Genomic DNA, 115343 nt, shown 5'->3' with positions numbered 1-115343 from the left:
CGCCGAAATAGTAAAGCCGACATCGACCATTTTCGGCACCACTTCTTCACCGCGAAGCCGAGCCAGCAAACGCTCGGCGGTGATTTGCCCCATTCGCTCGCGCGGCGTTAATACGCTGGCGAGTCTTGGCTCCATCGCCTGCCCCATGTTATGCCCGTGAAAACCGGCGATCGCCATCTGTGACGGAATATGCAGCCCCTGACGCAGACATTCAAAGAACGCCCCCGCCGCCAGGTCATCATTGGTACAGAAAATGCTGTCGATTTGCGGGTAATCTTTTTGCGCCTGCTTGAGCAGCTCCGCCCCGGCGGTGTAGCTGGAAGAGCGGCTGGTCATTACGCTATAAGACTGTAGCCCCGACTCATGCATCGCCTGCTCATAGCCCTGCTGTTTGATCAGGGTACGTTCATCCTGGCGGGCGCCGAAATACACTACGTGGCGGTGCCCGTGAGCAATAATTTGCTGGGTCATCTGCCGCGCAGCTTCGAAGTTGTTGAACCCCACGGCTAAATCTACACACGGCGACACGCAGTCCATCATCTCAACCACCGGAATGCCAGCGACTTCAATCATCTTCAACGTTCTGGCCGAATGATTACGTTCCGACAAGATTAAGCCGTCGATATTGTAGGACAGCAGCGACGTCAAACGCTGTTCTTCACGCTCGGCGCTGTAGCCGTAGTGCGCCAGCATGGTTTGATAGCCGTGAATATCCGTTACACTTTCAATACCACGCAGTACTTCTGCAAAAACCTGATTGGTCAACGACGGCAGCAGCACGCCAATGGCGCGGCTTTTTGCATTGGAAAGAATGTCGGGGGCGCGGTTCGGGATATAGCCCAATTCATCCAGCGCAGCGGCGATTTTCTCTTGCAACAGCAGAGAAACCTGTTCGGGATTACGCAAATAACGGCTAACCGTCATTTTGGTCACACCAACGCGGTCGGCGACGTCCTGAAGCACTGGCCTTTTTTTCTTCATTTTCAATGAACTGGGATAAGAGGAACAAGCATGGATTTTAGCAAAAAATAGCACCATTTGGCACAAAAACAGCGTGCGTCAGGTATCAAAAGGCGAAGTAAAACGATGAATTAGCTTGAAAGACTATTTTATTGAAGCGCACCGTTGGGATGATAGCGGGCGGGGCCGCAAAACCCTCCCAAGGTGAGCTTGAACGAGACTGTATTGAATGTTGCCTGCCTTTTAAACCGGCGGCAGATCAAACAGCAGAATTTCGCTGTCTTCGTCGGCATGCAGCGCCAGCGCGGATTCTTCCCACACAGCCACCGCATCGCTGGTCGCCATCGCCTGACCATTGACAGTCAGACTGCCTTTAACCACCTGAATCCATACCTGACGATTCTCGGCGATGGCATATTCACCGTCTTCACCTGCTTTGAAGGCCCAGCGAGAAAGCTCCATGTCCTGAAACACTTTCAGCGAACCGTCGCGTGCATCCGGCGACAGCACGAGTTGGCGGCCCTGAGGCGCGTCAAACATGCGCTGATCGTAGCGCGGCTCCAGCCCTTTGGTTTCCGGGATAATCCATATCTGATAAAGATGCAGCGCACGATCGCGGTTGCCGTTGTATTCAGAGTGCTTCACACCGGTACCGGCGCTCATAATCTGAAACTCGCCCGCCTGAATCTGCTCTTTGTTGCCCATGCTGTCTTTATGCTCAACAGTACCGGACAGCACATAGGTCAAAATTTCCATATCTTTGTGCGGATGCGTGCCGAAGCCCTGCCCGCCGTCAATCACATCTTCATTGATAACTCGCAGTGCGGAGAACCCCATAAAGTTAGGATCGTAATAATCGGCAAAAGAGAATGTGTGCCAGCTGTCCAGCCAGCCGTGATTGGCATGACCGCGATCTTGTGCTTTGCGTAAGTAGATCATATTCAACTCTCCTCAATGTTTTCTCTAGTCTAGCCAACGGCTGACAATAAGAAAGCGTAAAAACTTAACCCCTCTAATCAGAAAATTTGAATGAGGTTGGCGCTCTGAATCCAAAGGATTTGTGGCTTGAAAGGAGAGAATCAAAATAGCAGGCAAAAAAAGCCAGCACCCGGCTGGCTAAGAAATACTGGAAGCAATGTGAGCAATGTCGTGCCTCCCAGGGACCCGTTTGGCTAGGGTGAGTAGCCATCCCCGGAACGCATGACAATAATAATCATTATCATTCGCACTTGTAAAGCACTTTTTTTCATCAATTATTAAATTGACTAAAAAAATAGACCGATAAATTAAGAGGTTATTCCCCAACAGCCGCATGGAGCCAACTATGAGTCAGATTGAGATCCGCCACGTTGAACCTGAGGACTACGCGCAGATTCACCAGCTATATAGCCAGGAACAGGTTTACAGCGATACGCTACAGCTACCGCATCCTGCCACGGCGCAATGGCAAAAACGTAGTGGAGCTCAAGAAGCTGGCGCATACCGACTCGTGGCCTGTTTTGGCGAACGCGTGGTCGGAATGATTGGCTTGCACCTCGAACAAAATATGCGCCGCCGCCATGTGGCAAGCTTTGGCATGGCAGTGCATCCGGAGTTTCACGGGCAAGGCATTGGCAGCCAGCTGTTGGCCGCCGCGCTGGACTTGGCCGATAACTGGCTGGGCATCAGCCGCGTCGAGCTTACCGTGTACGTCGATAATCCGGCAGCTATCGCGCTGTACAAGAAATTCGATTTTGTCGTTGAAGGTACGGCAGAAGGGTTTGCGATGCGCAACGGTAAACTTGTGGCTGTTCATTTTATGGGACGAATGAAAGCCTGATTTTGTTCACCCTTCCCGCCACACATCGGCGGGAAGGTAATTAATCTATTCTATCGCCAGCGTTTTCTCTTTCTGCATTAACCGCAAGACCAATCCGCCGCTCAGACAAACCGCCAACGCCGAAGCCAGATAGATTGACGACACGCCAGCATGCGTCATCAACACACCCGCCAAAGGCCCGGTGATGCCAAGCGACAAATCCATAAATGCTGTGTAGGTCGCCAACGCACTGCCCTGATTCTGCTGCGGCAGCCTTTTAACTGCCACCACCCCCAGTGCAGGGAAAACCAGCGAGAATCCGGCACCGGTAAGCATTGCGCCCAAAAGTGCCATCAGAGGTGCGTGAGCCTCCCACACCAGCAGCAGGCCAAGCGTCTCAAAACAAAAGCAGGTCAGAGCAACTCTCTGCCCGCCAAAACGGTTGATGCTGTTAGGAAAAAGTAACCGCATGCCGACAAACGCCGTACTGAAAAGAGTCAAGGCAAATGCGCCGCCGCTCCAACCTTTCGCGTCATAGAACAGGGTAATAAAGGTGGCGATAACGCCAAAGCCGGTTGAGGCAAGCCCGAGCACCAGTCCGTAGGGCAACACTTTGCCAAGCACCTGGCGAAAAGGGATCACGCTGCTCGCACCCCCGCGCACTCCCTGTTTGCTCAACGCCAGTAAAAATGCGGCCAGCGCTATAACAATAATGCACACTGACAATGCCGCCAACCCGCCGAGATGAACAATCCACACGCCTAATGGCGCACCCACCGCCATCGCCCCGTAGGTGACTACTCCGCTCCAGGAAATGACTTTGCCGATATGCAATGAGCCGACGCGACCAATGCCCCACAGTGTCGAGCCAGTTCCCGCAAAGCTTTGCCCGACGCCCAATACCAGTCGGCCAATGCACAATAGTGCAAGGCTTACCATCGGAGCGCCGTGTTGCCAAACCGCCAACAGGTAAAAGATCCCGCTGACCATGCAGCCAAACAGCCCGATGAGTACCACCTTTTTAGGGCCCAGCTGGTCAGCGTATCGACCCGCGTGAGGACGGCTTAGCAGCGTGGCAAAATATTGCATGCTTATCGCCACACCCGCCCAAAAGGCGCTAAATCCAAGCCCATCATGGACATAGCCGGGGAGCACCGCCAGCGGCAGGCCAATAGTTAAATAGTTAGCAAAGTTGAAGATCATTATCGCGAGGATTTGCAGATTGATATTGACCGGTCGTTGCATTTTAGAGGCAGGAGGCGACATTAAAGTATGTGATCTCATTAAGCTTTAAGACAAATTGACAGTAAATCTACTGACAAAACCCTGAGAATAACTTTATTCGTAAAGGGCTATTTAATCAACGACTCCCTATTGATGATTTTTTAATGTTTAAAATCATTATGTTAGATTCTCATTGAGAAATTGACCCATCAGCGCATTATATCCATTTTTATAAAATCTTTAATGCTGAGATGGGACGACTCATTGATTAGATCGAGGTATTAATTGAATCAATAAAATTAACACTAAAAGTTAAAAGTATTTATTTTCTGCCAAATAGTTTCACTAACTTTAATTTCAAGACTAATAAAAGAAACAACTCTATCAATTTAATTTATTAATTTTAACGTCACCTCCCTATATTTTAATTATTTAAATATAAAATACAACATTATTGAGCGACATCACAAAGAAAGGAATAAGTTCAAAAATAGTTTTTTATAGTTATGTTTTGCCGGTACCGTAAAGTTCCTTCCGGGATATAAATAACATAATAAATTAAACTAATTTAAATAAGGACTTAAAATGTCAATGCGCAAACCTCTGGCTATTTTCATTTCTGCATTAATGGCAAGCAGCGCGGCCAATGCAGCCGAAGTTTATAATAAAGATTCAAACAAACTGGATTTCTACGGAAAAGTCGTTGGGTTAAATTACATTTCAAATAATAAAGCAGAGCATGGCGATAAATCGTATGCCCGCTTTGGCTTTAAGGGTGTGACTAAAATCAGCGATCAGTTAAGCGGCTATGGTCAATGGGAATATAATGTCAAAACTAATAATCCAGAAGCTATGGATATGGGCAATGCGACACGCCTGGCATTTGTCGGCCTGAAATTTGCTGATTTTGGCAGTTTTGACTATGGCCGTAATAACGGCGTGCTGTATGACGTAAGCTCTTTTACTGATGTTAATCCTGAGTTCGGCGGCGACAGCTTTACCAAAGAAGATAACTTTATGACTGGCCGAGCGAAAGGTCTGGCCACCTTTAGAACGTCCAACTTCTTTGGCAGCATCGACGGCCTAAGCCTGGCCCTTCAATACCAAGGTAAAAACCCGAACCCTCACAAATCTGAGGATCGAAGAGACGGTAATGGCGAAGGTTGGGGAGCGTCAACATCTTATGATTTAGGCTATGGCATACAATTAGCTGGAGCCTATGCCAGCTCTAACCGCACCGATATTCAGGCCAGTGATAAAAACGGCCAAACCGCCGATGCCTGGAACTTAGGCATGAAATATGACAACGCACAGCTCTATCTTGCAGCAATGTATGCCGAAACGCGTAACATGAGCCACTACGGCATCTCTAATAATCGATATGCCAAAAAGACACAAAATATCGAAATAGCAGCGCATTACCTGTTTGTTGATGGCCCGGCCGAAGGCTTGCAGCCTTCACTGGCTTATGTTCAATCCGTGGGCAAGAAACTTGATCCAGTGTCAAAATCTGGGGATGCAGCAGATGCAGCAGCTAGTTTCAAAGGTGGTAAACAGGACTTGGTTAAATATATTGAAGTTGGAACCAGCTATTTCTTCAATAAAAATATGTATACCTATGTCGATTACAAAATCAATCTGCTTAAAAAAGATACCTACACAAGTGCCACCGGAGTTAACACTGATAACATCTTAGGCCTGGGTCTGGTTTATCAATTCTAACTAGCTTATTAATTATTATTAATAGTTAGCCTTCCACTTGGTTACCGAACCTTCATTATTCCGAAGGCTCGGTAACGCTTCAGGTTACTCAGCCAATTCATTTAGTTTTTGTTTTAAAGAAGACTCCATCTTTTTAAACTCCAAGGCATACTCATAAAAAATTTCCCCCGCCTTGGTTAAGCTAAAAGGGCGAGTTCTTATCAGCAGTTTTTCCCCCATGGTTTTCTCAAGTGAACTCACACGAATTGAGAGAGCAGATGTAGTGATGTTCAAAATCTTGGCTGCTTTATCAAAATTTCCATTATCGATGATGGCCAGAAACCCGTTAATACTTTTAGGTTCTAAAAACATGTTAACTCCTTGTTAGCTTTTTAGGATTGAGATCATTTATCACGACTCTACCTTGTTTAATTGTATGTAATACGACATAGAGGGATCATAAAAAGACATGTTATCTCCATAACCTAGAGCTTGATAAAGCCCATTACAGGCAAACCTATGCCACTAAGGTTAAATTCAACAATGCAGTAACATGAATTAATCTCTCTTTTGCGCGAGAAATGAAAATTGCCATAAATTTGGCTAAAACAATACCAAATTTCGCTTAAAATTCTTAAAACGAGTATTTATAAGAGAGAAAAAAGCTACTAGTTAAATAACATTTAACAACTGGGTAGGATAATGATATTCAAGCAATAACATCATCGACTTCACAGTTAAAGGTGCATTTTACTTGTAGGCATAACAAAAAATCCTGAGCGGAAAGATTCTCACTCAGGCTGAATTTCAGATAACCCTGTGCTTGCATAAAAAATGCTTGTAGACGTTACAGGTAATGGTAATTAAATATATCAATGAATAAATTATAGGTTATTTAAAAAAACCAAATAATTAGCCAGAGATTTTTTTAATCTTTTCTTTCAGGCTGTTTTCAAGCTCTCTTAACTTCAATGCATGTTTATAAAAAACCTCTCCCAAAGCAGTAAGAATAAATGGCCGCTTACGAATTAATAGCTTTTTACCAATCTCACGTTCTAACGAGCTTACTCTTATCGATAACGCTGAGGTGGTGATCCCCAGCGTCTTGGCGGCTTTTTCAAAATTACCATTCTCGATAATAGCGAGAAATCCGTTTATTCCTTTCGGCTCAAATAACATAGTTCGTCCTTTAATAAATAACTCCTGGGGGAAATACCTTTAACACTTTCCAGTAATAATAAAATCACTGGATCAGCAAATGACTAGCAAGAGCTATTCAATACGAGTGTTATAAGATAATTAAAATATATAAAACATTCTTCATTTAAATCAGGTGAATAATTCAATTAATCTTCCTGACTTGTCAGATATAATACAACATCAAAGATTAATATTTAATTTGAAGATAGTAAAATCAGTTTATTTGCGAGCCAGCTCACGCCTTTTTAACCCTTTAATACGTAAGAGACGGTAACAACCGCATAAAATCGTTGCGCCAAATAGACAACAAGTCTACTGTGGATAAAATTTCCATAAAAAATCGGAAAATCTATGAACCTTCAAGACGATTCACTGCAAAAACTGGCTGACGCTATTATGCGTGCCCATCAGACCCTGCGCCCTCAAGTGGCCGTGACAGCACTGACCCAAAGCGCCGCGCTGTCTGCTCAGACCGGTTGTGAAATTTTTTTAAAATGTGAGCATCTACAGCATACCGGCTCTTTTAAATTTCGCGGTGCCAGCAACAAGGTCCTTACGCTCAGCGACGAGCAAAGAAAAAAAGGCGTGATTACGGCCTCTTCAGGTAATCACGGGCAGGCGCTGGCGTTGGCAGGATTACGCGCCGGAGTACCAGTTACCGTTTACACCACCACCAGCGCCTCTCCGACTAAGTTGGAAGCCATCAAAGCCTTTGGTGCCAACGTTATTTCGTTGGAAACCGATCCGCTCAGCGTTGAGCTAGAGGCTGCAAAGCAGGCGAAACTGCAAAATAAGCTATTTATTTCCCCCTATAACGATGCCGATATTATTGCTGGTCAGGGCACCATCGGGGCTGAACTTTTTGAGCAGCTTCCAGACGTCGATGCGGTTTTCGTGGCAGTTGGCGGTGGCGGATTGATTTCCGGGGTTGGTGCCGCTCTGGCGTATTTAAAACCGGGCGTCGAGATTATTGGCTGCTGGCCGGCCAATGCGCCGACGATGCAGCGATCGCTGGAGGCGGGTGAAATAATCGAGATGGAAGAAGAAGATACGCTTTCCGACGGCACCGCAGGCGGCATTGAACCGGGCAGCATCACCTTCCCGCTATGCCAGAAAGTCATCGACAGAACGGTATTGGTTAGCGAACAAGAGATCCGCGAGGCCATGAAAGCCGTGGCTAGAGCTGAACGCTGGATTATTGAAGGCGCAGCAGGCGTCGCGTTGGCCGGTGCTATCAAGTTGGCGGCAGACTATCAGCACAAAAAGGTCGCGGTAATTCTTTGCGGGCGCAATATCCTGCTCGAGAAGTTTATCGAGGCGATGCAATGAAGATATACGACCAAATGCAAATCGTGGGCGCGATAGATATGAAGATCGCCGCACAGCGCATTACCGACGGCTTTATTGCCTATTCACAAGGGCGAGTACAGGTGCCGCCGGTACAGAATTTTTTCTTCGATCAGGCCAACGGAGATTGCTGTATAAAATCGGCGTGGGTTGCAGGCAGTGACTCATTTACGGTGAAAATCTCTACTGGTTTTTATGATAATCCGGCCAGGGGCTTGCCCAGCAATGACGGCCTGATGCTGGTGATTTCTGCGCTCACTGGCCAGCCGCTGGTATTATTGCAGGACGAAGGCTGGCTGACGTGTATTCGCACCGCGCTGGCAGGCCAAATAGCGGCCAAAGCGTTGGCTCCGTCCTTAGTGACCGGAATTGGCATTGTCGGCACTGGCGTACAGGCTCGCATGCAGCTAGAGCAGCTGCAATCCCTTACTTCTTGCCGTCGCGTGACCGTGTGGGGCCGCAATTTGGCAGCCCTCGATGCCTATCGCGATTTTGCCACCTCATTGGGGTTTGAGGTCACCACCACACAGGACTGCCAGCAGGTCGCGCAAAACGCCAACCTGATTGTCACCACCACGCCCTCTCGTGAGGCACTCCTGCAAAGCGAATGGATCAAGCCCGGCACTCATATCACCGCCGTGGGTGCCGACGGCGGTGGCAAGCAGGAACTCGACGCTAAACTGGTCGCTCGTGCCGAGGTTATCGTTGTCGATTCAGTCAAACAGTGCAGCGAATACGGCGAGATTTCTCATGCTCTAAATCAGGGATTGATCAAGGCAGAACAGTTGGTGGAATTAGGGTTGTTACTGGCAGGCCGCGCTAAAGGACGAGAAAATGATCGGCAAATCACCATCGCAGATTTAACCGGTGTCGCAGTGCAGGACGCACAGATTTCGGCCTACGCCATGCAGGCCTGCGCAGAAGCTTTACCTGGCCTCTAACTGGTTGATTCTTCTCGCAGTGCCTTGACATATTTATAGACCGTGGCCCTGCCCATCGACAGCACGCTGGCCACATAGTCGTAGGCGCTGCGGCCATCAAAAGCACGCTCTTGATACAGCGCCTCAACCAGCTGGCGCTTGTCTTCGCGGCGCAGACTGTTTAGCGCGAGATTATTTTTATTCAACCAGGCGTGCAGGAAAGTATTGATCCGTTCCTGCCAGTCGTCGCGAAACAGCGCTTCCGGCTGCGGCATAATTCGGCTTGCCTGGAAAAACAGATTCAACGCGTCGCGCGCCTGCTCCAGCACCGTATAATTCAGATTGATGCACAGCGCCATTACCGCGCGCCCCTGAGCATCGCGCAGCACGCTGGTGATTGAACGCAGGCGTTGCCCGTCCCAATTGAGCTTTTCGTAAGGACCGATACTTTGTGTCGCGAGGGAGTCGCCGGGCAATTCGTCGAGAGCAGAATCGTCGCCAATCTTGCGTTTGGAAAGGTTGTTGGCGATATGCACCACTTGCTGGGTTTTAAGGTCATGCAAGACGACCTCGGCATGCGGGAAAAGAAGCGTCGCAATACTGTCAGCGATTATTTGATAATTCGTTGGCTGAAACGCGTTGGCACTGCTCATGGTTATTCCCGGTTTTGTCTCGTCCGGTTGATAATACAGTATTAAACTGATGGTCAACATCCCCCGCCGAAATGCGGGGGAATAAAGTTTCCAGCTTTAGAAAGCAAAACACGAACAGCCGAGCGCGCCCCAGAAGGCATTATTATCCGACACCGGCACGTCGGAACGTCGTGAGATATCATGCTGGTGAACGTGAACACCGCACGGGCCGCTGCACTGATGCACCTGCTGCTGCGCCCCCACGCGGGTCGCTGCCTCTGGTGGAGCCGAGCGATAATGGCCCGGCACCTTGACCACTGGCGACCAGTCGGGCAATACCGGAATCGACGGTGGCGCCAGCGGTGAAAATCCTCCGGCCGCGTAAACGATGTTGCCATCTACTACCGTCAACACCGATTCAATCCCCTTAATCTCTTCTTCGCGCACGCTGAAATAATCTTTCGACAGGATGACCAGATCCGCCAGTTGCCCAATTTTGATCTGCCCTTTTTTGCCCTGCTCGGTTGAGAACCAGGCGCTGCCCTGAGTCCAGAGCATCAACGCCGTTTCGCGATCCAGCCGAGCGCTATCATCGTACATTGCCATGCCGCCCACAGTTCGGCCAGACACCAGCCAGTACAGCGCGGTCCAAGGGTTATAGCTAGCGACACGCGTAGCATCGGTGCCTAATCCGACCGGCAGCTCGGCGGCCAGCATTTTCGCCACCGGAGGCGTGTGTCTGGTCGCCTCGATGCCGTAGCGATCGGCAAAATATTCGCCCTGAAACGCCATGCGATGCTGTACCGCGATGCCGCCACCTAATGCCTTCACGCGCTCGATATTGGCCTCGGTAATAGTTTCTGCGTGGTCAAAAAACCAGTGCAGGCCATTGAACGGAATGTCTTTATTGACCTTTTCGAACACGTCGAGCATGCGGCTAATCGATTCGTTATAAGTAGCGTGCAGGCGAAACGGCCAGCGCTGCTCCACGAGATGACGGACCACGCGCTCCAACTCGTCTTCCATGCCCGGCGCCAAATCGGGGCGCGGCTCAAGAAAATCCTCAAAATCCGCGGCGGAAAATACCAGCATCTCGCCAGCCCCGTTGTGGCGATAAAAATCCGTACCTTGTCCCGGTTTGAGCATATCGGTCCAGCGTTCAAAATCCTCAACCTCATGGCCGGGACGCTGAGTAAACAGGTTGTAGGCAATGCGCAGTGTCAGCTGTTTTTTCTCATGCAGCTCCGAAATCACCTGGTAATCTTCAGGATAATTTTGGAAACCGCCGCCTGCGTCAATCGCACTGGTCAGCCCCAAGCGGTTAAGCTCGCGCATAAACTGACGGGTGGAATTAACCTGTTGCTCCAACGGCAACTTTGGCCCTTTAGCCAGCGTGGCATAAAGGATCATCGCATTTGGGCGGGCAATCAGCATACCGGTAGGATTGCCGTTGCTGTCGCGCTGAATTTCACCGCCCGGAGGATTTGGCGTATCGCGGGTATAGCCCACGACTTTAAGCGCCGCGCGGTTTAACAAGGCGCGATCGTAAAGATGGAGAATAAATACCGGCGTATCGGGAGCGGCGGCGTTAATTTCATCGAGCGTTGGCATGCGGCGCTCGGCAAACTGAAATTCGGTCCAACCGCCCACCACGCGAACCCACTGTGGAGACGGCGTTCTCAGCGCCTGCTCTTTCAGCATACGCAACGCATCGGCCAACGACGGCACCCCTTCCCAGCGCAGTTCGAGGTTGTAATTCAGACCGCCGCGAATTAAATGCAGGTGTGAGTCGTTGAGGCCAGGAATTCCAGTGTGTCCTTTTAAATCAACGGTTTTGGTTTCCGGCCCGGCAAAGCGCATCACTTCTGCCGCACGGCCTACCGCCAAAAATTTGCCGTCTTTGATCGCCACGGCGTCTGCCAGAGGATTTTCTCGATCAACCGTATGAAACTTGCCGTTGGTAAAAATAAGCGAAGCATTATTATTCATCGTCTATCTCCAAACCCTGTCACCCTTTCGGGATCAGCCAATTTTTCAGTATTCGCGTGACCTGCGGCATCCAGAAGAACACCACCAGCGCCACAACACTGGCATCGTTCAACAGATGCCCCCATAGCGTTCCTTTGGCGATCGGTAAAACCATTCCCCAAAACCACGGAACAAAATTTGTCGAGGGGAAAATCACCCCCAGCGTGACCAGATACTGTTTCCACTTGGCCGGCGAGCGACCCTTTTTCACCTCCGGCGTAAACCAGAAGGCAGCACCGGGACGGATCTCGAGACGATCGCCGCGATCCTCACGATTGCCGTGATCCAGAAGTCCGCTAGCCTTCTCCACCAATGCCTTGCGCTGCGGGGAATTAATCCAGGCGTAGAGACTGTCCAGGCTGTCGAATCTCACCAGAATGGTATACGACGTTTCCCCTGTATTTGGACGAATAACATTAACGCCAAGATGGCCGCTAAAACTTGCTGCCACCGGCATGACTTCATCAAGCCAGGCCTCGTATGCCTGAGTTTTACCGGACAAAAGGTTATGGGTGATGACCAGCGTGACGTGATTTTTTTGTGCTGAATAGTCCACGTTATCTTCCCTCGGAGACGGGTTATCGGCCTTAAAGCTGTTGTTGAAACAATAGGCAAATCCTCGGGTTACTGATAGCTTAAAGTTTTTGAGATGTTGTTGAATATTTTTGGGGAACCGCAAATGAAATTAAGCCTTGAAGCCCTGCTAATACTGGACGCGCTGGAACGCCATGGCTCGTTTGCGGCGGCGGCGGCCACTCTGTTTAAAACGCCATCCGCCCTGAGCTATACGATTCAAAAAATGGAAAGCGATTTAAACATTAAACTGCTCGACCGCTCCGGGCATCGCGCCACTTTTACCAGCACCGGAAAACTGATGCTGGATAAAGGTCGAGTTTTGCTTCAGGCAGTGAGCGAGTTGGAACAAGAGGCGCAATACGTCGAAAGTGGCTGGGAAAGTAATCTGACGCTGGCGCTCGATGCTTCCGTTCCGCTGTCCATTTTGAATCCATTAATTGAACTGTTTTACGAGCAGCATCAGCATACTCAGCTGCATTTCACCCACGAAGTACTGGCTGGAACCTGGGAGGCGCTGTTGTATCATCGCGCCGACATTATTATTGGCGCGGTGCGCGAACCGGTGACTCGCGGCGGCATCGGCTGTACTCCGCTGGGCTGGCTGGAATACGCCTTCGCCATCTCGCCCGGGCACCCTCTCGCAGAGGTCCCGGAGCCGCTGGAAAGAGAGAAAATACGCCAGTATCGCGCCGTGGTGATACAAGATTCTTCAAAGCATAGCACTGGCGCAGACTTGCGTATTTTAGACCGCCAAAAACTATTAACGGTGGCGGATTTTAACGGCAAGCTCAACGCGCAGCTCGCAGGACTTGGCTGCGGTTACCTTCCTCGTTATATGGCCGAACCCTATCTACAATCCGGCGAATTGGTTGAGAAAGTACTGGATGCCGAATGTTATCAGGACATGGCTTATCTGGCGTGGAATGAGAATGCCAGCGGCAACGCGGCAAAATGGTGGATCGAACACCTGAAAAATTTCGCCGGTTTCGCTAAAATTTACTCCACTCGCTGACGAATTCCCGATACCGTCACAGGCCTGAAATAGAAACGTCATTGTTATGTCCTAAGGTAAAATTAATTAAACCGGAGGACATTCTATGTTCAGCATGGACAACGTACTTCAGGATCTGGCACCGAGACGTAAAACCCCTTCCTGGCAGCTCAATCTGTTGAAACAGCTGTTCCGCGAGAAAGAATTTCAGCAGCTCGCCGACAACAACCGCCACTTAAAAGGCGTTGATATGGTCGAGCAGATCCTCGACTACTTTCAAATCCGTTGTGAACTCTCCGATCGCTGCCTCGAACAAATCCCCAGCTATGGCCCAGTGGTAATTGTCGCCAACCATCCTATTGGCACCCTTGAAGGGCTGGCCCTGCTCAGCGCTGTCGCCTCGGTTCGCTCAGACGTAAAAGTGATGGCTAACCGCCTGCTTTCGCAGATTGAATCGCTGAGCAGCCTGATGATCCCGGTCGATAATATGAGTCACCGTACCGCGCGCGCTCAGGTTTCAATGATGCAGGAACACCTTGAAAATCAGGGCGTATTGATTATTTTCCCTGCCGGAGAGGTGTCTCGCATTACCTCCAAGGGCGTGCGCGACGGTCGCTGGCATACCGGCTTTATCAAACTGGCGGCCAGAACCCGCGCCGCCATTGTGCCGGTGCATATTAGCGGTAACAACAGCGCGTTGTTTTATCTTAGCTCGATGATTTACAAACCAATTTCGTCTCTGCTGCTGGTGCATGAGATGTTCGGCCATCGCGGCAGCACCTTAAAATTGCAGATTGGCGCGCGTATTCCCTACGACAGCTGGCATGACGGCCACTCGCGGGCAAAGGATCTGGCGGCGCGTTTCCGTAAACATGTTTATCGTCTCGGGCAGGGTAAAAGCGGGCTGTTTCGCACCGAATCGGCGATTGCTCGCGCGGAAGATCGCGCCGTGCTCAAGCATGCGCTGGAAGCCACCGAGCTGCTCGGCCAAACCCCCGACGGCAAACAGATTTACCTTTATCGCCGCAACGGAGAGGATTACGTGCCGATCCTGCGCGAACTTGGCAGGCTGCGTGAAATCGCCTTCCGCGCCGTGGCCGAGGGCAGCGGCCGCAGACGTGATTTGGACAGCTACGACGACGACTATTATCACCTGGTGCTTTGGGATCCACAGGCGCTGGAAATTATCGGCGCTTATCGCTTTATTCCCACCGCCGAACAGCTTGAGAAAAATAATATCAGCGGGATCTACAGCCAAAGTCTGTTCAATTATGGTCACCAGATGGACCCCATCCTTGAACAGGGGATCGAGCTTGGTCGCAGCTTTATTCAACCCGCGTACTGGGGTAAACGCGGTCTGGATTATCTGTGGTTGGGCATCGGAGCCTATCTGGCGAAATATCCGCAGTATCGTTATCTCTTCGGGCCGGTATCGATTTCCGGTGGTTTGCCGCTCGCGGCGCGCGATCTGCTGATTGCCTTTTATCGTTTGTATTTCGGCCCGACTCTGCCATTGGCAACCTCTCGGCGCCCCTATCCTGCCTCATTGCCCGAAGTACTGGCCCAGTTCAGTGGCGATAATTACGCACAGGACCTGCAACGTCTCAAACACCTGTTAGCGAATTTTGGATGCAGTATTCCACCACTTTATAAGCAGTATTCTGAACTTTGTGAAACTGGTGGCGTACAGTTTATCGATTTTGGCTGTGACCCGGCGTTCAATAACTGTATTGACGGGCTGGTGCTGGTTGATTTGTCGATGCTGAAACCGGCAAAATTCGAGAGATATATAGGTATTCACCAAAGCAGCATTCAGAAAAACGCGGTCCTGGAAGCTGCCGAGCCGCAAAACGCAACAAGGTGAAAATAAATGCGGCCAGGGTCAATGAATTCCCGGCCGCAAATTGACAGGATCGTTAACACAACTACACGAAAGAATCACATTTTACCGCTAAGATATCGGTTATGCTGAACTGGCATGGGCTTCCCGTGCGCTGTCACCCTGTGTCTTCACTGGAATTTTAATGAAACTGACTATCTTGATGTTAAGTCTGCTGTTACTTACCGGGTGCGGCTCCGGAGCAGCGGAATCCCTGTTCAGGATTATCCCGACCAGCAACAATGTGTGCCCGCACGGGCAAGACGCCATCACCAGCCAGTGCAACAACTAAACTCCAGAAATCGCTTGATAAGCTTTTTCAGGCGGATCAGTTAAACGGAGCTTCCTGAGCCAACACTTTGTCGATGATTTTCAATACTCCTTCTTCATTATTCGACACGGTGGCATAGTTCGCAGCCGCTTTGGCTACGGGCATGCCGTTAGCCATCGCAAAACCAAATCCGGCCTGTTTGAGCATTTCTACATCATTGCCGCCGTCGCCGAAAGTCACAACCTGGGCATCCTCAATGTTCCAGATTTTTTGCAGCATCCGTAATCCGTTAGCTTTGTGACGGCCAGGAATAATCAGGTCCGCAGAGCCGTGCCCGCTGGATACTGGCGTGATGATATGACCCAGCGCTTTATCAAGGGAGGTCATAAAATTCTGCAAATGGTCGTCATCAATATTGGTGGCGAATTTAAAGATTTTGTCGTCGATTTCCTGATAACTGTCGATTTTTTTCAGACGATGGTAGTAATTTTTCATCTTCTGATAAAAAGCATCCGGCTGCGACGACAGGATATAGGCGCTGTGTTGGCCGCACACCACGGTATTGAGGCCCGGCGTCGCGGCAATAAATTGCAAAATTTTCGCTATTGAATCCGCACTCAGCTCCGCAACTGAAAAATCCTCGCCCTCATTAACGACATAGGCACCGTTTTCAGCAACAAACGCAATCTCGGCGGCAATTTCAAGGAAGAAAGATTTCAACTGATAGTACTGATTACCGCTGGCAACCACGAACTTGATCCCCTGCTCTTTCAACTGCTGATACTGGGCAAGAAATTTCGTTTTATTGTACTTTTTTTGATCATCAAGAAATGTACCGTCCATATCCACGGCAATGAGTTTTACTGCGTTGGTTTTATCTGACATAGGTCCCTCTCGTGACGTTCAAAATGTAACCATCATCATAAAAGCTATCTGTTAAAGATTAAAGAAAAAGACCAGCACCGCGAGGTTACTGGCCTTCTTTATCCTTAATACTAGCCTTAAAAATCCTTATCTTCCGGAGCGTAATCCTTAAAAGCCGTAACGGATCGCATCTTTGCTTTGCTGCATCAGGCCATCGATTTTATTTGAGTACAGTTCCAGCCCGTTGCCGTCACCCGCCTGCGAGCATTCGCGTCGTTTGGCATTGTAGGCTTTCATCAGCTGTGCCTGAGCGAATCCGGGCTTGCCGTAGCACGCCATGCTTTTTTCCCAACAGACGATAGCCGTGTCGATATCCTGCTGTTCCGCATAGCCTTTGCCTAACTCGTTCAAAGCTTTGGCGCAGTCGGCCGGGGCCAGGTTTTTTGCCAGAATGGCGTCGATTTCAGTTGTCATATCAGCCTCCGCTGAACCTAGTGGAAGAAGTTAAGGATGTGACCAAATACCAGCCCGACACTAATCACGTCCGAGTCGCTGAAGGTCACGTTGGATAAACCAAATTTACCGAGTAGCGGCAGCAACAGTGCAGGCAACAGAGTAATAAACAGGCCATGGAAAATGCCGCCAATTATCGCGCCACGACGGCCGCCGACGGCATTACCGAATATCCCGGCAGTGCCACCGGCAAAGAAATTGGTCAGCATGCCTGGTAAAATCATTGCCAACCCAATGGTTGGGAACAGGAACATGCCAATAATCGAGCCGATGGTGGTAGAGATAAAGCCGATGATTACCGCGTTTGGGGCGTAAGGGAACAACACCGGGCAATCAAGAGCCGGAATAGCGTTTGGCACGATGCGCAGCGCAATCCCACGGAACGCCGGCACGATTTCTGCCAGTAACAGTCGCACGCCGGCCAACAGCACATAAACCCCGACCACAAACTGGATCGATTGCAGGAAGGCATAAACCAAATAGTTAACGCTGTTGGCGTAAGGGGCAATCACCTCAGGACCTGCCACGGCGGCAGGGATCAGATAAATAGGGATCATCACCACCATCATCGACAGATAGGTATCCTGCAAGAATGACAGCGCCTGTGGCAATTCGAGATCTTCGGTACTTTTACTGACATCGCCGGTTATTTTCGCCACACCGGCCTGAATGATATAGCCGATGGTACAGAAATGGCCGAGCGCAAAGTCGTCCGAGCCAGTAATTTTGCGCACAATCGGCTGTGCCAGAACCGGCATACCCACCGCCATCACCCCGGCAATCACTCCACCAGTCAGGATAAGCTCTGTGCCGCGCAGGCCGCCCATGTAACCAATGACCGAGCAGACAGTTGCCATCCACAATGAGGCCTGTCCTGTGAGGAATATATACTTAAAGCGCGTGAAGCGGGCAATCAGGATATTAACAATAAATGCCAGCACCATGATTAATGCAGTTTCGCGTCCTAATGTTTGCTGTGCAATACCCGCAATTGACCCGACATCGGTGACGATGCCGCGCATGTGGAAGCCTTTCTGGAATATCTCACCAAGGAAGGTTAACGTCGCCACAATAATGCTGGCACCGGACAGTAAGACCAGAAAACCCAGCAAAGTTTTTAAAGTACCAGTAATTATCTGGCCCGGACTTTTTCTAAGAGCAATCAGCCCGATCATAGCAATCAGGGATATTAAAATTGACGCCTGGCCGAGTACGTCGTTTACAATAAAATGAAGGAAAGACATATTAAGTCCCCTGTAGAGTTCACGTTGATCGAGCTATTGGGTAAGATGTATTTATAACTTTATTTTTATCAATCTATTTTATATTTAGTATTAGTACGCCATTAGACCCATTTCTTGCAGTACTGGCGTGAGCTTTTCTTTAATCTCGTTTTTATCGACCAGACGCTTCAAGTAAATAACGGTCGCACTGATATTGTAGTGAGCAAACTGTGAACGGAAATTTTCGCCGGTAAAAATAATATCGGCACGGGTTGATGTAGCGCTGGAAATATCACAGTGAGACAGCTCGGCGTCGATGCCCAGATCTTTCAATGCGGCTTCAATGCTCATTTCGCAGGCGAAGCTGCTGCCAAGACCTGCGCCACACACTGCCAAAATAGATAACTTTTTCATAGGTGTTCCTTAGGTGATCGTTAATTGATAAGACACACTTCGGATACCCCTTTGCTCACCTAATATAGATGCATCGCAGGGGCTTACACTTCATCGAACTGATATTAAGAGATTTTAGTATTCTCGAATGGCCTGCAATACCTCCTGCCTGCTCTGGCAACCTCTTAATTTTTCTACGACTTCATCGTCGCAAAAAAGATTGGAGAGGCTGGCGATCATTTCGATATGTGAATTACTGTCGATAGCCGCTAGCGCGAAAATAATATAAACCGGATCGTTATCTTCACTATGAAACTCTACGCCATCAGGAACGATAACCAGAGATAATGCTGTACGATTCACGCCCTCTTCTGGTCTGGCATGCGGCATGGCAATGCCTTCTCCCAGAACATAATAAGGACCTATTTCACGGTGCATATCATAAATAGCTTGAAGATAACGGGGTTCTACCGCGCCATTATCAATCAGCGGCTGTACAGCCAGAGCAACGGCACTTTGCCAGCCATCTGTATGTTCAACGATGCTAATATTACTTTCATTAATCCAGTCGGTTAACATATTGCCTCTTCAAGATCTCTTTATAAAAGATCATTCCATTAAAATAAAAATTGGCTTTTCTCAGTATCATATTAATTTTAAATGAAAACTGTGATCTACCCTTTCCTATTTATCAACGATGCAAAAATAATAATAATGACTTTCTTAACTAATAAATGACACAGGCGTTCGACAATTGCCAAATTTAATTTAAGGCAACCATTTCAAAATTAACGCAAGAACTACGCTAAAACACAGTTAATTAATATCAGACTGCCATCAAGCTATTTCATCACATCTTCAGCCCAAAGTTTAATGGCATTAATATCTACCGGGATTTCCTGATCGGAATAATATACCGGACCTAATTCCATCGGCTGCGCTTTTTTCGCCAGCACTTTTAATTCAGGAATATATTCCGCGCCTAAATGGCCGGGAAGACGTTCTCCCAATCTGGCTTCGTAACGTGCTGCTGCGGTTGCCGGTGAAACCTGACACCATATTTCCAGCACCTGCGTAATACCCGCCTGAGTCAGATATTCTGTCAACACCTCTTTTGGCTGAAAACCAAACCAGGCATCAACAATAAAAGTACTACCTTGCGGCGCATCGGCGATAATAGACCAAATCACCTGATAGCTGGCCTGTCCCAGTTTACGATTAAAAGCGCGATCGACGCCTTCAAGCCGTTGCAAAAACGGGTTTTTAATACCATCCAGCGACAGCTGTAACCAACCGGTTTTAGCAGAGAGTTCAACGGCGAGGCTGCTTTTACCAGAAGCAGGTATCCCGTTGACCAGAATGACCCGTTTTCCCGGTTTGGCCAGCGTTTCGTCGTTAAAAACGTCTCTGTTATCAGACATGTTCCACCTGTTCGGTTGATGCGTTTTTACCCTTGTGGGCGGCTTTATAATATTTCTGAATCACGGCTTGCAGCTCTTTCAAACGAGGAACCGCCACTGTTTCCAGCTTGTTCCTGGTAATATCGTGATCCAGAGAGATACAGTCTTTCCACAGCGAGCGCCCGGCAATCACGCCAGATGCGCCAGTGCTCATTGCATCTTCCACCTGTTTCAGGAAAGTTGTGTGGTCAACACCTGCTGACAGTACCGCCCAAGGCACGTCTCCGGCAAGCTCGGTGATAGCTGCGCAAGCCTGTTTAGAACCCGGATAAGGCAGTTTCAGCACTTTAGAACCCGCATCGAGGCAGATTTTTGTCCCGCCATAAATCAGCTCCGGCACTTTGGCTTTATATTCTTCGTCGCTTTCGCTATCCAGTTTATAAGTCAGAAACTCCACCACCAGTAATAAATCTTCCTTGGCAAAATCCTCCACGCACTTATGCAAGATTTCAATATTATGGCGATTGGCTTCGGGCTTGTCTGAACGCAGGTAAACCATGATTTTGCCGCCGGTGGCACCCAGTTCACGCACGCGGCGCGCATCAACGTCTTTAGCCAGACGTGAAAGGCGATAACCTTCTGGAGAGTTATCCCACCCCGAGGCATCCAGCCCGATTAGCAACGCGGTATCACGGGCAATAATGCCATCATCAACCAGTTGTGGGACGGCGCAAATCGGGTCAACCAGAACGCACGAGGCTTTGCTGGCCAGATACTGCGTGATGTCGGCTTTGATCAGGCCGAGCTGTTTTTCGGAAATAGAAGCTTGCTGCTGAGGATCGCTGGCAAGCAGAGTGCGCATGCCACCACGTTGGTCGCAGGCGATAACCAGCATGGCACCATTTTGACCACAAATTTGCTGGTAGCCGCGTAATTCTGAAGTAGACAACTTTGACATGGAACTCTCCTTTGCGTGAAATTTATTACAGATTAAAAAATCTCGATTACACTGGACGCTCTGTCGTTTCCCTGAGGATTCAGAGAGGTCGAAAAACTTGAACAATGCCGGTTTTAAAGGGTTTAACGCCCTTGGTGAACATTGCTTTATCACGGCTATTGAGCAATAATTCCTCAACCAACGCTTTGAGTGTAATTCATTACTGAAAGGAATTTCAAGCTGAAAGAGCCAATTTTGCAAGATATTGCAGCAACGCGCACATTAATGCACATGGTGGCGAAGCTGCATTACGAGTCAGACATGTCGCAGGTCGAGATCGCCCGCAAGCTGGATGTCTCAACGGCGACCATTTCCCGTTTGCTTAACAAAGCGCGGGCGGCAGGCATAGTTCGTATAGAAGTCATAGGTTTAGCTTCTCCGGAAAACATGACTGCCGATCTGGTGCAGCGTCTGGGGTTGAAGCACGCCTACGTGGTTGATGCTCCGCCGAACAATGTTCTGGATTCTTTGCGTACTCCGCTGGCCTCGCTGCTTTCACAGGCAGGGCTGAGCGCCGGGTCAGTGCTGGGCATTGGCTGGGGACGTGCAGTGAGGGAAGTGACGTTGGCTGGGCTACCGCGTTTACCGGGTGTGTTGACCGTCGCGTTGAACGGCGGCATGCAGCAGGCTGCACCACATTTTCAGATTACCGAGTTTGTCCGTCGCGCGGCCGAACAAATGGAAGGCACGCCTTATTTTCTCCACGCGCCTTATATTTCATCCCCAGAGCTGCGCGAAGCTTTCTTGCGTGACCCAAGCGTGCAGGAAATTATTTCTCTTTGGGACAGGCTGGATGTGGCGATTGTCGGCATCGGCCTGACTCACGAGCCAAGACCTAGCGAAAGCAGCACCGCAACGCCGAGTGAGCAGGCGCTGAGCCACGCCAACGGCGACGTATTACGCCATTACATCACTGAGTCAGGCGAAATTCTGCATTGGCAAGGAGAAGAAAGCATGATTGCCGCCTCTGTTGAACAGCTGCTCCGCACGCCGCTGACCATCGGCGTGGCGGCAACGCCGGAGAAAGCGGCTGGAATTATTGGCGCGGTACGTTCGGGGATGATTAATTCTCTGGTCACTGATGTAAATACCGCACAGGCCATTCTTGACCGGTTGCCAATAAATTAAATTGCCGGTATCCATCGTAGTCTTGAAAGCTTGCTGGAATAATCAGTCTGATGCAGAACAATCTTTTAAAGCCTGGAATGACGAAGCAACAGCAATATAACTTTTACGACGATTAGGAATTTGCATAAGCAATTCGTCATTCCCCTTGAGAGCCTGGTGAGTATTTGATCGGCTCTCAACTATTCTCCAAATACCTTTACTAAATCCTGTGCACAGGCCCAGGCTGAGCTCCAGGCCCATTGGAAGTTATAGCCGCCGAGCCAGCCAGTGACGTCGACGACTTCGCCGATAAAGTACAATCCGGGCACGCCGTTGGCCGCCATGGTTTTCGACGATAGCGCGCGGGTGTCGACGCCGCCCATAGTGACTTCGGCGGTACGGTAGCCTTCGGTCCCGTTTGGCTGCACCTGCCAGTTCTGCAATTGCTCAATCAAAGCTGCCTGCTGTGGCAGATTAAGCTGCTTCAGTGTGACGTCAGGGATTTGATCCAGCGTTTGCAGACATTCCACCAGCCGTTTAGGCAAATGCAACGAAAGAGTATTTTTCAGGCTCTGATTAGGATGCTCCTGACGTTGTTGATTCAGGAAGTCCGCCAAATCTAGCGTAGGAAGTAAGTTAACGCTCACAAACTCGCCAGGTTGCCAGTAACTTGATAGCTGCAAAACGGCTGGCCCGGACAGCCCTCGATGGGTGAAGAGGATATTTTCACGGAATACTGTGCCGTCCTGCGCTGTCATTACAGCAGGCACCGAAACGCCGGAAAGCGTCTGCAGATGCTCTAGCAACGGCTTGTGCAGAGTAAATGGCACCAGACCGGCGCGAGTTGGCAGAACTTTAAGCCCGAATTGCTCAGCCAGTCGATAGCCAAAAGGTGAAGCCCCTAATCCCGGCATGGAAAGTCCACCGCTGGCTACAACAAGTGAGCGAGTGCTTACTTGTTGACCATTCACTGTCAGCGCAAAGCCGGACTCAACCTTGTCCACTGAGCTAATCTCACTACGCAGGCGAAAAGTCACCTTACCTTTCTGGCATTCCTGCTCAAGCAGGGCCACGATCTGTTGGGCCGAGTCGTCGCAAAATAGCTGGCCCAGCGTTTTTTCATGCCAGGCAATGCCGTAACGATTGACCAGATCAATGAAATCCCACTGGGTGTAACGCGCCAGTGCGGATTTACAGAAATGCGGATTTTCAGACAGGTAAGCCGCAGGTTCGGTATAGAGGTTAGTGAAATTACAACGACCGCCGCCGGACATCAGGATCTTGCGTCCCAGCTTTTTGCCATTATCCAGCAACAATACTTTGCAGCCACCCTGGCCCGCTTGTGCTGCGCAAAACATTCCTGCCGCACCGGCACCAATGACTACAACATCGTACTGTTCCACAAAAACCTCTCTGAATAGCGCATACGGGGTAAAAAAAATCTCTGGCAGTGGGCAAAAAGCGTTCAACTCAGCTTATTGCGCGGCAGATTGTAAGCTGTGACGCGTCGATAATCCAGAAGACCTAAGATTATTCTTGGCCTGTAAGAAAATATTTCTTGGTAAAAAATCCTTCTAAATCAACTGTTTTTTCACAAGCTCTTTGCATATCATTGATTCTGCGTCTAGGTTTAGTCAAAAAAATGTCATATTTTCCTTTTCCACCCCCCCTGTTCTCGCAGATAATGCGCGGCGTTCATGTCCACAAACTGGCGTAACAATTATGCTGCATTTATTCGCCGGGTTGGATTTCCATACCGGCCTGTTATTGATACTCGCGTTACTGTTTGTTCTGTTTTACGAAGCCATTAACGGCTTCCACGACACGGCCAACGCAGTGGCGACTGTAATTTATACGCGCGCCATGCGTTCTCAACTTGCCGTTTTGATGGCTGGCGCATTCAACTTCTTTGGCGTCATGCTTGGCGGCTTGAGCGTGGCTTATTCCATCGTTCACCTGCTGCCTACTGATTTGCTATTGAACGTGGGGTCCGCGCATGGTCTCGCCATGGTATTTTCAATGCTGTTGGCGGCGATTATCTGGAACCTTGGAACCTGGTATTTCGGCCTTCCGGCGTCCAGCTCTCACACGCTCATCGGAGCCATTATCGGCGTAGGTCTGACCAACGCGCTTTTGACTCACAGTTCAGTTATTGATGCCCTAAACATTCCTAAAATGATTAGCATTTTCCTGTCACTGATTATCTCGCCACTGGTGGGGATGATTATGGCCGGAAGCTTGATTTTCCTGCTCCGCCGCTACTGGAGTGGAAGCAAAAAGCGCAGGCGTATGCACCTGACTCCGGCTGAACGCGAGAAGAAAGACGGCAAGAAAAAGCCGCCATTCTGGACGCGCATCGGCTTAATCGTTTCTGCTATCGGGGTAAGTTTCTCCCACGGTGCGAACGATGGTCAGAAAGGCATTGGTCTGATTATGCTGGTTTTAATAGGCGTTGCACCCGCTGGATTCGTACTTAATATGAATGCCACCGGTTATGACATCACTCGTACTCGTGATGCCGTGACGCACCTGCAACAGTATTATCAGCAACACAACAAGGCTTTGCCGGAAGTCGTGGCGTTGACACCTTTGGTGCCTGCTCCAGCTGCCACCAGCGACCATGCTACCGTTGAGTTCCATTGCAACGACAGCCTGGCGATGGAAGCGATTACTCGCTCTCAGGCGATGATGACTAACCTGCAAAGTTACGCTGACCTGGCGCCAGAACAGCGTAGCCAGATGCGTCGTATGCTGATGTGTATTGCCGACACTGCCGACAAGACCGCCAAGCTGAGCGATACCAGCCCAGCAGATAAGCATTTCCTCAACGACTTACACGGCGACCTGCTGGAAACCGTTGAATATGCGCCTATCTGGATTATCGTTGCCGTAGCGCTGGCGCTGGCGCTGGGAACCATGATTGGCTGGAAACGCGTTGCGACCACCATCGGTGAGAAGATTGGTAAAAAAGGAATGACCTATGGGCAGGGTTTATCTGCTCAGGTGACTGCTGCGGTGTCGATTGGTGTCGCTAGCTATACCGGAATGCCTGTTTCTACCACCCACGTTCTGTCTTCTGCGGTCGCAGGAACCATGATCGTAGATGGCGGTGGCGTGCAGAGCAAAACTATCAAGAATATCGCGCTGGCGTGGTTACTCACTCTGCCGGTATCAATCTTGTTATCCGGTGGGCTTTACTGGCTGGCACTTAAACTGATCTAAATAAAAGTTTTACGCGGCCATCAGTGTTGTCGCAAGGCGGCAAGAGTGTAAACAAAGCAGTAAAAAAGGCGGTGCATGAGAATGCGCCGCCTTATTTTTTTCCATTTAATCAATTTGGTATGTCTCTCAAAAAATCCCGCCTGAAATTAGTACCAAATTAGCATTGCCAGCATGCTGATCAGAATTAATCCGCATAATCCCGTGGTGAGTACAAACTGACCTCGTACCCTTTCACAGCGACGGATAAATTCGGGGTCGTGGTGATCAACATAGCGCTGAGCGTAAATATAACGCACCAGGCGTATTTGCTTGCTCGGCTGTCCGTGTGCTGTAAAGAATCCTCCGCCGTCGACATATTGATAAAGCAGCGGATCGCATCCGCGTAATACCACCAGCAATGCACGCAGAGAAGAGTAGTAACGCAGCATATTCACAACACATACCACACATAAAGCCCAAAATAGCGCAATGGGACTGATCATGGTTCCCCCTTAAGGCGGCATCAAACTCAGCGAAACCAGGCTGAGTGCTTTCCGCCGTAACTCTCTGCTTTTTGCTTGATACCCAGGGCAATTGTTTGCCCGCCCCCCAGACCCTTTCCGGGCTAGCCACCTCAGCGTTTGCATCACTTGCGTGAAGAGACGAAATATTGCACTCCCGCTTATTATTGAGTGTAGGAAATGAAATAAAAATCGGGGAGCAAAAAAATCATTTTTCTCAATGAAATTCTCTGCAAACAATGTGATTTAAAACATTATGCTGATTAATGAAGACATTCTGATCGTGTTTTTAGCGCTATACTTGAGGTATGCAAGGTTTTCAGCCTGTTGTTATGATTACAATAGTTTATGTGATGATTACTTTATGCGGCAGTGTCAGGATGGCACACACATAATCCGAACAAACGTTTAATGACTTATGGAAGGAGTTTCTTATGGCTTATAAACATATTCTTATTGCGGTAGACCTTTCCCCAGAGAGTAAAGTGCTGGTAGAGAAAGCAGTCTCCCTCGCACGTCCATACAATGCCAAAGTGTCTCTTATCCACGTCGATGTTAATTATTCAGACCTTTATACCGGGCTGATCGACGTAAACCTCGGTGATATGCAAAAACGCATTTCCGAAGAGACTCACAATGCGTTAAGCGAGCTATCAAGTAATGCAGGTTATCCGATCGCCGAAACGTTAAGCGGCAGTGGTGATTTAGCACAGGTACTGGTGGACGCCATTAAGCAATACGACGTCGACTTAGTGCTGTGTGGTCATCATCAGGATTTCTGGAGCAAACTTATGTCATCGGCGCGCCAGCTAATTAATACCGTTCATATCGATATGCTAATTGTTCCGCTGCGCGATCCTGAAGAAGCGGCAGAATAAAAGCATCGGTCTCAAACGAGGCGGGATACTATTTATCCGCCTCGTATCAGCTTATTACATCATAAAATGATTTAGCTCAAATTTCGACTCATTAAATTTACCTTAACTTAAAACCCGCTATACAAACCTATAAATTTGACTTATAGCTAGTGAATCCTTTGTGAGCAAATGGAATTTGTTAGCCTATGGAAACGCACATACTTCATAAGAATCATCCCCATCCCTTACCACGCCATTACAACATTGAAACTACCGCCCAACTTTGCGGAGTACTACCCGTCACACTCAGAACCTGGCAACGCTATGGGCTAATAAAACCCTATCATGATGAACAGGGAGCTCGCTGGTATAGCGAAGGCGATCTCACCAGACTGCATGCGATCGTAAGAAAGATCAGTGCCGGAACCCCGATCGCCAAGATCCGCCATCAGCTGAGCCTACCGGTTTCACAAGGTGCATTTTCGGAAACCGTTTTACGCCAAAACAGCAGCTGGCATGCACTTCAGGCAGAAATTTTACACTGCCTCGGTGAAGGGGAATGGTTTAAGCTGCGGCGTCTTATCTGGCGTTTTGGCCGCGAATATCCGCTGGGTTGTCTGGTAAATCAGGTTTTGCGCCCGATCCGCGCATTTCTTTCCACCCGCAAGCAAATGCTGCTGTTGCAGCAAAGAGGCATGCTGGACAGCATTATCGTGGAGTACGCGACCTTCATCATGCGCACTTTACGTAAAAAAGCGCGCGCGCAGGTTTTACTCCTGCCGATGCAAATCGACGATCCGCTTGAATTGTGGCTGGAATCGTTACGGCTTTCCGGTGAAGGCTTGAATGTCGAGATTGTGCGCTGTGAAATCATTGAACCGAATTTGTCGGCTTTTGGAATGGAGCATTACCTGATTTGGTCAGATACCCCGCTGACATCGCGCCAGCAGGAAATATTTGATTCATGGCTGACACAGGGCCAGCCCGTCATGTTATTGGGTAAAGCAGCAAGGCTTAAAGCGGCGTATAGATATCAAAACGGTGGCTTTTAGTGGTGACAGCAGCCTGCGCGGGAATATCAGCCATTGGCGGCGCGTAGTCTGGCCGTTTAACCACAATGCGTTTGGTTGCCAGTCGACGGGCGGGTTCGAGCAGCCCGTCAGCATCTTCATCAGCCCCTACCAACCCTTGAAACACTCGCATTTCCTTCTTCACCAGCGCACTTTTCTGCCGGTGAGGATACATCGGGTCCAGATAAACTACCTGCGGGCGCGGTGAAATCTCGCTGAGCGCGGTAAGACTTGAGCCGTGCAGCAGTGTCATACGCTCCTGTAACCAGGGGCCGATTTCCGCATCGCGATAACCTCGTGCCAAACCATCGTCAAGCAAAGCCGCAACCACCGGATTACGTTCAATCATTCTTACCCGACAGCCCAGCGCGGCCAGCACAAAAGCATCGCGCCCCAGTCCTGCCGTGGCATCGACTACATCCGGCAAATAACTGCCCTTGATACCGACCGCCTTTGCCACCGCTTCACCGCGGCCGCCGCCAAAACGACGACGATGGCCCATGGTGCCGCCAACAAAATCGACGAATATCGCGCCCAGCCTGGGTTCATCGCGCTTACGCAATTCGAGTCTTTCCGGCGTCAATACCAGAGCCATCAGGGCATCGGGATTTGAAACCAGCTTCCAGCGCTCGGCCAGAATAGATAAGGCGCCTGCATCGGCGCCTTCTTCACATGCTAAAAACACACTCACGGGAGTTTGTTATCCTTCGAGGCTCTGCTCTTTAATATCATAATGACGAAGCATAGCATCCAGCTGTGGTTCACGACCACGGAAGCGTTTAAACAACTCCATCGGTTCTTCAGAACCGCCGCGAGTCAAAATGTTATCCAGGAACGATTGGCCGGTTTCGCGATTGAAAATACCTTCCTCTTCAAAGCGTGAATAGGCGTCCGCAGACAATACTTCGGCCCACAGATAACTGTAATAACCTGCCGCATAACCACCAGCAAAGATGTGGCTAAAGGCGTGTGGGAAGCGGCCCCAGCTTGGAGACGGCACCACGGCAACCTGTTTTTTGATCTCGGCGAGAGTCTCGAGAATACGAGCGCCTTTGGCGGGATCGTATTCGGCGTGCATACGGAAATCAAACAGGCCAAACTCCAACTGACGCAGAATAAACAGCGCCGCCTGATAGTTTTTAGCCGCCAGCATTTTCTCGAGCATCTCTTGCGGCAGAGGCTCGCCCGTCTCAAAGTGACCGGAAATAAACGCCAGCGCGTCTGGCTCCCAGCACCAGTTTTCCATAAATTGACTTGGCAGCTCAACCGCATCCCAAGGCACACCGCTGATCCCGGCAACACCCGAGGTTTCGACTTTGGTCAGCATATGATGCAGGCCGTGGCCAAACTCATGGAACAGCGTGGTGACTTCATTATGAGTAAACAGCGCCGGATTGTTGCCAACCGGGCGAGTAAAGTTACAGGTCAGGTACGCCACCGGATGTTGCAGTTTACCGTCGGTGCGACGCAGGCTGCCGATGTAGTCATTCATCCACGCCCCGCCGCGCTTGTGTTCGCGGGCATAAAGGTCGAGATAGAAGCTGCCGCGCAGTTCGCCGCTGTCGTCAAACAGGTCGAAGAAACGCACGTCTTTATGCCAGGTATCAACGTCTTTACGCTCTTTGGCGGTGATGCCATAGATGCGTTTGACGACTTCAAACAGGCCAGACAAGGCACGGTTTTCAGGGAAGTAAGGGCGCAGCTGCTCGTCGTTGATTGAGAACAGATGCTGTTTCTGTTTTTCCGCGTAGAAAGGCAGATCCCAAGCGTTCATCTCATCAACGCCGTAGTTTTCTTTGGCAAAGGCGCGTAGCTGGGCCAGCTCTTGCTCGCCCTGTGGACGGGCACGCTTGGCTAAATCATTCAGGAAACCAATAACCTGCTGCGGATTTTCCGCCATTTTGGTAGCCAGTGACATATCTGCGTAAGAATCAAAGCCCAGCAGCTGTGCCAACTCATGACGCAGCGCCAGCTCTTCAGCCATCACTTCACTGTTGTCCCATTTACCGGCATTTGGGCCCTGATCCGATGCGCGGGTGCCGTAGGCGCGATACATTTCTTCACGCAGTGCGGCGTTGTCGGCATAGGTCATCACCGGCAAATAGCTCGGTGCATCCAGCGTCAGCAACCAGCCTTCCTGTTCTTTCGCTTCGGCCAGCGCTTTGGCAGCAGCCAGCGCGCTTTCCGGTAAACCGCTCAGCTCTTCGACATCAGTGATCAGCTTGCTCCAGCCCATGGTGGCATCAAGCACGTTGTTGCTATAAGTCGAACCTAATTCAGAAAGACGAGAGGTGATCTCACCGTAACGTTTCTGTTTTTCGGCGCTCAGGCCAATGCCTGATAACTCAAAATCACGCAGCGCGTTATCCACCGCTTTTTTCTGTTCCAGGGTCAGGCCGGCAAAGTGTTCACCCTCTTTCAGGTCACGATAGGCTTGATAAAGCCCCTCGTTTTGACCTGCCCAGGTCGCGAACTCAGACAGCATTGGCAGGCATTGCTCATAGGCTGCACGCAACTCAGGACTATTTTTTACAGAATTCAAATGGCCAATTGGTGACCAGATACGGCTAAATTTGTCTTCGCTTTCAGCAATCGGCTGGCAAAGCGTTTCATAAGTATAAGGACCTGATTTTGCGACTACTTCATCAATGGTAGCGCGACACTTATCAATCGCGGCCTTAACGGCAGGAACGATGTGTTCCGGCTGAATTGCAGAAAATGGCGGTAAATCGAACTGTTCCAAGAGCGGATTTTTAGCTAACGAATCGTTTTGCGAAGATTGGGTCATAGGGCAGTCCTGGTTATCCTTAAGGGTCTGTAGCGGGCGGTACTTATTTCGACACGGCCGCAACAGATTAGAAATCGGTAAATATCTTCATTAGGGCTTAAAACTAACATGAGGACAAAGCGGCCGAAAATCAAGGGTGGCCGGACTGAAGCCACTCCGCAACCGCTCTCAAGTAATGCCTGTAACTTTTTATCCTCTAAACAGTTTATACTGTCACTCATGATGTGCCTGATTTTGCCGCCTCCGGCGTGAAAATCGTTATGGCGACCTCCAGGCATGGCATCCTTGCACAGTATAAACTTTCGGTAACCTACTGATTTTACTGTCACTATAAATTATTCGGAAAACGTAAAAACATTATGTTGAGTTACCGCCACAGTTTTCATGCAGGCAACCATGCCGACGTTCTAAAACATACCGTTCAGAGCCTGATCATCGAGTCTTTGAAAGAAAAAGAAAAACCGTTTCTGTATCTCGATACCCACGCGGGTGCGGGTCGCTATCAGTTGAGCGGTGAACATGCCGAACGTACCGGTGAATATCTCGAAGGTATCGCCCGTATCTGGCAGCGTGAAGACCAGCCTGAAGAGCTTGCTCCTTATATGTCTGCGGTGAATCATTTCAACCGCAACGAGAACCTGCGCTATTACCCTGGCTCGCCGCTGATTGCCCGCCAGTTGCTGCGTGAAGAAGACAAACTGCATCTGACCGAGCTGCACCCTAGCGATTTCCCGCTGCTGCGCAATGAGTTTCAAAAAGACGATCGCGCCCGCGTGCTGCGTGGCGATGGTTATCAGCAACTGAAAGCCCAGCTTCCACCTCAGTCTCGCCGTGGCCTGATCCTGATGGATCCGCCGTATGAGCTGAAAACCGATTATCAGGACGTGGTAAAGGGTGTTCAGGAAGGTTATAAGCGTTTTGCGACAGGGACTTATGCAATCTGGTACCCCGTAGTTATGCGCCAGCAGATCAAACGAATGCTGCGCGATTTAGAAGCCACCGGCATCCGTCGTATCCTGCAAATTGAACTGGGTGTGCGCCCGGACAGCGATCAGCGCGGCATGACCGCCTCAGGCATGATCGTGATTAACCCACCGTGGAAACTTGAGCAGCAGATGAAAAACGTGCTGCCTTGGCTGCTTGAAGCGCTGGTGCCAAACGGCAACGGCCATCATCTGGTAAAATGGGTCGTTCCAGAGTAAAACTTCGCTGCAAAGCCGGGGACTCTCTTCGGCTTTCATTCACTTAAGCTATTACAATCATAGCTGCAAACTTTGCGACAAAGCCGATTCTGGCGTTAAACTCTATGCCATTAGATTTTGCAGAATTTGGGAAGCCTGCTTTTCCCTGTCCTCTTATCATTCACAACTTATGGAAAATTCGATGACCAAACATTATGACTATCTGGCAATCGGCGGCGGCAGCGGTGGTATCGCATCAATCAACCGCGCGGCCATGTATGGGCAAAAATGTGCCATTATCGAAGCAAAAGCACTCGGCGGCACCTGTGTAAACGTCGGTTGTGTTCCAAAGAAAGTGATGTGGCACGCGGCACAAATTTCCGAAGCGATCCGCAATTACGGCCCGGATTATGGCTTCGATACCCAAATCCTCAGCTTCAACTGGAAAACGCTGGTTGCTAACCGTACCGCTTATATCGACCGAATTCATACTTCTTACGACAACGTGCTGGGTAAAAATAATGTGGACGTGATCCACGGTTTTGCTCGTTTTGTTGATGCGCACACCGTAGAGGTTAATGGCGAAACGATCACTGCCGATCACATCCTGATCGCCACTGGCGGACGCCCAAGCCATCCTGATATTCCTGGCGCAGAATATGGTATCGACTCTGACGGTTTCTTCGATCTGCTGGAAATGCCGCAGCGCGTTGCCGTAGTGGGTGCAGGTTATATTGCGGTTGAAATTGCTGGCGTGATGAACGGCCTTGGCGCTGAAACCCACTTGTTTGTGCGTAAACACGCTCCGCTGCGCACCTTCGATCCCCTCATTGTTGAAACGCTGGTTGAAGTAATGAACACCGAAGGCCCGGCGTTGCACACCGAATCGATTCCAAAAGAAGTGGTCAAGAATGCCGACGGCAGCCTGACCCTGAAGCTGGAAAATGGCAAAGAGTTTGAAGTCGATAGCCTGGTCTGGGCAATTGGTCGTGAGCCAGAAACTGATCACTTCAACCTGAAAGCCACGGGCGTGAAAACCAACGAAAAAGGCTATATCGAAGTTGATAAGTATCAGAATACCAGTGTAAAAGGTATTTATGCCGTGGGTGATAATACAGGTGCAGTTGAGCTGACGCCGGTTGCCGTTGCAGCAGGTCGTCGACTGTCAGAACGCCTGTTTAACAACAAGCCTGACGAACATCTGGATTACAGCCTGATCCCGACAGTGGTCTTCAGCCATCCGCCAATCGGCACTGTTGGCCTTAACGAGCCGGAAGCTGAAGAAAAATACGGCAAAGAAAACGTTAAAGTTTATAAATCTTCTTTCACAGCAATGTATACCGCTGTGACTCAGCACCGTCAGCCATGCCGCATGAAGCTGGTTTGTGTGGGCAAAGAAGAGAAAATTGTCGGTATTCATGGTATTGGATACGGCATGGACGAAATTCTGCAAGGCTTCGCGGTGGCACTGAAAATGGGCGCAACCAAGAAAGACTTCGACAACACCGTGGCTATTCACCCAACCGGTGCTGAAGAATTTGTGACCATGCGTTAAGTTTTACGATTCGGGTCTCTTAGCGGGGACCCGAAACTTGCTTATCACTACTCGCTCGTCGAGGAGGCCCCCATTTCGCATCCTCTTGCTCTTCCTTCAATTGTTTGGCCCTTATTTCTTTAAATTCAATAACACTCTGAGGGAGTTCAAAAGGTCCATCCGTTATTTTAGCGCCTGGTATTTGATTGCCTAACTCCATGATTAACATCGACTGAGTATCCGGATTTTCCAGCAAAACTCCCTTTCTCAGCACTTCATTATTATTGAACTTTAATATTGCCTCGACATCATTTCTGCTTTCCATTTTTTTAATAAATTTTTCCATCACCTGCTCGGCATTATATTCACGTTGGAAATCAGGCCCGCTTGCGCCGAACGAAATCCGCATAGTCTGTGATCGCATTTCATAAATACCAAATGCAGGAGAGGTCTTCGAAACGTAAAAATAATCCCACATATGATCTTTCATTCTTCCAACACGATAAGGTTCAGTAGCATGCATTGATTCATGGAGTAAAATCTGTAATCGTCTCTCGTCTGAAAAGGTAAAGAAACTATCGGTAAAGGAAAGATCTCTATCATGAAAGTTATAAAAAGCGCCAACCGTCCTCTGCTTATCAGGATTATACATTGTTACAGATTTAAGAGGGATTTTTTGATTATTTATCTCCTGGTAGACTGTCATTAATGACTCAATATTTTCTTGCACACTTAGAATATCCTCACCAATTAAATTAGCTGAATTTTCGATACCTAAATAAGCCGAGACAATTTCCCTACCTCTATCTGTCACCAATACCTCTTTGGCCTTAACCAGAGTTTCTTGCATTTTAATTAAAGAATTAACCAACCTTTTACCGTTTACTTGATTATATCTTGTTATCTCAACAATTCCGCGACCGTTCACGCAGGCCCTGTTGAAAAGCCTATCCCAAAAGGTGCCTCGGGGAGGGGAAACCACATTTTGAGAGGGTCCATCTCGAGCGGTTTTTGTGTAGAGCGGTTCATCAATAATTTCATTTGGCCCAGTATCAATACTTTCACTCACTCCAAGCGCACCAAAGAGAGCATTAATTCCACCATCGATGGCCGCAACCAATCCTTTACGGCGTTTAGCTTCTGTATCACCATAAATTGCAATGTAAGCACCCACCTCCATTTTCACAGTGGCTGCCTCCAGCAGAATCAGGCTACCTACTCCAGGAAGGACCATGCTCACTAGCCCCGCCGCAACAATGATCGGCTGGAGATTCATCAGCACTTGCTCCCTAAACACCTCATCATTAGTAACAGTAAGCGTATTAGTATCCATTAACGTGCGCTTCTCAGCCTGTGATGCAAGCCAGCTAAAAAGGTCACCCTTAATATCGACTGATTCATAGTTAATATAGCTTTCATCCCATTCGCCACTGGCAATCCCTTCAAGCGCAGTGCCAACACCTGCATAAGTATGTCCATCCTGGCGATCGTATAAGGAAAAATGCTGCTCTAGGTGAGTTTTTTTATCTTTATCTCTCACCTGATTTAATACCCAGTTATTTAGTTCCTGAGCATTGTTGAATTCTACAAAACTCTCAGTTTCAGTCGGCTTATATAAAATAATTTTCCCGTCAAAACCGTGAATCAAAATAATATCAGTCGCATGATAGCCATAAATGGAAAATGTCGAAATTCTTAGCCCCTCTCTGTTAGAGAATTTCTTTTCTAGTTCATCCATGCTCATATTGGAGATTTGGCTAATATCTCCCAATGCCGCCATAATGACTGAACGTATCCCTGACTCAGATAAATTACTCGACTTACTGCTCATAAGACTAATGAACTTTCCTTTGCTCATGGTTCTAAAATTGCTGCCGTACACCTTCCAAAAATCCTTTAACGATCTCAAAAATCTATCACTGAAATTACTTTTCACCACAATATCAAGAAAGTCCTTGGGCAAAATTTTGACTTCGTTTTTAACACCGAAAAAATTCGCTTCAGCGCCTTGCGTATAAATTCCCGAGTTACCACTGAGTGCATCAGAATTAATTCGATCTTCGGCACCAAAGTTTTTTAGTAAAACTTGAGTCAAGGTATTGGACTCTTTGGGGTAACTGTTGTGCTCCCACCCTGTGTAACTTTGCGAGGAGCTCTCAGAAGATTCGAACCGGTTAAACCATGTATCATCAGGGTTTATATTCATCGAGTAGTATCGAGGGGTCTTGGAGATAACAGCCCTAAGATAATCTGACGCGTGCTCATATAACTGCGGATAATTATCTTTTACTTTATTAACGACTTTAAGATAGGCTTCTCTGTTTAACATTTGTGCTGCTTTTTGCTCCGAATCTAAAATATTTTCCAATAGCTTAGCGTTTCCGGGCTGATCTACCGTAGAGGGTTCATCATCGGGTTCAATACCGATTAAAGGACGGGCAAACACCTCGCTCCAGGGTAAGGTTTGCTGGATAACAAAGTCTACTGCACTGTCGAACTGGCCTAGTAATGTTTGCCCCTGATTGTAGGTTTGAGCAAGGAAACTCATGCCAGTGCCCATTTCCTGAGGGGAATAAATGGAATTCACACCATTATCTACGCAGTTTGTCCCCGCCTGGCCAAACAACTGAACCGCAGCTATTATTGCCTCTCCTTTGGCTGAAGGCACAGGTGCGAGATTGGACTCTTGTGGGAGTAAACCCTGACCGGGAACAATACGCTCGTACTGAGTTGCCAATCGCCAGTTATTACTACTATTAATAGATTTTTTATCAGAAGTGATTATTTTTTTGCTATTTGAAATATTATTTTCTGGAAAATTTATAAAGCCAGTATTCTTTTTTTCTATTTCACCAATTGATGTGTTTATTTCTTCAAGCCATACTGCTGTCAGCATATAAATTTCCTTATTTATTTTTTAAATTAAAATTAACTTTACGTTAGTACAGACTATGGTTATTAATGCAGATTAAAAAAATTAAGAGATGAAAAAATCAGCGTAATAATTCCTAAAACGAATAATTACCTTCATGAAAAAAGCGGAGCGCGTAAATCAATACATTAGCATGATATAAAACAAAATCTGTTTCTTGACGTAATTATATACTACACCTCGAAATGGTTTTAGAAGGCAATATTTTATACAAATATCTGAAACAAAGAATTTAATTAAAATAATTTAAATATAAGACTTTAATCAGGCCAGATTAATTTGGTTTTTTTATCTGGCCCAGACTCGATAGAATCGCCCTTGAGAGAGAGCCCGTTGTTCAAGACTCGAAATGCCGGGGCATGTTCACCTAAAATTGTTCACCTAAAACAATCGATTCATAACTATAATTAAGACGTTAAGTGCTCCTCGAGAAAATCTAGAAACGCTTTATTGACCTCACTGCGCTGGCGATGCTGCGGATAGACTGCGCTCAAGGTTAATGGCTCAGGATAGAAATCCTCCAGCACCGCCACTAATTTGCCCTCTTTTAATGCTGTCTCAACAATAAACTCAGGCAACAGCACCAGGCCTAGTCCTGCAACCGCAGCATCTTTCAACACTTCACCATTGTTACTGACAATCGGGCCGTGGACATCCAGCAACTTGCGTTTCCCGTTCTGCATCAGTTCCCAGCCGTTCTGGCCTTCGCGGCCATAGCGCAAACAGGCATGCTGTAGCAGGTCCTCGGGGACAATTGGCTTACCCATGCGATTTAAATAATCCGGGCTACAGCAAATCACGCGTTTCAAAACCTTCAAACGACGCGCAATCAGTGTTGAATCTGCAAGTAAACCAATGCGAATGGCGATATCAAAACCTTCGCCAATCATATCGACGTATCTATCCCCCAGCTCCACTTGGAATTGCACCGAGGGGTGCTGGCAAAGAAATTTAGCAATCAGCGGAGACAGATAACTCATACCAAAGGACATCGGAATACTTATCCTGAATGACCCCTGTAGCTCAAGCCGACGTTCCGAAACCGCCTGTTCCGCTTCCTGAATATCGTCCAAAATTTTCTGCGCATGTTGCGAAAAAACGTGTCCCGATTCGGTAACCGACAGCTTACGCGTATTGCGGATCAGCAAACGGACGCCGAGCGACGCCTCAAGCGCGGCCATCCTCCGGCTCACGTACTGTTTTGATAACAGCAACTGTTCAGCAGCTGCCGTAAAGTTTCCAGCCTTGATTACCGTGATGAAAATGCGGAGGTCTTCAATTTGCATGCTGTCGATCCCTGGTTTCTCGATGCCGTGTATTGTCAACTTAAAGGTGACAGTGTTTGTCATTCAAGCCATCTGTTACGCAAATCAGTTTACGGTTAATCTCTTTCTATCGGAAGGGCAAACGTCTTTCCCCCCAATAACTCAGGAGCACATCATGATCGAGCAAAGACTGTCTGAACAACGCGGATTAGGTGACCACGGCTGGCTGCACTCTCGTCATACTTTCTCGTTTGCGAGCTATTTTGATCCTAAACAGGTTGGTTTTTCTGACCTGCTGGTGATTAATGATGACAACGTCGCGGCATCTCGTGGCTTTGGTGCGCATCCTCACAGCAATATGGAAATTATTTCCTATGTATTGCAGGGTGAGTTAGCTCATAAGGATTCGATGGGCACCGGTTCGGTGATTATCCCTGGTGATGTGCAGCTGATGAGCGCGGGTTCTGGCGTGACGCACAGTGAGTTTAATAACTCTAAAACTGATGGCGTGCATTTCCTGCAAATCTGGATCGTGCCAGCAGAAAATGGCACCGAGCCTGGTTATCAGCAGGTTTCAGTAGCAGATGAAGAAAAACGCGGCAAACTGCGCCTAATCGTTTCTCCAACCGGCGATAACAACGCGCTGCGCGTTCGTCAGGATATCAAGATTTACTCAGGGCTTTTCGATGGTGCGGAACAGCAAACCATTGATCTTGATGCCGACCGCTACGCCTACATCCACGTTGCTCGCGGTAGCATCACCATTAACGGGATCACGTTTAAAGAAGGCGACGGCGCACGGGTTCGCAATGAACCCTCTCTGACCTTCACCGACGGTGATCAGGCAGAAGTATTGCTGTTTGACCTGCGCCCGGTAGAAGTGAACCATCCGCAGCGTTAATCTTTGAGCTTTAGAAAATTAGCATTATCAGGCCGGGGATTTTTTCTCCGGCTTTTTTATTTTCAAAAATTAAATCTCGGACCATTCACGCAGCAGGTTGTGATAGAGATTCAGCAGCGATAACACCTCTTCACTTTCGCCGTGGCGCGCTTTCAATGTCTGAATATTGCTGTCGAGTTCAAACAGCATGCCGCGCTTCTTGTCGTCACGGATCATCGATTGAATCCACATAAACGAGGCGACGCGGATACCCTGAGTGACCGGCGTAACGCAGTGCAGGCTGCTCGAGGGATAAAGGATTAAATCACCCGCCGCCAGCTTGACCGAATGCTGCCCGTAAGTGTCATTAACCACCAACTCCCCGCCTTCATAACTCTCTGGTTCACAAAGGAAAAGCGTGGCCGAGAGATCGGTACGCATCCAACCCGATTCGCCGTTGTTACGCACCGCGCCGTCAACGTGAAAGCCGTAGGTTTCATTTTGCTGATAGCGATTGAACAACGGAGCAGAAATATTGCGCGGCAAGGCAGCGGCAAAAAACAGCGGGCTATTTTGAAGTGCTTTTAATACCGTTGCCTGCAATCGCGGATAGACTTCGCTGCGCGTGTCAATTTGCTGGTTATTCTTCACTTGCGCGCCCTGACTGCCCACGGTAGCACGGCCATCAATCCACGGGGCTTTATCCAGTTCACGGCTAAAAGCGGCCAGCTCATTAGAATTCAATACTGCCGGAATACGATACATCATGGTGTTTATCTCACATGAAATCGTGGGGCAAGAAGCCCCACGTTCACTTTTTAAAATCAGATTTAGAAATGCACGTTCGCTGTCAGCTTAAACGTTCTTTCTTCACCCGGATGGTAGCGATAGCCGCTCTTGTTAATCGACGCAACGTAATCTTTGTTGAAGATATTATAAACGTTGAGCTGAAGATCCAGATTGCGGTTTACGCGATAACCGGCTTTCGCATCGGCTACCCAGTAGCCTTCTGTGTAAGAAGGAGTGCCGACAGCGCCATCGGTTCCACGGCTCAAACCGCCGACGTAGCGCGCGCCGCCGCCCACCGACCAGTCATCGCTGACCTGATATTGGCTCCACAGGGTGAAGGCGTGTTTTGGCGTGTAAGGCAGAGAGGACGAGCCTTCAGCGGTCTCGACAGCACCTGATTTCACTGTCGCATGCTGCTGGGTATAACCCGCCATTACCTGCCAGGCCGGGGTAATATTTCCACTTGCCGACAGCTCGTAGCCCTCTACTCGCTTAGTGCCGTATTGGGAATAGGTGCCGTCGTCGTTGGCTTCCACGTCGTTTTCAATATTGGTACGGAAGAGCGCGGCCGCCAGCTGCAAGCGCTTATCCAACACTTCCCACTTGGTGCCGACTTCTGTGGTCTTGGCTTTCTGTGGTTTAAAGTCGGTGCGATTGGCGCTATTGCCTGTGCCACCCGCAGCCAGAGCAAAAGTGCTGCCGCCCGGAGGCTGTTGCGAGATAGCGTAGTTGGCATAAACATTGCCGTTTTCAGTCAAGTGATACAGCGCGCCCAGCTTCCAGTTAACCAGATTGCCCGAGGTATTGGTGTCCACCGTGGTTATTGGAGTGTTTTTTGGAACGCCAGCCGGACAGGCGACAGCTCCACGACCGCTTGCACCGCAGGCAGTCACGCTATCATAAGAGGTGTGATAGTTATCCAGTCGAATCCCGCCATTCACCTCAAATTGTTGTGTAATTTGCAGAGTATCGAAGGCGTAAATTCCAAAGGTGTCAGTAGTTCCGTTGGCGTTCGCGCCGTTGCGGGTCAGTCCACCGATAGAGATATCGCTGTTCGGATGGTAAATATTAACCGGCGGAGGTGTCAGCGCATTGACACCATAGTTGGTCTGTTCTTCACGAGTTAACTCGATACCGGCGCTGATATCATGGCCAATAGCTCCAGTCTTGAATTTACTGGTGATATTCGTCTGGTTAGTCAGGATCTTGTTGCTGACATCTTTGGTGTTTGCCAGACGCCCGATTGACCATGAGTCAACATCGCTACTCGGACGAGTGATGTTCGAATCCGCCGCCATAAAGGCGCTCAGCAAGTAATCCTGCTTAATTTGCGACCAGCGAGTGGTGTTGCGAATAGTCGTGTTTTCCGAAAAATCGTGCTCGAAGCGCATCGTCACAGTATTGGTTGTCGAATCATCATAATCCGAATCAGTACCGTAGAAATTATGGCTGTTGACCTTGCCGGAAGAGTTCAGCGCAGAAGTGGCGGCCGAAGGTGCGCCATAGCTCGGCAATCCAATGGTCGGTACTCCGCCGTCTGGCGTATTGTGCTGGGTAACATGCAGATAGTTAAGATAAAGACGGTTGGCCGTTCCCAAGCCAAAGGCTATAGAAGGAGCTATCCCGTAGCGCTCGTTTTGCACTTTATCACGGCTGGCGTCATGGGTTTTTTCGCCCATCAGATTCAAACGAAACGCGGTGGTGTCGTTCACCATCTGGTTATAGTCCAAAGTGCTGCGACGGAACCAGGCACTACCCACGGCGACCGAGGCATCCAGGCCGGTATCCATGCGTGGCTGTTTGCTGATCATATTGATTGATCCGGTTGGCGCACTGCGACCGTAGTCACTGCCCGATGGCCCTTTAATCACTTCAACTTGTTCAGTGTTAAAGGTATCGCGCGACACACTGCCGATATCTCGAATGCCGTCAACATAAATGCTGTTTGAAGTATCAACGCCGCGCATGTAAACCGCATCTCCCGTTGAGGAGCTACCATTTTCACCGGCATAAAATGCGCCTACACCCGGAACGTTTTTCAGCGCATCGGTCAGATTGGTAACACCCTGATCGTTAAGCACCTGCTTCGGGATAACCGTGATGGTGCGCGTGGTATCAACCAGCGGACGGCTAAATTTCGGATCGGCAGATTGCCGAGTTGCATAAAGAGACGGGGCCTGAGCCTCAACAACCAGAGTATCTTCTTGTTTAGAATCACTATTACTAGCCGCCTGTGCAAAGCCTGGTGACGAGATGCCGATGCACAAACCTGTAAACAACGTCAGAGAATTGAAACTGCTAAAAGGTAAATTGGGGTTCTTTTCCATTTTTCGTTATTAGTTTTAAATTGTTAATTTATGCCTATCATGCAGATAACCGACTGCCTAAGAATTTTATTCCTCAGGAAAACAGTCGGTTATCGTATCTAATCATGACTCATTAAATGATAAAGATAATAGTTATCATTTATGTTCTTATTTTTATCACGAAAAGCAGACAAAAAAAATACATTCCTTTACGGTTTGCATACATTTAGAACATTTTGATGTATTAAGAGACTGAATTGGCAGGTTTTATCGGGATTGGGAAGTGTGAACTGAAGCCGATTTTAACCGGCCCAGTAAACCGCTATGCGGAGATGAGGTTAGAAATTTCAATAAGATTACAATCGGGATCGCGGATATAAACCGATAATATAGCGCCTCGTGCGCCAGTGCGTTCAACAGGCCCCTCTTCAATAATTACACCCAATGCATTGATTTCATTGATTACTTCAGCCAAGGGTGTCGAACTGATAAAACAGAGATCCGCAGAACCTGGCGTCGGCGCTTTGGCTTTAGGTTCAAATTCTTTGCCAAGCTGATGAAGATTAATTTTTTGCTGCCCAAACGCCAACGCCTTGCGATCGCCTTTAAAGGTGACCACCTCAAATCCCAACACCTGCTGGTAAAATTCTATGCTGGTATCAATGTCAGCCACGGTAAGAACTAGATGATCTAAATTGTCGATTTTCACGTGCCTTTCCTCTTTTTACAGCAATAATGAGTTACTTTATTAACTTTTACCCGCCACAGGGGGTAATTAATAAAATACCCTCTTCAGGGGGTAAAACGATATTTACCCTCTCTAACGGGTAAGCTTGTTTTTACCCGCTACAGGGGGTATTGTTTTATCTACAGACAACGCCCATCAAATCCTGCCATTAAATATAGCTAATCTTTATTCAGGGTACGGCGCTGCATTAAAGAGGCCCAATGAAAATTACATCCCCCAAACAATTAGCTATTTATCTGAGAGACTTGAGAAAAACGCAGAAAATCAGTCAAACAGATTTGGCAAGCCGGGTAGGTATCAAGCAGGACACTATCTCGAAGTTCGAGCAAAATCCGGATACCACCAAAATAGAAACATTCTTCAAGATTTTGTCGGCATTGAATCTGGAACTGCATGTTGAAGCAAAAGGTGAAAACAAACGCTCACAAGGATGGACAGAAGAATGGTAACAAGCCGCCTGTCTGTTTATATGAATGGATTTCTTATAGGGACACTGCTTCAGGAAAAAAATGGTGCGCACTCTTTTATTTACGCCCCATCGTGGTTAGAAACCACTGATGCACGCCCTATTTCACTCTCTCTACCATTACGTTACGAAAAATATGATGGCGCAGAAGTGTATAATTTTTTTGATAATCTGCTGCCAGACAACCGCACTGTTCGAGAGCGTATAGCTGCTAAATATCACGCTAAATCAATGCAGCCTTTTGACCTCCTTTATGAGATCGGCAGGGATTGCGTCGGCGCTTTGCTATTGCTCCCAGAAGGTGAAGCACTTCCAGAACTGAAAATCATCAATGGGCGCAAACTAAGCGAATCTCAACTCGCTTCGATATTGGAGAGTTATAAAAGAGAGGCAATAGCCGATAAATACTCTGAAGATGACTTTCGAATTTCAATTGCAGGCGCGCAGGAAAAAACCGCTTTATTAAACTACAAAAAATCCTGGCAACTGCCTCAGGGCATTACACCTACCACGCATATTTTTAAGCTCCCGATGGGTACTATCCAAAGTCACAGCCATACCCTTGATCTTCGAGATAGCGTAGAGAATGAATGGTTGTGCATGCGAATCGCAAGAGCCTATGGACTGAATGCGGCAAACTGCGAAATGATAAAAGCAGGAGAGGTAAAAGCCCTTGCGGTAGAGCGTTTTGATCGGCGTTTTTCCACAGATCAATCTTGGATAATCAGGCTGCCACAAGAAGATTTCTGTCAGATTCAAGGTATTTCCTCGGCACAAAAATATGAAAGTGACGGCGGACCTGATATTGCCAATATTATGCAGCTATTGCTGGGTTCAGATAATGCAGAGCAAGATCGGATCTTCTTTATGAAATCCATTGTGCTGTTTTGGCTGCTGGCAGCTACCGATGGGCATGCTAAAAACTTTTCAATTTTCATTCGCCCTAATGGTGGCTACAGACTCACTCCACTTTATGACATTCTTTCTTGTTATCCGATGCTCGGCGGCACAGGCATGGCAAAGCAAGATATCCAGTTAGCAATGAGTCTTTCCTCGACCAAAAAGGGCAAGAAGTATCACTGGCAAACCATCTTCCCACGGCACTTTCTGGCAACGGCAAAGAAATGCGGATTTGACGAGCAAACTATGCGCGAAATAATGACTGAGTTCTTTGAAAGGACTCCCGGGGTATTGCTTCAGATTAGGGATGAACTTCCTGAAAATTTCCCTGAGAAAATCAGTAGCTCTATTCTTAATGGGATTGAGAAAAGCTATAAAAGATTGGGTAATCTGCCTGAATAAAACGTTTTATTTTGCAGAGCCAATAACAAAAATTGGCTCTGCCAGAATTTTGTTAAGCCTTACGCGCCGGAGCTTTATGCACCATGGTGTAAGCGTAATCCACACCCATTCCGTATGCGCCGCTGTGCTCGCGAACCAGACTCATCACCGCGTCGTATGTCTCTTTTCGTGACCAGTCTCGCTGGTATTCCAACAATACCTGCTGCCAGGTTACTGGCACTGCGCCAGCCTGTACCATACGGTCAATTGAGCGCTCATGAGCATCCACGCTGGTGCCGCCAGAAGTATCAGTCACCACGTAAACTTCATAACCTTCGTTCATCGCCATTAATGCCGGGAAAGTCAGACAAACTTCAGTCCATAGCGCTGAAATAATCAGTTTCTTACGACCGGTGGCCTTCACTGCGTTAACAAAACCTTCGTCTTCCCATGAATTCATCGAGGTGCGCTCAATCGGTTTTACATCTGGATGAACCGCCAAAAGTTCAGGCCAGATATATCCACTGAAACTTTCTGTTTCTACCGACGTGTAAATCACCGGCACGTTAAATACCTTGCCAGCTTTCGCCAGAGCAACGGTGTTATTTTTAAGCTGTTGACGATCGATATTCGCGACGCCAAAAGACATTTGTGGTTGATGGTCGATAAAAATCAGGGTTGAATTTTTTGGGTCAAGCAGTTCGAATTTGGACATTATATTTTTCCTCTCAGAGAGTATTGTTGAGTTATTAACTTGTGAAATTTAATTTGTTTTTTTGTTTCATCTTGCTGCTGGAATTAACAATAGGCGAGGTTGAATCAATCTGATAGCGGAAAGAATTTGCGATGTTGTTCAAAATTTTTTGACAGGTTAGATGATGAGAATAATGCTTTCTTTCAATCAATTACTCGGGGAAAAACATTTAATAAACTACTTGGGATTTCCATTACCTATTAATCAGACCCGCAGAGCAGCATTTTTTATCGGGTGCGAAATAGCCACAATGCGGTATCATTTATTTAATGAATTTAAAGAAATTTCCTTAGCCCACTTCTTACGCTGACTATTCTCATGACCCTTAACGTGCACGCTCCGCTTCAGCCTGTTTTCGACGGTCACAATGACCTTTTGCTTCGCCTGTGGTTGAACGAGTCGCCAGATCCTGTCGCACAGTTTTTGGATGGCAAAACAGACGAAAAATCCAAGGGTCATCTGGACCTGCCGCGCATTAAGGCTGGCGGTTTTGCCGGAGGACTGTTTGCGGTGTTTATTCCCCCAGCCTCTTATATGCCAAAGCTAAAGCCGAATGCCACGCCACAGCCGCACGATGCATTGGAGATTACTCATCAGCAAATCAACCTGTTGCAGCGTATCGAGCGCCAATCGGCGGGGCGGGCCAAAATCTGTCGCACAGTCAATGAAATTGAAAGCTGTATCGAGCAGGGCGTGCTGGCGATGGTGCTGCACATTGAAGGCGCGGAGGCGATCGACGTTTCGCTCGGCAATCTTGATGAGTTTTATCAGTTGGGGCTGCGCAGTATCGGGCCGCTGTGGAATCTGCCAAATCAGTTTGGCGTCGGTGTGACCGGAGATTTTCCCGGCTCCCCCGACAGCGGCGATGGCCTGACGCTGGCCGGTTTAAGCCTGCTGCGCGCCTGCAATCGTAAAAAAATTCTGATTGATGTTTCGCACATGAATGAAAAGGCCTTTTGGCAGACCGCCCGCTTTAGCGATGCGCCTTTGGTTGCGACTCATTCCAATGCGCATGCGTTGTGCGCCCAACCGCGCAATTTGACGGATCGGCAGTTGGCGGCGATTGCGGAAAGCGACGGCTTTGTCGGGGTGAATTTCGGCAATGCCTTCCTGCGTGCCGACGGCAAACGTGACGCGGACACGCCGCTGGAAAGAATCATTCAACACATTGATTATCTTATTGAAAAAGTAGGAGAAGACAATGTCGGGCTGGGATCTGACTTTGACGGAATCAGTGTACCGGAAGCGTTAGGCGATGTTAGCGGCCTGCCTTTGCTATTACAGGCAATGAAACAAGCCGGTTACAATAACGCGCTGATTGAGAAACTCGCCTGTCGCAACTGGTTAAAAGTTTTAAAGCAAACTTGGGGTGTTTAACCTCAAAAAGGGCAGATAGCGCGCTTTTTAAGCCATTCCCCTATACTTTACGTGGTTGATATCACTTTAGCTTAGGAGGAACATCTGCCGCGCCAAATTTTCAATATTTGACAACGAGCACTTCATCTGCCGGAATTATTATCGGCAAGATGAATTTTTTAACCTGCAACACCAAGAGGAGTCGACCATGACTACATGGACCAAACCTAAATTTGTAGATCTGCGCCTGGGCTTAGAAGTTACTCTGTACATCTCTAACCGCTAATCCCTCATGCCCGTAGTTCGCTGCGGGCATTTTTCCTTTTCCAACTCCTGGTCTACACATGCTGATTAACGTTCTTGGTTCCGCTGCGGGCGGTGGCTTCCCACAGTGGAACTGCAACTGCAACAACTGTCAGGGCGTGCGCAATGGCACCATGAAAACCTCGGCACGTACGCAATCCTCAATTGCTATCAGTGATGACGGTATTGATTGGGTGCTGTGTAACGCTTCTCCCGACGTCTGCCATCAAATTGCCGCCACGCCAGACTTGATAAAACACGGTGTGTTACGCGGCACTGCCATTGGCTCAATTATTCTTACGGATAGCCAGATTGATCACAGCGCCGGCTTGCTCAATTTGCGCGAAGGCTGTCCGCATCAGGTCTGGTGTACCCCTGAGGTTCATCAGGATCTGACCACCGGTTTTCCGGTGTTTACCATGCTTTCCCATTGGAACGGCGGCCTGGTTCATCATGCGATTGATCCTGATGAAGCCTTCTCGACTGCAGTTTGCCCGGCACTGAAATTTACTGCCATTCCATTATTAAGCAACGCCCCGCCGTATTCTGAATATCGCGGCAAGCCGCTGCCGGGCCACAATATTGCGCTGTTTATCGAAGATACCCGCACTGGTAAGACGCTGATGTATGCGCCCGGTCTCGGCGAACCCGATGACGCCCTGATGGGCTGGCTGAAAAAAGCCGACTGCCTGCTGATTGATGGAACTTTGTGGCGTGACAACGAGCTGGCTAACACTGGCGTCGGGCGCAATACCGGTAAAGATATGGGGCATCTGGCACTGGCCGAAAAGCAAGGCCTGATGGAGCTGCTTTCTTCGCTGCCTGCCGAGCGCAAGATCCTCATTCATATTAACAATACCAACCCAATTCTCGATGAATCTTCTGCTGAAAGGCAGGCTCTGAATGAGCAAGGTATCGAAGTCAGTTGGGACGGCATGCGCATTGAACTTTAGGAAACATAGATGAACTCATTTAATTCCTCGGCGGCACTTATGACGCCACAAGAGTTTGAACAGGCCCTGCGCGCCAAAGGGGCTTATTATCATATTCACCACCCTTATCATATTGCGATGCACAATGGCCAGGCTACGCGTGAACAGATCCAGGGTTGGGTTGCCAATCGTTTCTATTATCAGACCAGTATTCCGATGAAAGATGCGGCGATCATGGCAAACTGCCCAGATGCGCAAACGCGTCGCAAATGGGTTCAGCGTATTCTCGACCACGACGGTCAAGGCGATAATGAAGGCGGAATTGAAGCCTGGTTGCAGCTGGGAGAGGCCGTGGGCCTTGACCGCGAAGTGCTGTTGTCAGAAAAAATGGTGCTTCCCGGCGTGCGTTTCGCGGTTGATGCCTACGTCAACTTTGCCCGTCGCGCCGTGTGGCAGGAGGCGGCCTGCAGCTCGCTGACCGAGCTGTTCGCGCCGCAAATTCATCAGTCTCGTCTCGACAGCTGGCCTAATCACTACACCTGGATCCAGCCAGAAGGTTATCACTACTTCCGTAGCCGCCTGAGTCAGGCAAATCGCGACGTCGAGCACGGTTTGGCGTTGGCACTGGAGTACTGTAATACCGTTGAGAAGCAGCAGCGTATGCTGGAAATCCTGCAGTTCAAGCTGGATATTCTATGGACCATGCTCGACTCAATGACCATGGCCTACGAGCTTGACCGCGCGCCTTACCACAGCGTAACGCAGCAGCCGGTGTGGCATAGAGGAAAGCTTCTGTGATCGAAATTAACGTCAATCAGGTGCCGATGTTCCGCCGTGGTTTCCGTTTACAGTGGGAACCGACTCAGAACAGCCACGTAATCCTTTACCCTGAAGGCATGGCAACACTCAACGAAAGCGCAGCGATGATTTTGGAAAACGTCGACGGTAAACGTCTGCTGTCTGAAATTATTGATGGGCTGAATCAACGCTTCCCGGAAGCCGGCGGCGTTGACGACGACGTAAAAGAGTTTTTTGCCCAAGCCTACGAACAAAAGTGGATAATTTTCCGTGAACCTGCCTAAACCTCAAGTCAAACCGCCGCTCTGGTTGCTGGCGGAGCTGACTTACCGTTGTCCGTTGCAGTGTCCCTACTGCTCCAACCCGCTTGATTTTGCCAAGCAGGAAAAAGAGCTGACCACCGAACAATGGATTACGGTGTTTGAACAGGCCCGCGAGATGGGCGCTGTACAGATAGGTTTTTCCGGCGGCGAACCGCTGGTGCGCAAGGATTTGCCTGAGCTTATCAAAGCGGCACGTGACCTCGGTTTTTATACCAACCTGATCACCTCAGGCATTGGTTTAACCGAGAAGAAAATCGATGCCTTCGCCGAAGCGGGTCTGGACCATATTCAGATCAGTTTCCAGGCAAGTGATGAAACGCTGAATGCTGCGCTGGCGGGTTCTGCCAAGGCTTTCCAGCAAAAACTGGACATGGCGAAAGCAGTGAAAGCCCACGGTTACCCGATGGTGCTTAACTTCGTGCTGCATCGCCATAACATTCATCAGATCGATAAAATTATCGAACTCAGCATTGAGCTAGAGGCCGACGATGTCGAGCTGGCAACCTGTCAGTTTTACGGCTGGGCGCAGCTTAATCGCGAAGGCCTGCTGCCGACTCGCCAACAAATCGCCGAAGCCGAAGCGGTGGTTGCCGACTACCGCGTCAAGATGGCCGACAAAGGTAATCTGGCCAATCTGCTGTTCGTGACGCCAGACTATTATGAAGAGCGTCCGAAAGGCTGCATGGGCGGCTGGGGGGCGATTTTCCTCAGCGTAACCCCGGAAGGCATGGCGCTACCATGTCACAGCGCGCGCCAGTTACCGGTCGAATTCCCGTCGGTGCTGGAGCAGTCGTTGCAAGACATCTGGTACAACTCGTTTGGTTTTAACAAATATCGCGGCTTTGACTGGATGCCGGAACCTTGCCGTTCCTGTTCTGAAAAAGAGAAAGACTTTGGTGGCTGCCGCTGCCAGGCGTTTATGCTGACAGGCAATGCCGACAATGCCGATCCGGTATGCTCGAAATCAGAACATCACGGGATGATTCTCCAAGCGCGCGAGCAAGCCAACTGCACTAATATTCAGGTCAATCAGCTGCAATTCCGCAATCGCAGAAACTCGCAACAATTGATCTTTAAAACGTCAGTATCATGATGCAACAACGGCTGACGCTGGCCAATGGCCTGCGGGTTATTCTTAACCACGATCCGCAGGCTTCACGCTCGGCCGTTCTGTTTAATCTGGCGGCGGGCAGCCATCACGAGCCAAAACAATGGCCCGGACTGGCCCATTTATTCGAGCACGTGGTGTTTTCCGGCAGCCGTGGCTATCAGGGTGAACAACGCCTGATGAGCTGGGCGCAGGCCGAGGGCGCGCGGCTAAACGCTACCACCTTACCGACCTCCACCGCCTGGTTTTTTGATATCACTGCCGCCAGGCTGGCAGACGGATTTGCCAGACTGGCCGATATGCTGGCCTTTCCGCTGCTTTCGCTGGATGCAATCTCGCAGGAAACGGCAGTTATCGATGCCGAATTCCGCATGCTTAGCACCGATAGCGACACGTTATACGAAGCCGCACTTGGCGTCGCGTTTGAATCACCGCAGGCTTTGGCGCATTTTCACGTTGGCAATCTCGCCTATTTTGGCCAAGACATACAGGCACTTCAGCAGGCATTACGCGACTATCACCAGCGTTTTTTTCATGCCGATAATTTGACGTTGTGGCTCTCTGGTCCGCAGTCTTTTAAAGAATTAACCGCGCTGGCCGAGCAATACGGTAGCGTTTTCCCCGCCAGCGACAAGTCGTTACCGCCGGTCGTTGAGCCGCTCCGGCTGAAAAATCAACGCGCATTCGTATTGCAGCAAAGCGATAATTCCCGGCTACATTTGACCTTTGCCTTGAAAAATACGCATCCACAGGGTCGGCAATCCTTCAGCCTGCTACGCCAGTTTTTCAGCGATGAAGCAGAAAAGAGTTTGCTGGCGATTCTGCGAACGTTAGGATTATGCGACACTTTGAATCTTATGGTGCCGTACTGCAGCAAAAAAGATGCGATTGTCACCTTTGAGTTTATGCTCAACAACGCACTGCAATCCTGCGCGGCACAGGTTGAGGGGCTATTTTTTCACTGGTTGCAGGCGTTATCGCAGGTCGGCGAATTAAATTTAAATCACTACGCCATGCTCGCTCAAAAAGCTTTCAACCGCTTAACTCCCGTGGATCGACTACGCGCCGATGCCTTCGGATTTCCGTCCATTACTGAGTGTAAAAATGACTTGCTGACGGGCTGGAATAACCTGCTGAGCCAGCTTAATACCGAAAATCTGACTCGCCTTTGGGTTGCGCCCGTAATCAATGCAGGGCTCCAAACAGTGCAAGGTTTTGACCTGCCTTTACAACCGATAACCTGGTTGGCCGACAGCAATATAAATGCACCAGAGCTGTTTTTTTATCCGCAGGATATCAATTTTTCAGCTAACAACATCATTCCAAATAACAACATTGCCACCCCAAGATTGCCTGAGAAACTGGTTATTTTGCCGTATCAAACGGGCGATAACGACGAGGGTGTTTTAATCCTCGGTCCTGAGTTGGGTCATCCGCTCTCGCTGCGCTGGGGATATATTTTGCAGGCCAGCCTGCGCGCCATTATTGGACACTGCGCCCATCTTGGCGGCACGCTTTCATTTGAAAATATTCAAGGGCGATGGCTCTTGCAGTTAAGTGGCCGTCAGCAAGTGATGATAAACACGCTTGAGGCAGTGATTGACCGCCTGAATGGATTACCCGAGGCGCAGATTGCCCAGGGTGAACGGCAATTTCAGCAGGCTAAACAAAGGATGCAAACCGATGTTGCTATTCGTTGCCTGCTCAAGGGGTTACCGCGTCTGCTGAGCGGCGAATCGCTGGAGGATGACCGATCGCCTTCTCTGCCGGACATTGCCTGGCGGGCGGAGCTTTATGGCGGTGATGCCATTTTGCAAGCCCGCGTTTCGAACCTGTTAAGCCGCTTCCCCGGAGCAATTAATGCAAAGGCTTTTTCCGCGCGCCTCCATATTCCGCCAATGACAAAGCACACCTTCTCAACGACCAGCAAAGATGCCGCCGTGCTGCTGTTTTGCCCGCTGGTAGAGCAAACCGCCGTCTGCCATGCTGCATGGCGCATTCTGGCCTCACTTTTTGAGCCGCGTTTTTTCCAGCGTTTACGGGTTGAGCAGAATATTGGCTACGTGGTGACCTGCCGCTTTATGCCCTCAGCCGGAGAGTTTGGATTGCTGTTTGCCGTACAGTCACCTACCCATTCCGTTGTGCAGATAATCAGCGAGATTAGACGATTTATCGGCGATATGAATGAAATAATTGTCGATCTCCCGCAAAGGCTGTTCACGGAAAAATGTGCCGATCTGTTGCGCAGTCTTGAGGTTAAGAACTCAGACAGCATTGAGCAAGCCCGAGAACATTGGCTGAGCCAGCATGCCTACGCCCCCGCACTTACCGCAAAGGCGATATCAAGCCTTACGCAAGAACAGCTAATGACTTTTTATCAAAAGCTAAATCAAGGGGTTAATCCATTGTGGGTGCTGAATAATTAATGTAAAACAAACTGATTATAGCCCGCCATTGGCTTCAAATCAGTCTTGGTTGCTTCAATCTTCCTCTCTCACTCTTCCTCAACTGGTTCAATAAAACTGACCGAAGCGGTCAAAAGTTTGCGGTTGTTATGTAACCAATTAGGGGTGAGGATGTAATCTTTAACGCATCAACAACCCAAAGTTGTGGAGCTTAACGTGGGATTACTGAGTCATTTCTTCGCAAAGTTATTGGGTACTGATACCAAACCTACGCCCCTAAATGAGGAACCAAAGATGACTAAAGTGTTAGTACTTTATCATTCAATGTATGGTCACATTGAAACCATGGCGCAGAACGTTGCAGAAGGTGCAAAAAGTGTTGCAGGCGTTGAAGTTACGCTGAAACGTGTACCAGAAGTAATGGATGCAGAGTCTTTTGCGGCGGCTGGCGGCAAGAGCGAGCAGGCAGCCCCGATTGCCGATCCGTCAGAGCTGGGTGATTACGATGCTATCATCATCGGTACTCCGACTCGCTTCGGCAACATGTCCGGTCAGATGCGCAACTTCCTCGACCGCACTGGCGGCCTGTGGGCAAAAGGCGCGTTAGTCGGCAAAGTTGCCAGCGTCTTTACCTCGACCGGCACTGGCGGCGGCCAGGAAATGACCATTACGTCAACCTGGACCACACTGGCACACCACGGGATGATCATTGTACCAATTGGTTATAGCTCACCGGAGTTGTTCGATATTTCTCAAGTTGGCGGCGGCACACCTTACGGTGCTTCAACCATTGCAGGCGGTGACGGCTCTCGTCAGCCGGATGCTCGTGAATTGACTATTGCCCGCCATCAAGGGCAGTATGTGGCACAAATTGCGGCCAAACTTAAAGCATAATATCTATTATGCTCAGGCGAGGCACCTATTCCGCCTGAGCATAAATATCTTTTGTAATATCTCCCTTTTTAAAGACTCGATAAAATACCGCGCATTAAGTTAATTCTTCCCTTTCTGAATATCTCCAGGATCTAAATCACAGAATAACAACGCCAACTCAGCATCTTGCAGTTTTTTTAAAATACTGTGGGCGATATCAAAGCCTGCTGTGTGCTTTCACAAATATTACTTATTTATTTCCGCTAATTCTCGACATCAGCCCAATGCCTGCCTCATTTAGCCCTTCTATATTTGATAGGTCAGAATATTTTTAGAGCAATATTATTCTGTCCCTGCCGCTCTAATCGGTTGATAACTCAAATAGATAAAAGGGAAAGAAGATGACATTGTCAAAAAACAGTCCCGAAAAGAAATCCTATGTCCGCATCGGTATCCTGATGATGATCTTGTTTTTATCGGTGGTGGCCTACGCCGACCGCTCTATTTTATCCATCTCGGGATCGGCAATTAAGGACGAATTCGGACTCAGTTCCATTCAATTAGGCTTTATTCTTTCGGCCTTTAGCTGGGCCTATGTCATAGGGCAAATTCCCGGCGGGCTGTTTCTCGATCGCTACGGCGCCAAACGAGTTTATGGTGTCACGCTGGTCCTGTGGTCACTATCAACGCTGGCAATGGGTTTTGTCGGCGAGTTTGAAAAAGGCGTTGCGGGGGCGATTTTTATTATGTTTAGCCTGCGCTTCCTGCTGGGCCTGATTGAAGCACCCAGTTTTCCGGCCAATGCTCGCGTCACCATTATGTGGTTTCCAAGAGCAGAACGCGGCAGAGCCTCCTCACTGTTTGCCTCATCGCAATATTTCGCCGTCGCTATTTTCTCGCCGCTTTCCGGCTGGCTGGTCTCAGAGTTCGGCTGGCAGTGGCCGTTCTTTGTATTAGGAATAATCGGCGTTGGAGCTTTCGTAGTGTGGATGTTTTTCATGCGCGAACCGCGCCATCATCCATTAGTTTCAAAGCAGGAGCTGGATCATATTATCGATGGCGGCGGGTTGGTTGATATCGATTCTGTGCACGAACGTAAGGCTAAATCGCGATTATCGCGTGCGACAATCAACGGTTTGTTAATCAGCAGAATGCTGTGGTGCGCCTACCTCGGCCAGTACTGCATTATTGCGCTGAGTTATTTCTTTATTACCTGGTTCCCGATTTATCTAGTTCAGGCGCGCGGCATGGATATATTACACGCCGGTTTTGCGACTGTAGCCCCCGCATTATGCGGTTTTGCCGGCGGCATATTTGGCGGCTATATTTCTGATTATCTACTTCTCAAAGGCTGGTCACTGTCATGGGCGCGTAAAACGCCTTATATCGTCGGAATGGTAATGGCTGCAACATTAATAGGCGCCGCGGTGATCGACAGCAATGTGTGGATTGTCGCCATCATGTCCTTTGCGTTCTTTGGTAAAGGCGTGGCCGCCGGTGCCGGAACCTGGACAGTGATCAGCGATACCGCGCCAAAAGAAGCGGTGGGGCTGGCTGGAGCAATATTTAACTGCGTCGGCAACGTCGCCGGTATCGTTACGCCGATTATGTTTGGTTATATCGTCGCCATTACCGGTAATTACAGTATGGGCCTGCTGTTTGTCGGCGCGCATTGTATTCTTGGTGCGCTGCTGTTCCTGTTCGTCATGGGGCCAATTGAGCGATTCAAAAAAGATCAGAACGATACCTCTCAATCTTCAGTACACACTTTCAATTCAGGACATCAGGCGCATCACTGATATTTCGGGCATTCACCCGTTTCTCTCCAAAAGCCAGACGCCAAAAACGTCTGGCTTTTTTATTTTCATTAAACTCTATTAAATAAAATTAATCCCAGCCTGATTTTTTATAATTAATTTTCACTAAACCAACAAAGATAAAAGTGACATTAGTTAAATCATCTTATTAGTTAATAATATTCCCAGACTTGTCAGGATGATCTCGGACACAAATATACATACACTCCCTCGCAATAATTCCAAGCGATATATAAAAATCATAAAACTTTTATTGAAATAATATATCCATTAATAATAACCATTCTGACGGCAGAACTATGAATTTATCTCATGTTAAAAAAACAGCAACCTTAGTTTTCATACTATCGGCAATGCTTGCCCCTCTTTACGCTCAGGCAGAAGGCGGATTATCAATTCAAGGCACGCGCATTGTCTATCCACAGGGCAGTAAGCAGGTCAGCATTTCAATGACGAATTCTTCAACCACAGAATCATTTCTGGTGCAGTCTCGCGTTGAAGATGCCGCCGGCAATAAAACCCAAGATTTTATCGTCACTCCGCCGCTGTACCTGAGCGGTCCGAAAAATGAAAACGTGGTAAGAATAATGCACGTAGGCAAGGAGTTGCCAGGCGATCGCGAGTCGCTTTATTACTTTATTGAAAAAGCTATTCCTTCTCTGGATAAATCAAAAGTCACTAGCGGCAGCGTTCTTATGCTGGCGACCGCCAACCGGATAAAATTATTTGTTCGCCCGAAAGGTTTAACACAAGACGTTAATACAGCACCACAAAGTTTGCATTTTTATAAAACTGGCAACACTTTGCACATATCAAACCCTAGTCCTTATTACCTCACAATGACGGAAATAAAGTACGGTAATGAAGATATTCCAGGGATCATGATTGCACCAAAAGAACAGGCCACGCTGCCTCTGCCTGCCGGTAATACTCACACAATCAGCTATCGAACCATTAATGATTTTGGTGGTAACAGCGACATCATCAAGAAAAAAATTGATGAGTAATTCAGATAATTATTATTTGGATTTAATTAACTGACCTGACTTGCCGCCTATTCCTTTAATAAGGACGAGACGCCTGTTTCCGTATGATAAAAAATATAAAAGAAAATAGCAGCACATGAATAAATCACACCGACACTTAGGTAGAAAAAATTTATCCGTAATGCCTGAAAGGCTTTTTAGTGTAAGACCTCTGGCTCTTTTCTTACTGACACTTTTTTTCAACCAGCGCTAACGCCGGGCTTTATTTCGATCCCGCCATGTTGGATGCGAATAATGGTCAACCAGTGGCTGACCTGACGCGATTCGAACAGCCCGGCACCCAGCTGCCCGGTGTTTATCAGGTGGATATTTTCCTCAACGGCAACCAGGCATCAACCCGCAAAATGCGTTTTGTTTCTTTGCCCACTGCCGATGTGCTGCAGCATTTTTCGCCGCCGTCGCCTCACGATAATACGGGATTAATGGCCTGTCTGACCAAGGCGGATCTTGACCTCCTCGAGGTTAATACTCCCATATTCCCTGCACTTGCGGCATTACCTCAAGGCACTTGTGTCGCACCTGGGGCCTATATTCCACAGGCGTTCACCGCGTTCGACTTTCAGAAGATGCGTTTGGACATCAGCATTCCGCAGGCAGCGATGAAAAATCTGCCGCAAGGTTGGATCCCGCCTGAACGCTGGGATGAGGGCGTCAATGCTGCACTGCTAAGTTATCGCTTTAATGGCAGCACCAATTATGGCCGTTACGGCAACAGCAGCAGTAATTACTTGAGCCTGAACAGTGGGTTAAATCTCGGCGCCTGGCGGCTGCGCGACAACAGTAACTGGACCGGTTACCAAAGCCGCCTCGGTAACAGCAGCCGCTGGCAGCACCTTGAAACCTATGCTCAACGCACGATTATCCCCCTACGCAGCGAACTGACCTTGGGGGATAGCTTTACTGGCAGCGATGTATTTAATTCACTGTCTTTTCGCGGCGCCAAGCTTGCCAGTAACGACGACATGTACCCAGACACTCAGCGCGGATTTGCCCCGTCGGTCAAAGGCGTCGCGCGCAGCAATGCACGGGTCGAGATCCGCCAGCACGGCAATATTATTTATCAGACCTTTGTTGCGCCAGGCGCCTTTGATATCAATGACCTGTATTCGATGTCTTCGGGTGGCGATCTCGATGTCACAGTGACCGAAGCCGACGGCAGCGTTAATCATTTTTTGGTGCCTTATTCCTCGGTACCGATGCTCCAGCGTGACGGACATTTGCGCTACGCCCTCACTGCCGGGCGCTATCACAGCAGCAGCGATCGTTACTCAAGCCCAGACTTTGCCCAGGCCACTCTACTGTGGGGGCTGCCGCACAACATGACTGTCTATGGCGGCGTGCAGCTGGCCGAGCGTTATCAGGCCGCCGCGTTGGGTGCGGGCATGAATATGGGCGACTGGGGCGCAATTTCTGCCGACGTCACTCAGGCCGATAGTACCCTCAGCGATGGCAGCAAGCATCAGGGCCAATCGGTGCGTTTCCTCTATGGCCGATCGCTGGTTTCTACTGGCACCACGCTGCAACTGGCCGGTTACCGCTATTCCACTCAAGGCTTTCACACGCTCGACGAAACTGCGCTGAAAACCATGACCGGCTGGCGCTACGACTATGATCGCGTGGGCCTCGACGGCCTGCCGGTTAAACGCCCTTATAGCGACTATTACAACCTTTACAACAGCCGACGTGCCAGTCTTGAAGTCAATATCTCACAGACGCTAGGGGATTTTGGCTCGATTTATATCACCGCGACCCACCAGACTTACTGGAACAAATCCGCCGCGACCCATGCCCTGCGAGGTGGCTATAGCAACACTTTCGGCCAGATAAGCTACAACCTTTCAGTGAGTTATAACCGCATCAGCGGTCAGCCGGATGCAGATAAAACGGTGTTCCTTTCAATGTCAGTGCCGATGGATGCCTGGTTGCCGCACGGCGACAGCACTTCGCAGCATCACTCGATGTGGGCCAACTTCAGCACGGACCGTAACAGTGACGGCAGCTTCACCCATCAGGCGGGGCTGAGTGGCAACGCGCTGGCAGAAAATAATCTCAGCTGGAATGTGTCGCAGGGGTATGACCGCCACGGCGGCAATAGCGGCAATGTCGGGCTGGATTACAGCGGGACTTATGGCAACGCCAGCACCGGTTACAGCTACGGCCGCGACCATCGTCAGATAAGTTACGGGCTCTCCGGCGGCGCGGTGTTGCATCGCAACGGACTGACTTTCGGGCAATATTTAGGCCGTACCAACGTACTGGTTGCCGCGCCGGGTGCCAACGGCATTGGCATTGAAAACGGCACGGGTCTGCATACCGACTGGCGTGGCTACACCGTGGTGCCGTATGCCAGTGATTATCGCGAGAACCGCGTGGCGCTGGATATTAACCAGCTGGATGACCATACCGATCTCGACAACGTGGTCGCCAACGTGGTGCCAACCGAGGGCGCAATGGTTCGCGCTGATTTCAAGGCCCGCACCGGCATTCGTACTCTGATGACTCTCACTCATAACGGCCAGCCGTTGCCGTTTGGCAGCACGATTTCCAGCACCGACAGCGTCAGCCTGGTGGGCGACGATGGCGTGGTTTACCTCACCGGCCTTGCCTTGACCGGCACCCTCAACGCCCAGTGGGGCGAAGCGGCCGATCAGCACTGCATTGCGAAATACGCCCTGCCGGAAAATGCCCTGCAGCAGTCGATGGCCCGCACTCAGGCGGTGTGCCGTTAACTTGAACCTATTTTACCTACGTAGCCGGATGACCGGCTGCTTTTCACTTACTCAATCAATGAGAAATCTACACATGTCATTTAATAGCAAAAAAACCGCTACTTTAAGCGTTGTCGCCGCTGCTTTATTAGCAACCTGCTGGGGCGCTCAGGCGGCGGCTGGGAATACAGCAGTAATCACCGTTACCGCATCGGTAGTTTCTAATACTTGTACCCTCGACACCCCATCAGCAACTGTTGCTTTAGGCCGTTTATCTTTAAATCAATTTACCAGTGTAGATAGTGAATCAAGTGCTAAACCTTTTAAATTAACATTAAGTAAATGTGGTGCGGGAGCCACGGGAGTCAAAGTATCAGCAACAGGTACAGAAGACGCCACTGATAATGATTTATTCAAAAATACAGGCGCGGCAAAGGGTTTTGGGATAAAAATCATGGGGGGGGATAAGCTAACAAAACAACTTTCTAAGAGTTCAGGTTTAGGTGAATATCCAATAACTAAACCCACAGGCACAACTGATCTAAATTTAAATGCATCAGTGGTACAAACAGAAGCAGCTGTTACCGCTGGAGATGTCACTAGCAGCATAAACCTTGAAGTTACCTACGATTAAAAAATAAAGATCCGGAGTCTTGTTAAAAAGGCTCTGGATTAGCACAGCACTCATTATAAATAAAAGAAGAATACTCGCTATGAATTTAATTATCTCAATAATAAAAAAAATTTTAAGATATTGATAGTTTTCTTAACATGCTGCACTTCCACTGCTTATTGTGCTGACATTTCCTCGCATGGGGATAGTCCAGATGTTGATATTGGCATTCCGGCGAGTCATAGTAATAGCATAGTTGGCGCACCAGGTTACACAATTTATAGTTTTACAACAGACAAAAACTATGGCAAGAGTACGATATCGAGTTGCCTTTCTATAGCTCATGGAGAACTGTCTTGGAATGAAAGAACTTTAAGTTCTGTAAAACGTGTAACTGCTAGTGATGATATATTTTTTGGAAACTCAAATTACGCCACCTTTGATGGGATTCTTGAGAGCTTCATAATGAAAGGAGAAATATATAATAGGTGCGATGATAAAGATTTCGACATTACTATAAAAGTTGAAAGCCTCAACGACTTAAAAAGTGGCGCTTCTAAAGTCGTATTGCTGACTAATACTTTACATATTCCCCATGTTAAAACGTGTTCAGCCTCAGTAACCCCTGACAAAATATCCTTTGGTGATGTTACTCGTGGTAAAACAAATACTAAAAACTTGAATTATGATATTAAAGGTGGCGGCCGTATAAGTTTTACATCAAGCTCTATGGACAATGGCCATCTATATCTTGGTAACAGCTCAGATATGAATATCTCAGTCCCCAAAAAGTTTATCGGGCCTATGTATATCTGGGAAACACCATTCCATAGCAATAGTGGCATTATTCCTATGGAATTAAATGTTTCTACGAAAGCTGATAGTGGTGAGAGTAGCGCTACCCTTACCGCCACACTAAATTGCCCCTGACCTTTCACCGACCCTTTTCCTTTACGCATCTCGGCGCACTCTCGGCCAGGGAGTGAGGTGCGTTAGATCATATCTGTGTTGCCAATAAAATATAAGGATATATTTTCAATGATATTTACTGCACTTAATGGCAATCATACTGCCAGGTTATTTATCCTATTTTTAATTGCCATAAATTTAATATTTATATCTCAGGCACTGGCTGCCGAGATGTTTATTGGCGGAGCAAGCACAACGAAATTAAATGACGAAGAAACTTCATCGAGCTTCACTCTAACTGGGGATTACAAATTTTTTTTAAATAAAATAACTATGAGTGAAAACTGTATCTCGCTAAAAAACGTCATTTTATACTGGAATAGCCCGGTAACTTTCAAGAATCAGTACATCAGAAAATTTGGCCCCGAGAATAGTCACTGGAATAGCCCTCAAATGCCCAATGAGCGGGTACAATATCGTATTAAACTCACGGGGGAAATTGTTAACAATTGCAAATCCCCGCAATATTTATCCCTGGATGTCTCTATGATTTTCAAGGGACATGAAAATGATAGAAAAAGTATCTTTGCTAAAACAGTTACCCTACCCTCACCAGAAATATGCTCTGCCAAACTAACGCCAGATATTATTGCCTTTGGCAGCGTCTCGCCTGAGCGTAGTTATTCGCAAAGAATTAACTACAAGGGCAACGGCAATGTCGAAATTACCTCTCGCTCAATGAAAAATGGCCGTTTACGGTTGAATGATTCTGATGACGTATATGTCAACGCATCTTCTGAGTTTGTCTCGGCCAATAACTCATGGCAAACCGACCCGCGTCGTGGCGATATTCCTTTGACTTTATACGTCGGCAAATCAGCCAAGGCAGGAAAATACCAGGCAAACCTGACTGCCACATTAACCTGCCCTTAACCTCTCATCGCCAATTCTCCCATACAAAAAAGAGATTGACGTATCCCCGCCAGAATTCGATGCTCTAAGGCTATTGCTGTAATTCTTCGGGGAAAAAATATGTCGTTAATCTCCCTTACGCATCTCGGCGCACTTTCCGCCGAACAGTGGGATGCGTTAGTTCCTGCCGGACAGCCCTTTCTGCGCCACGCGTTTCTGACTGCTTTGGAAGACAGCGGCTCGCTGGGCCCAAAATCCGGTTGGCAAGGTGAACATTTGCTGTGGCAAGAAGGCGGAAAAACGCTGGCAGCCATTGCAGGTTATCGCAAATCCAATTCGTCCGGTGAATACGTTTTTGACCACGGCTGGGCCGATGCCTGTTATCGGGCGCGAATTCCTTACTATCCAAAATGGCTCGGCGCGGCTCCTTTTAGCCCGGTCGGCGGCAGAAGGCTGCTCGGTACGCCAGAGGCGGCGCAAAATCTGTTGCAGTCGATCCCGCATTTTCTCGAGCAGCGCGACCTTTCCAGCGCACATATTAACTTTACCGACTCGCGCGATAATCAGTTGATGGGTGACCCGTCAGAATGGCTGCATCGGCTGGGCTGTCAGTATCACTGGCATAATCGCGGCTATCGCGATTTTCAGGATTTTCTCGATACGCTGACCTCGCGCAAACGCAAGCAGATGCGCAAGGAACGCGAACAAGTTGTTGCGCAAGGAATTGAATTTCAATGGTTCGAAGGCGCACAACTCACTGAAGTACAGTGGGATTTTATCTACGCTTGCTATGCCAACACTTATTACATGCGCGGTCGTGAGCCTTACCTGACCCGCGATTTTTTCAGCCTGCTGGCCGAGCGCATGCCGGAAGTCATTCAGGTAGTCATGGCCGAGCAACAGGGTAAACCGGTGGCGATGGCGCTGAGTCTGGTCAGCGGCGACACTTTTTATGGTCGCTATTGGGGCTGCCTGGCCGAGTTTGACCGACTGCATTTCGAGACCTGTTTTTATCAGGGGATGGATTACGCGATTGCAAAAGGGCTTGCACGTTTCGACGCCGGAGCGCAGGGAGAGCACAAATTAATTCGCGGATTTGAACCGGTATTTACTCATTCCTGGCACTATTTACGCCATCTGGGGCTTCGCAGCGCGGTTGAGGAATATTTGATTCAGGAGCGAGAAGGCGTGCGCGCCTGGGCAATCGAAGCCCGCGACGCGCTGCCTTATCGTCAGGAGCAGCCCTGACTTTTACTGATTATTGCATGCCGACAAAACCGCCGGTCTGATGCTGCCACAGCCGAGCATAAAGCCCGTTTTGCGCCAGCAGCTCGCCGTGGCTGCCAATCTCAACGATTTTCCCCTGATCCAGCACCACCAGCCGGTCCATCTTGGCGATAGTCGACAGGCGGTGCGCAATGGCGATCACCGTTTTATGGGTCATCAGCGTTTCCAGGCTTTCTTGAATCGCTGCCTCAACCTCAGAATCCAGCGCCGAGGTGGCTTCATCCATGATCAGGACAGGCGCGTTTTTCAGCAGCACGCGGGCAATGGCAATACGCTGACGCTGGCCGCCAGAAAGTTTCACCCCGCGCTCGCCGACGTGCGCATCCAGACCCGTTCTGCCCTGCGAATCAGAAAGCAGCGGAATAAACTCGTCGGCGCGCGCCTGACGAATCGCGTTGGTCAGCTCTTCTTCTGTGGCGTTTGGCCGCCCGTACAAAAGGTTATCGCGAATCGAACGATGCAGCAGCGAAGTGTCCTGCGTAATCATGCCGATTTGCGCGCGCAGGCTCTCCTGCGTGACCTGCGAGATATCCTGACTATCAATCAGAATGCGGCCACCGTCGAGGTCATACAACCTCAACAGCAGGTTGACCAGCGTGGATTTACCCGCGCCCGACGGCCCTATCAGGCCAATCTTCTCCCCTGGGCGAATGGTCAAATCGAAGCCGTTAATCACACTGCGGCTTTTGCCATAGTTAAAATCGACCTGATCAAAGCAGATCTCACCTTTACTCACCTGCAAACGCGGTGCCTGCGGCTGGTCGGTCACGCTGATCGGCTGGGCAATAGTTTCCAGACCATCCTGCACGGTGCCGATATTCTCGAAAATGCCGTTCACCACCCACATGATCCAGCCCGACATATTGACGATACGAATAACCAAACCGGTCGCCAGCGCGATTGCCCCGACGCTGATTAATGACTGTGTCCACAGCCACAGCGCCAGACCGGTGGTGCAGACAATCAACAGGCCGTTTAGCGTGGTGATCGTCACATCCATGCTGGTCACCAGGCGGCCGGCCAGCTGCATTTTTTCAGTCTGCTCGTTAATCGCGTCTCGGGCGTGGCGCTGCTCGAGATCGGTATGCGCAAACAGTTTGAGGGTGGTGATATTGGTGTAACCATCAACGATGGTGCCCATCAGCTTGGAACGCGCCTCGGACTGCTCCACCGAACGGGCTTTTACCCGCGGCACGAAATAGCACAGGCTGAGGGCGTAAAGCACGATCCAGACGATTAGCGGAATCATCAAATGCCAGTCGGCTTCGGCAAACAGCACCAGCGCACTGACTGCATAAATCACCACGTGCCAGATGGCATCTACCGCCTGCACCGCAGAATCACGCAGCGAATTGCCGGTTTGCATGATGCGCTGAGCAACGCGTCCGGCAAAATCGTTCTGGAAAAAAGTCAGGCTCTGGCGCAGCACGTAATTATGATTTTGCCAGCGGATCAGGCTGGTCATGCCGGGGCTGATAGTTTGATGGACCAGCAAATCGTGCAAGCCGATAAATATCGGCCGCATCACCAGCGCCACCGCCGCCATCCACAGCAGTTCTGGAGCGTGAACACTAAAGAAACTGGCCGCAGGCGTCGTGCGTGTCAGGTCAATAATGGTGGAAAGGTAGCTGAACAGCGAAACTTCAATCAGCGAGGCAATCAAACCGACGATCAACAGGGCCAGAAAACTCGGCCACACTTGCCGTAGATAGTAAAAGTAGAACGGCCAAACGGTACCGGGAGCCTCCTCGCGGGGCTGCTCTTTAAACACATCAATAATCCGTTCAAAACGACGGAACAACATACGCGCCCCTCATATCCTGTTGTTATCAAATTAGAATACAAAGCTTAGTGCATTTTGCCCGATGTTTGAGAGGGAATATTGAGGCAATGGTGGCCCGCTACTTGCGCAGCGGGTTGTCTTTAATCAATAACGCCAGCAGGAAAGCCAGTGCCATCACGCAGGCGGCAATCTGGTAAACGTTGTGAATCGCGCCGCCAAACGCCTCAAGATAGGTGAGCCGGATAGTGTCGGGCAACTGGTGAATACTTTCGGCACTCAACGCGCGCGGCAATACCGTGCCTTCTGGTATCGTCGCCAGCAAACGGCTCTGCAACGATTGTGTGAAAATAGCCCCGAACGCCGCCACGCCAATCGAGCTGCCGATAGAGCGGAACAAAGTGGTGCTCGACGTCGCGACGCCGATCATTTGCGGTTCAACGCTGTTTTGCGCCGCCAACACCAGCACCTGCATCACCATGCCAAGACCCGCGCCCAGCAGAGCGATATAGCCATACAAGATGTGCAGCGGTGTGCTGTTGCTGAGCTTAACCCCTAAAAGCAGCATCGCAATCATTGCCAGAAACGTCCCGCCAATTGGGAACAGCCGATACTTGCCTATCTTGCTGATAATGCGCCCGCTGGCTATCGAGGTTAGCAGCAGGCAGCCCATTAATGGCAGCAGCTGCATCCCCGCCTGCGACGGCGTCGAGCCCTTCACCACCTGCAAATACAGCGGCAAGAAGGTCACCGATCCCAACAGCGCCATGCCGATAATAAAACCAATCAGACAGCTCAGCACAAAGGTGCGCTGACGAAACAGCCCCAGCGGAATGATCGGCTCGATAGCCAGCCGTTCTTCATAAATAAACCCGCCCAGACATACCAGGCCAAAAGCCAGAATGCACCACAGCTGGCCGGAATCCCACGGCATCACCGTACCGCCCTCGCTGGTAAACAGAATAATACCGGTCAGCGCTGCGGCCAGATAAATTGCGCCAAGATAGTCAATTTCGCGACGAATTTTTGCTACGTGCGGCTGAAATACCACGCCGATCACCAGCAAAGCAAACACCCCCAGCGGCAGATTGATATAGAAAATCCAGCGCCATGAAAAATGCTGCACCAAAAATCCGCCAATGAGCGGCCCAACCACCGTCGCCAGCCCAAAGACGCCGCCGAACAATCCCTGATAACGGCCACGATCGGCAGGCGGGATCACGTCGGCAATCGCCGCCATGCTAATGACCATAAGCCCGCCGCCGCCCAGGCCTTGCAGAGCACGCATCAGGATAAGCTCAGTCATGTTCTGCGCCAGACCACACAGCGCGGAACCCACCAGGAAAATCACAATCGAAACTTGCAGCACCCGTTTGCGACCAAACAAATCGCCAAACTTGCCGTACAGCGGCACTACCACCGTGGACGACAGCATATACGCCGTCACCACCCAGGAAAGCTTTTCAAGGCCGCCCAGCTCGCCTACGATGGTAGGGAGGGCGGTGGAAACAATGGTCTGGTCCAGCGCCGCAAGCAGCATGACCAGCAGCAGCGCCGAGAACAGCAATCGAATTGAAGGAGCCTTGGCTGCGACCTGTTCTTTCTCTGCGCCGTGCGAAATATTTTGGGTTGTCATAGATAAACTTGACCGACCTTGAAATTAATTAACAAGGTAATTAATATAGGAGTTAACTTCACCAATGGTCAATGGGTCTGTTGAAAAAATGAAAAGTAAAAAATCTGAAAAACCCGGTGATTTGCAGAGAAAATTATCTGAAGATTCAAAGAGTTTGTCGCGTCGGCCAGGGCGCCCTTCCGGTGTAGCAAAAGGTGCGGAACGCCGTCACCTCTTGCTGGAGACGGCATTGGCGATGTTTGCACGCCAAGGGATTGCCGATACCCCATTGACCGCAATTGCCCGCGAGGCCGGCGTCACGCCCGCCATGCTGCACTATTATTTCAATACCCGCGAACAGCTGCTCGATGTACTGATTGAAGAGCGTTTTCTGCCGATTCGCGCCTCGTTCAGTACTCTGTTTCAGGACTCGGCCAACGATCCGGTTATCGCGCTGACTCGACTGGCTAAACAGTTTATTGATATTTCCGTCGAGCACGAATGGTTTGCCGCGCTGTGGGTACGTGAAATCATCAGCGAAAGCGGCATGCTCAAAACGCGGATGGAGCAACGCTATGGCAGCGGGCAGCGAGATGAATCACTGCGCAGTCTGGCGCGCTGGCAGCAAGAAGGCAAACTCAATGCCGGGCTTAACCCGGAGCTAATTTTTATCTCGCTGTTTGGCCTGACTTTTTTACCTATCGCCTCGTCCCGCGTTTATAAATCATCAACCGGTGATCACCCGAATACCGAGCAGTTGGCACAGCACGTGGTTGCGCTACTCTTAAACGGCCTTAGTCCGCAGCAAAAGTAAAACCCAGTCTAAAAAGTGCGCTCGCCATCACGCTGATGCACTAAGTGTGGTATAAAAAGCGCTCTGCTTGCTGATGATATTAACCACATGAAAAACAATAGTATTTATACTCCGGCACAGCCTGTCACCGCCAAGACAAGGGTGCTGGGTTGGCGCGATCTGTTCTCGCTCTGGTTCTCGCTGGGAATGGGCTTGATGGTGCTTCAGGCCGGTGCGATTTTAGCGCCGGGGCTGGGCATGGCTGGTTCTCTGCTGGCAATTTTCACCGGCACGCTGGTTGGCGTGATCCTGCTGGCGCTGGTTGGGGTGATCGGCGGGCAAACCGGGATGTCGTCGATGTCCTCGTTAACGTTGAGCCTGGGTAAAAAAGGCATCGCCCTGCCCGCGCTGTGCAATATTTTGCAGCTGATTGGCTGGGGCGCTTTCGAGATTGTGGTGATGCGCGACGCCGCCAGTCTGCTGGCTAAACAGGCGTGGGGCGCGGAGAGTTTCTGGGCGAATCCCACTCTGTGGACCTGGATTTTCGGTTTCGTCGCTACGCTGCTGGCAGTGTGTGGCCCGCTGGCGTTTATCCGCGTGGTGCTGCGCCGCTGGGGTATTTGGCTGCTGATCACCAGTTGTAGCTGGTTAAGCATCAACTTGCTGCAACACGCCTCGTTAAGCACGCTGTGGCACAAAGCCGGAGATGGCAGCATGCCGTTCGCACTGGCCTGCGACATTGTGGTGTCGATGGCGCTATCGTGGCTGCCGCTGGTGTCGGATTACACTCGCTTTGGCAAATCCACCCGGCAGAATTTCTTCGGCACTGCCTGTGGTTTCTTCCTCGGCAGCCTGTGGATGATGGCGCTGGGCGCGGCTTACACGCTGGCCTTTGTCAGCTCGCAGGACAGCAATGCGCTGCTGCTGGCGCTGTCTGGCGTCGCGCTGGGTATTCCACTGCTGTTGATTCTGGTCGACGAACACGAAAACACCTTCGCCGACATCCACTCTGCCGCGCTGTCTACCGGAACCCTGTTGCCGCTTAACATCGGCAAACTCAGCTGGGCAATTGGTTTAATTTGTACGCTGATTGCCTGGGGTATTCCACTCGACCGCTACGAGAATTTCCTGCTGCTGATTGGCTCAGTGTTTGCGCCGCTGTTTGGCGTGGTATTGATGAGCTACTTTGTGCTGCGTCATCGCCAGCCCGCGGAGAAAAGCCTGGATTGGCGCGCGCTGATTGCGTGGATTTTAGGGATTGCGACCTATCATCTGATTGCACAGTTTTACCCAAATCTCGGCGCGACTATTCCGTCATTACTGGTCGCGGCGCTGCTTTGTGGCCTGTTCTCAAAAATAGGGGCCAAAGCGACTCAATAACCCTGCCCGTGAACGAAAAAGGCGAGCTGCGTCTCCGCTGTTAAGGAGTTCGCGCTCGCCCTTTTATTTATCTATTTATCTAAAAAATACTTTACCGGCAGACACCGTTTTGCACCGCAAAAGACTTTATCGTGCTGATTAATTTCAGTAAGTTAAGCCGTTTTACTCAGCATTTCCAACGCCACTTTCTGCGCATTAGTGACGTGCAGTCTGGCCGCTTTCTCTGCCGCATCGCCGTCACGCGCTTTAATTGCCTGTAACAGCGAATCAATTTCCTCCAGACTGTGCGGCAGGCGGTCAGGGTGCATCAGTGAGGTCGCACGCAGTAAGTTGACCCGCGAATGCAGGCTGGTCAAGGCTTCACGCACCAGCTCATTGCCACAGCGTTCCAACATAATGCCGTAAAGCGCATTCTTGGCCTGCAACACTCCGGCCTGATCCTGCGCCTCTCCGGCTTTGCGCAGTTCAGCAGCCGAGGCAGCAAACTTGGCAATATCAGCTTCGCTGGCAGTCTGCGAGAACTCGCGGGCGACAAAACCCTCCAGCAATCCGCGTAGCGCATAGAGATCGGCGGCTTCTTTAATAGAAATACTGGCAACGATTGGCCCTTTATGCGGCACGATATCCACCAGCTTTTCAGCCTCCAGCTTGCGCAGCGCTTCGCGAATCGAGGTACGGCTGACGCCCAGCGTTTCACAGAGTTCGCGCTCGATCAGCCGCTCGCCGGGGGCAAAACGCCCGTTGATAATCGCTTGTCGTAATGCATTTTCCACCTGAAAACGCAGCGTTTCAGGCCGCACCAGGCCGATATCAGAAGACATGATTGTATTCCTGTCCGACAAATAAAAGTTACTGTCATCATAGCGGCCCGATTAATGAAAAGCGACGCTTATCTTTTAGGCTAAAGCCGGCTCAGGAAGCGTGCAACAAGCTGGCCTGCGCCAAGGCCTGCTCGACCATCGGCGCAGCCACCAGTGCACCGTGAATGCCGATTACGCTAACAATCTCCAGCACCTCCATAATCTCCTCCCTGGTTGCGCCGTAATTGATTGCGTTGCGCATATGCAGCTTGAGACCCTGCTTGTATAAATGTGTCGCCGAGGCGTCGAAAGCACAGTAAATCAGCTCTTTGATTTTTGGCTCCAGCACGCCGGTACGCCACGGCACAGATGAAAATTCAATATAGGCATCAAAGAGATCCGGGTCCAGCTCCAGCAAACCGTCCCATGATGCATGCCAGTAACCCCGATTCTTGATAAACGCCTGCTTCAAGGTCTCGCGCTGCTCGTCCAGCGGCTCTGGGCCATTGCGCAGCCCTTCTTCTTCCAGCACCTCAAGCAGCAGCGGAACGCCAACGTTGGAGGCGTGAATGCCCAGCGTGCTGGTGAGCTCCAACACTTCGACAAGCTCCTGCTGCGTCGCGCCAAACGCCACTGCAGCCCGCAGATGTTGAGCGATGCCAGGCTGATAAAGATGAGTGGAAGCAACGCTGGCGCTGAGAGCTATAAATGCCTTAACTTTGTTTTCCAGATGATTTTTCTTCCACGGTACGGCGGAAAATTTAAGATAACCTTCGACAAAATCTACGTCCTGACGCAGCAGGCTTTCCCACTGCGCGTCCCAGAATTGATGCTGGCGAATAAACGCCGCTTTTACGGTTTGCTGCTGGTCGCTGAGATTCATGATGCTGGTTTCTCCCGTTGCTACGGCCACCGCCAATGCGCGCAGCCGTAAAATTCTGTGAGTTGACTGGCTCGATTAACGTACCGCCTGCTGATACACCTCTTCGGCGACTTCTTCCTGCCAATCGGTCTTACCTAATGAGGTGGCGGTATGCAGCATAAAACTGTCTTTCCCGGCGCCGTGCCAGTGGCGTTCGTCTGCCGGTATCCACACTGTGTCGCCGGCGCGAATCGCTTGCGGTTGCTCGCCGTCGACGCAAACCCAACCGCTGCCGGAGATCACCTGCAAGATTTGCCCCTGCTGATGGGTATGCCAATAAGTGCGGCCGCCGGGGGCGAAGAAGACGTTATTAATGGTGACATTGTCGGTGGTTGGCATCACCGGATCGCCCCACACTTCGCCGCTAAAGGTGCTGCTGCGCTGTTCTGAAATCACGCCTTTATCTCTGCCATGAAATACTTTCATCGTCTGTCTCCTTTATTGAGATTTACTGTGCAGGCGAATACCGCCGGATACGTCGCCAATCGCGTCCACCACCCGATTGCTTATCACGTCGCCATAGCCCAAAGAAGTCGCGAGGCCAAAGCTGGCCAGCGGACCTGAGGCATTGAGCGACACCACTCCCAGTTCGCGCACGCGATCGACATACAGCGCCACGTCTTTGGTCATCAGCTTGCCGCTCAGGCCGCCTTCGAGATAATCGCCGTCGACAATTTTCGGGAAACGATTCAGAGTGGCGAAATTTACGCCGCTGCTGCTGTTAAGCACGTCGAGCAGGCGGTGCAAGTCCAATCCAGCCTTTTTACCCGCCACCATCACCTCGGCGGTGGCGGCCAGACTGACCGCGTTCAGGAAATTATTCAGCAACTTGGTGGTGTGGCCGCTGCCACTTTCGCCCATGGTAATCACCTTGGCGGCGATCGGTTTAAACGCCCAGGCTATCGCGTTAATCGCAGACTCTTCGCCGCCAACCATCAGCGTTAAAGTGCCTTTTTCGGCCGCCGCCGCGCCGCCGGAAATACCGGCATCAATATAGGCAACACCTTTGGCGGCAAACAGGCCGTGCAGGCGAATAGTCGAACTGGCAGCAGCGGTGCTGAGATCAATCACCGTCTGGCCTTTGCGACAGTTTGCCAGCAGGCCGTTATCGCCCTCGACCACCGACTCCACCACTTTGCTGTCCGGCAGTGAGAGCATTATCACGTCGGCGAAACCCATCACGTCAGCCGTTGAAGCCGCCGCGCTGGCTCCGGCAGCGGCGGCGCGGCTGCTTACCGGGTCAAAACCCAGCACAGTTATTCCGGCGTCAACCAGGCAGCGCGTCATGCGGCCGCCCATATTTCCTAAACCAATAAATCCAATCCGATCGGTGTTCATCAGGTTGTTCTCCAAAAAAGCGTTAGAAATCGACATCTTTAGTTTCTGGACCCATATAGGCCCCGACGGTTCCAATAATCCCGCCCAGCGCCAACAGCACGACTGAGGTCAACGCCAGCGGCATTAACGCGCTTAGCCAGTCCATATAGAAGGCATAAAACGAGGGGATAATCACCGACAGGCTAAAGCCCATGCCGAAGCCGGTGGCGCGTACGTCAGTAACAAATCGCTCATTGATGTAGGTAATAATGACGCCCCACGGCGAGGTCACCAGCACTGCCAATACCGCGACCAGCAGCATGATGGAGCCAAGCGACAGCCCCGGCACTGAAGTCAGCACATAGAGCAGCGCGGAACCCAGTACCACGATCAGCGGCCCGGCAATCAGGAAGAAACGGCGACGGCCAAATTTCTGACCCAGCATTCCCGAACCGATGTAGCTGAAAAACAGCACGCAGTAGGTGACCAGCAGCGTCGAGGTCATTTGCAGACCGCTGAGATGCAGGGTGTGTACCAGCAAACCGGTAGGCAGATAGATAGTGATGATATTTTGTGTCAGCCAGAAGCCGCTCATCATCAGCAATACCTGGAGTAAATTACGCCCGCTCTTGCCGCGCAGTAGCTCGGTCAACGCCAGTTTTTCACGTTTCTCGCCACCCACTTCGCTTTGCCAGATTTCTGATTCTTTAACTTTGAAGATGTAATAGAAGGCTAAAAATGCCGCCATCACGCCACCAATGACAAACGGCACGCGCCAACCCCATTGAGCGTAGGGCGAGTTGACTCCGTTGAGTGGAAAAAGGAAAAATACCAGCATGGTGAATAAGTTGATGCTGATATAGGCCGCCGGGAATCCGCTGATAATCAGCCCGCCGACAAAGCCGCGCTGGTGTTTTTTCGAATATTCGATGGCCAACGGCATGGCTCCGGTATAGCCGCCGCCGAGAAAAATCCCATCAACAAAGCGCAGTAGCACCAGTAAAACGTAGGCACCGATCCCCAGAGTTTGATACCCCGGCAGACAGGCTATCAGCAGTGTCACCACACCGAATCCCGAGACGGAATAGATCGAAGCTTTTCGGCGGCCAATGCTGTCGGCCATGATGCCAAACAGCAGCGCGCCCAGCGGTCGGCCAAGTAGCGTGGTGATAAACACCAGTGAGGCTAAAATCGTTTCTGTACCGGCCGATAAATTCGGCGGCTGGAAGTAAAACAGCACCGGCGACAGGGCGACCACCGGCAGGTAGATATCAAACATATCGATATATTCGGAAAAGAATGCGCCTTTAATCGCACTCTTTCTTTTTACATCAATGGATTGCTCACTTTCGGCCTGACGTGCGCCGACTTGTGCGGTCAGAGTTTCCATTTCAGTCTCCAGTCTCTTTATTGCCGCATCTCTTATGGATGCGTGTGTAGGGGACCGCCAGGCGTTAGCCCAACGGGCAGGCAATGCAGGTAAGACGTTTGCTGACTTGACGTTATTGACTCACGAACAGGCTGCTGGTGCTGGCGAAACAGATGTTGTTGAAACAGATATCGTTAAAAATATTGTTAGAGAAAAAAGGATTGATGCCCGTTACATCAGGCTTTAACTTTTTCCTCGTCCCAGGTTTTAATCACTTCACTGGCAACGCGAAACGCCGCCAGTGCCAGAGGCGCGCCGCAGTAGACCCCAGCCTGCATCAGCACTGAACGGATCTCTTCTTTGCTCACCCCATTGTTAAGTGCTCCTTTAACGTGGACCGCAAGCTCGTGGTGCTGACTCATCGCCGTCAGCATGGCGATATTCAGCATGCTGCGAGTTTTGAAACTCAGCGTTGGGTCGCCCCAGATATCGCCCCAGCAGTATTCGGTGACCAGTTTTTGCATTGGGCGATTGAAGTCATCGGCGTTGGACCAGGACTTTTCTACGTGTCCCGCGCCCAGTACCTCTTTACGATTGGCAAAACCTTTCTCAAAGCTCGAATTGTTTTCCATAATATTTTCCTTTTAGCCACACTGGCATGATTGACATGTATGATTGTATGACAATGAATTGTGGCAAATTTTTTTGCCACAGTGCTAATCGTCAGACAATCCAAAACCAACCATGGATTTGATTTCCAGATATTCCCGTAATCCGGCCTCGCCCCATTCACGCCCATTGCCCGAGCGTTTATAACCGCCGAACGGTGCCTGAAAGTCGGCCGGTGGATAGTTCAGATGCACGTTACCGGCGCGCAGTTGGCGAGCCACGGATCTTGCTCTTTCTTGCGATGCAGACTGCACGTAGGCCGCCAGACCGTAATCGGTGCCGTTGGCGATGGCGATAGCCTGCTCTTCTGTGTCGTAGGGCATTATCGACAGCACCGGGCCAAAAATTTCCTCCTGGGCGATGGTCATTTCAGGCGTTACCGCGCTGAAAACTGTCGGTTTGACGTAATAACCCTGACTGAATCCGTCGGGCAGCCCCACGCCGCCAACCACCAGCTCTGCACCTTCATCGATACCTTGCTGAATCAGCTTCTGCACGCGGGCGAACTGATTGCGATTAACCAACGGGCCGAGCTGAGTATTTGCATCTTCCGTTGGACCGAGGCGATAGGTCAGCGCCGCTTTACGGGCAATCTCGGCGGCATCCTGTAGCAGCGGGCGCGGCACCAGCAGGCGAGTTGGAATGGAACAGGACTGGCCAGAATTGGTGAAACAGGCCGCTACCGCGCGGGTCACCGCATCTTGCAGATTCACATCGTCGAGCAGGATATTGGCCGATTTACCGCCCAATTCTTGCGCTACGCGCTTAACGGTTTCGGCAGCAGTTTTTGCCACCTCGATACCAGCACGAGTCGAACCGGTAAACGACACCATGTCGATATCCGGATGCGCAGCAATTGCCGCACCGACGCGGGGTCCGTCGCCGTTGACCAGGTTAAACACTCCCGGCGGCACTCCGGCTTCCTCCAGCACCTCGGTAAACAGCAGCGCGGTCAGCGGCGAATATTCGCTTGGTTTCAGGACCATGGTGCAACCGGCCGCCAGCGCAGGGGCGATTTTCACTACAATCTGATTCACCGGCCAGTTCCACGGGGTAATCAACCCACAGACACCCACCGGCTCAAGACGCAGGCGCGTGGTGCCCTGCTGGTGTTCAAATTCGAAAGTTTTCAGCACTTCAATCAGAGCATTAAGATGTGCCGGACCGCGCGATGCCTGTCCCTGACGGGAAAAAGTAATCGGTGAGCCCATTTCGAGGCGCATAGTTTCCGCAAACTCTTCATAACGGCGCTGATAAATTTCCACAATGCGCTGCAATAACGCCAGACGTTCAGCCGAGGTCGTCGCAGAAAACGCCGGTAACGCGCGGCGAGCAGCAGCGACAGCGCGGTCAACGTCGGCGGCATCGCCCATTGCAAGACGGGCAAAACTGCGCTCGGTGGAAGGGTCAATCAGTTCAAACCACGACGGCGTGACGGGATCAACCCATTGGCCATCGATATAGAATTGGGCAGCGTGAGTCATAACAAACTCCGTGGCTTGCAGAGGATAAATTAAGGGCGTTTTGGCCCCGCCATAATCTCGGGAGCAACTATTCTGGCTTGTCGGAAAATTTTTCATCCGCCAAAAATCGATACATTTCAGTGTGATCGGTGGTTGGCGTAGCTTGCTGAGAGACGTGATCCCAAATATCTGTGCAGGCGACACCCAGCTTCATTGGATAACCCACCGCCGTTGACAGCGCGCGGGCAATCTTCAGGTCTTTGTTCATCAATTGCAGCGCAAAGCCCGACCCGAAAGAGCCGCTCAACATAAACGGTTTTACCTTGTTTTCGGAAGTATTGCTGCGCCCGGTTGAGGCATTGAGCACGTCGGTCATTACCGCAGGCTCAATCCCAAACCGCTGGGCTATGTGCAGCGCCTCGACGGTGGCGATAAGACCGGCCGCCGAAACATAATTATTCAGCGCCTTGGCCGCGTGACCCGCACCAGCAGCGCCGATGTGTAAAATGCTTTTACCCATCGCCTGCAACAGCGGCTGGCAAACTTCCAGCACCGCGGCATCGCCGCCGACCAGAATCGACAACTCACCGGTAACCGCTTTTTTCACGCCACCAGACACCGGCGCATCAAGATAAAGCAGGCCCTGAGCCTCCAGCGTTTTGCCGAGCTGCCGCGAGCGTTCCGGCTCGGAGGAGCTCATGTCGATCACCACTGACTGTTTCGCCAGCCGTGATGCCCAGCCTTTCGCCGGGTCGAGCAGCACGCTTTCAACAATATTGGAATTCGGCAACATGGTGATCAGCGCGTCCAGTTTTCCCGCATTGCTCTCATCAAGCGGCGTCGCGGAGAGTTCCTCGCACAGCGTTTTTACCCGCTGGGTATCGACGTCTGTGATAAACAGCGTGAAGCCCGCCGAGGCCAGGCATTTCACCATCGGCGTTCCCATCATTCCCAAACCGATAAAGCCTATCTTTTTGAGCGAATTCATTTCAGGGCCCTTATTTAACAACGAATGGTTGACTAGCTCATTGTGTTAAACGGACTGTAGAACTGCGGACTAACGCAGTGCCGAGTAATCCGTCGGAGCTAAAAAGTGGTTTTCTATTCTTTCTACAATAGGCTGCTGTGCTTCAGTCGCGCTGCGTTTGGCCTGCCAGTCGGCATCGGCCTGAAACGCGTTCCATTTTTCTTCACGTTCGGCCAGACTTTCCCATTGCAGCATGTAGGTCAGCGCGTGATTGCTTGGCCCAACTACCGTGGTCCAGAAGCCGATTTGCTTGATGCCGTATTTGTCGAAAAATGCCAGCGTGATATTTCTAAAACGTTCCTGTAATGCCGGTAAACGGCCTGCGGCACAGTGGTAAACACGCATTTCTACAATCATTTTATTGCTCCTTTAAGGGGGTTATCGCTCAGGTACAAGGTCTACCCGCGCAATCCATTGCTCTGTTTCAGCGTCGAATGCGGGATAGCGTTGCAGCACCAGCGGATCGTGACCGGGGATAATATGGTCGTCGGAATCGGCCAGACGCCGCAGCGTCACGAAACCTTCGAGCATGTCACCGATATTATAAACAATAGGGTAAGCCTGCTGGCGCTGCATATTGGCGTAATAATGCGAAGCGTCAGAGGCCAATACTACCCAGCCACGTTCGGTTTGAACCCGCACTACCTGTAAGCCATCTGAGTGACCGCCAACGCGATGTAACGTTATCCCCGGTGCCAGCTCGGAATCGCCGTCATGAAACTGCACGCGGCCGGCAAAAACATTGCCCACCATCGATTTCACGTCTTCCACCTCGAACGCGTGCCTGATGCCCTGGTGGCACATGCAGCGACCGGTACAAAATGCCATTTCACTGTCCTGCAGGTGAAAGCGCGCTTTCGGAAACAGGTCGTGATTTCCGGCGTGGTCGTAATGCATATGAGTGATGATGACTTCTTTAACCTCTGCGGCGATGATCCCCACCCGCTCCAACCCCTGCTCTACGCTATGTATGATGGTACGCCCGCGCTGGCTGGCCATTTCGGCGTCGAATCCCATGTCGACCACATAAGTCGCGGCGGTGCCAACGATAGCCCAGACGTAGTAATCCAGCGGCATCGGCACGTCGTGAGGATCGCCGCCAATAAAGTTTTCACTCGACATGCGATCATGGTGCGCATACTTGATGGCGTAGATGCGATATTTCTCGTTTTCTGACGACATGGCGGTTCACCCTGTTTAAATAACGTCCTTCCATCATACAATCAGTCAATATGATAAAAAGGTGATAGCACTCACACAATAATACAAAGTACACAATTGGATAAATTGAAGGCAGTGCTTACTCTTCTGCAGTTGACGTGCGCCGACCGTTGCCTCTATGTTGAGGGAGATGTTTTTATTAACAATTAACCTCAACGACTCTGTCTTCAAGACATGATGATGAAAGGAAATGGGTATGCGAATTCTGGTGGTGGGAGCCGGTGCAACGGGCGGTTACTTCGGTGCGCGACTTGTGCAGGCGGGTAAAGATGTGACTTTCCTGGTACGTGAAAAACGCGCCGAGGCGCTAAAAAAATCCGGTCTGAGAGTCGAGGCCAAGAACGAAAGCTTCACCATACAGCCCAAATTAGTCCTCGCCTCTGATCTTAACCAAACCTACGACGTGATTATCCTGACGGTTAAAGGCTTCTCACTCGAGGCGGTGCTGGAAGAATTTGCGCCCGCGGTTGGCGCTCAAACGCTGATAATCCCGGTGCTCAACGGCATGCGCCATCTGGAAATTATTCAGCAACGCTTCGGAAAGGAACGCGCGCTGGGTGGCCTGTGTCGCATCAACGCTACGCTGGATGAGCAAGGTCAGGTTCATCAAATGACCGCGCTTAATGAGCTTATTTATGGCGAGGTTAATGGAGAACGCAGCGAACGGGCAACTAAACTGGATGCCGAGTTGCAGGTTGCCGGAATTTCCGCACGCCTGTCCGACAATATCATCAGCGAAATGTGGGAAAAATGGCTGTTCCTGGCAAGCGTGGGCGGCATTGCCTGCCTGATGCGCGGCAATATCGGCCAGGTTGCGCGTGCTGAAGGCGGTGTGGAGTTTATCGAAGCCTTTGTGCATGAAATGGTGTCGATTGTCGTTGCCGGAGGCTATCAGGAGCGAGCAAATATCACGGCCAATATCATCAAAGAACTCTCCCAGAAAGACTCGATCCAGACGACTTCAATGTATCGTGACATGATCAAAGGGCTGCCGGTAGAAGCAGATCAGATCCTCGGCGATCTGGTTGCGATCGCGAAAAAAGCCGGGCTGACTACGCCGCTGGTGAATGCTGCGTATAGCCATATGTCGGTTTATCAGGAAAGTATCGAGAAAAAGTAAAACGCGTGTAAGGGCTTGATAGACAGGGGAACTGGAAATTCGGAAATTCTTGAGCGACCGAGTCGCAGCTCCCCTGTTTCTGCCTTGCCTCACTGTAAAAAGTGAGGCAAGGCGTTGAAAGCATTGCGGTCAGGAGGTGAGTTCTTCCTGCTCGGCTTCTTCTTTCTGGGCATGAACCACTGGCTGAACAGTGGCCGCAGGCTTGGCTACCGGTGCAGGCTGTGCAGTTTCCAGTTGCAGAATACGGCTGGTGCGGTTCATTTCTCTTTCCGCCAGCTCAACGTTTCCGTTTAGTTTCTGGCCGTAAGAAGGGATCATGGTTTTCAGCTTGCTTTGCCACTCAGGCGAAGCCACCTTATCTTTGAACACCTTCTCCATCAGCTGCAACATGATCGGCGCAGCGGTAGAAGCACCCGGTGAGGCACCCAACAGTGCGGCAATCGAGCCATCCTGCGAGGTGACAACTTCAGTACCGAGACGCAGCACGCCGCCCTGCTTGCCGTCTTTCTCGATAATCTGCACGCGCTGACCGGCAACCACTAAACGCCAGTCTTCTTTCTTCGCGTCGGGGAAGTATTCTTTCAATGCAGCCAAACGCTGCTCTTCAGTGAGCATCACCTGACCCACCAGATATTTCACTAAATCGAAGTTATCCAAACCTACGCGAACCATCGGGAAGATGTTATGCAGATTCACGGTGCCAAACAGGTCCCACAGCGAGCCATTTTTCAGGAACTTGCTGGAAAAGGTAGCGAATGGCCCGAACAGCAGCACTTTTTTGCCATCCAGCACGCGAGTATCAAGGTGCGGCACTGACATTGGCGGTGCGCCAACGGAAGCCTTGCCATACACCTTGGCCTGATGACGTTTGACAATTTCTGGATTATCGGTAACCAGGAACTCACCACCGACCGGGAAACCGCCGTACAAAGAGGCTTCTGGAATACCGGATTTCTGCAGCAATGTTAATGATGCGCCGCCGGCACCGATGAAGATAAAGCGTGTCGTCACTGAAGTTTCGCGACCGCCTTTGGTGCTGGCGAAAGTCACGGTCCAGGTCTGATCGGCATTACGTTTAATGTTTTTAACTTCCTGGCCAAGATTCAGGCTGAAGTTTGGTTTCTTGCGCAGCGATTCCACCAGCTGATGGGTGATTGCGCCAAAGTTCACGTCAGTACCGCTATCAATGCGCGTGGCAGCCACTTTCTCACCGGCTTTACGGCCTTCGAGCACCAGCGGGATCCATTTTTCGATTTGCGCGCGGTCTTCAGAGAATTCCATGCCGCTAAACAGCGTGCTGGTTTGCAGCGCCGCGTGGCGCTTACGCAGGAACTCTACGTTTTTTTCGCCCCAGACAAAACTCATGTGCGGCACGCTGGTAATAAATGAGCGCGGTTCGCCAAGCACCCCTTGCTCAACCTGATAGGACCAGAATTGGCGAGAGATCTGGAACGCTTCGTTGATATCTACCGCTTTGGAGATATCTACCGAACCGTCAGCTTTTTCCGGGGTATAGTTCATTTCAGCCAACGCTGAGTGACCGGTGCCTGCGTTATTCCATCCGTTGGAACTTTCGTCGGCCACGCTATCCAGTCGCTCGTACATGTTAATCGACCAGTCAGGCTCCAGTTCCTGGAGGTACGTGCCTAGAGTGGCGCTCATAATTCCGCCACCGATCAGGACAACATCAACGATTTTATTTTCCGCCGCTGCCGCGTGTTTAGACAGCGCCATCAGGCCTATGCCTAGAGCACTGGAAAGTCGATTTTTCATGGTTAACTTCTCACTTTTTAGCTAAAGCAGGTGAAAAACCCACGTTCCTTGTGACCAAGGCGGCTCTATCTTCCTAATACGGGGAGTATCAAAAGCGGCCTGTGTTTTCCACACTAACCTAGTGGTTATTTTTAACAAAAAATACCAATCTACGTAACTAACATAACATTATTGTCACTTACACGATAATAAATTTAATTCTTCAAATATTATGATAATGGCATAGTTATTGGAAAAAATTAACCAGCTATTCACGTAAATCCTTGCTTAAAACAGCACGAAAATTCGCAATAACTTGAATTGAAAGATTAAATAAAAATTAGGATTTGAATGATTAAATTACGATCAGCGGAAAGGATTCAGAAATTGAGGTGATTAAAAACCGCACAGAATGATTAAGCAGATGAATAGTAAACATTCGAGCCATACCGATGACTAAAAACCAGCCCCGAAGCAGGTGAAGCAACGTGGACTGGGCATTTTTTCGCACGAGCCGGTTAGCCGGGCCCATCGCTAGAGGCGGCTAACAGTGGTACCAGCAAATCACTCATTGGCGTTGGAATGTTATGGACGCGGCCGTATCGCTGCACCACGCCGTTGCGAATATCCCACTCCAGCGGTCGTCCAGCCTGACGGTCGGCGAGAATTGAAGTCCCCATGTCGGCAGGATAACTCTGGAATCCTTCAACAATCTGCTGTGGCACTTCGTCGCCAAGAATCGCTCCTGCAGCACGAGCAACCTCAAGACATTCACGCAAGTAGGCCATTGCCAGCTCGGCAATATCAGGGCGGGAGAACATTCCGGCGCGACGCCCGGTAAGTACCATCAAACCCGCAGCCGCATTCTGTAAAAGCTTTCGCCAGGCTACAGAGGTGAAATCTTGCGCGACATCGACCGTACACCGCGTATCGCGCAAAGCGGTCAGCACGATTTGGGTCGCCGGAGTTTCCGGCAAGGTCAGGCGCGGCTTGGCACGCAGCCACACCGAGGCATCGGATTCACGTTGTGCAGGGAACCAAACCACCGAAGGTAAAATCGGGCCGCCCGACAAGTAAGGCGTTAACTGCGATACCTGCTCGACGCCGTTTTGCAGTACGCAAACCACGGTTTTCTCGCTGCACAACGCAGTTAGCCATGGAGCAATCGCCGCTACCTGAGTTGTTTTGACCGCGACAAATACCAGATCAAAAGTACCGGTAATCTTGATGGGATCGTTCAGAACGGGTCCTGGGACGACCACACTGCCGCCGTCGAAGCGCAACTCCAGACGCTGGTGAGCCGTGCGGCCACAGATCACCGGAGTGCGTCCGGCCTCATGCAAAGCCGCCGCTATCGTCGTACCAATTGCCCCCGGCCCAATGAGAGCAACGGTCGGATTTTCAGTCGTCATAAATATCTCCCGCCATAATCGTCTGCTTACTTTCCAAAAAGCCGGAAAAATCCGGCCAACCCAGGGCACTCAAAAGCTTTTATAAATAAATCGCCCACTGTATCGGTAAGCCGTCAGCCGATAATGATGGTGCCAATGGCAATCACCGTGCACGCCAGCATCTTTCTGACGGTTAATTTCTCATTCAGGAAGAAATAGCCAATCACTGCCGCAAACAACACACTGGTTTCGCGCAATGCCGAGACGGCTCCCATCGGTGCGCTGGTCATGGCATAAATCACGATGCCATAGGCCAGCAGTGAGACCCATCCGCCAATAGAAGAGGCAATCAATCCATTTCTGACAGTAAATAAACTTTTAGCACCGCGCAGAGCGATATAAACCGGCGGCATAAAGACGCCCCACAAGGCGCACATCCAGACGGTGTAGGCCATGGCGTCTCCTGAAAGGCGCACGCCGATGCCGTCTGTCACGCTGTAAGCGGCAATAAAACATCCGGTTCCCAAAGCATACGGCAGGCTTGGAACGGCAAAGCGCCGCCCTTTGAAAGCCAGCGAAATAATCCCGCAAGACACCAGCGCAACGCCGAACAGCGCACTGGTTCCAATTTTTTCACCGGCAAAAATGGCCGCAGCCAAGGTGATCAACAGCGGCGAAGAACCGCGTGAAATCGGATAAGTTTGCCCCAAATCGCCAGTCTTGTAGCTTCTGACCAGAAACAGGTTGTAGCCGACATGCAGCGCGGCCGAGAGCAGTCCGTACCGCCAGCTCGCTGTGGCTGGCAGCCCGACATACAGCGCTATTGGGGCACAGACAGCCGCCACCGCGATGCACATAATTGTCATCGACCAAAGCCTGTCGGCCCCGCCGCGCAGCAGGGCATTCCAGCTGGCATGCAACAGTGCGGCAAAAAGTATTAATAAAATAATATGAAAAGGCATAGCTCATCCTAAGTAAATCGAGCTTGGGAAAACAGCGAAATCTCCTCATTGAACCATGAGTAAATGCTCATGCTTTATTGATAAGCTTGCTGAGCTTTGCCGCACTCTTTCAGCAACCAGTCACGGAAACTGATGATGTGTGGCTGCGACTCGATGCCTTTTGGGCAGACAAAATAGTAAGCAACGGGCGAAGGAAACGGCACGTCAAACAGCCGGAGCAGACTGCCAGAACTTATCTCGGCCTCGACGTGTCCGCTGCGGGCCAACGCTAGCCCCTGGCCTAACAGCGCCGCCTCTATTGTCATATTGGTATCTGCAAATCGAACACTTTCCTTAAGCGACGAAATACCCACGCCAACCTGTTGAAACCACGATTCCCATTTTGGTACCAAATCTGCGCCATCTCGCGTAAGTAGCGGATAGCGTAATAATTCGGCTGGCTCCTGCGGCGTCCCGAAGCGTTTTAAAAGTTCGGGGCTGGCGACCGGAAAAATTTGCTCTCGAAACATAAACTCCGAGAATAAGGCGGGATAATTCCCCGCGCCAAAACGGATCGCGACGTCCGATTCTGAACCGGAAAAATTAATCGCTTTATCGGTAGTTTCCAACGCGATTAATATTTCTGGATGCTGCTGGGAAAGGCTCGGCAAACGGGGAAGCAGCCATTTCAACGCAAAAGAATAAGTAGTGCTGACGTTAAGCCGCACTTTGCCCTTTTGCTCTCTCAAGTCGGCAAGCGTGGCTTCAAGATTACTGAAAAACTCACGGACGATGGGCGCCAATGCAGCCCCTGCAGGTGTCAGACTCAGTGACTTGCCGCGCTGAAAAAGCTGCAAGCCCCAGATCTCTTCGAGATTTTTTAGCTGATGGCTGACGGCGCTTTGGGTGATATGCAATTCTTCTGCTGCAGAGGTGAACGTGGCGTGACGGGTTGCAACTTCAAAGGCCCGCAAGGTAGCGGTTGGCGGCAGATCTCTCATTGTCAGGTCTCTGGATGGCATTTAAAAACTGCCGGTTATGAGTATATATTCATGATAGGCATTTTATTCTTCCCCCGAAAGACGCGGCTTTGTCAGGCGCATAAAAAAACCGGCAGTCCGCTGCAAGGCTGCCGGTTTTTCGCTACAACTTTAAAAACAGTTTATCAGGCGTGCAGCATGTCTTTCTTGATAGCGTCCACCGCACGCAATGACAGCGCCACCATGCTCAGCGTCGAGTTGACGGTACCCGCTGAAGCCATTGCCCCGCCGGAAGCGATAAACAGGTTGCGATGATCATGGGTACGCATCCAGCCATCAACCACCGAATCCTAGGGATCGTGCCCCATAATCGTCCCGCCCATAATGTGGTTGTTCGGGTTGAAGTACGGAGTGGACTCGATTTCGGTCGCGCCAAACAGTTCAGCAATCTGCTGTAAATGCTTGCGTGAACTTGGCTCGGCACGGCGCACATAGTCGCCCACATCGTAGGTTATGTGGGGGAATGGAATACCGAGGCCATCTTTTTTGGTGGTGCTAAGACGAAGGCGGTTATCCGGGTTAGCCAGAATATCGTGGTTAACATAGATATCCATGCCACAGGCGGCGCGACGGCGGATTTCTGCATCCAGTTTTTTACCGACCAAGCCCATCTGCAAGGCTTTCACACCCGCTTTGTGGTTCTGCGAGGTGTTGTTCATGCCAATCTGAATCGCAGAATGATCGCGGCGGAAATCACCATCGCGGAAGTTGGTGATTGAGCTCATCTGCACCGAGCCACCGCCGGTCCAAACAGGTTCGGCAGCCTGGAAGCTCATCAGAATTCCCGGATGGTCCATCATGTTTCGACCAACGTGACCGGAACTGTTGGCAATCCCGTCAGGATTCTGATCGTTGGCCGCCAATAGCAACAGTTTCGGCGATTCTATCCCGTTGCCCGCCAAAACAAAGGTCTTGCCGGTCACACGAGTCGAATTTTTATCTGGATCATAGAAGTTAACCGCCACGATTTCATTCGAGGAGTTGGTTTCCATGCTGTAAACCACCGCATTGGTGATCACTTTCGCGCCCAGCTGTTCAGCTTTGGTAATCGCCAGAATCCCGTTGAACATTGCCCCAATAGGACAGATTGGCATGCAGTTATTGTTACCGCAGCACTGAGGGCGTCCATCATAAGGTCGGCTGTTACGGGCCTGAGGAACCGGCGTGTTTTCGTAACCCGCCCTGGCTACAACTTCCGTAAACAGGCGGTCGGCAGGCCCATAAGGCATCGGTTCCATTGGGAACGGCTGCTTACGCGGTGCCACATACTTCAGCGTGGTGTCATTTGGGCCGTTAACACCCATCGCCACTTCGGCACGATAGTAATAATCTTCCAGCTCGTCATAGGTCACCGCCCAGTCGCGGCCTACACCATAGGTGGTGTGCAGCTGTAAATCATGTGGCAGAAAACGCCAGGTCGAGGCCGCCCAGTGCCAGGTAGTTCCGCCCACGCCGCGCACTACGCCCTGCCGATAGGCGGAGGCATCAGGGCCATCAACCTGGGGATACTCATTATAAGGATGCAACTGGGGATGAACCGCCCAAGGTGATGCTGGATAAGGCGTCGCATAGTCGGATTCAGATTTGTTGATAGGTGGCATATTACGCCAGTTTTCAACTACCTGCGCACGTTCCCAGCGTGGGCCTGCTTCCAGCACCAGCACCGACAATCCCGCTTCGGCCAATTCTTTGGCGACAAAACCACCGCAAATCCCAGCGCCGATAATGACGACGTCTGCACTTAATTCTTTAGACATGTTGAACCTCAAAATTCTGTATGCGCCTAAAAGCGCGATAAATCAGTACCTAATCCGATACGTCAGGATTAGCGGCGGCGGCGTTGACTCCATGCCAACAGCAGCACAATCAGCAGCAGCACAACTACCCCGCCAGCAATGGCAGCTGGTTTGGCAATTTTGGCGATTAGCGGCGTTGCTCCACCCTGTCGAATGGTTTTCACCTGTTCTTCGGTCACGGAAAGCTGCGGATTGCCGTACTGCTTGAACAGATAATTACTTAAGGTCGCAATCTGATTATCAGTAAGCGTCTGCACGTCGGAATACGGGCCAAATGCCGGCATCAGCACTGATTTACCGTTAACCGTGCGCTGTACGCCAAACAGAATCGCCGAAACCAGGTTGTCGGGTGAATCACCGCCCAAAGTGGTGTTGTGAACCAGAGACGGATAGAAGCCGTCAGCCGTTCCCTTACCGTCAGGCTGATGACAGCTCGAGCAAGCAGCGTCGAACAACGTTTGTCCTGAAGCATCCGCAGCAAGGAATTTCGAGATCGAATGAATGCCGCGGGTTGCCGTATCCGTGTTGGTACCGGTACCAAAATCAGACGCAGCCTTGGTTTGCGCCGGGTCGCGAACCGGCGGCAATGTGCGCAGGTAAGTGATAATGGCGTTGATATCGTCCTGATGCAGATATTGCAGGCTGTTAGTCACTGCTTCGGCCATTGGCCCTGCGGCCTGCGCCTTGCCATTGACGTGGCCAGTTTGCAGATACTGCGCCAGATCCTGATCGCTCCAGCCACCCAAACCGCTGACTGGGTCGCTGGTCAGATTCGGCGCATGCCAACTGCCCAGCATCGCGCCGCTGTAGAGGGCTTTACCCCCCTGCAATGCCATCAATGCGTTACGCGGGGTGTGGCATTCGCTACAGTGCTCGACGTTATCTACCAGATACTTACCGCGATTCCAGGTAGCATCCTGAGATTCAACTGGCGTAAATGGCTTGTTATGCAGGAACAACAGATTCCAGCCAATCATCGAGAAACGCATATTAAACGGGAAGCTCAGCGCGGTTTGCTGCGGTTTAATATCAACCGGCGCAACACTCTGCATAAAGTAGGCATACAGCGCGTGAATATCAGCATCGGTCAACCCGGCGTAAGACGGATAAGGCATGGCCGGATAAAGATGGCTGCCGTCTGCGCGGATACCGTCACGCACCGCTTGGCTGAACTGCTCTTCAGTGTAATTTCCGATACCAAATTCTTTGGATGGCGTAATGTTGGAAGAGTAAATAATGCCCATTGGCGAGTGAATAGCGTAGCCACCGGCAAAAACATTTTTAGTCGCAGGATCGGTGTGGCAGGCGGCGCAGTCAGAGGCAATCGCCAGATATTTACCACGAGAAATTAAATCAACCCCGGTTTGATTACTTGAAGGGGCGGCCAATGGCAGACTCTCTGCGGCCTGTGCTGCGCTAGCACCCATCAGCACTGACGCGGCAATCCCCACACAATAAAGAACGCGCCTCAGCGGTGTATTACGGGTAAATGAGTTTTTAATTGGCAAGGACCTGCTCTCCATTAGCTTTTCACTATTTTTATTAAAAATGCGCGCTGAATTTTGGGCGCAAAAAGCCCTGGAATTTCCCGTGGGAAAAAACCTTTCAGACGTGAAAATGACATTCGAAATTAACCGTTTTGCCCAGCAAGCCAATTCGGTGATATTTAGCTCGTAACGGTAACGAGTTGTTTATCTCTAGAAAGTCAGTAGTCGATCAACCGGCGGCGGGTTAGCAACCCAATAATCCGGACCATTGTGCGCGTAGGTCGGAATCACCATGCCATCACGAGGTATCTGATACATTAATGCCTGTTGATAACCGTAAACCGTGGCGTGATATCCAGGCTCAATTACGCCGCTGTACCAAGCTTTAATAATGGCCATCATTGGTTCATGCAGAGGCTGCTGTTTTAACTTTTCATCGAGAGTTTCTACATCAGGGATATTATTTTGCTGTACGTAAAGTGTTAGCTGTTTTACCCAATCCGCAAATTTTGTATTTTGCTGACTTAGCGCGTTGTAAAGACGCTCGCCTAATTGAACATCCAGACTATTGTGGCCGGTAAGTAATCGTGACAGGCGAATAAATCCGTTCAGATCTGCGGAATCATTATTTTCGCTGGCGGCTAAAGCAGGTACTGCAGTTAATCCGCCGGAAACTAATGCAAAAGTAGCAATTAATGAACTTGAACGTGAAATTAAATTTCTGCGTGAAAGCCCTTTTCCGCTGAGTTCAGATTTTTCTTCTGCATGGCTGTTATCTTTCATATGACTCCCTATAGCGAAACCCTGCTGCGTGGCGATGAAGTAGATATAATTATTTGAAAATACTTACGTTAATCAGCGCCCCTACTGAAGATAAAGGCTGAATTATCATAGGGGTATTTGTGACGGGAGTCACAGTATTTGCTTCTGTTTTGCGCAGGCATATGTAACAAAATTATGATTAAATGTTAATAATTACGCTTAAATGTATAAACAAATTGATAACATTAATTTCACACATAAAAACTAAGAATTAATCTTATTAATAAAACGGCGAATAGATAAAAATATTCCTAATAAAAAAATATAAAAAAATGACACACGGCAAATAACGAACCGCCTGATTCGTTATATTCGTCATTTATTAAGCCATTTCACTCAATTAAATATCAGGAAATATTATTTAGCAGCTCTAGGCCTTGCTGTTGAATATTTTTGGCAGGTGCGCGACCAATTAGCATAAAGTTGTAGCCATTTCGCCGCCAATAAACGACGTTCATTCCACGGCGAACCTCTGCGGCCTGGGCCTGATCGTTCGATTTGTCGCTGCGGGTTATGCATAACGCCAACGGACCAAATTGTTCATCTAGCCAAGAAATCTGCGCAATGTTGTATTCGTCATAGCGCAGAATACGCGCATTCTTGAGCTGAGCGCCGCTAAGCTTTAGCTGCGCAGGCGACAGACCGATGCCCACTTCACGGGCAACGCGGTCCAATTCCTGCTTTTGCTCGGCAGGGGAATCGTTAATATCGGCCAGTGTTTCGGCTGAATACAGCGACATATATTGCGCGACCAGATTACGCCACCCGTCGTCAACCGTGTTTTGCGAGGGGGATAAAGCATAGCGCTCCACGCCCATGCCAATCGCCACCAGGCCTATGGCTGCCGCCAGCAAACTGCGACGCGTAACCCCGTCGCGTGAAGAATCAGGTGCTTTTTTATCGCTCAATGCGTCGAGATTTTTTTGCAACGACGCCACCGGAGCCTGAGCCAGCAAGGGTTCAAAAGCCCCGCTAAAATCGAGCTGACTGTGGGCCAATGCTTCAAGTCTGGCAGATAGCGCCTCATCGTGTTGCAGGCGCTGCTCGAGCTTGATTCGCTGCTCGGCATCCAGCTCGTTATCCAGATAAGCCACCAACAGGGTGTCGTTAACGGGAGAAAATGAAAAATTATCGGTCATGATTCTCTCCCCGTTGAGAAAGTCGAGCAGAAGCCGGCGGATTTTTTGCCAACGTTTGTCGTGCGCTTGCCAGACGGCTCATGATGGTACCGATTGGCACGTCAAGCGTTCGCGCCGCCTCCTGATACGTGAAACCTTCCACGTAAACCAAAAAAATCGCGTTGCGCTGAGCTTCCGGCAGCTGATTGACGCGCTGCATCACCTGATTCGCCTGCCGTTGATTGTCGAACTCGTCAGGTAAAGCATCGAGGTCACCGATATCAACGAAACCTTGCCCGCGCCGAACTTGCTGAGCGCGGATTTCGTTGATCCAGATAGAGTGCAGAATAGAGAAAAACCAACGGTCAATTGACGTCGCGCCATCAACCTGATGCCCGCGTTCCAGAGCACGAACGCAGGTTGCCTGCACCAGATCGTCGGCCACGTCGCGCTTTTTTGACAACACCATTGCGTAGCGCCACAAACGCGCCAGACACAGACTCAACTCATTACGCAGGTCAGGAGTGGTAATTTCTCTTTGCCTCAGGTTATCAGGCGCGATTAATCAGGCTTCCGGATGCCCCTCGATGGCAGCATGCAAGTCCCGATATTCTTCACAGCTGGTACCGCACAGGGATTTTATCGTCGCCAGCTGGGCTTTGGCTAAATCCGGTCGCCCTTTGATTATATAGGCTTCACCCAGATATTCGCGGACCAAAGTATAGCGAGCATCCAGGGCAATTGATTTCTGATAATAACCGATGCCCTCGTCGGTGCGCCCGAGTTTTCGTGTCGCGTAGCCGCGATAATTCCACGCCTCTTTGGTATTCGGCTGTTTGAGGGTATCCAAAACCGTTAATGCCTGCTGATAGCGCCCTGTTTTTGCCAGATGATAGGCATATTGGGTTTTATCCTGATCGGTAAGCATGCTGCTTTTCTCAATCATGCAGGTTTTGGTTTTGCTGTCGTAAACCTGTCCTTTCGGGCAATCAGGGGTTTTACTGGAATCATCGCCCATCGCATGTGCCATCATTGACCAGCCAGAAAGGCCGGCAATCAGCATGAGAAGACAAAGTTTAGGGGCCGTTTTGTTGACTTTAAAACCGTGAGTCACTGTAGAGAGTTTCATGGTGCCGTCCTGTCAGTTGAAGATAACATCCGCCGTAAAACACCGTCACGCAGTACATAGTGGTGGAACAACGCGGCCAGCGCGTGAAGACCAGCCAGAATAATCAGCGCCCATGCCACATTGTTGTGCAACATGCCAAAAGTACGGCGCAGGCCGGGGTCGATACCGAAAAAGTCAGGAATGGGGAATATTGAGAAGAAATAGAAAGGTTCGCCCTGGGCCCAGCGGAATAAAAATCCGAGAGTAATTTGCGCCAGCAGCAGGCCGTAAAGTGCCCAATGGGTCAGCTTTGAAACAAGCGACATCACGCGCGGCATCGCGATTGCATCAAGTTTCGCGCGGTGAGTAACACGCCAGAGCAGCCGCCAGATAATCACTATCGCCAGCAGAATACCCACGGAAATATGGATTGATTGCAGCCCCTTGCGCAGCGGCGTTCCGCGTTCCAGCACTTCCCAGATATGGGCGCTGGCAAACAGAAAAATCACGCAACCGGCGCTTAACCAGTGCAGCAGAATGGTCAGATGATCGTAACGTTTTCGCGAAGGTGCCGCAGAGTTCGCAAGCTCGGTGTTATCCATAAAAGTGCCCCAGAGTTAAAATAATATTCAAAGTAATAGAGAATATTCAGTTAACAGCCGAGGACTGAGATCTATTCGGTAATATTTTTATTATTTTTTACTGTGCAGAGTATTCCATTCGTCACGACTGATTTCCCACAGCTCAGAATCAAATTCTCCACCGACGTAGGCTTTCTTTTCAATGCGCACAAGTCGCATGCCGCTGGCTTCAGAAATACGCCTGGATGCCTTGTTTGGGCTAGCTTTTGGAGAACGCAGTACCTCACGTTTCAACGTATTGAACCAAAAATCGGTTACTGCCACGCTGGCTTCCGCCATCAGTCCCTGTTTCTGCCAGGACGGCAATAGCCAGAATCCACGGTTATTATCTGGCGTATCGGTCAGGCAAATCACGCCTATCAGCTCGGAGGGATCCTCCTTGCGACGCAAGGTCCAGAACCATCCCGTTCCCTGGGCAACAGCCGCGAGCGCTACATTATTGACATAATTATGTGCCCCGTGATCGGGAAAGGGCCAGGGAACTGTATTGGCGAGATATTTTACGATTTCCCAATGCGGGAAAACACGCTGGATAACGGGCGCATCTTCGGGAGTCAACGGAAGTAAAGTCAGGCGGGGGGTTTCGAGAACGGGGATAATCGCTGGCTGCATTGGAGCTCCTTTTTCAATTTAATAAAGAAATGTTTAATAAACGAAATGCGCCAGCGAAGTGAATAAATTATAAGAACATGCCGCCTGACGCCTCGATGCGCTGGCCGTTGGCCCAGCCACTTTGCTCGCTGAGCAGCATCGCAATCATCCCGCCAATATCATCGGGCAGGCCGACGCGCCCCAGAGCCGTATTATTAGCAACATACTGATTAACCTGCTGGTTGTCACGTACAGTGCCGCCGCCAAAATCGGTTTCAATCGCTCCCGGCGCCAAAATGTTTACCACAATACCGCGCGCGCCCAGTTCTTTAGCCTGATAACGGGTGAGGACTTCCATCGCGCCTTTCATGGCAGAGTAAGCGGCATAGCCCGGCAAACAGAAACGCGTCAGACCGGAAGAAACATTCAGGATACGACCCCCGTCGGCAATCAGAGGCAACAGCTTTTGGGTCAGGAAAAACGGTGCCTTGAGGTGAATATTCATCAGCAGGTCAAACTGCTCCTCAGTGGTTTCGGCAAAAGGAGCATTAATACCAATGCCTGCATTATTTACTAAAAAATCGAAATTCTCGCGCTGCCAGACTTTTTCCAGTACCGATTTTACCTGTGCGACAAAGGCATTGAAGCCCTGACTTTCGACGACGTTGAGCTGTAGAGCTGCTGCTTTCGCGCCTTTCGCTTCAATTTCGCGAACTATAGATTCGGCTTCTTCACGCTGACTGTTATAAGTCAGAATCACGTCAATTCCCTGTTCCGCCAGCTTTAATACCGCGTTTTTACCTAATCCACGGCTACCACCGGTCACTAATGCGATTTTTTTGCTCATTTTCAGACTCCAGAGATGTACGATTGTGTGATATATAGCCTATTAGACTCTTTATTAATGATAAATAGTCTAAAATGAGTTTCACTGTCTCGTTTTTGACAACAATCCAGCTTTCTCGCGGGGAAAATGTGGATAAAATTCAATCAATGCAGGTTTTTGTCCGAGTTGCGGAGCTGAACAATTTTACTCGCGCCGCTGAAAGTTTGGGGTTGCCTAAAGGCAGCGTTTCGCGACTGGTTCAACAGTTAGAAACGAGAATGTCGGCACGCCTGCTGCATCGTTCAACGCGACGCGTTCAGCTAACCCAGGACGGGCAAGTTTTTTACGAACGTTGCAAAGAGTTGCTGGCCAACATGGATGAGCTGGAGTCGATGTTTCAGTCGAACCCAACAACGGTCAGCGGCAAACTTCGGGTCGATATGCCGCTGACCATGGCCACACATCTGGTATTGCCGCGTCTGGCAGAGTTTCTGAATCGCTATCCGGCCCTGGAAATTGAACTGAGCAGCACCGATCATCGCGTTGATGTCGTGCGCGAAGGTTTCGACTGCGTGATAAGCGTCGGCAATTTGAAAGATTCAGGGCTGATAGCCCGCCCGCTGGGACATTTGCAGGTGGTGAACTGCGCCAGCCCGGATTACCTAAAGCGCTACGGCACGCCGGAGAATCCCGAACAGCTCGCCAATCATGCCATGGTAATCTACGACCAGGCGTTACGCAGTCGCGGCAGTGAGTTCGAATATCTTGAAGGTAAAGACCTAAAAACGGTAAAAAGCGGCGGAGCGGTCACGGTTAACAGCACTGAAACCTATACTGTTGCCTGCCTGTCGGGGCTGGGGATTATTCAGGTGCCGCTTATTGGCGTTCGCGCTTATCTCGCCAACGGCCAGCTGGTCAGTATTCTCACGCCTTTTCGCGCGCCGCCAATGCCGGTCACGCTGGTCTATCCTCACCGCAGACACCTCTCTCGCCGAGTAAAAATCTTTATGGATTGGCTGAGTGAAATAATGCAAGCCTATATAGCATAAGCTTTTTCTAAAACTGATTTCGGAACGGACAGATCATTACCGCTGACGATGACTATACTAAATGTCTGGAGTCCAAAAAATTGCTAAGGAATGAGTGGATTAATGTCATTACCCACCAAAGAATCAATCAAAAAACAGGATAGCGAAAAGCCGCTAATCAATATTAAAACCGGCAATCGGGCGGTAGACGACACGTTGTCGGGCTTCTCAAGCGTGATTAGTCACGTCAGAGCCTGGCATTGGGTCTCGCATCTTATCCGCGCGATGGATCGTTTTAACGACCGACTGGGCAGCCAGTTTGGCGCGGCGATAACCTATTTTTCTTTTCTATCGCTAATCCCGATTTTGATGGTTTCTTTTGCCGCCGTCGGTTTCGTGCTGGCCTCAAATCCTGATCTGCTGGCTCAGTTGATCAATAAAATCGTTAACAGCATCAGCGACCCTAATCTGGCAAATACCTTAAAAGGCACGGTAAACACAGCCATACAGCAGAGAACTGCCGTTGGCCTGTCAGGATTGGTCATTGCTCTGTATTCAGGCATAAGCTGGATGGGAAATTTGCGCGAAGCGATTCGAGCACAGTCTCGCGACGTTTGGGAGCGTAATCCCAAGGACCAGGAAAAAATTTATACCCGCTATATTCGTGACCTGATCTCACTGGTTGGGCTAGTTTTGGCGCTGATTATTACTCTTTCGCTGACCTCGATTGCCGGTTCTGCTCAGCAATCTATCGTCGATGCGTTGGGGCTGGGCGGCATTGACTGGCTGCGTCCGGTGATGACAATTATTACACTAGTGATTTCTGTGTTCGCCAATTATTTGTTATTTCTGTGGATATTCTGGATTCTGCCGCGCCACAAGCCGCGCAGGAAAGCGCTGTTTCGCGGCACGCTCATCGCTGCCATTGGTTTCGAAGTGATCAAGTTTGTGATGACCATGATGCTGCCGCGTCTGGCAAGTTCTCCGTCGGGAGCAGCCTTCGGTTCCGTGATTGGCCTGATGGCGTTCTTCTATTTCTTCGCCCGCCTGACGCTTTTTTGCGCAGCCTGGATAGCTACCGCGCGCTATCATGACGATCCGCCGGTTGACCAACCTGACAATGCTTCCAGAGCGTAATCAATTCCATCATGCCAGACAGCGCCTGCTATCTGGCATTTAATTCCATAAAACAGTCACAAAAGTAGTGCATTACTCTTAAACAGTGCCCTTCCGTTTCCAAAAGTCAGAACAACCCACTACCTAGCTCACTTTTCTTTCACTCTTTTACAGAATGTTACTCTGAAAATTATCCATTCAAGATACTTATAGCTGCCGAGCCGCCACCTTTTTGGCGGAATCTCCCAATTCAGCCGAAAACGCTGTTTTCAGGCTGTCTCGCGCGGTTGAAACTCGCTATAGCAGTGCTTAAGATGCTTTTTTTAATCAAATCCATTTACATAAAAAACTAATAAGAAACACTTATGCAAGCCACCATCACCCCAGAACTCGAGGCCGACGCGGAACTCGTTAGCCAGAATTCTCGCGGCAAAGTTATCATCGCTTCCCTGATTGGTACCGCCATCGAGTTTTTTGACTTTTATATCTATGCGACAGCAGCCGTTATTGTCTTCCCGCATATTTTCTTCCCTCAGGGCGATCCGACCGCGGCCACGCTACAGTCTCTGGCAACTTTCGCCATTGCCTTCGTCGCTCGACCAATCGGCTCGGCGCTGTTTGGCCACTTTGGCGACCGCGTGGGCCGCAAAGTTACGCTGGTTGCTTCATTGCTGACCATGGGCGTTTCGACCGTACTTATTGGCCTGCTGCCAACCTATGCCACTATTGGCGTGTTTGCTCCGTTACTGCTGGCACTGGCGCGTTTTGGTCAGGGCCTGGGCCTTGGCGGCGAATGGGGCGGTGCGGCTCTGCTGGCCACTGAAAATGCGCCACCGAAAAAACGCGCGCTCTATGGTTCTTTCCCGCAGCTGGGTGCGCCGATCGGCTTCTTCATTGCCAACGGCATGTTCCTGCTGCTCTCCTGGCTGCTGACAGAGCAACAGTTCATCGACTGGGGCTGGCGCGTGCCTTTCCTGCTTTCCGCTGTGCTGGTATTGATTGGCCTGTATGTTCGCGTTTCACTGCATGAAACGCCGGTATTCGCCAAAATCGCCAAAGCGGGCAAGCAGGTTAAAGTGCCGATTGGCCGCCTGTTCAGCAAGCACCTGAAGGCCACCCTGCTGGGGACCTTTATCATGGTGGCGACATACACGCTTTTTTACATTATGACTGTGTACTCGCTGGGCTACGGCACCGCCGCAAAACCGGCCGGTCTGGGTATTGCCCGAAACGATTTCCTGCTGATGCTGATGATTGGCGTAATCGGTTTTGGCGTGATGGTGCCCATTGCCGGTCAGTTAGCTGACAAGTTTGGACGTCGCAAGTCCATGATTTGTATAACCTTGCTAATTATTGTTTTTGCACTGACCTTCCCGTCGGTAATCAGCAGCGGTTCTATCACTTCAGTTATGATTTTCCTGCTGTGTGGCTTCAGCGTTATGGGGCTGACCTTCGGTCCAATGGGGGCGTTACTTCCGGAACTTTTCCCAACAGAAGTTCGCTATACCGGCGCTTCTTTCTCATATAATGTGTCTTCAATATTAGGCGCTTCCGTGGCCCCTTATATTGCAACCTGGCTGGCAACCCATTATGGGCTGTTTTATGTCGGCGTTTATCTGGCATCCATGGCAACGCTCACGTTGATTGCCCTGATACTGACCAAAGAGACCCGCCACCAGTCACTCTGATTATTTTGCCCGCTCCCGGCAGCGTCGGTAGCGGGTTTTATTAAAGAGTTTCACATGCGCTTAAGACCTCGCTTGCATTTCCCTCTTGTTATCGTCTTTTTGGCTGTTGCCTATTTTCCAGTTCACCACTTCTGGCATAAATATATCTGGCATGATTCACGTCACCCCAATGCCCTATGGCATATCATCAGTCAGAAATGTCTACCCGATCAGGAAAAGAATGGGCAGCCTGCCCCCTGTTCTCAGGTTGATGAAAAACAAGGTTTCGTTGTCCTCAAAGATATGGAAGGCCCGTTACAGTATTTGCTGATGCCGACCGAGAGGATCACCGGCATTGAGAGCCCGGCGCTGCTTGAAGACAGAACGCCGAATTTCTTTGCTCAGGCCTGGCAGGCAAGGCACTTTATGGCGGATAAATACGGCAAGCCAATTGATGACAGTAATATTTCGCTGGCGATTAACTCACAATTTGGCCGCAGCCAGAATCAGATGCACATTCATATCTCCTGCCTGCTGCCAAAGGTGAAAACTCAGTTAAGCGATGAGGCTGGCCAAATTGGTTATCGCTGGCAGGAGCTGCCAGAAAAGCTGAAAGGCCACACTTATCTCGCTCGTAAAGTTTCACCGGCCGAGCTGAGTGAGAAAGGAGCATTCCGTTTGCTGGCTGACGGCGTACCAGAAGCCCGTCAAAAAATGGGGCATTACGGATTGGCAATGGTAAGCCTTAAGGGTGGGGATTTCTTGCTGTTAGCCAATAAACGCAGCCTGCTTGGGCTAAATGATGCCTCGACAGAAGAGATCCAGGACCACAAATGTACAGTCCTGGATCCGATTCCTCCCTATGAGAAAAATCCGCCGATAAACGTCCAATAAGCACTTTATCGACTCAAGATGTGAAGCATGAAGGCCTATTTAGCGGCCTTCATTTTTTGCAGGATAGCGCCACACTGGTTCGATTCATTGTCGCTCGGCGAAATCAGCGCCAACAGCGCCGCCGCGGGTGCCACAATCGCCCCCAAAGCCACCGCTGCTGCGCCACGAGCAATCAATGGCCCCGGTTTTACCCCTGCATCAGGACTTTTAAAGGTCCCGCGCACGTAGAGCGGAGAACGTAAAGTCAGCACCCGCAGCCCTTTGCTTTCTGGGTCAATCGATAAATCCAGACGCTCATTGGCAAAGTTTGTGGTGCCGCTGATATTTATTACGGCATTTTCTGTATCGAATACCAGCAGGCTTGGCCGCGCCAGACCGCTCTTGATATTCACGTCGGCTGCTGCACAGTTGATCGCGACTTCATCATCGCCAAATAGTTTGGCAACCACGTAGTTACCGACATTCAGGCCCGCAATTTCCATCAAACCACGGCTGATTACGCCGTCGTTAATCAACAGTTTCATCTCACCGTTGCTGGTTCCGAGCAGTGCCGCTACTGAGTTACCGGTGCCGGAAAGCTTGGCATCGCCGTTAAGCTGACCCAGGCTTTTCTTCATCGACTGCACATTAGGCACCAACTCTTTTAGCTGCAAACCACGGGCGTGCATATCAACTCGGCCCTGCATCGGCGATTTATCCCCCTCGAGTCTGACAGTAGAATTCAGACTGCCGCCAGCAAATCCGAAGCGCAGCGGATCTAGCAGCAGGTCGCCGTCATTTAATTTGAGATGGGTATTCAAATCGCTTAGCGGCAGAGACTTGCCGTGCTCGATGCGCTTGGCGCTGAATTTCACATCGGCATCCATCACACGCCAACTCTTGGTATCAAATTTCTCAACCGGCAGGACTTTGTCGGAAGGCTGACGGGTCGTTTCACCACGTTTGGCTTTATCCGTATTGGAATCGGCACCGATAAGCGGCGCGAGATCGGCAAAGCGCAGCTGGTTGGAAGACAGTTCGCCGTTCAAACTAGGACGCGGCTTGCTGGCGGTGTAGGTCAGGGAACCATGGATATCGCTGTCGCCAATCTCGCCGTTAAAGCCCTGATATTGGAATTTAGCACCGTTTTTATCGTGTAACTCAGCGATAAGGTGCCCGTCAGTTTCATACGGCGGAGTCTGCGGTAACAGCACACCAGTCAGGCCATAAAGATCGGACAGCGTTTGCCCGGAGAATTTCAGCCGTAAATCTAGCGCCCCTAAATTTAGCGGATCGGTTAACGTTCCGGCGACCACTACACGAGTTTTACCCGAGCGCACATCGGCCTGGAGTGGGAAACGCGCATCCGGGTCCTGCAAGGCCAGCATGCCGCCAATCTTGCCGTCGCCCGACAGTGGCTCCCCTTTGTATTTACCATCAACCTTCCAGCCAAACACATAGTCCGGAGTATAAGGTTTGCCCTTGTCTTTGCTGTTTTTATCGGTTTGTTTGCCGGTCACCTCAACATATGGCAATGGCTTGCCCAACGGGTCAATTACCGCACGAAAATCGGCCTTAAGAGTCGCATCCTTGAAATCGATTTGCCCACGGTCGAACACAATGTCATTCATTTTGAACGACCAGGCGGAAGGCGGCTGATTAGTCTCTTTGCTGTCGCTATTGGCGAGATTAAAGGTCCAGTTATTTTTGCCATCGGCAAGGCGGATAAGCGACGCGTCGGGTTGTTTCAACCAGATACGAGGGATTAAAACTTCTTTATCGAGCAGCGCCAAGGGAGACAGGCTGGCGTCAACGCGCTGTAAATGCACCATGGGTTTATCGCCGGGAACATCTTCCGGGTTACCCAATACAATATCTTCGGCATGGAGATGCGGCCATGGCACCCAGGCGCGCCATCCGCCTTCATCTTTTTGACGCGACCAATCAACGCCTAAATCACCCTTAATGGCGAAGGGTCGGTTCAGTTCAGTCGATACTTTCTGATTAATCATGGGTTTCAGGCGGTTCCAGTCGAATAGCGCTATAAAAATAATGATAGCGACTACCAGAATGACCAGTATTCCAGCCGTCCAACTCAGCGCTTTTCCTGTGCGTGTCATAGGTGCGTTCCTGTCAGACAATTATTTGAAAAGTTTAATTAAAGATAGTTGAGAATGTGGGTCGGTGCACGGCGACGCGGTCAGAGGAGCATTTCTGTGAGCAAAAGCCCACAAATGAATTCAGGAACTTCGAGACGTCTTGGAAAATACTAAAACGTTGTTTTATTTCTATTGACTGAAACTTCACCTACGAAGAGACTAGAACGTATCTTATTTAAACCCTACTGAATGACTGACAGGCGCGCATAATGACTATAAAAAATATTGCCGTAATCGGCGAATGTATGATCGAGCTCTCACAAAAAGGCGATTCATTAAACCGAGGTTTTGGTGGCGATACGCTTAATACTGCGGTTTATATCGCTCGTCAGGTTAACGACGAGGAGCTTAAGGTGCATTACGTTACGGCACTCGGCACTGACAGTTTTAGCAATGAGATGCTGGCCGCCTGGCAGAAAGAAGGGGTTGAAACAGATCTTGTGCAGCGTCTGGAGAATAAATTACCGGGACTGTACGTAATTGAAACCGATCCTGCCGGCGAGAGAACCTTCTATTACTGGCGCAATGATGCCGCTGCACGTTACTGGCTCAATGGCCCGGACTCCGAAGCGCTGTGCGAGAAGCTGGCAGATTTTGATTATCTTTACCTCAGCGGAATAAGCCTGGCTATCCTGAGCGACGATAATCGTGCTCGGCTCATGGCATTGCTCAACAAGTGTCGCGGACGTGGCGGTAAGGTAATTTTTGATAACAATTACCGGCCACGCCTTTGGGAAAGTAAAGAACAGGCCCAGAGGGCCTACATGGATATGCTTTCCTATACTGACATCGCGTTCCTGACCCTCGACGATGAAGACCTGCTATGGGGTAAACAGCCCTTTGAGAAGGTGATAGCTCGGACCCATGCCATTGGAGTGAGCGAAATTGTGATAAAACGCGGGGCAGAAAGCTGCATAGTCTCGGATAGCGAAGCTGAAGAGTTTGAGATCCCGGCTGTTTTGCTGGAGAAAGACAAGGTAATCGACACCACTGCGGCGGGAGATTCTTTCAGTGCGGGGTATCTGGCCAAGAGGCTGACTGGCGCAAATGCCGTTGAATCGGCACAGTGCGGGCATCTTACCGCCAGCACGGTCATTCAGTATCGCGGGGCAATTATCCCGCTAGCCGCTATGCCGTCTAAATAGCTCTATGATTTAAATAGCTAACCCTTTAATAAACGAAAACAGGCAACCCACGCTTTTAAAAAGTGATGGCTGCCTGTTATAGGGCGCTGAAATCAGACACAAGGCATCTATATAAAACGCCTTCAAGACTCTACGCGCCAAACATTCGCTTACTGAACCGTAGTCGAACTGCCTGAACCCGCCGAAGTTGAAGCCTGGGAGGCATCGGTACTCGGTGGAGCATCCGCTGGTGTCGCTGCCGTAGGGACTACGATCGAGTCATAGGTATCCTGAAGCGTTTTCACACTCAGCTCAGCTTCGCCTTTAGGTTGTACCAGCATCATTGAAGGGTCATGCGACAGCTGCTGTTTCAGCTCCTGATTAAAATCAGGCAGCGTAAGGGTCGACAAAAATGCCTGGCGCAGTTTTTGATACTGCTCCGGGGCGATATCTACCACGCCATTTTGCTGTGAACGCAGGCGCTGGCTCATTAATACACCGGTATCGGTACGCGCATAGATGGCAAATAGCTGACCGAGCTGGTCTTTCTTCTGAGCAACCAACGCGTCAAACTCAGCCTGTGACAGGCCATTATCGCGGACTTTAACCAATTCGCCAGCCAGGCGTTTTAACGCTGGCTGAATCGCCTCCTTAGGCGCCTCCATACGAACTGCGCATTGCGCATGCTGGTATTGCACACGGCAATCAAAGCCAAGCGCGGGTTGAATCGAGCCACCGTCTTTGGATTCTTTGCTGTCAGCTGGAGTTTTCAGCGCCTGCTGCAAGTGCAGGAACAGCGCCTCACGCGCCAGATCGCTGCGCCAGTAAGCATTTAGCGCTGGTGAATCTTGGATAGGTTGCCACGGCATGCTCCACATCAGTGAAAGCCGGTCCTGAGTTAATGAAGGATCAAACGTCGACATCACTTTTGGCGCAACATCAGACAAAGTTGGCATCGTTTGTGGTATTTGGCGACTGCCTTTTAACGACGCGAAGGCACTTTTTATCTGCTCGGCCATGGCGCGGCTATCTACGTTACCCACCACGTAGAGTGTCATCACGTCTGGGGTGTACCACTGGTGGTAGAACTTGCCGAGATCGGCCGCTTTCACAGTTTTGGCTGGCAACAGTTCCGGGCTGTGTCCAACCAGCGTCGAGCCGCCAATACGGTAACGCCACCAGCCATCGCCAGAGTCAGACGGCACTGAGTCGATCGGGTCCTGTGGAGCCTGCCAGGCGGCATGCAGAGAATCTGGAGTGACCACCATTTTGCTGCTGGTATCAACCAACCAGTGCAACGCCGACTTAATCAAATCAGGGCGGCCGTTCGGCAAACTCAAGTTGTAGGAGGTAAAGTCGTAGGACGTGACTGCGGGTGACATCGGGCGTTGATTATCAATCGCCTGTTGCCAAAAAGACTGGAGCTGAGCAGTGGTAAAACCTTCACTGCGGATTAATGCCAGGCGCGGTAAAAAGTGCGCGAAGCCTTGCTGCTGCGGATTTTCTGCCAGCGATCCGGTACGAACGACTAATCTCAGTTCGATGCGATCGTTGGGACGCTGCGGCGTAGTAAGCAATTGCCAGTTAAAGCCGTTATCCAGTTTACCCTGTTGCCAGGCCGGATCGGGTTGTAATGCTTCGGCCTGCACGTTGCTGTAAGCCGAAGCCAACAACAACCCACCAAGGAGTAAGCGAATTCTGGTGCCCTGCATGTTAACCCCTACATAATAACTCTACCCCTCGTATAGGCATCCAAGGTGATGCAAACTACGGGGGTAAATCCAATTTTCAATAATCAAATCTTGCTCTTACCCTATTCAGAGGCGGCAAGCTCGAATGCAATAAACGAAAACGGCGAGTGTAGCACTGTGTTAGACAGCATAACTTCGCATATGTCGCGGGCAACAATGAAAAAAATGCCCTAAGGGCTGGCTTTCATAACGGCCTGGCCGTTTTCGAGATTCGGGATGGAGAGTGTTTATAGGTATATTATGAAGATAATCCATCGCTTACATCAAGCAAGCGGTGGATTAAAAGAGAAATTAGCTTCAAAAGAGGCCATTTTAATAAAAATGGCCATCTTAAATAACTGAAATACGGGGAATAATTAGGCGGCCTTATCGACAGGCAGCGCCGTTTTACCAGAAAGGGTGTCATTCAGCTGTTTTTCATCAAGCTGGTCACACCATTTCGCTACTACGATAGTCGCCACACCGTTGCCGACCAGGTTAGTCAACGCACGCGCTTCCGACATAAAGCGGTCAATACCGAGAATCAGTGCCAAACCGGCAACCGGCAGATGCCCAACCGCAGAAAGCGTTGCCGCCAGAACGATAAATCCGCTGCCCGTCACGCCAGCCGCCCCTTTTGAGGACAACAGCAGCACCACCAGCAGGGTAATCTGATGCCAGATATCCAGATGCGTGTTGGTTGCCTGCGCAATAAACACCGCCGCCATGGTCAGATAGATAGACGTTCCGTCGAGGTTAAACGAGTAGCCGGTAGGAATAACCAGCCCCACCACCGATTTTTTGCAACCCAGTTTCTCCATCTTGTCGAGCATGCGCGGCAGTGCCGATTCTGATGAAGAAGTACCCAGTACGATCAGCAATTCTTCTTTGATGTAGTTAACAAACTTGAAGATATTGAAACCGGTAAATCGCGCGATCAGGCCGAGAACCACCACGACAAAAAGCACGCAAGTCAGGTAGAAGCAGAGGATCAGCTGACCTAGCTGTACCAGCGACCCAACGCCGTATTTACCGATGGTAAAGGCCATGGCCCCGAATGCACCGATAGGAGCAAGGCGCATGATCATGTTGATGACGCCAAAAATCACCTTCGAGAAGCTGTCGATGAAGTTAAACATCAGTTGGCCTTTGTCGCCCAGGCGGTGCAGGGCAAAACCAAACAGAATCGCGAACAGCAGAACTTGCAGGATATTCCCGCTGGCAAACGCGCCAATCACACTGTTAGGAATAATATCTAACAGGAATGGAATAATTCCCTGGCTTTGCGCCTGTTCGGCATAAACGGCCACCGCTTTGGCATCAAGCGCCGCCGGGTCAACATTCATTCCGGCACCTGGCTGCACGACGTTGACGATAATCAACCCGAGTATCAGCGAGATAGTGCTAACGATTTCAAAATAAAGTAAAGCAATCGCACCAGTACGGCCGACCGCTTTCATGCTTTCCATCCCTGCAATACCGGTAACCACAGTACAGAAGATTACCGGAGCAATAATCATTTTGATTAGTTTGACAAAGCCATCACCCAACGGCTTCATCTGCGCCCCCAGCTCTGGATAAAAGTGCCCCAGCAATACCCCGAGGGCTATCGCAGTCAACACCTGGAAATAAAGACTCTTAAATATTGTTGTTTTCATTTATACGGCCATCCTGTAGTGAAAGTATCCCCAAAGATTTCAAGACGCTGGAACGAAACGTCCCGAAAGACGGAGGGTACATCGCCATACATATACAGCAGTCGAGCGCATAGCGACAGCCGGAAAATAACACCGACATAACAGGATGGAAATAAATTGTTTCGTTTGGCAATCATTGTTGTTAGAAAAGGTGAACTGAAAGGATTCAGCTAAAAAATTAAATAAATATTAATATTAATTGAAGCCAGTAATCAAGCGGCTTTGCGGGGTGTTTGAGGGGTTATGAATTTGTGTTTCAACGAGGAGAAATTTTGTTGCAAAATTCCCCGCTGTTTTGGCGGCTGAAATTACATTTTATTGTCCAGAATTAACGTTATTGAACAATAAACATCCGCCTCTGGCCTGAGTTCAGCAACTTCAGCTTTTATAGGATTCTCAATTCGGACAGTATGATCAGAACATTACTGCTCTGTTTCTGAAGGTTCAGCGAGTGCAGTGTCAGAATCAGTGCGATCGTGCTTTTCCTGCAAAGCTTTAAGGGCTTTATCCAGCAGCTGCTGATTGCGATTATAACTGCGGATTAGCAGGCCCAGCTCGTCGTCATTGTGGCGAGGTCGTTCGGCGAGCTGATGATAATGCACGCTGCTTTCAGGTAGGGCTTCCAGTTCACGAGCAATAGCGCGTAAAGGGTGAATAATCAAACGGTTAATACACCAGCTAATCGCAATTGACAGGATCAATGCCAGCAGTAAATACGTCGTCACCATGGTGGAAAGCGTACTGACGAAAAACTGGAACATACGATAAGGATCGGCCTGCAAAACCAGATAAGCCAGCGGTTTTGCCGTTTCGGAAGTCGCCGCCGGAGAATAAAGCGGAACGGTGACTTTGATAGGCAGATCAAAGCTTTTCATCACCCATTCCGGTACTGAACGCCCTTCGGGGAAATGGGTGCTCAGCGCGGAAATCTGACTTGGCAGCACGACATTGGCACGATTGAGGATCCCAACCGGTCGTAGCGTATTGAGAATGTGCTGGGTTTCCTGGAAATTAGCATCAACCACCGACTGAGCTAACGGCCTGACAACAGAATGGGCAATATTTTCCAGCTGTTGGGCGTAGTCCTCCCTCCGCTGTTCAACAAAGTGAAACAGCTGGATGGCGATAAAAAAGCAGATTGTCACCAGAGCCACGCCGGACACTGCTGCCATCTGTTTAATCGTTAATGAACGCCTTACCCGCAACATATTTCTCCACTAATTATCCCCAAAAGCTCACGAAAAGCATGATAGCAGCTAGCAGGCACTGGTGCAGTAACGCTGTTTTGCGAAAATGCGCAGCAGTATAGGTGGAGTATTTCCAATAAATACAAAGATTAATCGAGGAGTCTGACTAGAAGTTCGCCGGTCAGAGACCCGACCGGCGAGAGGGAACAGTCTGAATTATCCGTGAGTACCGGTATTTTCCTGCTCGTCCTGATCGACGGCAAAGCAGGCCACCAGCTGATCACCGTACTGCTTCAACTGTGGCTGAACCTGCGTACAAGTGCTGAAAGCACGACGACAGCGGGCGTTAAACGCGCAGCCGGCCGGCGGATTCAGTGGGCTTGGCAATTCGCCAGTAAGCTTGATGCGCTCACGGCGGTCGTCAGGATTCAGTCGCGGCGTTGCCGATAGCAGAGCCTGAGTATAAGGATGACGCGGATTACTGAATACCGCCTCTTTCGAGCCCTTTTCCACGCAACGCCCGAGATACATCACCATCACTTCATCGGCGATGTGCTCAACCACTGAAAGATCGTGCGAAATAAATACGTACGACAGCCCGAGATCCTGCTGTAGGTCCATCATCAAGTTTAATACCTGCGCACGAACGGAAACGTCCAGCGCCGACACGGGTTCATCGGCGATCACGACGTCCGGGTCCAGCATCAGGCCACGAGCGATAGCAATACGTTGACGCTGCCCACCAGAAAACATGTGCGGATAACGGTCGTAATGCTCAGTTTTCAGACCTACTTTTGCCATCATAGCCAGAGCTTTTTCGCGGCGTTCAGCACTGCTCAATTTGGTATTAATCAGCAGCGGCTCTTCCAGAATCTGCCCGACTTTCTTACGCGGATTCAATGAACCGTAAGGGTTCTGGAACACGATCTGGATTTTCTGGCGACGCAGCTTTTCAGCGGTGACGTCTGGCTTGAGCAGGTCCTGCCCCTGATAATAAAGTTCGCCGTGGGTCGGCACTTCAATCATGGTCAATAGCCGGCCCAGCGTGGATTTACCACAGCCTGATTCTCCCACTACGGCCAGAGTCTTGCCGCGTTCAAGTTCGAAAGAGACGCCGTCCAGAGCCTTTACTGTGCGCTCAGGCTTAAACATCCCGCCTTTAACCGCATAGTGTTTTTTCAGATCGATAGCCTTCAGCAGCGGCTGCTTTCCGGTGGTGTGATTAAGACTCATAGGTTGGTCTCCCGGCATCATCCAGCGGATAATGACATTTGGACTGGCGGCCCGGTTCGCCTTGCAAAGCAGGCTCCTCTTTACGGCAGCGATCGTTGGCGTAAGGGCAGCGCGGGTTCAACAAACAGCCATTTGGACGGTCATATTTGCCCGGCACCACGCCTGGCAGAGACTGCAAGCGCGCCTTGTCGGTGGAAAACTCCGGCAGCGAACGCAGCAGCGCCTGGGTATAAGGATGACGAGGCGCGCGGAAAATCTCGGCTGCAGGACCGGTCTCTACCACTTGCCCGGCGTACATGACGATAATGTGATGCGCCGCTTCGGCGACCAGCGCCAAATCATGGGTGATTAGCATCAGCGCCATATTTTCTTTCTGTTGCAGTTCCAGCAACAGCTCGATAATTTGCGCCTGAATAGTGACATCGAGAGCGGTGGTTGGCTCATCGGCAATCAACAGTTTGGGCCGACAGGCAATCGCCATCGCTATCATCACGCGCTGGCTCATCCCACCGGAAAGTTGGTGCGGATAAACATCGAGACGTGACGCCGGGTCAGGAATACCGACCAGATTAAGCAGATCGATAGTGCGCTGACGACGCGTCTTTTTGTTGCCGCCCTGATGCACCTTGATAGCTTCCATGATCTGGAAACCCACGGTGTAGCAAGGGTTTAGGCTGGTCATCGGGTCCTGAAAAATCATCGCCACTTCAGAACCGACGATTTGCCGACGCTGCTTCTCGCTGATGCCCTGTAAATTTTGACCACCAAACTCCAGGGTATCGGCCATCACCTTGCCGGGGAAATCGATTAAGCCCATCAATGCCAGCGAGCTGACGGACTTACCTGAGCCAGATTCGCCCACGATACCGACCACTTCCCCCTGTTTGACGGTATAACTGATGCGGTCCACGGCGCGAAAAGGTGTGCCCTGATCGCCAAAGTGTACCGACAGCTTATTTACGGTGAGCAGCGTTTTGCCCACTGGTACATCTTGAATTATTGTCGCTTCCATCTCTCGCCCCTTACTGCTTGAGTTTCGGGTCGAGGGCATCACGCAAGCCATCTCCCATCAGGTTAAATGCCAATACCGTCAGCAGAATGACCACGCCAGGGAAGGTCACGACCCACCAGGCGCTTTGCGCGAACTGCAACACATCGGAAAGCATTGTGCCCCACTCGGGCGTTGGCGGCTGTGCGCCCATGCCCAGGAAGCCGAGAGCCGCCATGTCGAGGATGGCGTTGGAGAAGCCGAGCGAGGCCTGCACGATCAGCGGAGCCAGACAATTGGGCAAAATGTTCACAAACATCTGACGCGTTGCACTCGCCCCGGCCACGCGGGAGGCAGTCACGTAATCGCGATTGACCTCAACCAGCACCGCAGCGCGAGTTAAACGAACATAGTGCGGCAAGGCGACAAAGGTCAGCGCCAGCGACGCATTGACAATCGATGGGCCAAAAATTGCCACCAGCACCAGAGCCAGCAGCAGGCTCGGCAGTGCCAGCATGATATCAACTACGCGCATGATGATTGCATCGACCACGCCGCCGTAATAACCCGCGAACAGGCCAAAGATCACGCCAAAAATCAGCGAAAGAACCACCACCAGACAGCCGACCAGCAGCGAAAGACGCGCGCCGTACATCAGGCGAGTCAGGATATCGCGGCCAACGTCATCGGTGCCCAACAGGAATTTCCAGCTGCCGCCATCCATCCAGACCGGCGGTTTCAGTAGCGCATCGCGGAACTGTTCAGCCGGGCCATGAGGAGCCAGCACATTTGCGCCGATAGCCAATACCAGCATGATGATGATGTAAACCAGACCGGTAACGGCCCCTTTGTTTCGCTTGAAGTAGTGCCAAAACTCACGCATTGGCGGCATGGGCGTCGGTGCGCCCGTAACCAGTACTCCGGCGACAGGTTCAGTAACTTGAGTCATTGTGCGCCTCTTATTTCTTGTGACGAATACGCGGGTTAACAATGCCGTACAGCACGTCCACCAACAGGTTAACCAGGATAATTAGCGTGGCGACCAGCAATACACCGCCCTGCACTACCGGATAGTCGCGGCGCTGCAAAGCCTCTATCAGCCAGCGTCCGACGCCCGGCCATGAGAAGATGGTTTCAGTCAGGATCGCGCCGCCAAGCAGCGTACCGACCTGCAAACCAATCACTGTGACCACCGGCAGCATGGCGTTACGCAGGGCGTGTACCACGATAACTCGCATGCGACTCACACCTTTGGCGCGGGCAGTGCGGATGTAGTCCTCGCCGAGAACTTCAAGCATCGAAGAACGCGTCATACGCACAATCACCGCCAAGGGGATGGTGCCGAGCACAATCGCCGGCAGGATCATGTGCATCACCGCATCTTTGAAGTCGCCCGGCTCGCCCCAGATCAGGGTATCAATCAGCGCAAAACCGGTCAGCGGTTTACTGTCATCCAGGAAGACGGTATCGCTTATTCGCCCGGAAACGGGCGTGATATTCCAGTGAACCGAGACCAGCATGACCAGCATGATCCCCCACCAGAAAATCGGCATCGAATAGCCGGTCAGGGAAATCCCTACCGCCGTATGGTCAAATACCGATCCTCGTTTTACCGCCGCCAGCACGCCCACCGGGATACCGACAATCACCGCGAAAATCATCGCGCAGATCCCCAGTTCCAGTGTCGCCTCAAAGCGTGGAATGAATTCGTGCCATACCGGCGTATGACTGCTCAACGACATGCCCAGATCACCGTGCAGCACACCGTCCACATAATGGAAATATTGTTGATAAAGAGGCTTGTCGAGCCCCATTTCTGCCATTAGCTGAGCGTGGCGCTCAGGAGAAACACCGCGTTCACCGGCCATAATCGTTACGGGGTCGCCGGGGATCAGGTGCACGAAGGCAAAGGTCAGCAAAGTAATGCCGATAAACGTTGGGATCACTAACCCCAAACGTCGGAGTATGAACTGCAGCATATCCCGTACTCTCTGTATAAAATGCCCGGGGAACCGTAGCTCTCCGGGCTTATTGTTAGCTCACATTGCTTTAACGAACAACGACCTGATTCATTTCTACATCAATTACTTAATATCGACATTTTCGAAGTGGTGCTTGCCAAGTGGATCGACTACATAGCCGATCACATCTTTACGCACTGGCTCGTAAACGGTGGAGTTGGCAATGATCAGAGCCGGAGCCTGGTCATGCATGATCACTTGAGCTTGTTTGTAGAGCGCAATACGTTTGTCGTGATCAGATTCAGCACGGGCTGGCTGAATCACGTCTTCAAACGGCTTGTAACACCATCTTGAGTAGTTGGAACCATCTTTGGCAGCCTGGCAGCTGAACAGAGTAGCGAAGAAGTTATCCGGGTCCCCATTATCGCCGGTCCAGCCCATCATCACAGTCTGGTGTTCGCCGTTTTTAGCACGCTTGAGGTATTCGCCCCACTCGTAGGTAACAATATTGGCTTTCACACCGATTTTCGCCCAGTCAGCCTGAATCATCTCAGCCATACGACGCGCGTTCGGGTTATAAGGACGCTGAACCGGCATCGCCCACAGGTCGGTGGTAAAACCGTTTGGCAGGCCCGCTTCTTTCAGCAGTTCTTTCGCTTTCGCCGGGTCATACGGATAATCTTTAACGTCGTTGTTATAGCCCCACATTGTTGGTGGGATCAGGTTTTTAGCCGCCTGGCCAGCGCCCTGATAAACAGCTTCGATAATTGCTTTCTTGTTCACGGCCATGGTCAGCGCCTGACGAACTTTCACGTCATCCAACGGTTTTTTCTGGGTATTAAACGACAGATAACCCACGTTCAGACCGGGTTCTGACATCAGGTTGATTGAGGTGTCTTTTCTCATTGCCGCCAAATCTGCAGGGTTTGGATAGGCCATGACCTGGCACTCATTTTTCTGCAATTTAGCGTAACGGATGGAGGCGTCAGGCGTGATGGAGAAGATCAGGCGATCCAGTTTAGGCTTCACGCCCCAATAGCCTTTGAATGCGGTGTACAGAATGCGTGAGTCTTTCTGGTACTGCATCATCTGGAACGGACCGGTACCGATTGGGTTCAGGTCGATTTTTTCTGGCGTACCGGCTTTCATTTCATCATCGGCATATTCAGATGACATGATCGACGCGAAATCCATCGCCATATCGGCCAGGAATGGTGATTCAGGATGGTTCAACACGAACTGGACAGTGTGATCGTCAACTTTAACGATTTTACTGATCAGATCGCCCATGCCCATACCGTCGAAGTATTCGTAGTTGCCGCCCGATACCTTGTGGTAAGGGTTAGAGGCATCTTTTTGACGGTTGAACGAAAACAGTACGTCGTCAGCGTTGAAATCACGCGTTGGTTTGAAATCTTTGCTCGACTGCCACTTCACGCCGGAACGAAGATGGAAAGTATAAGTTTTACCATCGGCACTGACGTCCCACTTCTCGGCCAGACCAGGAACGATTTCGGTTGTCCCGGTTTTGAATTCAACCAGACGGTTATAAATTGGTACGGAGCTAGCGTCATAAGTCGTACCCGAAGTGAAAAGCTGCGGGTTAAAGCCTTCTGGCGAGCCTTCAGAACAATAAACTAACGTTTTTGCCTGAACGCTGGCTGCCACGGTTAGCGCAATCAAACCCATACTGAACTTCAGCAGGCCTGATTTTCCCAAGGAAATTCTCATCGCTTTTGCTCCATCTATAATGGTGATGTGGATGTGTGTTGTGTTTCAGCTCACCTCACCCTTTATTTTTTATTTACGGGTGAGAGTGTTTGTCTGGTAGCTGCAGAAGTGATTTTCAGACGTGTGACCGACGCCACCAGAGAGCTTTGGGGGGAAACATTTGCACCAAAAAAGGGTGCAAATAATTACCGGATGAATCTTCTGGTCAATCCTGTTCACATCAATTTGGCAACTCTCTCCGGCGTCGTCAATATAACGCACAGGCTTTTACAAAGACTGTGAGTAACAGCAAACAAACATAAAAAAACAGCCAATTAACATTTATAGGATTAATATTTAGTCATAAGCCATTACCTCAGGACATACAACTAATTACCACCAAATAACCAGCACATTACGCCAAATAAAAAGTCTAAAAAATCTGCGACAAAAGGAGATTATCTGAACGGTTATTTTTTAAATTTGGGTAATTGGCAGCTGATCGTGCTGAAAGCTACCTCTAAAGAGGTGCCCGAATTGAGGTTATTTTATTCATCAAACAAACCGTTACGCATTAGAAAAAGTAATTTGCACCGTTGAGGTGCAATAAAAGCCCGTAACGATGCAGGTTTGTTTTTTATACAGCGGAATAAAATGCTCAGAACCGTAAATTTAAGAGGATGTTACCGATTATTAATACAGTGGCGCGTTTGTTGCATTATTTATCCCTTCTTAAAAATAGCTAATTTCTGCCGTCGCCTTTTCTTATTGAGCCTTAAAACGTCTCATCTCTCCCGTAGATATGTTCGCCATAACTAGCCAGGGGTTTGTTATATGGAACTAAAGTGGTTTGAAGATTTTTTGAGCGTTTCGCACTGTTACAGCTTCACTCGCGCAGCCGGGGAACGCAACATTACTCAGTCAGCGCTAAGCCGCCGTATTAAACAGCTTGAAGAATGGCTGGGGGTGCCGCTGTTTGACCGTAAAACTTATCCGATCCGACTGACGCCAGAGGGGCAGGAATTTCTCACCACCGCCTCGGAGATGGTGTTTTCACTCACTCAGCTGCGCGGAGAATTGCGCGAACGCCACATGCAAAAAAGTTCGATTTTGCATTTCGCCTCGCTGAACACGCTGGCGCAAACCTTTTTTCCGGACTGGATAAACAAGGTTGATCCCACCCACCAGTGCGGCTGTATACGGCTTTCCGACCATCCCCCTTCTTTCGCTGGCAACATTGCCCTGCTGCTGGACGGCAAAACCGACTTTCTGCTGACTTACACCCATGATTCAGTGGCTCTGATGAAACAGCTTGAACGTTTTCCTTATATTGAACTTGGCAAAGAACTGGCGATTGCCGTCTGCGCGCCCGATAGCGACGGTAAACCACTGTATCCGATTGCCGAAAAAGGCATGCCGACGCCGTTTCTTAGCTATGGAAATCGCTCATTCTTTGGTCACGCACTCAGCGCCCTGTTCGCCATACGTCCTTTGCCGCTGAAACCGATTTATGAAAATCCCATGTCCAGCGGATTAAAGGCGATGACTATTTCCGGCTGCGGCGTTTCCTGGTTACCGGCCAGCCTGATCAAATCCGAACTTTCCAGCGGAGTACTGACTCGAGCCGCCGATCGCAGCTGGGATATTCAAACCAACATTCGCCTTTACCGTCTTGAAAAGTCTCGCAATATTCAGGCTGAGAATCTTTGGAACAAAGCAAGAAAACTCCATACGGCTCAAGCGGTTGCCTGATCCTTTCTTTCCGGCCTGCGGGTCGGAATCCCCTGCTTCTTGAAATCGAAATCGTTACCTAGACTTTTCTGGTCCTAATCTATGCAATTTTGGAATGAGGCATCCCAAACTCTCATTGGACCTTTGCCCGCGCTGAACACATTCTGAACAAACCCGCTTGATTTTGTTATCCGTCACCGCAGCCCGGTATAAGGAATCCACAGTGAAAAGTGAATCTACGCAGCAGAAAGAGTTGGTCTGGAGTTTGGTCGATGCCAAGAAAGCCCTGTTCACCGCTCTGAGTGACAGAGTCTGGGGGATGCCAGAAATTTGTTATACCGAGTACCGTTCAGTGGCCGAACATACCGCCATGCTGAAGGAACAAGGTTTTATCGTGACCGAAAACGTTGCAGGAATTCCGACTGCGGTCATGGGAGAAGCCGGAAAAGGCGGGCCGATTATCGCTATTTTAGGCGAGTATGATGCATTGCCGGGCCTGAGTCAGGTCGCCGGAGTCGCTCATCAGGAACCTTTACCGGGCAATGGTCACGGTCACGGCTGCGGCCACAATCTGCTAGGTTCCGCCGCCATGTTGGCTGCTACCGCGCTAAAAGACTGGCTGGCCGAGACCGGAACGCCGGGCCGTGTCCGCTATTACGGCTGCCCGGCAGAAGAAGGCGGTGCGGCAAAATCCTTTATGGCGCGCGCCGGTGCCTTTGACGATGTCGATATCGCCATCACTTGGCACCCGGCCGCTTTTACTGAGGTTGCCCGCGCCGAATCACTGGCCAACACTCGAATGGATTTTGTGTTCCACGGCCGTGCCTCTCACGCCGCTGCGGCTCCACACTTGGGGCGCAGCGCGCTTGACGCTGTGGAGCTGATGAACGTCGGCGTTAACTATTTACGCGAGCACGTTCCTTCCGACTCCAGAATTCACTACGCGATGCTCGACTCCGGCGGCATTGCACCCAACGTGGTACAGGCCCGTGCGGCAGTGCGCTACGCCATCCGCTCCCGCGACGTCCATGCTATGTTCGACCTCAATGAGCGAGTCAAAAAGGTTGCCAATGGCGCGGCAATGATGACCGAAACCAAGGTTGATATCAGCATTATGAGCGCCGTCGCCAACCTGCTTGGCAATGAGCCGCTGGAACAGGCTATGCAGCGCAACTTTGAACTGCTGGGGCCGCTGGAATTTGACGAGGCCGATAAAGCCTTTGCCGCAGAAATTCAGGCGACGCTCAGCCCGGAAGATCTCAGCAGCGCCTATCGTCGTATCGGGATCAAAAAACCCCAGCAAACCTCCCCTCTTTGCGAATTTATCGTGCCTCTGGAGGCCGCGGGCGAGCTGATGCTCGGCTCAACTGACGTTGGCGATATCAGCTGGAAAATACCGACCGTGCAGGCTCATGTGCCCACCTATGCCATCGGCACACCTGGCCATTCCTGGCAGCTCACCGCTCAGGGAAAAATGCCTGCGGCCCATAAAGGCCTGGCCTATGTTGCGAAAATCATGGCCGCTACCGCCATCGACACACTGACCGATAAAGTCTTGCTGGCACAGGCGAAAACCGCGCATTTCGAACTCACCGCCGAAACGCCTTACGTTTGCCCGATCCCGCTTGAGGTTAATCCACCACTGCAACCGCGCCCGTCAGGGGAGCAGGCATAATGAAAAATACTCGAAAAGCAGCCGTCATCGTTCGAAAGCGTTTATTGCCGATGCTGATGGGTTTAACGCTGGCCGGAGGCGTAATGCCGATAGTCGCGCAAGCCGCAACGCCGCCAGATTCGCTGGTAATGGCCTGGAATATCGATGCCATCAGCACCTTTGACCCGGCGCAAATCGGCGAGGTGGTGACCAATGAAATCATCCAGAATACCTGTGATTCGCTGGTAGATTTCGATCCGAAAGACGAGTCGAAAGTCATTCCATTACTGGCTAAAAGCTGGGACGTCTCTGCTGACCGTATGACCATCACCTTCCATTTACACAGCGGGCTGGTGTTCCCATCGGGCAATAAAGGCAGCGCCAAAGATCTGGCGTGGTCGTTGCAGCGAGTCGTGCTGCTCGGCTTCGGCAATTCGGCCACGCTGACCGAATACGGCTTCACCAAGGACAACGTGAAAGAGCGAATCACCGCACCGGACGACGACACCCTGGTGATGAAGCTCGATAAACCTTATCCGACCAATCTGGTGTTGCAGGCCATCGCCGCCAACGATGTCGCGATCACGCTGGATAAAACGCTGGTCGAGAAAAACGCCGTCGGCGACGACATGGGTAATAAATATCTCACCACTCACACCGCCTGTATCGGCCCTTACCAGTTGACCCGCTGGAATGCCGGAGAAGGGCTGGTGCTGCAAGCCAATGAAAACTATTACGGCACCAAGCCGAAATTGCAGCGCATTTTAATTCGTCACGTCGCCGAAACCGGCACCCAGCGACTGCTGCTAACCCAGGGAGACGTCGATATTGCCCGCGATTTAGCGCCGGATGACCTGCGCGATTTAGATAAAAGCGGCAAAGTGAATATTGAGAAAGTGCTGAAACCGCAGCTGTTCTTCTGGACCATGAACGCCGAAGACCCAATTTTCAAAAATCCAAAGGTGCGGCTGGCAATGCGTTACCTAATTGATTATCAAGGACTTGCTTCCACAGTAATGCCGTATCTCGGCGTACCGCGTGCCAGCTTTGTTCAGCTCGGAGCCTTTGGTGCGCTGGATAAACAACAGGGTCAGCCGTTCAAATTGGATTTGGCCAAGGCGAAACAGTTGCTGACCGAAGCGGGTTATCCAAATGGATTCTCGGCCAAAATTTATATTGGCACCCTGCCACACTCGGCGCCTATTGCGCAGAACACTCAGGAAAATGCGGCGAAAATCGGCGTAAAACTGTCAATTGAGAGCATGGCCAATGCCCAATTGTTCAGCCGAGTACGCGGACGTGAATTCCAGAGCGCCATGATGGCCTGGCAAACCTCAGTGCCGGATGCCTACGGTAATGCCTCGCGCCTGGTAGCCAATCCGGACAACAGTAAAGAGGCCAAGAAAACCCAGTATCCAAGCTGGCGCGCCTCCTACTTTGACCCGGCTATGAATAAACAGGTCAACGCTGCACTGCTGGAGCCGGACGACCAAAAACGCATCGCGCTCTACCACCAGCTACAGGAAGAGCAGATGCAGCAAGGCCCGTTCGCCATCATGTTCCAGATGTATAACACCGCGGGTCTGAATAAGAACGTGAAAAACTGGACCTGGAACGGGTTCCACGTTTATTACGCCGACGCGTCGAAATAACTATCGCCGCCACTCTGGCATAACGGAGGACTACCGATGTCGCTGATTGATTCCACTGCGGGCGCGCACCCCGCAGATCCGCTGCGCGTCAGGGTGCTTGAACAGGCCACCGCGTTGCTCAAACTGCTGGTGTCGGTAGCCGTTACCCTGCTGGGGCTGGCGGCACTGACCTTCTTTATTGGTCGGTTGCTACCTATTGACCCGGTAGTTTCCGTGTTGGGAGATAACGCCAGCCAGGAAGCCTATCAAAAAATGTATCACCTGTTGGGGCTTGATAAGCCGCTGTGGGAACAATTTTTGATGTATCTGAAAAATGTCTGCATGCTGAATTTTGGCACCTCGCTGACCACAGGGCATCCGGTAAGCGAGGACATTGCCCGCGTGTTTCCTGCCACTATCGAGCTGGCCAGTCTGGCGGCAATTATCGGTACCTGTCTGGGCATTCCGGCGGGCGTATTATCGGCGATGTATCGCAATACCTGGTTCGATCACTGCATTCGGTTCATCGGTTTACTCGGCCATTCGGCACCCAATTTCTGGCTGGGGTTGATGGGGCTGGTGCTGTTTTACGCCACGCTGGGCTGGATCGGCGGGCCAGGACGCATTGATTTTATGTATGAATTCGACGTTCATCAGGTTGCCGGATTTTATCTGATTGATACCGCTATCGCCGGAAACTGGGAAGCATTTCGCAACGTTTTCAGCCACCTGATTTTACCCGCGTCGATTCTTGGCCTCAGCGGTTTGTCTTACATCAGCCGCATGACCCGCAGTTTCATGATTGAACAGCTGTCGCAGGAATACGTGATCACCGCACGAGTCAAAGGATTGTCTTGGGCACGTAGCGTGTGGGTACA

The 115343-nt window shown here is 50.3% G+C and carries 101 protein-coding genes and 2 pseudogenes (2 of these 103 cut by a window edge); 44 read left to right on the top strand and 59 right to left on the bottom strand.

Features of this window, described 5'->3' with window-relative positions:
- A protein-coding gene (gntR, locus tag SPM24T3_RS05355) for a gluconate operon transcriptional repressor GntR (protein WP_009635693.1) crosses the window boundary here: on the bottom strand, positions 1 to 981 show its 5' portion. 15 nt of this gene lie to the left of the window's left edge; only the first 981 of its 996 coding nucleotides appear in the window; the start codon lies at positions 979 to 981; its stop codon lies beyond the left edge, outside the window.
- Between the two features lie 222 nt (positions 982 to 1203).
- Positions 1204 to 1899: a pirin family protein gene (locus tag SPM24T3_RS05350; protein WP_009635692.1), complete on the bottom strand. Its 696-nt coding sequence runs from the start codon at positions 1897 to 1899 to the stop codon at positions 1204 to 1206.
- A 385-nt stretch (positions 1900 to 2284) separates the two neighbouring features.
- Between SPM24T3_RS05350 and SPM24T3_RS05345 the strand changes: the two genes are divergently transcribed.
- Positions 2285 to 2779: a GNAT family N-acetyltransferase gene (locus SPM24T3_RS05345; protein ID WP_009635691.1), complete on the top strand. Its 495-nt coding sequence runs from the start codon at positions 2285 to 2287 to the stop codon at positions 2777 to 2779.
- A gap of 45 nt (positions 2780 to 2824) precedes the next feature.
- Here the strand turns inward: SPM24T3_RS05345 and SPM24T3_RS05340 are convergent, their stop codons facing one another.
- On the bottom strand, positions 2825 to 4024 hold the full coding sequence (locus tag SPM24T3_RS05340) for an MFS transporter (RefSeq protein WP_009635690.1): 1200 nt from the start codon (positions 4022 to 4024) through the stop codon (positions 2825 to 2827).
- 543 nt (positions 4025 to 4567) lie between these two features.
- Here SPM24T3_RS05340 and SPM24T3_RS05335 point away from each other — a divergent pair.
- Positions 4568 to 5704: a porin gene (locus SPM24T3_RS05335; RefSeq protein ID WP_009635689.1), complete on the top strand. Its 1137-nt coding sequence runs from the start codon at positions 4568 to 4570 to the stop codon at positions 5702 to 5704.
- 84 nt (positions 5705 to 5788) lie between these two features.
- Here SPM24T3_RS05335 and SPM24T3_RS05330 read toward each other — a convergent pair whose 3' ends face one another.
- Both SPM24T3_RS05330 and SPM24T3_RS05325 read right to left on the bottom strand, forming a co-directional pair.
- Positions 5789 to 6055 (bottom strand): LysR family transcriptional regulator, encoded by a 267-nt coding sequence (locus SPM24T3_RS05330; RefSeq protein WP_009635688.1) that lies wholly within the window; start codon positions 6053 to 6055, stop codon positions 5789 to 5791.
- Positions 6056 to 6595: 540 nt separating this feature from the next.
- Positions 6596 to 6862 carry a LysR family transcriptional regulator gene (locus SPM24T3_RS05325; protein ID WP_009635687.1) on the bottom strand — a complete coding sequence of 89 codons (267 nt, stop codon included), beginning with the start codon at positions 6860 to 6862 and terminating at the stop codon, positions 6596 to 6598.
- Between the two features lie 372 nt (positions 6863 to 7234).
- On the opposite strand from SPM24T3_RS05325, the gene SPM24T3_RS05320 reads away from it, so the two are divergent.
- Positions 7235 to 8212 carry a threonine/serine dehydratase gene (locus tag SPM24T3_RS05320; protein WP_009635686.1) on the top strand — a complete coding sequence of 326 codons (978 nt, stop codon included), beginning with the start codon at positions 7235 to 7237 and terminating at the stop codon, positions 8210 to 8212.
- Entirely contained in the window at positions 8209 to 9171 is a 963-nt protein-coding gene (locus SPM24T3_RS05315; protein ID WP_009635685.1) for an ornithine cyclodeaminase family protein, read from the top strand. The genes SPM24T3_RS05320 and SPM24T3_RS05315 overlap by 4 nt, the downstream gene beginning before the upstream one ends.
- On the opposite strand, the gene SPM24T3_RS05310 is transcribed toward SPM24T3_RS05315, so the two are convergent.
- From SPM24T3_RS05310 to SPM24T3_RS05300, 3 genes are all read right to left on the bottom strand, one after another.
- On the bottom strand, positions 9168 to 9803 hold the full coding sequence (locus tag SPM24T3_RS05310) for a transcriptional regulator (protein WP_009635684.1): 636 nt from the start codon (positions 9801 to 9803) through the stop codon (positions 9168 to 9170). The genes SPM24T3_RS05315 and SPM24T3_RS05310 overlap by 4 nt on opposite strands.
- 96 nt (positions 9804 to 9899) lie before the next feature.
- On the bottom strand, positions 9900 to 11771 hold the full coding sequence (locus SPM24T3_RS05305) for an amidohydrolase (protein WP_009635683.1): 1872 nt from the start codon (positions 11769 to 11771) through the stop codon (positions 9900 to 9902).
- 19 nt (positions 11772 to 11790) lie between these two features.
- On the bottom strand, positions 11791 to 12366 hold the full coding sequence (locus SPM24T3_RS05300; RefSeq protein WP_009635682.1) for an antibiotic biosynthesis monooxygenase: 576 nt from the start codon (positions 12364 to 12366) through the stop codon (positions 11791 to 11793).
- 123 nt (positions 12367 to 12489) lie between these two features.
- Between SPM24T3_RS05300 and SPM24T3_RS05295 the strand changes: the two genes are divergently transcribed.
- The 3 genes from SPM24T3_RS05295 (at position 12490) to SPM24T3_RS25410 (ending at position 15548) form a co-directional block, all read left to right on the top strand.
- Positions 12490 to 13398 (top strand): LysR family transcriptional regulator, encoded by a 909-nt coding sequence (locus SPM24T3_RS05295; protein ID WP_009635681.1) that lies wholly within the window; start codon positions 12490 to 12492, stop codon positions 13396 to 13398.
- An 85-nt stretch (positions 13399 to 13483) separates the two neighbouring features.
- Positions 13484 to 15241: a lysophospholipid acyltransferase family protein gene (locus SPM24T3_RS05290; RefSeq protein ID WP_009635680.1), complete on the top strand. Its 1758-nt coding sequence runs from the start codon at positions 13484 to 13486 to the stop codon at positions 15239 to 15241.
- A gap of 160 nt (positions 15242 to 15401) precedes the next feature.
- On the top strand, positions 15402 to 15548 hold the full coding sequence (locus SPM24T3_RS25410) for a hypothetical protein (protein ID WP_157135249.1): 147 nt from the start codon (positions 15402 to 15404) through the stop codon (positions 15546 to 15548).
- A 36-nt stretch (positions 15549 to 15584) separates the two neighbouring features.
- On the opposite strand, the gene SPM24T3_RS05285 is transcribed toward SPM24T3_RS25410, so the two are convergent.
- The 7 genes from SPM24T3_RS05285 to SPM24T3_RS05255 all read right to left on the bottom strand — a co-directional run bounded on the left by SPM24T3_RS05285 (position 15585) and on the right by SPM24T3_RS05255 (position 20878).
- A complete protein-coding gene (locus SPM24T3_RS05285; protein WP_009635679.1) occupies positions 15585 to 16412 on the bottom strand; it encodes a Cof-type HAD-IIB family hydrolase in 828 nt (275 codons plus the stop codon).
- A gap of 147 nt (positions 16413 to 16559) precedes the next feature.
- Positions 16560 to 16865: a hypothetical protein gene (locus tag SPM24T3_RS05280; RefSeq protein ID WP_009635678.1), complete on the bottom strand. Its 306-nt coding sequence runs from the start codon at positions 16863 to 16865 to the stop codon at positions 16560 to 16562.
- 17 nt (positions 16866 to 16882) lie between these two features.
- Positions 16883 to 18148 carry a PTS sugar transporter subunit IIC gene (locus tag SPM24T3_RS05275; RefSeq protein ID WP_009635677.1) on the bottom strand — a complete coding sequence of 422 codons (1266 nt, stop codon included), beginning with the start codon at positions 18146 to 18148 and terminating at the stop codon, positions 16883 to 16885.
- A gap of 90 nt (positions 18149 to 18238) precedes the next feature.
- Complete coding sequence (locus SPM24T3_RS05270; protein WP_009635676.1) at positions 18239 to 18541, bottom strand: PTS sugar transporter subunit IIB; 303 nt, start codon at positions 18539 to 18541, stop codon at positions 18239 to 18241.
- A gap of 114 nt (positions 18542 to 18655) precedes the next feature.
- Entirely contained in the window at positions 18656 to 19099 is a 444-nt protein-coding gene (locus SPM24T3_RS05265; RefSeq protein WP_009635675.1) for a PTS sugar transporter subunit IIA, read from the bottom strand.
- 263 nt (positions 19100 to 19362) lie between these two features.
- Positions 19363 to 19941: an AAA family ATPase gene (locus SPM24T3_RS05260; protein WP_009635673.1), complete on the bottom strand. Its 579-nt coding sequence runs from the start codon at positions 19939 to 19941 to the stop codon at positions 19363 to 19365.
- Positions 19934 to 20878 carry a tagatose-bisphosphate aldolase gene (locus tag SPM24T3_RS05255; protein WP_009635672.1) on the bottom strand — a complete coding sequence of 315 codons (945 nt, stop codon included), beginning with the start codon at positions 20876 to 20878 and terminating at the stop codon, positions 19934 to 19936. Before SPM24T3_RS05255 ends, SPM24T3_RS05260 begins: the two co-directional genes overlap by 8 nt.
- A gap of 234 nt (positions 20879 to 21112) precedes the next feature.
- Here SPM24T3_RS05255 and SPM24T3_RS05250 point away from each other — a divergent pair, with 234 nt between their 5' ends.
- Complete coding sequence (locus SPM24T3_RS05250; protein WP_009635671.1) at positions 21113 to 22045, top strand: sugar-binding transcriptional regulator; 933 nt, start codon at positions 21113 to 21115, stop codon at positions 22043 to 22045.
- 179 nt (positions 22046 to 22224) lie between these two features.
- Here SPM24T3_RS05250 and SPM24T3_RS05245 read toward each other — a convergent pair whose 3' ends face one another.
- Positions 22225 to 23427 carry an NAD(P)/FAD-dependent oxidoreductase gene (locus SPM24T3_RS05245; protein WP_009635670.1) on the bottom strand — a complete coding sequence of 401 codons (1203 nt, stop codon included), beginning with the start codon at positions 23425 to 23427 and terminating at the stop codon, positions 22225 to 22227.
- 319 nt (positions 23428 to 23746) lie between these two features.
- Between SPM24T3_RS05245 and pitA the strand changes: the two genes are divergently transcribed.
- Positions 23747 to 25246, top strand: a complete 1500-nt coding sequence (gene pitA / locus SPM24T3_RS05240; RefSeq protein WP_009635669.1) for an inorganic phosphate transporter PitA — start codon at positions 23747 to 23749, stop codon at positions 25244 to 25246.
- 146 nt (positions 25247 to 25392) lie between these two features.
- Here pitA and uspB read toward each other — a convergent pair whose 3' ends face one another.
- Positions 25393 to 25728, bottom strand: a complete 336-nt coding sequence (gene uspB / locus SPM24T3_RS05235) for a universal stress protein UspB (protein WP_009635668.1) — start codon at positions 25726 to 25728, stop codon at positions 25393 to 25395.
- Between the two features lie 452 nt (positions 25729 to 26180).
- On the opposite strand from uspB, the gene uspA reads away from it, so the two are divergent.
- On the top strand, positions 26181 to 26624 hold the full coding sequence (uspA, locus tag SPM24T3_RS05230; protein WP_009635667.1) for a universal stress protein UspA: 444 nt from the start codon (positions 26181 to 26183) through the stop codon (positions 26622 to 26624).
- A 185-nt stretch (positions 26625 to 26809) separates the two neighbouring features.
- Complete coding sequence (locus SPM24T3_RS05225) at positions 26810 to 27655, top strand: MerR family transcriptional regulator (RefSeq protein WP_009635666.1); 846 nt, start codon at positions 26810 to 26812, stop codon at positions 27653 to 27655.
- On the opposite strand, the gene rsmJ is transcribed toward SPM24T3_RS05225, so the two are convergent.
- Positions 27618 to 28364: a 16S rRNA (guanine(1516)-N(2))-methyltransferase RsmJ gene (rsmJ, locus tag SPM24T3_RS05220; RefSeq protein WP_009635665.1), complete on the bottom strand. Its 747-nt coding sequence runs from the start codon at positions 28362 to 28364 to the stop codon at positions 27618 to 27620. The two genes, SPM24T3_RS05225 and rsmJ, sit on opposite strands and share 38 nt — an antisense overlap.
- Positions 28365 to 28373: 9 nt before the next feature.
- A complete protein-coding gene (prlC, locus tag SPM24T3_RS05215; protein ID WP_009635664.1) occupies positions 28374 to 30461 on the bottom strand; it encodes an oligopeptidase A in 2088 nt (695 codons plus the stop codon).
- Between the two features lie 359 nt (positions 30462 to 30820).
- On the opposite strand from prlC, the gene SPM24T3_RS05210 reads away from it, so the two are divergent.
- Positions 30821 to 31663 carry a 23S rRNA (adenine(2030)-N(6))-methyltransferase RlmJ gene (locus SPM24T3_RS05210; RefSeq protein ID WP_009635663.1) on the top strand — a complete coding sequence of 281 codons (843 nt, stop codon included), beginning with the start codon at positions 30821 to 30823 and terminating at the stop codon, positions 31661 to 31663.
- Positions 31664 to 31844: 181 nt separating this feature from the next.
- Positions 31845 to 33197 carry a glutathione-disulfide reductase gene (gorA, locus tag SPM24T3_RS05205; RefSeq protein ID WP_009635662.1) on the top strand — a complete coding sequence of 451 codons (1353 nt, stop codon included), beginning with the start codon at positions 31845 to 31847 and terminating at the stop codon, positions 33195 to 33197.
- A gap of 19 nt (positions 33198 to 33216) precedes the next feature.
- Here the strand turns inward: gorA and SPM24T3_RS05200 are convergent, their stop codons facing one another.
- Entirely contained in the window at positions 33217 to 36072 is a 2856-nt protein-coding gene (locus SPM24T3_RS05200) for a dermonecrotic toxin domain-containing protein (RefSeq protein ID WP_009635661.1), read from the bottom strand.
- 443 nt (positions 36073 to 36515) lie between these two features.
- On the bottom strand, positions 36516 to 37394 hold the full coding sequence (locus SPM24T3_RS05195) for a LysR family transcriptional regulator (protein WP_009635660.1): 879 nt from the start codon (positions 37392 to 37394) through the stop codon (positions 36516 to 36518).
- 154 nt (positions 37395 to 37548) lie between these two features.
- Here SPM24T3_RS05195 and SPM24T3_RS05190 point away from each other — a divergent pair, with 154 nt between their 5' ends.
- On the top strand, positions 37549 to 38274 hold the full coding sequence (locus SPM24T3_RS05190; protein ID WP_009635659.1) for a pirin family protein: 726 nt from the start codon (positions 37549 to 37551) through the stop codon (positions 38272 to 38274).
- A gap of 69 nt (positions 38275 to 38343) precedes the next feature.
- Here SPM24T3_RS05190 and ybiX read toward each other — a convergent pair whose 3' ends face one another.
- The 3 genes from ybiX to SPM24T3_RS05175 all read right to left on the bottom strand — a co-directional run bounded on the left by ybiX (position 38344) and on the right by SPM24T3_RS05175 (position 42057).
- Positions 38344 to 39021 carry a PKHD-type hydroxylase YbiX gene (gene ybiX / locus SPM24T3_RS05185; protein WP_009635658.1) on the bottom strand — a complete coding sequence of 226 codons (678 nt, stop codon included), beginning with the start codon at positions 39019 to 39021 and terminating at the stop codon, positions 38344 to 38346.
- 62 nt (positions 39022 to 39083) lie between these two features.
- Complete coding sequence (locus tag SPM24T3_RS05180; RefSeq protein WP_009635657.1) at positions 39084 to 41369, bottom strand: catecholate siderophore receptor Fiu; 2286 nt, start codon at positions 41367 to 41369, stop codon at positions 39084 to 39086.
- 301 nt (positions 41370 to 41670) lie between these two features.
- Positions 41671 to 42057, bottom strand: coding sequence for a VOC family protein (locus SPM24T3_RS05175; RefSeq protein WP_009635656.1), 387 nt, complete (start codon positions 42055 to 42057; stop codon positions 41671 to 41673).
- A 239-nt stretch (positions 42058 to 42296) separates the two neighbouring features.
- Between SPM24T3_RS05175 and hipB the strand changes: the two genes are divergently transcribed.
- Both hipB and SPM24T3_RS05165 read left to right on the top strand, forming a co-directional pair.
- Positions 42297 to 42545, top strand: coding sequence for a type II toxin-antitoxin system antitoxin HipB (gene hipB, locus SPM24T3_RS05170; RefSeq protein WP_009635655.1), 249 nt, complete (start codon positions 42297 to 42299; stop codon positions 42543 to 42545).
- Entirely contained in the window at positions 42539 to 43864 is a 1326-nt protein-coding gene (locus tag SPM24T3_RS05165) for a type II toxin-antitoxin system HipA family toxin (RefSeq protein ID WP_009635654.1), read from the top strand. Before hipB ends, SPM24T3_RS05165 begins: the two co-directional genes overlap by 7 nt.
- Positions 43865 to 43916: 52 nt before the next feature.
- Here the strand turns inward: SPM24T3_RS05165 and SPM24T3_RS05160 are convergent, their stop codons facing one another.
- Positions 43917 to 44558 (bottom strand): hydrolase, encoded by a 642-nt coding sequence (locus tag SPM24T3_RS05160; protein ID WP_009635653.1) that lies wholly within the window; start codon positions 44556 to 44558, stop codon positions 43917 to 43919.
- A gap of 357 nt (positions 44559 to 44915) precedes the next feature.
- On the opposite strand from SPM24T3_RS05160, the gene SPM24T3_RS05155 reads away from it, so the two are divergent.
- From SPM24T3_RS05155 to SPM24T3_RS05090, 15 genes are all read left to right on the top strand, one after another.
- Positions 44916 to 45974 carry a dipeptidase gene (locus tag SPM24T3_RS05155; protein WP_009635652.1) on the top strand — a complete coding sequence of 353 codons (1059 nt, stop codon included), beginning with the start codon at positions 44916 to 44918 and terminating at the stop codon, positions 45972 to 45974.
- 187 nt (positions 45975 to 46161) lie between these two features.
- Positions 46162 to 46239, top strand: a complete 78-nt coding sequence (gene pqqA, locus SPM24T3_RS24515) for a pyrroloquinoline quinone precursor peptide PqqA (protein ID WP_038328232.1) — start codon at positions 46162 to 46164, stop codon at positions 46237 to 46239.
- Positions 46240 to 46297: 58 nt separating this feature from the next.
- Positions 46298 to 47209, top strand: a complete 912-nt coding sequence (pqqB, locus tag SPM24T3_RS05150) for a pyrroloquinoline quinone biosynthesis protein PqqB (protein WP_009635651.1) — start codon at positions 46298 to 46300, stop codon at positions 47207 to 47209.
- A gap of 9 nt (positions 47210 to 47218) precedes the next feature.
- Entirely contained in the window at positions 47219 to 47986 is a 768-nt protein-coding gene (gene pqqC / locus SPM24T3_RS05145; protein WP_009635650.1) for a pyrroloquinoline-quinone synthase PqqC, read from the top strand.
- 26 nt (positions 47987 to 48012) lie between these two features.
- Positions 48013 to 48270 carry a pyrroloquinoline quinone biosynthesis peptide chaperone PqqD gene (gene pqqD / locus SPM24T3_RS05140; RefSeq protein WP_037377689.1) on the top strand — a complete coding sequence of 86 codons (258 nt, stop codon included), beginning with the start codon at positions 48013 to 48015 and terminating at the stop codon, positions 48268 to 48270.
- The gene (gene pqqE / locus SPM24T3_RS05135) at positions 48257 to 49402 is read left to right on the top strand and encodes a pyrroloquinoline quinone biosynthesis protein PqqE (protein WP_009635648.1); all 1146 of its coding nucleotides are present in this window, start codon (positions 48257 to 48259) and stop codon (positions 49400 to 49402) included. The genes pqqD and pqqE overlap by 14 nt, the downstream gene beginning before the upstream one ends.
- Positions 49399 to 51843, top strand: coding sequence for a pyrroloquinoline quinone biosynthesis protein PqqF (gene pqqF / locus SPM24T3_RS05130; protein ID WP_071988407.1), 2445 nt, complete (start codon positions 49399 to 49401; stop codon positions 51841 to 51843). The genes pqqE and pqqF overlap by 4 nt, the downstream gene beginning before the upstream one ends.
- A 273-nt stretch (positions 51844 to 52116) precedes the next feature.
- The gene (gene wrbA / locus SPM24T3_RS05125) at positions 52117 to 52716 is read left to right on the top strand and encodes an NAD(P)H:quinone oxidoreductase (protein WP_009635646.1); all 600 of its coding nucleotides are present in this window, start codon (positions 52117 to 52119) and stop codon (positions 52714 to 52716) included.
- A 380-nt stretch (positions 52717 to 53096) separates the two neighbouring features.
- Positions 53097 to 54494 carry an MFS transporter gene (locus SPM24T3_RS05120; RefSeq protein WP_009635645.1) on the top strand — a complete coding sequence of 466 codons (1398 nt, stop codon included), beginning with the start codon at positions 53097 to 53099 and terminating at the stop codon, positions 54492 to 54494.
- A 317-nt stretch (positions 54495 to 54811) separates the two neighbouring features.
- Positions 54812 to 55519: a fimbria/pilus periplasmic chaperone gene (locus tag SPM24T3_RS05115; protein WP_009635644.1), complete on the top strand. Its 708-nt coding sequence runs from the start codon at positions 54812 to 54814 to the stop codon at positions 55517 to 55519.
- Positions 55520 to 55776: 257 nt separating this feature from the next.
- Complete coding sequence (locus SPM24T3_RS05110; protein WP_009635643.1) at positions 55777 to 58287, top strand: fimbrial biogenesis usher protein; 2511 nt, start codon at positions 55777 to 55779, stop codon at positions 58285 to 58287.
- A 73-nt stretch (positions 58288 to 58360) separates the two neighbouring features.
- Entirely contained in the window at positions 58361 to 58900 is a 540-nt protein-coding gene (locus SPM24T3_RS24245) for a fimbrial protein (protein WP_009635642.1), read from the top strand.
- A 120-nt stretch (positions 58901 to 59020) separates the two neighbouring features.
- The gene (locus SPM24T3_RS25405; RefSeq protein ID WP_157135248.1) at positions 59021 to 59809 is read left to right on the top strand and encodes a hypothetical protein; all 789 of its coding nucleotides are present in this window, start codon (positions 59021 to 59023) and stop codon (positions 59807 to 59809) included.
- Between the two features lie 108 nt (positions 59810 to 59917).
- Positions 59918 to 60721, top strand: a complete 804-nt coding sequence (locus SPM24T3_RS05095; RefSeq protein ID WP_009635640.1) for a hypothetical protein — start codon at positions 59918 to 59920, stop codon at positions 60719 to 60721.
- Between the two features lie 99 nt (positions 60722 to 60820).
- Positions 60821 to 61948 carry a GNAT family N-acetyltransferase gene (locus SPM24T3_RS05090; protein WP_009635639.1) on the top strand — a complete coding sequence of 376 codons (1128 nt, stop codon included), beginning with the start codon at positions 60821 to 60823 and terminating at the stop codon, positions 61946 to 61948.
- Between the two features lie 10 nt (positions 61949 to 61958).
- Here SPM24T3_RS05090 and SPM24T3_RS05085 read toward each other — a convergent pair whose 3' ends face one another.
- A complete protein-coding gene (locus SPM24T3_RS05085; RefSeq protein WP_009635638.1) occupies positions 61959 to 63791 on the bottom strand; it encodes an ABC transporter ATP-binding protein in 1833 nt (610 codons plus the stop codon).
- Between the two features lie 97 nt (positions 63792 to 63888).
- Complete coding sequence (locus SPM24T3_RS05080) at positions 63889 to 65403, bottom strand: MDR family MFS transporter (protein WP_009635637.1); 1515 nt, start codon at positions 65401 to 65403, stop codon at positions 63889 to 63891.
- An 88-nt stretch (positions 65404 to 65491) separates the two neighbouring features.
- Here SPM24T3_RS05080 and SPM24T3_RS05075 point away from each other — a divergent pair, with 88 nt between their 5' ends.
- Entirely contained in the window at positions 65492 to 66196 is a 705-nt protein-coding gene (locus tag SPM24T3_RS05075; protein ID WP_050956138.1) for a TetR/AcrR family transcriptional regulator, read from the top strand.
- Between the two features lie 87 nt (positions 66197 to 66283).
- Positions 66284 to 67555 carry a putative hydroxymethylpyrimidine transporter CytX gene (cytX, locus tag SPM24T3_RS05070; RefSeq protein WP_009635635.1) on the top strand — a complete coding sequence of 424 codons (1272 nt, stop codon included), beginning with the start codon at positions 66284 to 66286 and terminating at the stop codon, positions 67553 to 67555.
- Between the two features lie 152 nt (positions 67556 to 67707).
- On the opposite strand, the gene SPM24T3_RS05065 is transcribed toward cytX, so the two are convergent.
- The 5 genes from SPM24T3_RS05065 to SPM24T3_RS05045 all read right to left on the bottom strand — a co-directional run bounded on the left by SPM24T3_RS05065 (position 67708) and on the right by SPM24T3_RS05045 (position 71984).
- Complete coding sequence (locus SPM24T3_RS05065; protein WP_009635634.1) at positions 67708 to 68376, bottom strand: GntR family transcriptional regulator; 669 nt, start codon at positions 68374 to 68376, stop codon at positions 67708 to 67710.
- Between the two features lie 91 nt (positions 68377 to 68467).
- On the bottom strand, positions 68468 to 69268 hold the full coding sequence (locus SPM24T3_RS05060) for a carboxymuconolactone decarboxylase family protein (protein WP_237712978.1): 801 nt from the start codon (positions 69266 to 69268) through the stop codon (positions 68468 to 68470).
- A 45-nt stretch (positions 69269 to 69313) separates the two neighbouring features.
- Complete coding sequence (locus SPM24T3_RS05055; RefSeq protein WP_009635632.1) at positions 69314 to 69703, bottom strand: cupin domain-containing protein; 390 nt, start codon at positions 69701 to 69703, stop codon at positions 69314 to 69316.
- A gap of 12 nt (positions 69704 to 69715) precedes the next feature.
- Complete coding sequence (locus SPM24T3_RS05050; protein ID WP_009635631.1) at positions 69716 to 70651, bottom strand: NAD(P)-dependent oxidoreductase; 936 nt, start codon at positions 70649 to 70651, stop codon at positions 69716 to 69718.
- Entirely contained in the window at positions 70638 to 71984 is a 1347-nt protein-coding gene (locus SPM24T3_RS05045; RefSeq protein WP_009635630.1) for an MFS transporter, read from the bottom strand. The genes SPM24T3_RS05050 and SPM24T3_RS05045 overlap by 14 nt, the downstream gene beginning before the upstream one ends.
- 34 nt (positions 71985 to 72018) lie before the next feature.
- Between SPM24T3_RS05045 and SPM24T3_RS05040 the strand changes: the two genes are divergently transcribed.
- A complete protein-coding gene (locus SPM24T3_RS05040; RefSeq protein ID WP_009635629.1) occupies positions 72019 to 72210 on the top strand; it encodes a hypothetical protein in 192 nt (63 codons plus the stop codon).
- Here SPM24T3_RS05040 and SPM24T3_RS05035 read toward each other — a convergent pair.
- From SPM24T3_RS05035 to SPM24T3_RS05015, 5 genes are all read right to left on the bottom strand, one after another.
- A complete protein-coding gene (locus SPM24T3_RS05035; protein WP_009635628.1) occupies positions 72200 to 72595 on the bottom strand; it encodes a carboxymuconolactone decarboxylase family protein in 396 nt (131 codons plus the stop codon). The genes SPM24T3_RS05040 and SPM24T3_RS05035 overlap by 11 nt on opposite strands.
- 84 nt (positions 72596 to 72679) lie before the next feature.
- The gene (locus SPM24T3_RS05030) at positions 72680 to 74116 is read right to left on the bottom strand and encodes an aldehyde dehydrogenase family protein (RefSeq protein ID WP_009635627.1); all 1437 of its coding nucleotides are present in this window, start codon (positions 74114 to 74116) and stop codon (positions 72680 to 72682) included.
- 67 nt (positions 74117 to 74183) lie between these two features.
- Positions 74184 to 75083 (bottom strand): NAD(P)-dependent oxidoreductase, encoded by a 900-nt coding sequence (locus SPM24T3_RS05025; RefSeq protein ID WP_009635626.1) that lies wholly within the window; start codon positions 75081 to 75083, stop codon positions 74184 to 74186.
- Between the two features lie 69 nt (positions 75084 to 75152).
- Entirely contained in the window at positions 75153 to 75479 is a 327-nt protein-coding gene (locus SPM24T3_RS05020; protein WP_009635625.1) for an NIPSNAP family protein, read from the bottom strand.
- Between the two features lie 21 nt (positions 75480 to 75500).
- Positions 75501 to 76304, bottom strand: a complete 804-nt coding sequence (locus SPM24T3_RS05015; protein ID WP_009635624.1) for an N-acyl homoserine lactonase family protein — start codon at positions 76302 to 76304, stop codon at positions 75501 to 75503.
- A 235-nt stretch (positions 76305 to 76539) separates the two neighbouring features.
- Between SPM24T3_RS05015 and SPM24T3_RS05010 the strand changes: the two genes are divergently transcribed.
- Positions 76540 to 77463 (top strand): ketopantoate reductase family protein, encoded by a 924-nt coding sequence (locus SPM24T3_RS05010; RefSeq protein ID WP_009635623.1) that lies wholly within the window; start codon positions 76540 to 76542, stop codon positions 77461 to 77463.
- 129 nt (positions 77464 to 77592) lie between these two features.
- Here the strand turns inward: SPM24T3_RS05010 and SPM24T3_RS05005 are convergent, their stop codons facing one another.
- The 13 genes and pseudogenes from SPM24T3_RS05005 to SPM24T3_RS04945 form a co-directional block, all read right to left on the bottom strand.
- A complete protein-coding gene (locus tag SPM24T3_RS05005) occupies positions 77593 to 79236 on the bottom strand; it encodes a malate:quinone oxidoreductase (RefSeq protein WP_009635622.1) in 1644 nt (547 codons plus the stop codon).
- 497 nt (positions 79237 to 79733) lie between these two features.
- Complete coding sequence (locus tag SPM24T3_RS05000) at positions 79734 to 80627, bottom strand: oxidoreductase (RefSeq protein WP_009635621.1); 894 nt, start codon at positions 80625 to 80627, stop codon at positions 79734 to 79736.
- A gap of 113 nt (positions 80628 to 80740) precedes the next feature.
- Complete coding sequence (locus SPM24T3_RS04995) at positions 80741 to 81568, bottom strand: DMT family transporter (RefSeq protein WP_009635620.1); 828 nt, start codon at positions 81566 to 81568, stop codon at positions 80741 to 80743.
- 74 nt (positions 81569 to 81642) lie between these two features.
- Positions 81643 to 82548, bottom strand: a complete 906-nt coding sequence (gcvA, locus tag SPM24T3_RS04990; protein ID WP_009635619.1) for a transcriptional regulator GcvA — start codon at positions 82546 to 82548, stop codon at positions 81643 to 81645.
- A gap of 164 nt (positions 82549 to 82712) precedes the next feature.
- A pseudogene (locus SPM24T3_RS04985) lies at positions 82713 to 84344 on the bottom strand (GMC family oxidoreductase).
- Between the two features lie 68 nt (positions 84345 to 84412).
- The gene (locus SPM24T3_RS04980; RefSeq protein WP_050956137.1) at positions 84413 to 85810 is read right to left on the bottom strand and encodes a cytochrome c; all 1398 of its coding nucleotides are present in this window, start codon (positions 85808 to 85810) and stop codon (positions 84413 to 84415) included.
- Between the two features lie 270 nt (positions 85811 to 86080).
- Positions 86081 to 86653: a sorbitol dehydrogenase family protein gene (locus SPM24T3_RS04975; protein ID WP_009635615.1), complete on the bottom strand. Its 573-nt coding sequence runs from the start codon at positions 86651 to 86653 to the stop codon at positions 86081 to 86083.
- Between the two features lie 386 nt (positions 86654 to 87039).
- The gene (locus SPM24T3_RS04970; RefSeq protein ID WP_009635614.1) at positions 87040 to 87831 is read right to left on the bottom strand and encodes an anti-sigma factor; all 792 of its coding nucleotides are present in this window, start codon (positions 87829 to 87831) and stop codon (positions 87040 to 87042) included.
- Complete coding sequence (locus SPM24T3_RS04965) at positions 87821 to 88279, bottom strand: RNA polymerase sigma factor (RefSeq protein WP_009635613.1); 459 nt, start codon at positions 88277 to 88279, stop codon at positions 87821 to 87823. Before SPM24T3_RS04965 ends, SPM24T3_RS04970 begins: the two co-directional genes overlap by 11 nt.
- Before the next feature lie 96 nt (positions 88280 to 88375).
- On the bottom strand, positions 88376 to 88873 hold the full coding sequence (locus tag SPM24T3_RS04960) for a hypothetical protein (RefSeq protein ID WP_050956136.1): 498 nt from the start codon (positions 88871 to 88873) through the stop codon (positions 88376 to 88378).
- Positions 88874 to 88935: 62 nt separating this feature from the next.
- The gene (locus tag SPM24T3_RS04955; protein ID WP_009635611.1) at positions 88936 to 89520 is read right to left on the bottom strand and encodes a cytochrome b; all 585 of its coding nucleotides are present in this window, start codon (positions 89518 to 89520) and stop codon (positions 88936 to 88938) included.
- Between the two features lie 90 nt (positions 89521 to 89610).
- Positions 89611 to 90171 (bottom strand): GNAT family N-acetyltransferase, encoded by a 561-nt coding sequence (locus SPM24T3_RS04950; protein WP_009635610.1) that lies wholly within the window; start codon positions 90169 to 90171, stop codon positions 89611 to 89613.
- Between the two features lie 67 nt (positions 90172 to 90238).
- The gene (locus tag SPM24T3_RS04945; RefSeq protein WP_009635609.1) at positions 90239 to 90997 is read right to left on the bottom strand and encodes an SDR family NAD(P)-dependent oxidoreductase; all 759 of its coding nucleotides are present in this window, start codon (positions 90995 to 90997) and stop codon (positions 90239 to 90241) included.
- 128 nt (positions 90998 to 91125) lie between these two features.
- On the opposite strand from SPM24T3_RS04945, the gene SPM24T3_RS04940 reads away from it, so the two are divergent.
- The 4 genes from SPM24T3_RS04940 (at position 91126) to SPM24T3_RS04925 (ending at position 95681) form a co-directional block, all read left to right on the top strand.
- Positions 91126 to 92025 (top strand): LysR family transcriptional regulator, encoded by a 900-nt coding sequence (locus SPM24T3_RS04940; protein ID WP_009635608.1) that lies wholly within the window; start codon positions 91126 to 91128, stop codon positions 92023 to 92025.
- Positions 92026 to 92127: 102 nt separating this feature from the next.
- The gene (gene yhjD / locus SPM24T3_RS04935) at positions 92128 to 93141 is read left to right on the top strand and encodes an inner membrane protein YhjD (RefSeq protein ID WP_009635607.1); all 1014 of its coding nucleotides are present in this window, start codon (positions 92128 to 92130) and stop codon (positions 93139 to 93141) included.
- Between the two features lie 344 nt (positions 93142 to 93485).
- Positions 93486 to 94808: an MFS transporter gene (locus SPM24T3_RS04930; protein ID WP_009635606.1), complete on the top strand. Its 1323-nt coding sequence runs from the start codon at positions 93486 to 93488 to the stop codon at positions 94806 to 94808.
- A 54-nt stretch (positions 94809 to 94862) separates the two neighbouring features.
- A complete protein-coding gene (locus SPM24T3_RS04925) occupies positions 94863 to 95681 on the top strand; it encodes a CDP-diacylglycerol diphosphatase (protein WP_009635605.1) in 819 nt (272 codons plus the stop codon).
- 35 nt (positions 95682 to 95716) lie between these two features.
- Here SPM24T3_RS04925 and SPM24T3_RS04920 read toward each other — a convergent pair whose 3' ends face one another.
- A complete protein-coding gene (locus SPM24T3_RS04920) occupies positions 95717 to 97780 on the bottom strand; it encodes an AsmA family protein (protein WP_009635604.1) in 2064 nt (687 codons plus the stop codon).
- A gap of 248 nt (positions 97781 to 98028) precedes the next feature.
- On the opposite strand from SPM24T3_RS04920, the gene SPM24T3_RS04915 reads away from it, so the two are divergent.
- The gene (locus tag SPM24T3_RS04915) at positions 98029 to 98964 is read left to right on the top strand and encodes a sugar kinase (protein ID WP_009635603.1); all 936 of its coding nucleotides are present in this window, start codon (positions 98029 to 98031) and stop codon (positions 98962 to 98964) included.
- Between the two features lie 149 nt (positions 98965 to 99113).
- On the opposite strand, the gene SPM24T3_RS04910 is transcribed toward SPM24T3_RS04915, so the two are convergent.
- The 8 genes and pseudogenes from SPM24T3_RS04910 to dppA form a co-directional block, all read right to left on the bottom strand.
- Positions 99114 to 100655 (bottom strand): pitrilysin family protein, encoded by a 1542-nt coding sequence (locus tag SPM24T3_RS04910; RefSeq protein WP_009635602.1) that lies wholly within the window; start codon positions 100653 to 100655, stop codon positions 99114 to 99116.
- A gap of 395 nt (positions 100656 to 101050) precedes the next feature.
- On the bottom strand, positions 101051 to 102331 hold the full coding sequence (locus tag SPM24T3_RS04905) for a dicarboxylate/amino acid:cation symporter (protein WP_009635601.1): 1281 nt from the start codon (positions 102329 to 102331) through the stop codon (positions 101051 to 101053).
- A gap of 527 nt (positions 102332 to 102858) precedes the next feature.
- A pseudogene (locus tag SPM24T3_RS04900) lies at positions 102859 to 103575 on the bottom strand (HAMP domain-containing protein); the annotation flags it as partial.
- 198 nt (positions 103576 to 103773) lie between these two features.
- Complete coding sequence (dppF, locus tag SPM24T3_RS04895; protein ID WP_009635599.1) at positions 103774 to 104790, bottom strand: dipeptide ABC transporter ATP-binding subunit DppF; 1017 nt, start codon at positions 104788 to 104790, stop codon at positions 103774 to 103776.
- Positions 104780 to 105802, bottom strand: coding sequence for a dipeptide ABC transporter ATP-binding protein (gene dppD / locus SPM24T3_RS04890; RefSeq protein ID WP_009635598.1), 1023 nt, complete (start codon positions 105800 to 105802; stop codon positions 104780 to 104782). The genes dppF and dppD overlap by 11 nt, the downstream gene beginning before the upstream one ends.
- A gap of 10 nt (positions 105803 to 105812) precedes the next feature.
- Positions 105813 to 106727, bottom strand: coding sequence for a dipeptide ABC transporter permease DppC (gene dppC / locus SPM24T3_RS04885; RefSeq protein ID WP_009635596.1), 915 nt, complete (start codon positions 106725 to 106727; stop codon positions 105813 to 105815).
- A gap of 10 nt (positions 106728 to 106737) precedes the next feature.
- Positions 106738 to 107757, bottom strand: a complete 1020-nt coding sequence (dppB, locus tag SPM24T3_RS04880; protein ID WP_009635595.1) for a dipeptide ABC transporter permease DppB — start codon at positions 107755 to 107757, stop codon at positions 106738 to 106740.
- A 105-nt stretch (positions 107758 to 107862) separates the two neighbouring features.
- Positions 107863 to 109470 carry a dipeptide ABC transporter periplasmic-binding protein DppA gene (gene dppA / locus SPM24T3_RS04875; RefSeq protein ID WP_009635594.1) on the bottom strand — a complete coding sequence of 536 codons (1608 nt, stop codon included), beginning with the start codon at positions 109468 to 109470 and terminating at the stop codon, positions 107863 to 107865.
- A gap of 813 nt (positions 109471 to 110283) precedes the next feature.
- Here dppA and SPM24T3_RS04870 point away from each other — a divergent pair.
- The 4 genes from SPM24T3_RS04870 to SPM24T3_RS04855 form a co-directional block, all read left to right on the top strand.
- Positions 110284 to 111201, top strand: a complete 918-nt coding sequence (locus tag SPM24T3_RS04870; protein ID WP_009635593.1) for a LysR family transcriptional regulator — start codon at positions 110284 to 110286, stop codon at positions 111199 to 111201.
- A 202-nt stretch (positions 111202 to 111403) separates the two neighbouring features.
- Complete coding sequence (locus SPM24T3_RS04865; RefSeq protein WP_009635592.1) at positions 111404 to 112855, top strand: M20 family metallopeptidase; 1452 nt, start codon at positions 111404 to 111406, stop codon at positions 112853 to 112855.
- Entirely contained in the window at positions 112855 to 114486 is a 1632-nt protein-coding gene (locus SPM24T3_RS04860; protein WP_009635591.1) for an ABC transporter substrate-binding protein, read from the top strand. The genes SPM24T3_RS04865 and SPM24T3_RS04860 overlap by 1 nt, the downstream gene beginning before the upstream one ends.
- A gap of 36 nt (positions 114487 to 114522) precedes the next feature.
- Positions 114523 to 115343: the 5' portion of an ABC transporter permease gene (locus SPM24T3_RS04855; protein WP_009635590.1), read on the top strand. It continues 262 nt past the right edge of the window; 821 of the gene's 1083 nt are visible here — the first part of the coding sequence; it begins with the start codon at positions 114523 to 114525; the stop codon falls past the right edge of the window.

The sequence above is a fragment of the Serratia sp. M24T3 genome, assembly GCF_000257645.1.
Lineage (GTDB): Bacteria > Pseudomonadota > Gammaproteobacteria > Enterobacterales > Enterobacteriaceae > Rouxiella.
The sequence above is the reverse complement of the archived record's forward strand: the minus strand, read 5'-3'. Positions and strand labels throughout refer to the sequence as shown.

Bases quoted from the DNA above. Each gene is read 5' to 3' on its own strand.
- SPM24T3_RS05350 (WP_009635692.1), bottom strand. From the start codon at position 1,899: ATGATCTACTTACGCAAAGCACAAGATCGCGGTCATGCCAATCACGGC.
- SPM24T3_RS05345 (WP_009635691.1), top strand. From the start codon at position 2,285: ATGAGTCAGATTGAGATCCGCCACGTTGAACCTGAGGACTACGCGCAG.
- SPM24T3_RS05340 (WP_009635690.1), bottom strand. From the start codon at position 4,024: ATGTCGCCTCCTGCCTCTAAAATGCAACGACCGGTCAATATCAATCTG.
- SPM24T3_RS05335 (WP_009635689.1), top strand. From the start codon at position 4,568: ATGTCAATGCGCAAACCTCTGGCTATTTTCATTTCTGCATTAATGGCA.
- SPM24T3_RS05330 (WP_009635688.1), bottom strand. From the start codon at position 6,055: ATGTTTTTAGAACCTAAAAGTATTAACGGGTTTCTGGCCATCATCGAT.
- SPM24T3_RS05325 (WP_009635687.1), bottom strand. From the start codon at position 6,862: ATGTTATTTGAGCCGAAAGGAATAAACGGATTTCTCGCTATTATCGAG.
- SPM24T3_RS05320 (WP_009635686.1), top strand. From the start codon at position 7,235: ATGAACCTTCAAGACGATTCACTGCAAAAACTGGCTGACGCTATTATG.
- SPM24T3_RS05315 (WP_009635685.1), top strand. From the start codon at position 8,209: ATGAAGATATACGACCAAATGCAAATCGTGGGCGCGATAGATATGAAG.
- SPM24T3_RS05310 (WP_009635684.1), bottom strand. From the start codon at position 9,803: ATGAGCAGTGCCAACGCGTTTCAGCCAACGAATTATCAAATAATCGCT.
- SPM24T3_RS05305 (WP_009635683.1), bottom strand. From the start codon at position 11,771: ATGAATAATAATGCTTCGCTTATTTTTACCAACGGCAAGTTTCATACG.
- SPM24T3_RS05295 (WP_009635681.1), top strand. From the start codon at position 12,490: ATGAAATTAAGCCTTGAAGCCCTGCTAATACTGGACGCGCTGGAACGC.
- SPM24T3_RS05290 (WP_009635680.1), top strand. From the start codon at position 13,484: ATGTTCAGCATGGACAACGTACTTCAGGATCTGGCACCGAGACGTAAA.
- SPM24T3_RS25410 (WP_157135249.1), top strand. From the start codon at position 15,402: ATGAAACTGACTATCTTGATGTTAAGTCTGCTGTTACTTACCGGGTGC.
- SPM24T3_RS05285 (WP_009635679.1), bottom strand. From the start codon at position 16,412: ATGTCAGATAAAACCAACGCAGTAAAACTCATTGCCGTGGATATGGAC.
- SPM24T3_RS05280 (WP_009635678.1), bottom strand. From the start codon at position 16,865: ATGACAACTGAAATCGACGCCATTCTGGCAAAAAACCTGGCCCCGGCC.
- SPM24T3_RS05275 (WP_009635677.1), bottom strand. From the start codon at position 18,148: ATGTCTTTCCTTCATTTTATTGTAAACGACGTACTCGGCCAGGCGTCA.
- SPM24T3_RS05270 (WP_009635676.1), bottom strand. From the start codon at position 18,541: ATGAAAAAGTTATCTATTTTGGCAGTGTGTGGCGCAGGTCTTGGCAGC.
- SPM24T3_RS05265 (WP_009635675.1), bottom strand. From the start codon at position 19,099: ATGTTAACCGACTGGATTAATGAAAGTAATATTAGCATCGTTGAACAT.
- SPM24T3_RS05260 (WP_009635673.1), bottom strand. From the start codon at position 19,941: ATGTCTGATAACAGAGACGTTTTTAACGACGAAACGCTGGCCAAACCG.
- SPM24T3_RS05255 (WP_009635672.1), bottom strand. From the start codon at position 20,878: ATGTCAAAGTTGTCTACTTCAGAATTACGCGGCTACCAGCAAATTTGT.
- pitA (WP_009635669.1), top strand. From the start codon at position 23,747: ATGCTGCATTTATTCGCCGGGTTGGATTTCCATACCGGCCTGTTATTG.
- uspB (WP_009635668.1), bottom strand. From the start codon at position 25,728: ATGATCAGTCCCATTGCGCTATTTTGGGCTTTATGTGTGGTATGTGTT.
- uspA (WP_009635667.1), top strand. From the start codon at position 26,181: ATGGCTTATAAACATATTCTTATTGCGGTAGACCTTTCCCCAGAGAGT.
- SPM24T3_RS05225 (WP_009635666.1), top strand. From the start codon at position 26,810: ATGGAAACGCACATACTTCATAAGAATCATCCCCATCCCTTACCACGC.
- prlC (WP_009635664.1), bottom strand. From the start codon at position 30,461: ATGACCCAATCTTCGCAAAACGATTCGTTAGCTAAAAATCCGCTCTTG.
- SPM24T3_RS05210 (WP_009635663.1), top strand. From the start codon at position 30,821: ATGTTGAGTTACCGCCACAGTTTTCATGCAGGCAACCATGCCGACGTT.
- gorA (WP_009635662.1), top strand. From the start codon at position 31,845: ATGACCAAACATTATGACTATCTGGCAATCGGCGGCGGCAGCGGTGGT.
- SPM24T3_RS05200 (WP_009635661.1), bottom strand. From the start codon at position 36,072: ATGCTGACAGCAGTATGGCTTGAAGAAATAAACACATCAATTGGTGAA.
- SPM24T3_RS05195 (WP_009635660.1), bottom strand. From the start codon at position 37,394: ATGCAAATTGAAGACCTCCGCATTTTCATCACGGTAATCAAGGCTGGA.
- SPM24T3_RS05190 (WP_009635659.1), top strand. From the start codon at position 37,549: ATGATCGAGCAAAGACTGTCTGAACAACGCGGATTAGGTGACCACGGC.
- ybiX (WP_009635658.1), bottom strand. From the start codon at position 39,021: ATGATGTATCGTATTCCGGCAGTATTGAATTCTAATGAGCTGGCCGCT.
- SPM24T3_RS05180 (WP_009635657.1), bottom strand. From the start codon at position 41,369: ATGGAAAAGAACCCCAATTTACCTTTTAGCAGTTTCAATTCTCTGACG.
- hipB (WP_009635655.1), top strand. From the start codon at position 42,297: ATGAAAATTACATCCCCCAAACAATTAGCTATTTATCTGAGAGACTTG.
- SPM24T3_RS05165 (WP_009635654.1), top strand. From the start codon at position 42,539: ATGGTAACAAGCCGCCTGTCTGTTTATATGAATGGATTTCTTATAGGG.
- SPM24T3_RS05160 (WP_009635653.1), bottom strand. From the start codon at position 44,558: ATGTCCAAATTCGAACTGCTTGACCCAAAAAATTCAACCCTGATTTTT.
- SPM24T3_RS05155 (WP_009635652.1), top strand. From the start codon at position 44,916: ATGACCCTTAACGTGCACGCTCCGCTTCAGCCTGTTTTCGACGGTCAC.
- pqqA (WP_038328232.1), top strand. From the start codon at position 46,162: ATGACTACATGGACCAAACCTAAATTTGTAGATCTGCGCCTGGGCTTA.
- pqqB (WP_009635651.1), top strand. From the start codon at position 46,298: ATGCTGATTAACGTTCTTGGTTCCGCTGCGGGCGGTGGCTTCCCACAG.
- pqqC (WP_009635650.1), top strand. From the start codon at position 47,219: ATGAACTCATTTAATTCCTCGGCGGCACTTATGACGCCACAAGAGTTT.
- pqqD (WP_037377689.1), top strand. From the start codon at position 48,013: ATGTTCCGCCGTGGTTTCCGTTTACAGTGGGAACCGACTCAGAACAGC.
- pqqF (WP_071988407.1), top strand. From the start codon at position 49,399: ATGATGCAACAACGGCTGACGCTGGCCAATGGCCTGCGGGTTATTCTT.
- wrbA (WP_009635646.1), top strand. From the start codon at position 52,117: ATGACTAAAGTGTTAGTACTTTATCATTCAATGTATGGTCACATTGAA.
- SPM24T3_RS05120 (WP_009635645.1), top strand. From the start codon at position 53,097: ATGACATTGTCAAAAAACAGTCCCGAAAAGAAATCCTATGTCCGCATC.
- SPM24T3_RS05115 (WP_009635644.1), top strand. From the start codon at position 54,812: ATGAATTTATCTCATGTTAAAAAAACAGCAACCTTAGTTTTCATACTA.
- SPM24T3_RS05110 (WP_009635643.1), top strand. From the start codon at position 55,777: ATGTTGGATGCGAATAATGGTCAACCAGTGGCTGACCTGACGCGATTC.
- SPM24T3_RS24245 (WP_009635642.1), top strand. From the start codon at position 58,361: ATGTCATTTAATAGCAAAAAAACCGCTACTTTAAGCGTTGTCGCCGCT.
- SPM24T3_RS05095 (WP_009635640.1), top strand. From the start codon at position 59,918: ATGATATTTACTGCACTTAATGGCAATCATACTGCCAGGTTATTTATC.
- SPM24T3_RS05090 (WP_009635639.1), top strand. From the start codon at position 60,821: ATGTCGTTAATCTCCCTTACGCATCTCGGCGCACTTTCCGCCGAACAG.
- SPM24T3_RS05085 (WP_009635638.1), bottom strand. From the start codon at position 63,791: ATGTTGTTCCGTCGTTTTGAACGGATTATTGATGTGTTTAAAGAGCAG.
- SPM24T3_RS05080 (WP_009635637.1), bottom strand. From the start codon at position 65,403: ATGACAACCCAAAATATTTCGCACGGCGCAGAGAAAGAACAGGTCGCA.
- SPM24T3_RS05075 (WP_050956138.1), top strand. From the start codon at position 65,492: ATGAAAAGTAAAAAATCTGAAAAACCCGGTGATTTGCAGAGAAAATTA.
- cytX (WP_009635635.1), top strand. From the start codon at position 66,284: ATGAAAAACAATAGTATTTATACTCCGGCACAGCCTGTCACCGCCAAG.
- SPM24T3_RS05065 (WP_009635634.1), bottom strand. From the start codon at position 68,376: ATGTCTTCTGATATCGGCCTGGTGCGGCCTGAAACGCTGCGTTTTCAG.
- SPM24T3_RS05055 (WP_009635632.1), bottom strand. From the start codon at position 69,703: ATGAAAGTATTTCATGGCAGAGATAAAGGCGTGATTTCAGAACAGCGC.
- SPM24T3_RS05050 (WP_009635631.1), bottom strand. From the start codon at position 70,651: ATGTCGATTTCTAACGCTTTTTTGGAGAACAACCTGATGAACACCGAT.
- SPM24T3_RS05045 (WP_009635630.1), bottom strand. From the start codon at position 71,984: ATGGAAACTCTGACCGCACAAGTCGGCGCACGTCAGGCCGAAAGTGAG.
- SPM24T3_RS05040 (WP_009635629.1), top strand. From the start codon at position 72,019: ATGGATGCGTGTGTAGGGGACCGCCAGGCGTTAGCCCAACGGGCAGGC.
- SPM24T3_RS05035 (WP_009635628.1), bottom strand. From the start codon at position 72,595: ATGGAAAACAATTCGAGCTTTGAGAAAGGTTTTGCCAATCGTAAAGAG.
- SPM24T3_RS05030 (WP_009635627.1), bottom strand. From the start codon at position 74,116: ATGACTCACGCTGCCCAATTCTATATCGATGGCCAATGGGTTGATCCC.
- SPM24T3_RS05025 (WP_009635626.1), bottom strand. From the start codon at position 75,083: ATGAATTCGCTCAAAAAGATAGGCTTTATCGGTTTGGGAATGATGGGA.
- SPM24T3_RS05020 (WP_009635625.1), bottom strand. From the start codon at position 75,479: ATGATTGTAGAAATGCGTGTTTACCACTGTGCCGCAGGCCGTTTACCG.
- SPM24T3_RS05015 (WP_009635624.1), bottom strand. From the start codon at position 76,304: ATGTCGTCAGAAAACGAGAAATATCGCATCTACGCCATCAAGTATGCG.
- SPM24T3_RS05010 (WP_009635623.1), top strand. From the start codon at position 76,540: ATGCGAATTCTGGTGGTGGGAGCCGGTGCAACGGGCGGTTACTTCGGT.
- SPM24T3_RS05005 (WP_009635622.1), bottom strand. From the start codon at position 79,236: ATGAAAAATCGACTTTCCAGTGCTCTAGGCATAGGCCTGATGGCGCTG.
- SPM24T3_RS05000 (WP_009635621.1), bottom strand. From the start codon at position 80,627: ATGACGACTGAAAATCCGACCGTTGCTCTCATTGGGCCGGGGGCAATT.
- SPM24T3_RS04995 (WP_009635620.1), bottom strand. From the start codon at position 81,568: ATGCCTTTTCATATTATTTTATTAATACTTTTTGCCGCACTGTTGCAT.
- gcvA (WP_009635619.1), bottom strand. From the start codon at position 82,548: ATGAGAGATCTGCCGCCAACCGCTACCTTGCGGGCCTTTGAAGTTGCA.
- SPM24T3_RS04980 (WP_050956137.1), bottom strand. From the start codon at position 85,810: ATGGGTGCTAGCGCAGCACAGGCCGCAGAGAGTCTGCCATTGGCCGCC.
- SPM24T3_RS04975 (WP_009635615.1), bottom strand. From the start codon at position 86,653: ATGAAAGATAACAGCCATGCAGAAGAAAAATCTGAACTCAGCGGAAAA.
- SPM24T3_RS04970 (WP_009635614.1), bottom strand. From the start codon at position 87,831: ATGACCGATAATTTTTCATTTTCTCCCGTTAACGACACCCTGTTGGTG.
- SPM24T3_RS04965 (WP_009635613.1), bottom strand. From the start codon at position 88,279: ATGGTGTTGTCAAAAAAGCGCGACGTGGCCGACGATCTGGTGCAGGCA.
- SPM24T3_RS04960 (WP_050956136.1), bottom strand. From the start codon at position 88,873: ATGCTGATTGCCGGCCTTTCTGGCTGGTCAATGATGGCACATGCGATG.
- SPM24T3_RS04955 (WP_009635611.1), bottom strand. From the start codon at position 89,520: ATGGATAACACCGAGCTTGCGAACTCTGCGGCACCTTCGCGAAAACGT.
- SPM24T3_RS04950 (WP_009635610.1), bottom strand. From the start codon at position 90,171: ATGCAGCCAGCGATTATCCCCGTTCTCGAAACCCCCCGCCTGACTTTA.
- SPM24T3_RS04945 (WP_009635609.1), bottom strand. From the start codon at position 90,997: ATGAGCAAAAAAATCGCATTAGTGACCGGTGGTAGCCGTGGATTAGGT.
- yhjD (WP_009635607.1), top strand. From the start codon at position 92,128: ATGTCATTACCCACCAAAGAATCAATCAAAAAACAGGATAGCGAAAAG.
- SPM24T3_RS04930 (WP_009635606.1), top strand. From the start codon at position 93,486: ATGCAAGCCACCATCACCCCAGAACTCGAGGCCGACGCGGAACTCGTT.
- SPM24T3_RS04925 (WP_009635605.1), top strand. From the start codon at position 94,863: ATGCGCTTAAGACCTCGCTTGCATTTCCCTCTTGTTATCGTCTTTTTG.
- SPM24T3_RS04920 (WP_009635604.1), bottom strand. From the start codon at position 97,780: ATGACACGCACAGGAAAAGCGCTGAGTTGGACGGCTGGAATACTGGTC.
- SPM24T3_RS04915 (WP_009635603.1), top strand. From the start codon at position 98,029: ATGACTATAAAAAATATTGCCGTAATCGGCGAATGTATGATCGAGCTC.
- SPM24T3_RS04910 (WP_009635602.1), bottom strand. From the start codon at position 100,655: ATGCAGGGCACCAGAATTCGCTTACTCCTTGGTGGGTTGTTGTTGGCT.
- SPM24T3_RS04905 (WP_009635601.1), bottom strand. From the start codon at position 102,331: ATGAAAACAACAATATTTAAGAGTCTTTATTTCCAGGTGTTGACTGCG.
- dppF (WP_009635599.1), bottom strand. From the start codon at position 104,790: ATGAGTCTTAATCACACCACCGGAAAGCAGCCGCTGCTGAAGGCTATC.
- dppD (WP_009635598.1), bottom strand. From the start codon at position 105,802: ATGGAAGCGACAATAATTCAAGATGTACCAGTGGGCAAAACGCTGCTC.
- dppC (WP_009635596.1), bottom strand. From the start codon at position 106,727: ATGACTCAAGTTACTGAACCTGTCGCCGGAGTACTGGTTACGGGCGCA.
- dppB (WP_009635595.1), bottom strand. From the start codon at position 107,757: ATGCTGCAGTTCATACTCCGACGTTTGGGGTTAGTGATCCCAACGTTT.
- dppA (WP_009635594.1), bottom strand. From the start codon at position 109,470: ATGAGAATTTCCTTGGGAAAATCAGGCCTGCTGAAGTTCAGTATGGGT.
- SPM24T3_RS04870 (WP_009635593.1), top strand. From the start codon at position 110,284: ATGGAACTAAAGTGGTTTGAAGATTTTTTGAGCGTTTCGCACTGTTAC.
- SPM24T3_RS04860 (WP_009635591.1), top strand. From the start codon at position 112,855: ATGAAAAATACTCGAAAAGCAGCCGTCATCGTTCGAAAGCGTTTATTG.